Consider the following 113855-nt stretch of genomic DNA (forward strand, 5'->3'; position numbering starts at 1 on the left):
AACAGCGGGGGGGCGGGGGGCGGGGGGGCCCCGTCACACCTTCACCCACCCCCCCCCCCCCCCCCCCCGCCCCCCCCCCCCCGGGGGGGGGGGGGGGGGCCCCCCCCCCCCCCCCCCCCCCCCCCCGACTGCTACAGCTAGCGGATCCCCCGCCACCCCTCCGGGTCCACCCCACCCGGCACAGAAGCGCTCTCGTCGTACGGCTGACGCGTGAAGACGAACGATCCGAGGTCCAGGTGACTCAGGGACCCGTCCGGGCGCCGTACGGGCCGCAGGAGCTCTCCGGCGTAGTAGCCCTCCAGCCCGGTCCAGGTGCCGTCGCCGTTGGCCCGGAACCGTGAGCGGCGGCCGCCGCCGGTCAGCGGCGCCAGCGAGGCCCCGCCGTCAGCGGTCAGCCGTAGGGCGAAGCCGTGTGTGCCCCAGTACCACTGGCCCGCCAACTCCAGCGCCTCGGCGTCGACTTCGGGCATCGGGCGCCATGGCTCGGGGATCCTCGGTTCGGCCTCGGCGACGATCCGAACGAGATCGACGGCCACCGATGCCAGTGGCGGCCCGGAGGTGCAGTTGGCGAGTACCACCGCCGAGACGTCGTCCGCGAGGCTGATGGTGAGGCTCGCCAGGAAGCCGGGCAGCGATCCGCCGTGGCCGATGAGCAGCCGGCCGTCGCGACGTTGGATCTGCAGACCGAGACCGTATGTGGAACCGTCCATGACGTCGGCGGTCTCCGCCGGTGCCGCCGGGGTCCGCATCTCCCGCACGGAGTCCGCGCTCAGTACGCGGTCGTCTCCGTGTGCCAGAAACACGGCGAATCGCGCCAAGTCGCCTGTAGTGGACCAGAGTTGACCGGCTGGCGCCATCCGGCCCAGGTCCTCGACGGGTTCCGGCAGCAATGCGTCGGCCCAGGGATGCACCGCCCAGCCACCCGCGTGCGGCGCCTGCGGCTGAGCACTCGTACGGTCCAGGCCCAGAGGTTCGAGCACTTCCCGCCGGAGTACGTCCTCCCACGGGGCACCGCGCAGTTCCTCTACGAGCGCGCCCAACAGCGTGTAGCCGGGGTTCGAATAGTGGAACCGGCGGCCGACCGGATGCAGCAGCGGCTGTTCACCCAGCACATCGCGGAGCTCCGGACGCAGGGAACCCGGCGTCCTCTCCCACCAAGGTGCGGGTGATTCGGCCGCCAACCCGCTTGTGTGCGCGAGCAGTTGGGCGATGGTCGCCTCCCCCGCACCAGTGCCGGGCAGATGCTTCTCCAGCGGGTCACCGAGGTCGAGGACGCCTTCGTCGCGCAGCCGCAGTACCAGCACGGCGGTGAACGTCTTGGTGATCGAGCCGATCCTGTACTGCACGTTCTCGTCCGGCCCGTGCCCGTCCACCGAGGTCCGCGCACCGTACCACACCGCCCGGCCGCCCCGCACCACGGCGGCGACCAACGACGGCGCCCGCCCCTCGGCCTGCGCCACGGCGATCCGATGCAACAACGCCCGGCGGGTACCGGGAAGCAAGTCGTCCTGAGATGTCGTCATGCCCCCAGTCCATCCGGCGGGACGGCGGTACGTCGAGCACATTTCTCGGGACACGGCCCTGGGTCGGCCGCCTACAGTCACGCGATCACGTCTGTGCCATGTCCACGAAGCGCGAGTAGTGGCCCTGGAAGGCGACGGTGATCGTCGCCGTCGGGCCGTTACGGTGCTTGCCCACGATGATGTCCGCCTCGCCCGCGCGTGGGGACTCCTTCTCGTACGCGTCCTCGCGGTGCAGCAGGATCACCATGTCGGCGTCCTGCTCGATGGAGCCGGACTCACGCAGGTCGGACACCATCGGCTTCTTGTCCGTGCGCTGCTCGGGACCACGGTTCAGCTGCGAGAGCGCGATCACCGGGACCTCCAGCTCCTTCGCCAGGAGCTTGAGGTTTCGGGACATGTCCGAGACTTCCTGCTGACGGCTCTCTTGGCGCTTGGAGCCACCGGCCTGCATCAGCTGCAGATAGTCGATGATCACGAGCTTGATGTCGCTGCGCTGCTTGAGCCGGCGGCACTTCGCGCGGATCTCCATCATCGACAGGTTCGGGGAGTCGTCGATGTACAGCGGCGCGGACGACACCTCGGGCATCCGTCGCGCCAGGCGGGTCCAGTCCTCGTCGGTCATGGTGCCGGAGCGCATGTGGTGCAGGGCGACCCGCGCCTCGGCGGACAGCAGACGCATCGCGATCTCGTTGCGTCCCATTTCGAGGGAAAAGATGACGCTCGGGAGGTTGTTCTTGATCGACGCCGCGCGAGCGAAGTCGAGCGCGAGGGTGGACTTACCCATGGCGGGACGGGCGGCGATGACGATCATCTGGCCCGGGTGCAGACCGTTGGTGAGCGAGTCGAGGTCCGTGAACCCGGTGGGCACGCCGGTCATCTCGCCGCTGCGTGAGCCGATCGCCTCGATCTCGTCGAGCGCGCCCTCCATGATGTCGCCGAGCGGAAGGTAGTCCTCGCTGGTCCGCTGCTCGGTGACCGCGTAGATCTCGGCCTGGGCCCGGTTGACGATCTCGTCGACGTCGTCGTCGGCCGCGTATCCCATCTGGGTGATGCGGGTGCCGGCCTCGACCAGTCGGCGCAGCACGGCGCGCTCGTGGACGATCTCCGCGTAGTACTCCGCGTTCGCCGCCGTGGGCACGGTCTGAACGAGCGTGTGCAGATACGATGCGCCGCCGACCTTGTTGATCTCACCGCGCTTGGTGAGTTCGGCGGCGATGGTGATCGGGTCGGCCGGTTCGCCCTTGGCGTAGACGTCGAGGATGGCCTGGTAGATCGTCTCGTGCGCGGGCTTGTAGAAGTCGTGGCCCTTGAGGACCTCGACGACGTCGGCGATGGCGTCCTTGGACAGAAGCATGCCGCCGAGCACGGACTGCTCGGCATCGAGGTCTTGCGGCGGCACCCGTTCGAAGGCCGACCCCGCGCCCTCCCACTCGCCGCCCTCCCGGCCGCGGTCGTGCTGTTCGTCGCGGCCCCGGCCTCCTTCACCGCGCCGCCGGGAAGCGGGCAGACGATCACTGGGACCGCTGTCGGCCCACGGGTCGTCCAAGGGCTCGGAAATACTCACCGAGCCACCTCCTCCCGTCCGCCGAGCGGACCTCGCCGTGCCCCTTATTTCTACGGCACGGCACTGACAAATGAAGCGCCCAACTCCGGTACGGGCGCGTCGGTTTTGTGATGGTTCTCGGGCCGACGGACGGAGCGGGCGCCGGTCCACCGTAGGCCCGCGGGCACCGTCAGCCAATCTGGTTATCCACAGGCCATGTGGACGACGGCCCGGATGCTGTGGAGAACCTGCCAAAACCTGTGCACGACCCGGTGGACAGCCCTGTGAACAAGCCCTCGCCACTTTCGCCGTAACCGATCTGACCTGCATCTTTCCCGTCCACCGGCTGTGCAGAAGAAAAACTTTCCGCATCGGACCAAGATCGCTTCGAACAGTGCGCGAGAGGACACGAGGCGAGATCAGAGGTAAGGGTCACACAGCAATTGCATCTCTTACCTGTGGACGATTAGATTAGTGCTCATGACACAGGCTCCCGCGGCCACCAGGGCCACCCGACGACAGCACGACCGAGAGATCGTCATGCTGGCCGTCCCGGCCTTCGGCGCACTCGTCGCCGAGCCCCTTTTCGTCATGGCCGACAGCGCGATCGTCGGCCATCTCGGCACCGCACAACTCGCCGGACTCGGCGTGGCATCCGCCCTCCTGACGACAGCCGTGAGCGTCTTCGTCTTCCTCGCCTACGCCACCACGGCGGCCGTCGCCCGACGCGTCGGCGCGGGTGATCTCCAGGCCGCCATCCGCCAGGGCATGGACGGCATCTGGCTCGCCCTGCTGATCGGCGCCACCGTCATAGCCGTCGTCCTCCCCTCGGCACCCGCCCTCGTCGACCTCTTCGGCGCCTCGGACACCGCCGCCCCCTACGCAACGACGTACCTCCGGATCTCCTCCATCGGCATCCCGGCCATGCTGATCGTCCTCGCCGCCACCGGAGTCCTCCGCGGACTGCAGAACACCAAGACACCGCTGTACGTCGCCATCTCGGGCTTCATCGCCAACGGCGTCCTCAACGTCGGCCTGGTCTACGGCGCCGACCTCGGTATCGCCGGCTCCGCCTGGGGCACCGTCATCGCCCAGTGGGGCATGGCTGCCGTGTATCTCGTCGTGGTCGTCCGCGGAGCCCGCCGACACGGCGCCTCCCTCAGTCCTGACGTGGCAGGGATCAGAGCCTCGGCCCAGGCCGGCGCACCTCTCCTAGTGCGCACGCTCTCCCTGAGGGCGATCCTCCTGATCGCCACCGCTGTCGCGGCCCGCCTCGGGGACGCCGACATCGCCGCGCACCAGATCATCCTGTCCCTGTGGTCTCTGCTGGCGTTCGCACTCGACGCCATCGCGATCGCGGGCCAGGCCATCATCGGCCGCTACCTCGGCGCGGACGATCCCCACGGCGCCCGAGCCGCCTGCCGTCGCATGGTGCAGTGGGGCATCGCCGTCGGAGTGGTGCTCGGCCTCTTGGTGATCCTCTCCCGCCCGCTCTTCCTCCCTTTGTTCACCAGTGACTCCACCGTCAAGGACACCGCCCTGCCCGCCTTGATCATGGTGGCGCTGTCCCAACCGATCTGCGGGGTCGTCTTCGTCCTGGACGGGGTACTGATGGGCGCGGGAGACGGGCCGTATCTCGCAGGGGCGATGTTGGTGACCCTGGCGGTCTTCGCACCAGCGGCCCTGCTTGTACCGACCCTCGGCGGCGGACTGACTGCCCTCTGGGGAGCGATGACTCTGATGATGACGGTGCGGATGCTGACGCTCCTGCTGCGCGCCCGCTCGGGCCGCTGGGTTGTCACAGGCGCGACCCGCTGACCGTTTCACGTGAAACACCGCGGCACGTCATGTTTCACGTGAAACATGACGTGCCGTAGCGCCGTCCCGAATGCACCACACGGGCCATGTCTCGCCATCCCGAGCACAGCAGACCGCCCCGAACACAGCAGAAGGGCCGCACCCCAACGGGTACGGCCCTTCTCTCAGCTATGCCGAGCGCAGCGGTCAGGCCGCGATGACCTCGATGTTGACCTTGGCGGCAACCTCGGGGTGCAGACGCACGGACGTCTCGTGGGCGCCCAGGGTCTTGATCGGGGACGTCAGCTCGATACGACGCTTGTCGACCTCGGGGCCACCGGAAGCCTTGATCGCCGAAGCGATGTCGGCCGGAGTGACGGAACCGAAGAGACGACCGGCGTCGCCGGAGCGGACGGCCAGACGGACCTTGACACCTTCGAGCTGGGCCTTCACGGAGTTGGCCTGCTCGATGGTCTGGATCTCGTGGATCTTGCGAGCACGACGGATCTGCTCGACGTCCTTCTCGCCACCCTTGGTCCAGCGGATAGCGAACTTCCGCGGGATCAGGTAGTTGCGAGCGTAACCGTCCTTGACGTCGACGACGTCGCCCGCGGCACCGAGGCCGGAGACCTCGTGGGTGAGGATGATCTTCATTGGTCGGTCACCCTTCCCTTATCGCGCGGTGGAGGTGTAGGGCAGCAGCGCCATCTCACGGCTGTTCTTCACAGCCGTGGCGACGTCACGCTGGTGCTGCGTGCAGTTGCCGGTGACGCGGCGGGCACGGATCTTGCCGCGGTCGGAAATGAACTTCCGCAGCATGTTCGTGTCCTTGTAGTCCACGTACTGGACCTTGTCCTTGCAGAATGCGCAGACCTTCTTCTTCGGCTTGCGCACAGGCGGCTTCGCCATGGTGTATCTCCTGTGTGATCAAGAAGTGTGGGTACGGCCCACCCTTGGCCCAAGGGCCTAGAAGGGGGGCTCGTCCGAGTAGCCGCCTCCGCCGCCACCGCTGGCGCCGCTGGAGTTTCCACCCCAGCCGCCGCCACCGCCGCCGCCCTGGTTGCCACCGGCAGGAGCGCCGGTCGCCCACGGGTCGTCGGCGGGAGCGCCGCCGGCCGGCTGACCGCCGCCGGAGTTTCCACCCCAGCCGCCGCCACCCTGGCCACCGCCGCCGCCACCGCCGAAACCGCCGCCCTGGCCACCGCGAGCACCACCGGCGGTCTTGGTGACCTTGGCCGTGGCACTGCGCAGGCTGGCGCCGACTTCCTCGACGTCCAGTTCGTAGACCGTGCGCTTTACGCCCTCACGGTCCTCGTAGGACCGCTGCTTCAACCGGCCCTGCACGATGACGCGCATGCCTCGCTGAAGCGATTCGGCGACGTTCTCCGCCGCCTGACGCCAGACCGAGCAGGTGAGGAAGAGGCTTTCGCCGTCCTTCCACTCGTTCGTCTGACGGTCGAAGGTGCGGGGAGTGGACGCGACACGGAACTTCGCGACCGCCGCACCGGACGGGGTGAAGCGCAGCTCGGGGTCGTCGACAAGATTGCCGACGACCGTGATGACGGTCTCGCCTGCCATGGGGGAACCTCTCGGCGGGTTTGCTGCTGGCTGCTTGGTGCTGCTACTCGAATCCCGAGATCAGCTGAGCTAGATGCTCAGTGGGTCTCGGGGCGGAGGACCTTGGTCCGGAGGACCGACTCGTTCAGGTTCATCTGGCGGTCGAGCTCCTTGACGACCGCAGGCTCGGCCTGCAGGTCGATGACCGAGTAGATGCCCTCGGGCTTCTTCTTGATCTCGTACGAGAGACGACGACGGCCCCAGGTGTCGACCTTCTCGACCTTTCCGTTGCCCTCACGGACGACGGAGAGGAAGTTCTCGATCAGGGGGGAGACAGCGCGCTCCTCCAGATCGGGGTCGAGGATGACCATCACCTCGTAGTGACGCATGTGGAACCCACCTCCTTTGGACTCAGCGGCCACGGTCGATCCGTGGCAGGAGGGTTGTGATGCGTAAGCAACAGTGTGTGCCAGTAAAACAGCCGCCACTGACATCGGGTGCCCTTCGCAGGGATTCCGAGTCGTGACATGGGCAGACACCAGTGCAGAGGATACAGAGTACCCGCACCCCGGCTTCCGGTTGAAATCCGGTGGCGGAGAGCGTCAATCTGTACACATCGGGTGCGTCCGGCGCGACGATGCGCCGCCTTCCGCAGGAGGTGCCACATGGCACAGGCATTGCGACCCAACACCGCCGGTTCTCTCTTCGCCACAGACGGCAAGCCCCATCCGCTCCAGGACACGCTGCTCGCGCTGACCCTGGTGCTCGGACTGACCGCGTTCATCACGGGCTTCTTCCACAGCCTGCATCTGCTCAGCTCCTGGACCGGCCTGCTGGGGATCCTCATCGGCGCCTACGGGCAGTGGATCTCCGAGACGACGAGGGAGCGCTTCGGCCTGATCCTGGGTCTCGGTGCCGCGGGTGTCGGATTCTTCCTCGGCATGGCGCACGGCGGACTGTTCGGCGGCGTCATCAGCTGACGGCGCGGACGCCGCAGTCCGAACACCGCGTAAAACACCACGGAACGCCTCGGCGGCCCACAGGCCGAGGGGAAGGTTGCATACGCCCAGTCGGGGCGCTCGTAAGGCGCAGTAGGCTTCGGCGCGAGAGCCGGAGCCCCTGTACCCATGGGGACACCCCAGCCCGAGGAGCGCCCCGAATGAGCCTGACCCTGAGGACCATCAGCCGTGAGCAGCATCTGGCATTCATCCAGAGCCTGCCCTCGGCGAGCCACATGCAGGTCCCGGCCTGGGCTGACGTGAAGGCGGAGTGGCGCTCCGAGAGCCTCGGCTGGATCGACGAGAAGACCGGCGAGCTGGTCGGCGCGGGGCTGGTCCTCTACCGCCAACTCCCCAAGATCAAGCGCTACTTGGCGTATCTGCCCGAGGGCCCGGTCATCAACTGGTTCGCGCCGAATCTGGACGACTGGCTCCAGCCGATGCTGGCCCACCTCAAGCACCAGGGCGCCTTCTCGGTGAAGATGGGCCCGCCGGTCATCATCCGGCGCTGGGAGGCCACCTCCATCAAGGCCGGCATCCAGAACCCGGACGTGAAGCGACTGCGGGACATCGAGGCCGACTTCATCGAACCGCGCGCCTTCGAGGTGGCCGACAAGCTGCGCCGTATGGGCTGGCAGCAGGGTGAGGACGGCGGCGCCGGCTTCGGCGACGTCCAGCCGCGCTACGTCTACCAGGTGCCGCTGGCCAACCGCTCCCTCGAAGAAGTCCACAAGAACTTCAACCAGCTGTGGCGCCGCAACATCAAGAAGGCCGAGAAGGCCGGTGTCGAGGTCGTCCAGGGCGGCTACCACGACCTTGAGGAATGGCAGCGGCTGTACGAGATCACGGCGGTGCGCGACCACTTCCGGCCCCGCCCGCTGTCGTACTTCCAGCGCATGTGGACGGCTCTCAACACCGAGGACCCCAACCGGATGCGGCTGTACTTCGCCCGGCACAACGGGGTGAACCTGTCGGCGGCGACGATGCTGGTGGTCGGCGGGCACGTCTGGTACTCCTACGGCGCCTCCGACAACATCGGGCGTGAGGTCCGGCCCTCGAACGCGATGCAGTGGCGGATGCTGCGCGACGCCTACGCACTCGGCGCCACCGTCTACGACCTGCGCGGCATCTCCGACTCGCTGGACGAGACCGATCACCTCTTCGGTCTGATCCAGTTCAAGGTGGGCACCGGCGGGCAGGCCGCCGAGTACCTCGGCGAGTGGGACTTCCCGCTCAACAAGCTGCTCCACAAGGCGCTCGACATCTACATGTCGCGCCGCTGACCTCACGGTCCTCGCTTCGATAACGTCGACAGCTCTCATACTTCTGGTACACCGCAGCCACCCGAAAGGTTCCAGGTCCGGCCATGGCGCTCACGCTCTCCGTCGACACCGCGCGCTGGCGGGCGCATCACAAGCACGTCGCCGAGCAGTTCCCCGGGCTCGTCCCGGTCTGCAAGGGCAACGGCTACGGCTTCGGGCACGAGCGGCTGGCGGAGGAGGCGACGCGCCTGGGCGCGGACGTCCTCGCCGTCGGCACGACGTACGAGGCCGCCCGGATCAAGGACTGGTTCGGCGGTGACCTGCTGGTGCTGACGCCGTACCGCCGCGGCGAGGAGCCCGTGCCGCTGCCGGACCGGGTCATCCGCTCGGTGTCGTCCATCGACGGCGTGTACGGCCTCGTGGGCGCCCGTGTGGTCATCGAGGTGATGTCCTCGATGAAGCGTCACGGCGTCAGCGAGCAGGAACTCCCGCAGCTGCACTCGGCCATAGAGAACGTGCGCCTGGAGGGCTTCGCCATCCACCTCCCGCTGGACCGCACCGACGGCTCGGACGCCGTCGAGGAGGTCATCGGCTGGATGGACCGGCTGCGGGCCGCCCGGCTGCCGTTGCACACGATGTTCGTCAGCCACCTCAAGGCCGAGGACCTCGCCCGGCTGCAGCAGCAGTTCCCGCAGACGCGCTTCCGCGCGCGGATCGGCACCCGGCTGTGGCTGGGGGACCACGAGGCCACCGAGTACCGCGGGGCGGTCCTGGACGTCACCCGGGTCTCCAAGGGCGACCGTTTCGGCTACCGGCAGCAGAAGGCGGCCTCGGACGGCTATTTGGTGGTCGTGGCGGGCGGTACCTCGCACGGGGTGGGTCTGGAGGCCCCCAAGGCGCTGCACGGCGTCATGCCGCGCGCCAAGGGCGTCGCCCGCGCCGGCCTCGCCACGGTGAACCGGAACCTTTCTCCGTTCGTCTGGGACGGCAAGCAGCGCTGGTTCGCCGAGCCGCCGCACATGCAGGTGTCGATCCTGTTCGTGCCGGTGGAGGCGGCCGAGCCGAAGGTCGGCGAGGAGTTGGTGGCCCATCTGCGGCACACCACCACGCAGTTCGACCGCATCGTGGATCGCTGAGCACCTCCGGAGCAGCGGAACCGAGCACCTCTGGACCAGCAGAAAGGCCGTACACGGACCCTTCCGTGTACGGCCTTTCGCGTGGTCGATCGATGCCCTGTAGGGGGCTGTTCGCTCAGAGCGAACGGTCGGCCGGTCCCTCTCCGCCCCACTCCACCTGCGGTCCGTCGAAGGGGGCCGCGTGCCGCCCGGGACGGGCCGCCGCCCCGAACACGAACACGTCCTCCGCCCTGTCGAGCACCCCGCCCGAGGGGTCGTCGTCGCCCGCCAGGCGCACCACGTCCCGCTCCGGCATGAGGATGTCGCGCACGATGACGGCGCACAGGTAGAGCGTGCCCAGGATGTGCAGCCCGATGACCAGTTGGTAGCCCTCGGTCGGCAGGCCCTTGTGGGCGTCTCCGCTGGTCGTGTACGCGAGGTACATCCAGATCCCCAGGAAGTACGCCACCTCGCACGCCTGCCAGATCAGGAAGTCCCGCCACTTCGGCCGGGCCAGCACGGCCAGCGGGACCAGCCACAGGACGTACTGCGGCGAGTAGACCTTGTTGGTGACGATGAACGCCGCGACGATCAGGAAGGCCAGCTGGGCGAAGCGCGGCCGGCGCGGGGCCGTCATCGTGAGCGCGGCGATGCCTCCGCAGCACAGGAGCATCAGCAGCGTGGCGAACGTGTTGACGGTGTCGGTGCTCAGCGGATCGGTGGACTTCTGGGCCAGGATCAGCCAGAACGACCCGAAGTCGACGCCCCGTTCCTGGCTGAACGTGTAGAACTTCGACCAGCCGTCGAAGGCGAAGAGCATCACCGGCAGGTTCACCGCCACCCACGCGACGGCGGTACCGCCCAGCGCCTTCCCGAAGTCCCGCCACTTGCCCGCGCGCCAGCACAGCAGGAACAGCGGGCCGAGCAGGAAGACGGGATACAGCTTCGCGGCCGTTGCAAGGCCCAACAGGACGCCGAACGCGAGGGAACGGCCCCTCGACCACATCAGCATCGCCGCGGCCGTCAGAGCGACCGCCAGGAGGTCCCAGTTGATGGTGGCGGTCAGCGCGAAAGCGGGCGCCAGGGCGACCAGCAGGCCGTCCCAGGGGCGGCGGGCGTGCGTGCGGCTGACGCAGACGACGATGACGGCCGCGCAGACCATCAGCATCCCGGCGTTGACCATCCAGTACCACTGTTCCTGGTGCTGGATGCTGCCGCTGCCCGGCGTGAGCCAGGCGGCCACCTCCATGAACACACCGGTCAGCACCGGGTATTCGAGGTACTGCATGTCTCCGGGGAGCTTGTCGAAGTACGGCACGAGCCCGTCGGCGAAACCGCGTCCCTGGTAGAGGTGCGGGATGTCCGAGTAGCACGCGTGCGTGTACTGCGAACTGGCCCCGAAGAACCAACCGCTGTTGTAGCAGGGCGCCTTCTGGACCAGGCCGAGGGCGAACATGCCGATCGCCACCAGCGCGACGACCCGTACGGGAGTCCACCAGGACGTCCCCAGGAGAGCGCGTCGGCCGATGGGGCCACCGATCAGTTCACTCCCGGCGGCGGCGACCTGGTCGTCCTTGGTCGGCCGTACGGGATCCGGCTCGTGCACGCTCGTGGGCGTCAGTTCTCCGCTGGGCATGGGGGACATCCTGCCGTACGCACCTGAGAGCGACAGGCCGTCGTGACAGTTTGCGTATTGTTTTGAATTGATACACCCCAATTACGAAGATTATTAATCTTGCAGGGCTCAGTCCACCATAACTACGATCACGACGCGGAGAGAATTCACTCAACAACTGGGGGATGAATGAAGAAACTCGCAAGATTCGGCCTGGTCGGCGTTGCTTCCGCACTGTTCGTGGGTTTCGCAGCCAGTCCTTCGCAAGCGGTCACGGTGCACACCGCCGAATGTTCCGCCACTGGCTCCAGCGGCTCGGTCATCACTACCGGGTGGGACTACAACGACAGAAGCATTCCCAATCTCACCCTCACCGTGCGGGACACCCTCACCGACGGCCACCACGCGTCAATCCGGCTGCTGGTGCAGTACACGGATTCCGTGGGCTATTACCCGTGGCACGCCAACTACAACGGTGCCGGCAGCACCGTGGAGTTCAACTCCTACGTGCCCACTGGTGGCACCATCTTCGATGTCGGTCTTCAGGTGGGGACCTTCGAGGGTGACGATCTGAAATACTACTGCACGCAATGGGTTTCCGATTAGCAAGGCTCCGGCCAGACAGTCGCCCCGCGAAGTCCGATAGAAAGAGGCCGGTGTCCGACGCCATTGAATGGCGTCGGACACCGGCCTCTTTTTATCGGTCAGCCCGTTGAGCCGCCGAAGAGACCTCCATTGCCGTTGCCTCTATTACTGCCGCTGCTTTCCGTAGCGGTGGCCGTGTCCGTCGGCGTGGACGTCGTACCTCCGTCGGTGCCGCCGGTGTCGCCGCACTGCCAGCTGAACTGGCAGGTGTCGGTCGGCGAAGGTGTCGAACTCGGCGTCTCGCTGGGCGTCTCGCTCGGTGTCTCGCTGGGCGTCTCGCTCGGCGTCACCACGGGCGTCGGAGTGGGAGTCGGAGCACCGTCCTCGTTCGACACCTTGTCGATCTTGGTCGCGTCCGGGAAGCCGGGGTCCGACTTGCCCTTCAGCGCGGCCTCCATGTACTCGGTCCAGATCGACGTCGGAATGTCACCACCATGGATGGAGGCGACGCCGGCCGTACCGTTCATGGAAAGCAGCTTGGCGTCCTTCGGATTCTCACGGAACATCGCGATCGACGTCGAGAGCTGCTGGGTGTAGCCGACGAACCAGGCCGACTTGTTGCTGTCGGTGGTACCGGTTTTACCGGCCGCCGCACGGCCCAAAGCCTTCGCGCTCTTCGCCGTACCGTTCTGGATGACGTTCTCCAGGGTGTCCGTGACGTTGTTCGCCACGTTCTCCGGCATCGCCGGCTTCACCGTCGGCTTGGTGAAGCCGGACAGCGACTGGCCGTCGCGCTTGACGGCGGTCACCGAATACGGGTCCGCCTGCTTGCCCGAGGCGGCGAACGTCGCATAGGCATCGGCCATCCGGATCGCGCTGGGGGTCGACGTACCAATGGCGAAGGACGGGTTGAGGTTCTTCGCCATACTGCCCTCCAGGATGCCCGACGCCTCGGCGACGTCCCGCACCTTCGTCATCCCGACGTCGACACCGAGCTGGACGTACGGGGTGTTGATGGACTGCTCCATCGCCTTGCGGAGCGAGATGTAGCCCCAGGCGTAATCACTCTCGTTGTTCTGGTAGAAGATCGAGTTGTCCTTGTTCAGGACGTATGAGCCGTTCTGCTGTCTGACCTTGAGATGGTCGTCGCCGTTGTACTTGCTGAGCGGCGAGATCCCGACGCCGTCGGTCTTGTACGTGCCGTACTCCATGGCCGCGGCGAGCACGAACGGCTTCCAGGTCGAACCCACGGGGACACCCGAGGTGTCGGCGTTGTTGGTGAAGTGGCCGTTCTCGTAACCGTCGCCTCCGTAGAGGGCGACGATCGCTCCGTCGTTGGGCACCACCGAGGCCGCGCCGAACTGGACGTACTTGTCCAGACTGCGCTTCTTCGGATCGATGCGCTCTTTCTGGATCTTCTTCACGGCCGCGCTCAGTTCGTTGACCTTGTCCTTCTGGAAGGTCGTGTAGATCTGGTAGCCGCCCTGGTCGAACTCGGTCTGCGAGATGTTCGAGTGGTTCAGGACGTACTTCTTGGCCGTGTCCACCAGATAGCTGATCTGGCCGGTCATGCCCTTGGTCGCCTTGAGCCCCTGCGGCATGGGGTACTTCTTGATGGCCGTCTGGTACTCGGCGTCCGTGATGTGCTTGTCGTTGTGCATCTGTTCGAGGATCCAGCTCCAGCGGGCCTTGGAGCGGGCGGTGTTGGACTTGGAGTCCGCCGCGGGATCGATGTTCGTGGCACCGATCGGGTCGTAGTACGTCGGACCCTTCAACAGAGCCGCCAGGAAGGCGCACTGACTCGGCGTCAGCTTGACCGCGTCCACGCCGTAGTAGGTCTGCGCGGCGGCCTGTATGCCGTAGGCGCCGCGGCCGTAGTACGAGGTGTTCAGGTAGCCCTGGAGGACCTGGTCCTTGCTGAGCTGGGTGCCCACCTTGATGGAGATGAACATCTCCTTGAACTTACGGGTGACCGTCTGTTCCTGGCTCAGGTAGGTGTTCTTGACGAACTGCTGGGTGATCGTCGAGCCACCCTGCGTCTCACCGCCCCGGGCCATGTTGGCCAGGGCCCGGGCGATGCCCATGGGGTCGACGCCCGAGTCCGTGTAGAAGCTCTTGTTCTCGGCCGAGATCACCGACCACTGCATGGCCTTGGGGATCTGCTCGATGGTGATGTTCTGGCGGTTGGCGCCGGTGCCCGTGGCGACCATCTGGTCGCCGTTGGACCAGTAGTAGACGTTGTTCTGCGACTTGGCCGCCGTGTTCTCGCTGGGGATGCCGACCATCGCGTAGCCGACACCGACCGCGGCCACCAGGCTGCCGAAGAAGAACACGCAGAGGCCGGAGACCAGGCGCCAGGAGGGCATCCAGCGGCGCCATCCGTACTTGCCGAAGCGCGGATAGTCGATGAACCGCTTCTTGCCGGGCGCGGGAGCGCGGCCTCTGCCACGGCCGGGCCCGCTCGGGCCGCCGGGACCTTGGCCGGCGGGCTCTCTGCGACGGCCGCCGCCTCTCTGGGCAGCCCGACGTGCTTCGGCGCGGCTGCCGTACTGGCGCTCCTCACCCCCCTCGGCGGGGTTCGACCCATAGGAGTCGGAGGGAGACCCGGTGGTGGCGCCTCGCGGTGCCGCGCGGCGGCCGGGGGTCGGTCCGGACTGGCCGCGTCGGGCCGCGGCACGTCCGCCTCCCTGCGGCTGCGGCGGTTTGCGACGGTGCTCGCTCATCGAACGATTACTCCTCGGGCAGGCGCATCCGTGCGCGCCTGGAAACGGCGGCTGGTTTCCGGTCCCCCCGAAGTACGGATGTGGTCGGTTCTGCATTCATCCGTACCGCGCCGGGGACGTCGACGCCCCCACGCGTCACTTGGTTCCCGGTGGTGTGCATGCCGGACAGACTACGCACCGTCAAAACCTGCTTAGCGCCGAAGTTCACCCCAAATCAGGCAACTTGATTCCAACGAATCAGTGATGTGACGCCGCTCACCATCTCCCCACTTGTCGCATCCGGAAGGCCGTTCTATCGTCTGGATGTATCGAGTCGATACATCAGCTCGGCATAAAGACCGTCACGGACGGACCGCGGACAGGAAGGAGGCGACGATGAGCAGACGCTCCGGCATCCTCGAGTTCGCCATCCTCGGCCTGCTCCGCGAATCCCCGATGCACGGCTACGAGCTGCGGAAACGACTCAACACGTCACTCGGTGTGTTCCGTGCGTTCAGCTACGGGACGCTCTACCCCTGCCTCAAGACGCTGGTCGCCAACGGCTGGTTGATCGAGGAGACGGGGAACACCCCCGAGGACGCCCTTACCGCCACCCTCGCGGGACGTCGCGCCAAGATCGTCTACCGGTTGACGGCGGAAGGTAAGGAGCACTTCGAGGAGCTGCTCTCGCAGACGGGGCCCGACGCGTACGAGGACGAACATTTCGCCGCTCGTTTCGCCTTCTTCGGGCAGACGTCACGCGACGTACGCATGCGCGTACTGGAAGGTCGCCGCAGCCGGCTGGAGGAGCGCCTCGACAAGATGCGCACCTCCCTGGCGCGGACCCGGGAGCGCCTCGACGACTACACGCTTGAGCTGCAGCGCCACGGAATGGAGTCCGTGGAGCGCGAAGTGCGCTGGCTGAACGAGCTCATCGAGAGCGAGCGTGCCGGACGGGACCTGAAGGGTCCTGCCTCCGGAGGCTCCGCTCAGCAGGACAGCACATCTGGGGAGTCGGGCGGCCTGCCCCGGCTCGGGGGCGCCACCCCCGGGCCGGATCCGTCCGACGAAACCACCACATGAGGTCCAGTCAGGGCCTCACCTCGCACACACAGGGAGCAACCGGAATGGGTTCGGTTCGCGTAGCCATCGTCGGCGTGGGCAACTGCGCCGCCTCGCTGGTACAGGGCGTCGAGTACTACAAGGACGCCGATCCGGCGGCCAAGGTGCCCGGCCTGATGCACGTCCAGTTCGGCGACTACCACGTCGGTGACGTCGAGTTCGTCGCCGCGTTCGACGTCGACGCGAAGAAGGTCGGTCTCGACCTCTCGGACGCCATCGGTGCCAGTGAGAACAACACCATCAAGATCTGCGACGTCCCGAACAAGGGCGTCACGGTCCAGCGCGGTCACACGCTCGACGGCCTGGGCAAGTACTACCGCATGACGATCGAGGAGTCCGACGAGACCCCGGTCGACGTCGTCCAGATCCTCAAGGACAAGCAGGTCGACGTCCTGATCTGCTACCTGCCCGTCGGTTCCGAGGACGCGGCCAAGTTCTACGCCCAGTGCGCCATCGACGCCAAGGTCGCCTTCGTCAACGCCCTCCCGGTCTTCATCGCCGGCACCAAGGAGTGGGCGGACAAGTTCACCGAGGCCGGCGTCCCGATCGTCGGCGACGACATCAAGTCGCAGGTCGGCGCCACCATCACGCACCGTGTGATGGCCAAGCTGTTCGAAGACCGCGGTGTCCGCCTCGAGCGCACGATGCAGCTCAACGTCGGCGGCAACATGGACTTCAAGAACATGCTGGAGCGCGACCGCCTCGAGTCCAAGAAGATCTCGAAGACGCAGGCCGTCACCTCGCAGATCCCGGACCGCGACCTGGGCGAGAAGAACGTCCACATCGGCCCGTCGGACTACGTCCAGTGGCTCGACGACCGCAAGTGGGCCTACGTCCGTCTCGAAGGCCGTGCCTTCGGCGACGTCCCGCTGAACCTGGAGTACAAGCTGGAGGTCTGGGATTCCCCGAACTCCGCGGGTGTCATCATCGACGCCCTGCGCGCCGCGAAGATCGCCAAGGACCGCGGCATCGGCGGCCCGATCCTCTCCGCGTCGAGCTACTTCATGAAGTCCCCGCCGGTCCAGTACTTCGACGACGAGGCCTACGCGAACGTCGAGAAGTTCATCAAGGGCGAGGTCGAGCGCTAGGACCCGCTGGTTCGGTCGTCGAGGGTCCCCGGGCATTCCGCCCGGGGACCCTCCTCGTATGTGAGGCTGTGCCCATGGCCGTCGTCCGTGACCTGCGCATCCTCCTGCGCTTCCAGGGCTTCCGCCGCCTGCTCGCCGTGCGCCTCCTCTCCCAGGGCGCGGACGGCGTCTACCAGGTCGCACTCGCCGCCTACGTCGTCTTCTCCCCGGAGAAACAGACCTCGGCCGCCGCGATCGCCTCCGCGATGGCGGTCCTGCTCCTCCCGTACTCCCTCATCGGCCCCTTCGCCGGCGTCCTCCTGGACCGCTGGCGCCGCCGCCAGGTCTTCCTCTACGGCAACCTGCTGCGCGCCCTGCTGGCCGCGCTGACAGCCGTCCTGATGCTGAGCCACGTCCCGGACTGGCTCTTCTATGTCTCCGCCCTGTGCGTCACCGCGGTCAACCGCTTCGTCCTCGCGGGTCTGTCCGCCGCGCTCCCGCGCGTGGTCGACGACGAGCGCCTGGTCGTCGCCAACTCCCTTTCCCCCACGGCCGGAACACTCGCGGCGACGGTCGGCGGCGGCCTCGCCTTCCTCGTCCGGCTGCTGGTCGCGGACACCGACGCGGCCGTCGTCCTGCTGGGAGCCGCCCTGTACCTGTGCGCGGCCCTCACCTCCCTGCGCATGGCCCCCGAACTCCTCGGCCCCGACCGCGCGTTGACCCACCCCCGCCTCGCCACAGCCCTCGCCGGCACCGCCCGCGACCTGACGGCGGCGATACGCCATCTCGCCGCGCCACAACGCAGACAGGCCGTCTGGGCACTCGCCGCGATGACCCTGATGCGATTCTGCTACGGCGCCCTGACCGTCCTCCTGCTGATGCTCTGCCGCTACGCCCTCTCCTCGACCCCGGACGACGGACTGCGCCTGCTGGGGCTGGCGTTGGGGGTGTCCGGCGCCGGCTTCTTCGTGGCGGCCGTGGTGACACCCTGGGCCGCGGGACGACTCGGCCCCGGCCGCTGGATCGCCGTGTGCGCCGCGGGCGCCGCGTTCCTGGAACCGGCCCTCGGCCTCCCGTTCACCACCGCCCCGATGCTGGCGGCGGCCTTCGTCCTGGGCCTGACCACACAGGGCGCGAAGATCGCCACGGACACGATCGTGCAGTTCTCGGTCGACGACGGCTTCCGCGGCCGCGTCTTCTCCGTCTACGACGTGCTGTTCAACGTCGCTTTCGTCGGCGCCGCCGCGATGGCCGCGCTGATGCTTCCCCCTGACGGCCGCTCAGCGGTGCTGGTGCTCACCGTGGCCGCCGTCTACGGAACAGTTGCTGCGGCTATGGCCCATTTTGAGCGCCGGAGAGTGTCACATCACTGATACGGAGCCGCTCCGGGCCACAGCGGTGTCAGTGGGGGCAGGTAGCTTACGGGCGTCTTATTTCGCATCATGCCGCACGCCGGACCAAGGGTCATGCCGTGCCATGCGTCCACGTTCCAGGGGGGAACCCAGTGACTACTCCGCCGCCTCAGGGCCCGAACCCATACGCCCAGGGCCCGAATCCCTACGCCCAGGACCAGCAGCCCTACGGCCAGCCTCAGACGCCGGCACCGTACCCGCCGCAGGCCCAGACTCCGGCGCCCTACCCGCCGCAGGCCCAGGCTCCGTACCCGCCCCACGGCGGCTACCCGCAGCAGCCCGGCCAGCCCGGTTTCCCGCCGCAGGGAGCGGGCCCGTACGCTCCGGTCCCGCCGCAGCCGAAGCGCAAGTTCAGCCCCAAGCTGATCCGGCTCGCCGTCGTCATCGTGATAGGTATCGGCGCGATCGCCTACGGCGTCATATCGAGCCAGGACGACGCCGACACCGCCAAGGTCGGGGACTGCATGCACCGCGGCAGCACCAGCGACACCAATCCGGACCTTGAGGTCGTGAAGTGCAGCGACTCAAAGGCCCAGTACACGGTGCTCGCCAAGATCAGCGGCAAGTACTCCGAGTCGGAGGCCAACGCCAAGTGCACAGCGGCCGCAAAGGACTTCCAGTACTCGTACACCGAGAGCGGTGACGGCAGTAACTTCCTGCTCTGCCTGAAGGACTACTCGAAGTAGGGCGGATACGGCGAGAGACGGTGTCCCATGTTTCACGTGAAACACCGCCCCTGATGCTGCCCGGGGTCATGTTTCACGTGAAACATGACCCCGTTTCACGGCCTCAGCTCTCCGAGGCCCACCACTCCTTGAGCGCGGCCACCGCCGCCTCATGCTCCATCGGCCCGTTCTCCAGCCGCAGTTCCAGCAGGAACTTGTACGCACGGCCGATGACCGGCCCGGGCGTGACGCCCAGGATCTCCATGATCTGGTTGCCGTCGAGGTCGGGCCGAATCGAGTCCAGCTCCTCCTGCTCCTGGAGTTGAGCGATGCGCTCCTCCAGACCGTCGTACGCACGGGACAGCGCGGCGGCCCTGCGCTTGTTCCGTGTGGTGCAGTCCGAGCGGGTCAGCTTGTGGAGACGATCGAGGAGCGGGCCGGCGTCACGGACATAGCGGCGGACGGCCGAGTCGGTCCACTCGCCGGTGCCGTAGCCGTGGAAACGCAGGTGAAGTTCGACGAGACGCGAGACGTCCTTCACCAGGTCGTTGGAGTACTTGAGCGCCAGCATGCGCTTCTTGGTCATCTTCGCGCCGACCACCTCGTGGTGGTGGAACGAGACCCGGCCGTCGTTCTCGAAGCGGCGCGTGCGCGGCTTGCCGATGTCGTGCAGCAGTGCGGCGAGGCGGAGGACGAGGTCGGGACCGTTCTCCTCCAGTTCGATCGCCTGCTCCAGAACGATCAGTGTGTGTTCGTAGACGTCCTTGTGCCGGTGGTGCTCGTCGCTCTCCAGCCGGAGGGCGGGAAGCTCGGGCAGGACGTGGTCGGCGAGTCCGGTGTCGACCAGCAGGGCCAGCCCCTTGCGGGGGTGCGGGGAGAGGATCAGCTTGTTCAGCTCGTCCCGCACCCGCTCGGCCGAGACGATCTCGATCCGCCCGGACATCTCCGTCATCGCCGCGACGACCTCGGGAGCGACCTCGAAGTCGAGCTGAGCGGCGAAGCGTGCCGCCCGCATCATCCGCAGGGGATCGTCCGAGAAGGAAGCCTCGGGAGTGCCCGGGGTCCGGAGCACCCGGGCCGCGAGGTCGTCGAGACCGCCGTGCGGGTCGATGAACTCCCTCTCCGGGAACGCGACAGCCATCGCGTTCACCGTGAAGTCGCGCCGGACGAGGTCCTCCTCGATGGAGTCGCCGTACGACACCTCGGGCTTGCGCGAGGTCCGGTCGTACGCCTCCGACCGATAGGTGGTCACCTCGATCTGGTAGCCGTCCTTTTGCGCACCGACCGTGCCGAAGGCGATCCCGACCTCCCACACGGCGTCCGCCCACGGCCGGACGATCTTCAGTACGTCCTCGGGGCGGGCGTCCGTCGTGAAGTCCAGGTCGTTGCCGAGCCGGCCGAGCAGCGCGTCCCGGACCGGTCCGCCGACCAGGGCGAGGGAGAACCCGGCCTCCTGGAAACGGCGGCCGAGTTCGTCGGCGACGGGAGTCACCCGCAGCATCTCGCTCACCGCGTGGTGCTGCTCCTGGCTCAGGGCACTGGGGTTGTCTTCGTTGGCGTTCGGCACAACAGAAAAGGGTACGTGGCCCGGGCCATCGTCAGCGCCTCCATTAAATGTCCACGGACACGTCCCCTGATACCCGCGCAAGCGCTGCCCTTGCGACGTACCCGAGTGCTCCCCTTTATACGGGCACATACGGGACGGCCCGGCGCTGTTCTCCGATCTTGTGGAGCAGACCGCGGCACTTCCCCTCAGCGCGCATCGTTACCATGCGTGGACGCACATTGCGACGACCACTGACGATGACGAGGGACGGGCGAGCGCGTGGCCGAGGCGGCAGACTTCCAGGGGACGTGTCCCTCACCTGCCCGCCGGTGGCTGCGGCGCACCGGCGCACTGCTCGCCGGGGCGCCTCTGCTGACCGGCCTCCTCCAGCTGTCCGCCGTCACGCCCGCCGGTGCGGCCGAGCAGACGTCCGCGCAGGCCGCCTCCGGCTCGCAGACGGTCTCGATCTCCCTGGACACGCTCAGCCCCAGCGTCCCCACGGACGGGGACACACTGACCGTCTCCGGGACGGTGACCAACAACGGCAAGCAGGCGGTCACCGACGCCCATGTGGGCCTGCGTCTGGGCCAGGCGCTGAGCACCCGCTCGGCCATCGACACCGTCGCCAAGCGCACCGACTACATCCAGGGCGTCGACGGCTCGGAGGTCGGCGACAAGTACACCGAGCAGTTCTCGAAACTCACTCCGGGCGTCGCCGAGCCCTTCACCCTCTCCGTGCCGGTCGACAAGCTGGACCTCGGTGACGACGGCGTCTACCCGCTCGGCGTCTCGCTGTCCGGCCAGACCTCGGCGCAGCCGTGGGAGCAGGTGCTGGGCATCCAGCGGACCTTCCTGCCGTGGCAGCCCGACGAGGCGGACACGAAGACGAAGACGACGTATCTGTGGCCGCTCGTCTCGGGCGTCCACATGACGGCGCAGACGGGTTCCAACGAGCAGCAGACGCCGGTCTTCCTCAACGACGACCTCGCCAAGGAGATCTCCCCCGGCGGCCGCCTCGACCAGATGCTGTCGCTCGGCAAGGATCTCGACGTCACCTGGGTGATCGACCCGGACCTGCTCGCCTCCGTCGACGCGATGACCAGCAGCTACAAGATCCAGGGGGACGGCGACACCACGACGACGGGCACCCACCAGGCCGTCGCCAAGGCATGGCTCGCCGAGTTGCAGTCGGCGGTGGCGGACAAGGAGGTCGTCGCCCTCCCCTTCGCCGACCCGGACCTGGCGTCCCTCGCCCACAACGGCACCAGCGTCACCGGCTCCCTGAGCCACCTCAAGGACGCCACGGACGTCGCCGCGAGCACCGTGGAGACGGTGCTCCACGTGACGCCGACCACGGACTTCGCGTGGCCGGTGAGCGGCGCCGTGGACCCGTCGATCATCAAGGTCGCCACCTCGGCCGGCGCCGACAAGGTGATCGCCCGCAGCGACAGCCTCCAGGAGACCGGCGGCCTGTCGTACACGCCCTCCGCCGCCCGCCCCATCGGCGGCGGTACGACGGCGGTGGTCGCGGACGCACGACTCTCGACGGCGTTCGAGGGCGACCTGACGAAGGCCGGGGCCGCCACGCTCGCCGAGCAGCGGTTCCTCGCCCAGAGCCTGGCGCTCGACCTCCAGACGGACAAGCAGCGCAGCGTCGTCGTCGCCCCGCCGCGCATGCCGACCGGGAGCCAGGCCCAGACGATGGCCGAGGCGTTGACGACCCTCCAGAGCAGCACCTGGAGCGAGCCGCAGGACCTCGCTGCGGCGGCCAAGGCCAAGCCCGACCCGAACGCCACCACGAAGATCCCGTCCTCCTCCTCGTACCCCTCCTCACTGCGCAAGCAGGAGCTGCCGAAATCGGCCTTCGAGCAGATCGCGGCCACCCAGGACAAGCTCGACAACTTCCGGGTGATCCTCACCGACGAGTCCCGGGTCGTGACCCCGTTCGGGCGGGCCATGAACCGTGAGATGTCCGCGTCGTGGCGGGGGCAGGCCGGCGAGGCGGCCAACTTCCGCCAGAGCGTGCTGAATTACCTCGACGACCTCACCAACCAGGTGAAACTGATCGACAAGTCCGAGACCAAGCTCTCGGGCCGCAGCGCCACGATCCCCGTGACCGTGCAGAACAACCTCGTGCAGGGCGTCGACCACCTGATCCTGCGCCTCACCTCGACGAACCCCACGCGCCTGAAAATCAAGGGCAAGGCCTACACGGAGCAGCAGGTCACGGTCAACGGCGGGCACAGCCAGTCCGTGAAGTTCACCACGTCGGCCAACGCCAACGGCAAGGTGGGCGTCACCGCCCAGCTGTACACGGAGGACGGCCAGAAGTACGGACAGGCCGTCAACTTCGACGTGAAGGTCACCGAGGTCACGGCCACCGTCATGCTGGTCATCGGCGGCGGTGTCCTGCTGCTCGTCCTCGCCGGCTTCCGGATGTACACGCACCGCAAGCGCGCCGTCGCCCGTCAGGCCGAGGACGGTCCCGACGGACCCGACGACGGGGCTGCCGAGGAAACCGGCGGCCCGGAGAACCCCGAAGGCCCCCAGGACCGTCTCAAGGAGGAGTCCGACACTCCGTCCCGGGCAGACGACCCGGAGCACCCGAGTGACCCGACACCGGACACCGCACCGGAAAGCGCCGACCCGTCCGGCACGGGTGAGAGAGTGGACCGTTGAGCGATGTCGTGGCCGGTGGGCCCGGGGACGATGAGGTGGGGTAACCATGAACGCGCCGTACGACGGTGACCGCGGTCAGGGCGCGGGCGGCTCGGGCTACCCCGAGGGTCCGCCGCCCGAACACGGCCAGGTGCCGCCGCAGCCCCCCGCGGACATGTACCTCCAGGACGCCTACGACCAGGACCCCTACCGGGCGCAGGACCTCTCCGCCCAGGACCCGGTCGCCGAGGCGCTCTACGACCGCGCCGCCCACCCCCCGCCGCCTCCGGGCACGTACCAGCCACAGCCCCCGCTCTACGCGCAGCCGCCCCAGTCCCCGTACGCCCCCGACCCCCGCGTGTGGGCGCAGACCCCGGCGCCCGAGCCGGAGGGCCCCACCCAGTACCTGCCGTACGGCGACGACGCCCGGACCACCCAGTTCGTGGGCGTGGACGACCTGGTGACCGGGGCCGGCGAGGAGCACCACGAGCCGGATGCCTTCGCGCATCTCTTCCGGGACCAGGGCCAGAGCGGCGGACGTCCACAGATGGACTCCCCGGCGGTCCCCGGCCCGTCCCCGGCTCCGCCCTCGGGCCAGGCGCCCCCGGCGCCGATGTCCGATGCCACGATGCAGCTCACGCCTACAGCGCCGGCACCTGCGCCCGCGGCCGCTGCCAAGAAGGGCGGCAAGGCCTCCGGCCTGCTGAAGTCGAGTGCCGTGATGGCGGCGGGCACGATGGTCTCCCGCCTGACCGGCTTCGTCCGCTCCGCGCTGATCGTCTCGGCGCTGGGTGTCGGCATGCTCGGTGACACCTTCCAGGTCGCCTACCAGCTGCCGACGATGATCTACATCCTGACCGTGGGCGGCGGCCTGAACTCCGTCTTCGTGCCGCAGCTCGTGCGCGCCATGAAGGAGGACGACGACGGCGGCGAGGCGTTCGCCAACCGGCTGCTGACCCTCGTCATGGTGGCGTTGGGTGCGCTCACCGCGCTCGCGGTCGTCGCGGCACCCCTCCTGATCCGTCTGCTGTCCGACTCGGTGGCCAGCGACCCGGCGGCCAACGAGGTGGGTGTCACCTTCGTCCGCTACTTCCTGCCCTCGATCTTCTTCATGGGCGTCCACGTCGTGATGGGCCAGATCCTGAACGCGCGCGGCAAGTTCGGCGCGATGATGTGGACCCCGGTCCTCAACAACGTCGTCATCATCGTGACGCTCGGCATGTTCATCTGGGTGTACGGCACCTCCGCGAACTCCGGCATGAAGGTCACGAACATCCCGCCGGAGGGCCAGCGGCTGCTCGGCATCGGTGTGCTGCTCGGCCTGGTCGTCCAGGCGCTCGCGATGATCCCGTACCTGCGGGAGACCGGGTTCCGGCTGCGGCTGCGCTTCGACTGGCGCGGCCACGGACTCGGCAAGGCCGCGACGCTCGCCAAGTGGACCGTCCTCTTCGTCCTCGCCAACCAGGCCGGCGCGATCGTCGTGTCCCAGCTGTCCACCTCCGCGGGCAAGGCCTCGCCCGTCGACGGCACCGGCTTCGCCGCCTACGCCAACGCACAGCTCATCTGGGGCCTGCCCCAGGCGATCATCACCGTCTCCCTGATGGCCGCGCTGCTGCCGCGCATCTCGCGCTCGGCGGCGGAGGGCGACGGAGGTGCCGTCCGCGACGACATCTCCCAGGGGCTGCGCACCACCGCCGTGGCGATCGTGCCGATCGCCTTCGGCCTCCTCTCGCTCGGCATCCCGATGTGCACCCTGATCTTCGGCTCCTCGGGCACCAGCGAGGCGACGAACATGGGCTTCATGCTGATGGCCTTCGCCCTCGGCCTGATCCCGTACTCGGTGCAGTACGTCGTCCTGCGTGCCTTCTACGCCTACGAGGACACCCGGACGCCCTTCTACAACACCGTCATCGTCGCCGCGGTCAACGCGGGCGCCTCGGCGGTCTGTTACTTCGTGCTCCCGGCCCGCTGGGCCGTGGTGGGCATGGCGGCCTCGTACGGCCTCGCGTACGCGACCGGTGTCGGTGTCGCCTGGAACCGGCTGCGCAAGCGGCTGAACGGCGACCTGGACGGCGCTCGTGTTATGCGGACGTACGCTCGGCTCTGTATCGCCTCCGTGCCGGCCGCACTGCTCAGTGGTGCGGCTTGCTACGGGATCGGTCATACGCTCGGCCAGGGGGTCGTCGGCTCGTTCGCCGCCCTTCTGGTGGGCGGTGCGGTACTGCTCGGAATCTTCTACGTCGCGGCCCGCCGCATGCGCATCGAGGAGCTCAACTCCCTCGTGGGCATGGTGCGCGGGCGCTTGGGGCGCTGAGGCGGGGGCACACGCACAACCATCGTCCGCCGCTGTGTGTCGTGCATAGCGGCAGACTGTGGGCACAATTGGTTTCGGCGTCGGACAGCGTGCAACGGATGGGGAGGCAGGAGCGACGGTGGCGGAACGGAGCACGGCTGCCGTCGACGTGGCAGACAACAGCGGCGACGAGCCGCTGACCGCCAAGGCGGACCAGGCCACGGCCGACGGGGTGGCCCAGAACCCGGAGCGGGACACGGAGAGCGACAAGGCACAGGGGAGTGGCGGGATCGAGGAAACCGAGAAGGTCTCGCCTCCCGAACTGCACAGCGGTCACAAGCTCGCCAGACGCTATCGCCTCGAAGAGTGCGTCACCCGTCTGGACGGCTTCAGCAGTTGGCGCGCGGTGGACGAGAAACTCCGCCGTGCCGTCGGCGTCCACATCCTGCCCGCGGATCATGCGAGGGCCCGTTCCGTGCTGGCCGCGGCCCGTTCCTCGGCGCTGCTGGGCGACCCCCGCTTCGTCCAGGTCCTGGACGCCGTGGAGGAGAACGACCTCGTCTACGTCGTGCACGAATGGCTGCCCGACGCCACGGAACTGACGGCGCTTCTGGCTCCCGGCCCGCTGGAGGTGCACGACGCCTACCAGATGGTCAGTCAGATCGCCTCGGCCATGGCCGCCGCGCACCGCGAGGGCCTGGCCCATCTGCGGCTGAACCCGAACGCCGTGCTGCGCACCTCGTCCGGTCAGTGGCGCATCCGCGGTCTGGCCGTCAACGCCGCGCTGCGCGGCATCAGTTCGGACACCCCGCAGCGCACGGACACGGAGGCGATCGGCGCCCTGCTGTACGCGGCGCTCACCCAGCGCTGGCCGTACGAGAGCGATGCCTACGGTCTGTCCGGGCTGCCCAAGGGTGTCGGTCTCATCGCCCCCGACCAGGTGCGCGCGGGTGTCCACCGGGGTCTGTCGGAGCTCGCCATGCGCGCGCTCGTCAACGACGGTGCCACAGCCTCCCGGCACGAAGCGGCCTGCACCACGCCGGAGGAGCTGGTGAAGGCGATCGGCGAGATGCCCCGCATCCGCCCGCCGGAGCCCGCGTTCACCGCGCCGCCCGAGTACCAGCGCACGACGTACCAACAGGGCACGTACGGCCGCCCGTCGTCGCATCCCGGTGCCACCCAGGTCCTGCAGACCCCGCCGCCCCCGCTGCAGAGCCGCACCGGCAAGGCCCTCAAGTGGGCCGTGTCCGCGCTGCTGATCGCCGCGCTGGGCCTGGGCAGTTGGCAGCTCGCCGACGCGCTCATGGACCAGGGCAACAAGTCCGAGGACACGAAGCAGACGCAGACGACGGACGGGAACGACAAGACCGGCGACAAGACGAAGCCGACCACTCCCATAACGATCCAAGGCGCGAAGGAGTACGTCGCGAGCGGGGATGCCCAGGCACCGGGCGACGTCGCCAAGACGTACGACGGTGACAGCACCACGTACTGGCGGACCAAGCGCTACAACTCCGGTCCCAAGCTGGCGCCCTACAAGCCCGGCGTGGGTATCGTCTACGACCTCGGCTCGGCCAAGACGATCTCGACCGCTTCGATAGGGCTCCGCTACACCGGGAACCACACGACGATCCATCTTTACGCCACCGACTCGCTCACCCCCTCGACGGAAGTCGACGGCATGACCGAGATCGGAACCGCCACCACCAGCGGAACCTCTCTCACGGTGAAGGCGACGAAATCGTTGAAGACGCAGTACGTACTGCTGTGGATCACCGACGTGCCGAGCGCACCGAGCGACGGCTACAGCGGCGCCGGCTACAAGCAGGCCATCACCGACGTGAAGTTCACGGGCTGACGTCTCACCGGAGGGGGAGGGGGTCCGATGGCGGAAGGCGCCGGATACGACGGGACGAGCGATCAGGATCTGCTCGCCCGCCATGTTGAAGGCGACCCGGAGGCCTTCGGTGAGCTCGTACGGCGACACCGGGACCGGCTCTGGGCCGTGGCCCTGCGCACGCTGGGAGACCGCGAGGAGGCCGCTGACGCGGTGCAGGACGCCCTCGTCTCCGCCTACCGGGCCGCCCACACCTTCCGCGGCCAGTCGGCCGTCACAACCTGGCTGCACCGCATCACGGTGAACGCCTGCCTGGACCGCGCCCGCAAGGCGGCCTCCAGGAAGACCTCTCCGGTCGACGACACGGAACGCCTGGAACAGCTCCTGGAACCGCACGAGTCGGCCTCGGCTCCCGCGGAGCGCAACGACCTGCACCGCCAACTGCTGGAAGCCCTCGGCACTCTCCCGCCCGACCAGCGCGCCGCGCTCGTCCTCGTGGACATGCAGGGCTACCCCGTCGCGGAGGCGGCCCGCATGCTCGATGTGCCGACCGGCACGGTCAAGAGCCGCTGCGCCCGCGGAAGAGCCAGACTGCTGCCGCTGCTCACTCATCTACGGCCGGAAAGAGCCGGTGACGGCAAGGAACCGGGCGCAGGACGGAACCGGGCGCAGGGGACATCCGTCCCACCGGCAGCGGGACCCCGCGACGGAGGTCCCAAGGATGCAGGGCCGAGCGATTCAGCTGCTGTGAAGGGCGGAGGTGGGCGAGCGTGACATCCACGACAGACACGGCCGGGCACCCGGACGTCGCGGAGATCTCCGACCTCACCGAGGGCCTTCTCCCATCATCCAGGGGAGCCGAGGTACGCCGGCATCTGGACGAGTGCGAACTCTGTGCGGACGTCCACGACTCACTGGAGGAGATCCGGGGTCTGCTGGGCAGCATGCCCGGCCCGCCGCGCATGCCCGCCGAAGTCGCGGGCCGTATCGACGCGGCCCTCGCCGCAGAGGCTCTGCTGGGTGCCACTGCCCCCGAGTCCTTGACCCCGCCGACGTTGGTCAGCGCATCCCGCGACACATCGAGCGAGGACGGCGAGCACACCGAGACGCATGTTTCACGTGAAACATCGCCTACGGCGGACCGCCCGTCAGGACACGCACACGCGGCGACCGGTCCCGGACGCACCAAGGAACGTAAGGCACGGAACCGTGGCGGACGGCGCGGAAGGATCGTCCTGGGCGCCGTATTCACCGCGGCCGTTCTGGGAGCCGGCTCTCTCTTTCTCCAGTCGCTGGGCGACAACAAGTCGTCCGACGCGGCTCGGGGAAACGCGACGAGCTCGGCGGACACCTTCTCCAAGGGGAACCTGGAGAAGGAGGTCTCGGATCTCCTCTCCACCAAGACGTCCACGAGTCAGGGCACCAAGACCGAGAAACCCTGGAACGCCGAGTCCCACCCCGACGCGGAGTCCACCGTCAAGACTCCCAAAACCCTGATCCAGCCTTCCGACTCCATCCCGGACTGCATCCGTCAGGGCATCGACCGCGGCAACACGGATGTCCTCGGTTTCCAGAAGGGCACCTACGACGGGACCACCGCTTATCTCGTGGTGCTGCCCGACGCCTCCGACAACAGCCGGGTCATGGCGTACGTCGTCGACGCGGCCTGCGTGAGCGGGCAGACGTCCACTCCTGGCAAGGTCCTTCTGACGAAGTCGTTCGCGCATTCCTGACGACGGGCGTCTCTTCTCCATCCGCCGTGGTACTTCCCTACCGAGTGCTGTCTCCGTGTGCCCGGACACAGCGGGAATGCGGGCCCCGTAGGATCCGTTGGGTGGGGTGGAGGTTCTGAGAGGGGCTCCCACCGGTCGTACTGACGCAGTCCAGAGACGAGGAACCAAGCCGTGAGCGACGTCCGAAACGTGATCATTATCGGCTCCGGGCCCGCCGGCTACACGGCGGCGCTCTACACCGCGCGCGCGTCGCTGAAGCCGCTGGTGTTCGAGGGTGCCGTCACCGCTGGTGGCGCACTGATGAACACCACCGAGGTCGAGAACTTCCCGGGCTTCCAGGACGGCATCATGGGCCCCGAGCTCATGGACAACATGCGCGCCCAGGCCGAGCGCTTCGGCGCCGAGCTGATCCCGGACGACGTGGTCTCCGTCGACCTGACCGGTGAGATCAAGACCGTCACGGACACCTCGGGCACCGTGCACCAGGCGAAGGCTGTCATCGTCACCACCGGCTCTCAGCACCGCAAGCTGGGCCTGCCGAACGAGGACGCGCTCTCCGGCCGGGGTGTCTCGTGGTGTGCCACCTGTGACGGGTTCTTCTTCAAGGACCAGGACATCGCCGTCATCGGTGGTGGCGACACGGCGATGGAGGAAGCGACCTTCCTCTCGCGCTTCGCCAAGTCCGTGACGATCGTCCACCGCCGGGACAGCCTGCGTGCCTCCAAGGCGATGCAGGAACGCGCCTTCGCCGACCCGAAGATCAAGTTCGCCTGGGACAGCGAGGTCGCCGAGATCGAGGGCGACCCCAAGCTCTCCGGCCTCAAGCTGCGCAACCTGAAGACCGGGGAACTCTCGGACCTGGCGGTGACGGGCCTGTTCATCGCGATCGGCCACGACCCGCGCACGGAGCTCTTCAAGGGCCAGCTGGACCTGGACGGAGAGGGCTACCTGAAGGTCGAGGCGCCCTCGACCCGGACCAACCTGACCGGTGTCTTCGGCGCCGGTGACGTCGTCGACCACACCTACCGCCAGGCGATCACCGCCGCCGGCACCGGCTGCTCCGCCGCTCTGGACACCGAGCACTTCCTTGCCGCCCTCGCCGACAAGGAGCAGGCAGAGCCTGCGAAGACCACCGTCTGACCCCCATCCTCCCCACCGCACGATCAAGTTAAGGAGCCCGCCGTGGCCGGCACTCTGAAGAATGTGACCGACGCTTCCTTCGACGAGGACGTCCTCAAGAGCGACAAGCCTGTCCTGGTGGACTTCTGGGCGTCCTGGTGCGGCCCGTGCCGCCAGATCGCTCCGTCCCTCGAAGCCATCGCCGCCGAGCACGGCGACCAGATCGAGATCGTCAAGCTCAACATCGACGAGAACCCTGCGACGGCCGCCCGCTACGGCGTGATGTCGATCCCGACCCTGAACGTCTACCAGGGTGGCGAGGTCGCCAAGACCATCGTCGGTGCCAAGCCGAAGGCCGCGATCCTTCGCGACCTGGACGAGTTCATCGCTGCCAAGTGATGTTTCACGTGAAACCGTGTTTCACGTGAAACATGAAGGGGCCGACTCCTAGGAGTCGGCCCCTTTGCTTTAGAGCGGTCGAAGCGCTGGTTCCTTCTGTACCGCCCCCAGCAAGCGATCGAGCGCCATCTCCACGTCTTCCTTCCAGGAGAGCGTCGTGCGCAGCTCCAGCCGCAGCCGTGGATAGGCGGGATGCTGACGGACCGTCTTGAAGCCCACGGCGAGCAGATGATCGGCCGGCAGCACGCAGGCAGCTTCTTTCCCGTGGGCATCACCGAAGGCTTCGATCGCCTTGAAGCCCCGCCGCAGCAGATCCTTGGCGACCGTCTGAACCATGACCCGCCCCAGTCCCTGACCCTGGTAGCCCGGCATGATGAACGACGTCATCAACTGCACGGCGTCCGGCGACACGGGACTCGTGGGAAATGCCGTCGAGCGGGGGACATAGGCAGGCGGCGCGTAGAGGACGAAGCCCACCGGCACGTCATCGACGTAGACGACCCGTCCGCAGGAGCCCCAGTCCAGCAGGACGGCGGAGATCCAGGCTTCCTTCTCCAGGGACGCCGTGCCCGCCTTTACCGCGGCTTGCCCCCTGACGGGGTCCAGCTCCCAGAAGACGCACGACTGACAACGGTTGGGAATGTCCGGGAGGTTGTCCAGCGTGAGCGGTACGAGCCGACGCCCCATGAAGGCTGATCCTCGCTTCCTTCGCCCGCAGCGTCACGAGCGGCTGTCAGAGCGCTGCGTTCCCTGAGCAGACTGCCGACGAACCCGCCGACTGCCCCCAGGCCCAGACCCGCGCTCACCAGTCCGGTGCGGCTCACCGTTCGCATGGCCCCCGCCTCCCCTTAGAGGTGCTGCCAGGTGGATGCGCCATACCCGAAGGCATCGTATCGATGATGCGATTGCATCGATACCGACAGAAAGCAAAGAGCGGGCCGCGTTCCGGTACACACCGGACACGGCCCGCTCTGCTGCTCGGGCGGCTCAGGCTTCGTCCTCCGCGTCGTCGTCCAGCAGACTCCGCTGCAGGACTGGCCCCTCGCCCGGAGCCAACGAACCGAGGATGCGCTCAAGGTCCTCCATCGAGGCGAACTCGACAGTGATCTTGCCCTTCTTCTGGCCCAGGTCGACCTTCACCCGGGTCTCGAAGCGATCGGAGAGACGCGTGGCGAGATCGGACAGCGCCGGGGAGACCAGGGCGCCGGCCCGCGGTCCCTTGGAGCGCTGAGCCGTCTGGGGCCGTGAACCCATCAGGGTCACGATCTCCTCGACGGCCCGCACCGAGAGCCCCTCGGCCACGATCCGGTGGGCCAGCCGGTCCTGCTCCTCCGAGTCGTCGACGGAAAGCAGCGCCCGGGCGTGACCGGCGGAGAGCACTCCGGCGGCGACACGGCGCTGGACCGACGGCGAGAGCTTCAGCAGACGCAGCGTGTTGGAGACCTGCGGACGCGACCGCCCGATGCGGTCCGCCAGCTGGTCGTGCGTGCAGTTGAAGTCCTTGAGCAACTGGTCGTAGGCAGCCGCCTCTTCGAGCGGGTTCAGCTGGGCGCGGTGCAGGTTCTCCAGGAGGGCGTCCAGGAGAAGCTTCTCGTCGTCCGTGGCCCGCACGATCGCCGGGATCGCCTCCAGGCCCGCCTCACGACAGGCCCGCCAGCGCCGCTCGCCCATGATGAGCTCGTAGCTCGTCGGGCCGATCTGCCGTACGACGACGGGCTGGAGGAGACCGACCTCCTTGATGGAGGTGACGAGCTCTTGCAGTGCGTCCTCGTCGAAGACCTCACGCGGCTGGCGCGAGTTCGGCGTGATGGAGTCGAGAGGCAGCTCAGCGAAGTGGGCACCGATGGGAGGCGCGAACGTCTCCACGGCGCCGTTCGACGACGGCTCCTCCGTGTCGTAGGAAACCGGCGGCAGCGTGGTGACCTTCGCTGCGGCCACCCCCCGGTCGCCGGTGATGACCGGAACAGCTGTGGGGGACGCGGACCCCATGGCGGCCGGCGCCACCGTCTTCTCCCCGGTCGGGGCTGCGGGGATCAGTGCGCCGAGCCCACGGCCCAAACCCCTCCGTCGCTCGCTCACTGGATGCCCTCCACCATGCTCTGGTCGCTCTGAGCGCCGATGTGCGCATGCGGCGCGTCGTAGCTGACGCCCACACCCTTCAGCGCGATTTCCCTTGCCGCCTCAAAGTAGGAGAGGGCACCGCTCGATCCGGGATCGTAGGTCAGTACCGTCTGCCCATAACTCGGTGCCTCGGAGATACGGACCGAGCGGGGAATGCTCGTCCGCAGCACCTCGTCGCCGAAGTGACTGCGCACCTCGTCCGCGACCTGGGACGCAAGACGCGTCCGGCCGTCATACATGGTGAGCAGGATGGTCGACACATGCAGGTTGGGGTTGAGGTGCCCCCGTACCAGGTCGACGTTGCGGAGCAACTGTCCGAGGCCTTCCAGCGCGTAGTACTCGCACTGGATCGGGATGAGAACCTCCGCGCCGGCGACCAACGCGTTGACCGTCAGCAGGCCGAGCGAGGGCGGACAGTCGATGAGGATGTAGTCCAGCGGCTGCTCGTAGGCCTGAATCGCCCGCTGCAGTCTGCTCTCACGTGCCACCAGGGACACCAACTCGATCTCCGCACCGGCGAGATCGATGGTGGCAGGGGCACAGAAGAGACCCTCGACATCGGGGACCGGCTGCACGACCTCGGAGAGAGGCCGGCTGTCGACCAACACGTCATAGATGGAAGGGACTTCCGCGTGGTGGTCGATCCCCAGTGCTGTGGACGCATTGCCCTGTGGGTCGAGGTCCACCACCAGAACACGGGCACCGTGCAGTGCCAGCGAAGCGGCAAGATTGACGGTCGTCGTCGTCTTGCCCACCCCGCCCTTCTGGTTGGCGACGACCATGATGCGGGTCTGCTCAGGACGTGGCAGGCCCTCGCCGGCACGACCTAGGGCTTCCACCGCCAGTTGGGCAGCACGACCGATGGGAGTGTCGTCCATAGGGGGCGGTGTTTCACGTGAAACATCCTCCCCCATCGACTCGGTACGGGGACCGGGGACCGGATCGGTCATCGGTCCCGCGATGTTGGCGTCGGACCGCAAGGATTCACTCTCCTCGACTTCAGGCTCGCAATGAACAGAGCCTCCCATGTCTTCAGGGTCGTGAACCAGTGAGGCCTGTTGTTCTGTGGAGAATTCCACCTCTGTGGACAACTCCGTGCCCTCTCCGAGTGATCCGAGAGGCTTCCGGTCGCGGGGTTCGGCCGCGGCGCGGGTGCGACCGATGATGCCGTGCAGCAGTGAGCGACGTTTCACGTGAAACACGATGCACAGCAGCTGAGGCCGAACTGTCGCGACACTCCGGCATGCGTAGTTTTGGCAGCTTGTGTGGAGTAAGTCTCAACGACGCCGACGTGTACGCCCCGTACGAGCCGCCTTGGCCCGCTTGGCCGCGAAACGAACCCCGCCGGGGCTCTCTCCGACCTCCACACGGACCACCGTGGACAGCGGATCGACGATGCCTTCGCCGACCTGCAGGATGGACGTCTCCACGGCTCCGAGCTTGCTGAGCACGGTCGCCGCACTCTTGAGCTCCTCCTCGGCCGTGTCCCCTTTGAGGGCGAGCATCTCGCCGTAGGGACGCAGCAGTGGGATGCCCCAGGTGGCCAGTCGCTCCAGGGGGGCCACGGCTCGTGCCGTCACCACATGGACCGGCTGCAGGGTGCCCATGACCTCCTCGGCGCGTCCCCGTACGACGGTGACGTGGTCGAGGCCCAGGAGTTCGACGACCTCGGTGAGGAAGGTCGTACGGCGGAGCAGGGGTTCGAGGAGGGTGATCTTGATGTCCTCGCGGACCAGGGCCAGGGGAATGCCCGGGAGGCCGGCGCCGGAGCCGACGTCGCAGACCGTCACTCCGTCCGGCACGACCTCCGAGAGGACCGCGCAGTTCAGCAGGTGCCGCTCCCACAGGCGGGGCACCTCACGCGGGCCGATCAGGCCGCGCTGCACACCCGCGTCGGCGAGCAGCTCGGCGTATCGGACCACATCCTCGAAGCGATCGCCGAACACCTCGCGCGCCTGCTCGGGCGCGGGGGGAAGCTCCGCTGCCTCCGTCACGGGGGACCGTCCTTCCGTACCGCAAAAGCGCATTGGGCGCTGATCACCAGGACCACCAGAACTACAGGACTATCAGGCTGACAAAGTTCGGCCCCGTCTGATCGACAGACGGGGCCGGTGGAACGTCGGGACCGATCAGGCGGGAAGCACGACGACGAAGCGCTGCGGCTCCTCGCCCTCCGACTCGCTGCGCAGTCCCGCGGCCTTGACCGCGTCGTGCACGACCTTGCGCTCGAACGGGGTCATCGGATTCAGCTTCACCGGCTCGCCGGTGTTCTTCACGTCGGCCGCGGCCTTGGCGCCCAGCTCGGAGAGCTCGGTGCGCTTCTTGGCGCGGTAGCCCGCGATGTCCAGCATCAGCCGGCTGCGGTCCCCGGTCTCCCGGTGCACGGCCAGGCGGGTGAGCTCCTGAAGTGCCTCCAGCACCTCACCGTCACGGCCGACGAGCTTCTGGAGGTCGCGGCCGCTGCTGTCGCTGATGATCGAGACAGCGGCGCGGTCGGCCTCGACATCCATGTCGATGTCGCCGTCGAGATCGGCGATGTCCAGCAGACCCTCGAGGTAGTCCGCCGCGATCTCGCCCTCCTGCTCCAGGCGGGACAGGGTGTCTGCACCCTCGGCAGCGGCGGAGGTGGTGCCTTCCGTCACGGGATGGACTCCTTCTTACTTCTTGGACGGGGACTTGGGCCGCTGCGGACCCTTGCGCTGTCCGGACTGGGCCTTGCTGCGGGTACCGCCGGCCGGCTTGGGGGCGGGCTTCTTCGCAGCGGTGGCGGGCTTGGCGTCCTCGGGCTCGTCCGACTTGCTCAGCGAGGTCTTCGGCTCGTCGTCGGGCGCGTTCTCAGCACTGTCGTCGGCGGCCTTGGCGGCGGCGGACTGGCGCTGGGCCTTGGTCTGCCGCTTGGGCTGCTGACGCCTGGGAGTGGCCGGGGTCGTCGTCGTACCGTCCTCGGACTCCACCGCCGTGCTCTCGCCCTTCACCACGGTGCCGTCGGGCTGGGCCACGAGGCCCACCTTGGTCAGGCTGTTGATGAACTTGCGCTCGAACTCGTTGCGGTCACGGCCCTTGGAGACGATCGCCTTGACGATGGCACGCTCACCACGGCTGCGGGTCTTCTCGTGGTGCGTGACGTGCTTCGTCAGGCGCTCCAGGTAAGCGGCCTGGGCCTTGGAACCCGGGGTCGGGTTGTTGTGGATGACGTACATCTGCTGGCCCATGGTCCACACGTTGGTGGTCAGCCAGTAGACGAGGACACCGACGGGGAAGTTGATGCCGAAGATGGCGAACATGACCGGGAAGACGTACATCAGCATCTTCTGCTGCTGCATGAACGGCGTCTTCACCGTGGTGTCGACGTTCTTCGTCATCAGCTGGCGCTGCGTGTAGAACTGCGACGCCGACATCATCACGATCATGATCGCGGTGACGACCCGGACGTCGGTCAGCGTGGCACCGAGCGCCTCGACCTTGCTGCTGCTGTCCGTGAACTTCGCGGCGAGCGGGGCGCCGAAGATGTGCGCCTTACGCGCGCTGGCGAGCAGCGAGTCGTTGATGACGCCGATCGTCGAGCCCGTCGCGATGCCGTTGAGCACGTGGTACAGCGCGAAGAAGAACGGGGACTGCGCCAGGATGGGAAGGCACGAGGAGAGCGGGTTGGTGCCCGACTCCTTGTACAGCTTCATCATCTCTTCGGACTGACGCTGCTTGTCGTTCTTGTAGCGTTCCTGGATCTTCTTCATCTCGGGCTGCAGGGTCTGCATGGCCCGGGTCGCCTTGATCTGCTTCACGAAGAGCGGGATCAGACAGATGCGGATCAGGATCACCAGGGACACGATGGACAGGCCCCAGGCCCAGCCCGTGTCGGGACCGAAGACCTTCCCGTACACCGAGTGGAACTGGACGATGACCCAAGAAACGGGTGTCGTGATGAAGCTGAAAAGACTGGCAATCGTGTCCACTAATCATGCTCCTTGGGCATGGGACGGTGTCTCTGCGGCCGGGCTCGAAGGACTCAGCCCTTCAGTGGCCGTTTCGGCGGCGGAGGTCCCGCCCTTGTCTGCGCGCCGTGCGCCCCGCAGCATCTCGTGCCACCGCGGACGCTTGCGCGGTGGGACATGGTCCACACCGCCGAGCGACCACGGATTGCAGCGCAGGATGCGCCAGGCCGTGAGCGCCGTGCCCTTGATCGCGCCGTGCCGGTCTATGGCCGTATAGCCGTAGTGGGAGCACGACGGGTAGTACTTGCAGACCGGCCCGAGCAAGGGACTGATCGTCCACTGGTAGAGCTTGATCAGCGCCAGTAGTGGGTACTTCATCGCGCGCCCCCTCCCAGCAGCCGCTGAACGGCGGCATCCAGGTCTTGGGCCAGCTGTGCATGGTCGGCGTCGCCCGCTCCGGGCAGCGCTCGTACGACTACCAGGCTACCGGGGGGAAACAGGGCGACTCGCTCGCGCATCAGATGGCGAAGCCTGCGCTTCACCTTGTTGCGCACCACGGCGCCGCCCACCGCCTTGCTGACGACGAAACCCGCACGCGTCGGGGGAGCGCTCTCCCCTGGCGCGTGCGGGTCCGTGGCACCGCTACGAAAGTGGACGACGAGAAGCGGGCGGCCGGCCCGGCGACCCCGTCGTACCGCGGTCGCGAAGTCTTCGCGCCGCCTCAGCCGATGCTCGGTAGGCAGCACGACGTCATGACCTGACCGGGATCAGGCGGACAGGCTGGCGCGACCCTTGCCACGACGGTTCGCGAGAATCGCGCGACCGGCACGGGTACGCATCCGCAGGCGGAAGCCGTGGGTCTTGGCCCGGCGACGGTTGTTCGGCTGGAAGGTGCGCTTGCTCACGAGGGGGCTCCAGAAATAAATCGGTGGTGGCGGGTGCCGTCCTGGCTGTCACCGTGCGCCCACGAGAAGCTCGCAGTAACGCCCGAGTGCACCGCTTCCCGATCACCTCGAAGCGATCTGTGCCCATCGGAGGCAGGCGGCAGCAGCCATCGACAACTCGACCTGGTCACGGTACGCGGGGCTACGCCATCCGGTCAAACCAGCGGTCACGAGGAGACACTATCCACAGGCTGGGGACAACAACTTGAACCGCACCCGTCGCCCTGACTACCGTGGCTGGACTCCGATTCGTTCCTTTGTCCCCCGCCCCACACCTTTTTCCCGAGCGCCCCACCCGATGTACATCCCGTCCCGTCCGCGAACCACACGTTCGTGGGACCCGTGAGAGAGCGTGCCCTGTGGCTGACGTACCTGCCGATCTTGCCGCAGTGTGGCCACGAGTGCTGGAGCAACTTCTCGGTGAGGGGCGTGGGCAGGGTGTCGAGACCAAGGACGAGCACTGGATCCGGCGCTGCCAACCCCTGGCACTCGTCGCCGACACCGCCTTGCTCGCCGTACCGAACGAATTCGCGAAAGGCGTGCTCGAAGGCCGCCTCGCCCCGATCGTCAGCGAGACTCTGAGCCGCGAGTGCGGCCGGCCGATCCGCATCGCGATCACCGTCGACGACTCCGCCGGCGAGCCCCCCGGCCCGCCGGCACCCCCCGCCCAGCCCCAGCGCCGCTACGAAGAACCCGAGCAGAACCGCGACCCCTACGAGGGCGGCTACGGCCGTCATCGCGCCGAACCGCTCCCGGGCGGCCCCGGCGACCAGCTGCCCACCGCCCGTCCCGCATACCCGTCGGAGTACCAGCGCCCCGAGCCGGGCGCCTGGCCGCGCCCGTCGCAGGACGACTACGGCTGGCAGCAGCAGCGCCTCGGCTTCCCGGAGCGGGACCCGTACGCGTCGCCGCCGCAGGATCAGTACGGGCCCCCCTCCCAGGACCAGTACGGCCCGCCGTCCCAGGACCGGGACCGGGACCGGGACCAGTACGGGGCACCGGCGAAGGACAAGTACGGCCCGCCCCAGGACTCGTACCAGCCGCAGCAGGACCAGTACGCGCCGCCGACGCAGGAGTACCGCCCGCAGTCGATGGAGCGTCCGTCGTACGAGCAGCAGCGCGCGGAGTACGAACAGTCGCGGGCCGAGTACGAGAAGTCCCGGGAGCAGTACAACCAGCGGGACGCGCGCCGCGACCTGTCCGACTCGCACTCGGGGTCCAACTCCGGTCATGTGCACCGCAGTGGTCCGGGCCCGCTGGGCTCGAAGCCCGCGCCGGCGGCCGGCCCCGGTGAGCCGACCGCGCGCCTGAACCCGAAGTACCTCTTCGACACGTTCGTCATCGGCGCCTCGAACCGGTTCGCGCACGCGGCCGCGGTCGCCGTCGCCGAGGCGCCCGCGAAGGCGTACAACCCCCTCTTCATCTATGGGGAGTCGGGGCTCGGCAAGACGCACCTGCTGCACGCGATCGGGCACTACGCGCGGAGCCTGTACCCCGGCACGCGCGTGCGGTACGTGAGCTCGGAGGAGTTCACCAACGAGTTCATCAACTCGATCCGCGACGGCAAGGGCGACAGCTTCCGCAAGCGGTACCGCGAGATGGACATCCTTCTTGTCGACGACATCCAGTTCCTCGCGGACAAGGAGTCGACGCAGGAGGAGTTCTTCCACACGTTCAACACGCTCCACAACGCGAACAAGCAGATCGTGCTCTCCAGCGACCGGCCGCCCAAGCAGCTGGTCACGCTGGAGGACCGGCTGCGGAACCGTTTCGAGTGGGGACTGATCACCGACGTCCAGCCGCCCGAGCTGGAGACCCGTATCGCCATCCTTCGTAAGAAGGCGGTGCAGGAGCAGCTCAACGCCCCACCGGAGGTCCTGGAGTTCATCGCCTCCCGCATCTCGCGCAACATCCGCGAGCTGGAGGGGGCGCTGATCCGGGTGACGGCGTTCGCGTCGCTCAACCGGCAGCCCGTCGACCTCGGTCTCACCGAGATCGTCCTCAAGGACCTCATCCCGGGCGGCGAGGACTCCACACCGGAGATCACGGCGACCGCGATCATGGGAGCCACCGCCGACTACTTCGGCATCACCGTCGAGGACCTGTGCGGCAGTTCACGCGGCCGCCAGCTGGTGACGGCCCGGCAGATCGCCATGTACGTGTGCCGCGAACTGACCGACCTCTCCCTGCCGAAGATCGGCGCGCAGTTCGGCGGCCGCGACCACACCACGGTCATGCACGCCGACCGCAAGATCCGCGCCCTGATGGCCGAGCGCCGCTCGATCTACAACCAGGTCACCGAACTGACCAACCGCATCAAGAACGGCTGACAGCAGCGGAGTTACGACACCAGAGCTACGACGTCGAGGGCGCCCCGGGATCTCTTCCGGGGCGCCCTTCTGCTTGCCGGGAGGGGGGCGGTGCGGCGCGGGGAGGGGGAGGAAGGCGGTGCGGCGAACCTCCGGAAGGGCGGAGAGCGCTTCGGCCGGCGTCGGGAGAAGGCAGAGAAGCGGAGATGAAGGAGGCGGCGAGGACGAAGGCGGAGAACTGAGAAGCGGCGTCGGAGGGGCGTCGAAAGAGCACCTCCCGAAGGCGCACGGAGATGTCAGAGACGTCAGAGACGATCCGCAGCCGTTTCCGGACCCGCCTCGAACCCTCTCCGGACCCGTTCCGGACCCGCTGTGGAGCCGTCCGGGATCCGTCCCGAAGCCACTCCGAAGCCTCCTCGAAGGCGCTCCGAAGCGGTCCGCGGCCGATTCTCAGGCCGCCCGAAGCTGCCCGAAGCCCGTCCGAAGCCCGTTCTGAGCGCACCCGGCGCGCCTCCAGAGCCCCTCCGGCAGTCGTCCGACGCCGTTTCAAACCCGCGGACCGGCCACCCGCTGTTCGAATACCTGCCGGGTTACGGCCGCCCTCCACAGATTCAGTGACTTTCTTCCGTCCACATCCTGGGGACTGGGAAGTTGTCCAGATCGTGTCCACAGGTGCCGCGGGTGAGGGACCATCAGTCCAGGTCAGGTGCTTGTGGATTCGTGGACAAAAGATCTCCACAGGCTGTGGACAAATCCGTGATCCACAGGCTGGGGACGAAGTTGTCCACCGACAACCCACAGGCTGGGGCCGGTTGTCCCCAGCGATCACCAGCTTCTCCACACCGCTGTCCACTGTTCGGCAACGCAACGCGCCACCTCACCGTGTCGAGTGAAAGGCGTCACACGAAGGTGCCGGGTTGGGCTGTGGGAAAGGCGGGTAAAGCTGGGGACGGCGCTGGGGAGAAGTGGCCCTCGGCTGTGCATGGGGTGTGCAGAACTTTCCGTTCTCCACAGAAACCCGAGGTTGTCCACGGGCGTCGCCCACAGGGTCGGTGGACAAAATTCCTGCCCTGAGCTGCGAAAACGCGGTTATCCACGGTATCCACAGCCCCTACTACTACTAGCAACTAGAGAGAGTTGGGAATCCGTTTCGAAGCGGGGCCTGTGCACAACTCTCGCTTCGTCGCCCGACAGCCGCTCGTCACGACTTGACCCCGACAGGCACCTACTGTCAGTGCTGTGCGTCAGACTGTTCCCCGATGTCCTTCCCCTCACAGGGACCGACGACACCGAGACAGACGACGAAGCCAGGCAGGCCGAGAAGCGCCGGCAACAGCAGGAGGCGGCAACAGTGAAGATCCGGGTGGAACGCGACGTACTCGCGGAGGCAGTGGCCTGGGCGGCTCGCAGCCTCCCGGCCCGTCCGCCGGCGCCGGTCCTCGCCGGCCTCCTGCTGAAGTCGGAGGAGGGGCAGCTGAGCCTGTCCAGCTTCGACTACGAGGTCTCCGCGCGCGTGTCGGTCGACGCGGAGGTCGAGGAAGAGGGCACGGTCCTCGTCTCCGGCCGGCTGCTCGCCGACATCTGCCGCGCCCTGCCCAACCGGCCGGTGGAGATTTCCACAGACGGTGTACGGGCGACGGTGGTCTGCGGCTCCTCGCGCTTCACGCTGCACACACTGCCTGTGGAGGAGTACCCGGCGCTGCCGCAGATGCCGGGCGCCACCGGCACCGTCCCCGGTGAGGTGTTCGCCTCGGCGGCCGCCCAGGTGGCCATCGCCGCCGGCCGTGACGACACGCTGCCCGTCCTCACCGGTGTGCGCATCGAGATCGAGGGCGACACGGTGACGCTGGCGTCCACCGACCGCTACCGCTTCGCGGTCCGCGAGTTCCTGTGGAAGCCGGAGAACCCGGAGGCGTCCGCTGTCGCCCTGGTGCCCGCCAAGACGCTCCTGGACACCGCCAAGGCCCTCACGAGCGGCGACAGCGTCATCCTGGCGCTGTCCGGTTCGGGCGCGGGAGAGGGCCTCATCGGCTTCGAGGGCGCCGGGCGTCGTACGACGACCCGTCTTCTGGAGGGCGACCTCCCGAAGTACCGCTCGCTGTTCCCGACGGAGTTCAACTCCATCGCCGTGATCGAGACCGCCCCGTTCGTGGAGGCCGTCAAGCGCGTCGCCCTGGTCGCCGAGCGCAACACCCCGGTGCGGCTGAGCTTCGAGCAGGGTGTGCTGATCCTGGAGGCCGGTTCCAGCGACGACGCACAGGCTGTGGAGCGCGTCGACGCGAACCTTGAGGGCGACGACGTGTCGATCGCCTTCAACCCGACGTTCCTGCTGGACGGCCTGAGCGCGATCGACTCCCCGGTGGCCCAGCTGTCGTTCACGACCTCCACCAAGCCCGCGCTGCTCAGCGGCAAGCCGGCCCTGGACGCCGAGGCGGACGAGGCCTACAAGTACCTGATCATGCCGGTCCGCCTCAGCGGCTGATCCAATACCGACGAGAACACCGCAGGTCGGGGCATACCGGTCGGTACTTCTGAGCGCGTATGCCCACAGGTGTGCATGACCGTCCGGGTTTAGGCTCGGACACAGGTACGCAAGTGCCTTCATGCCACGTCGCACCCTAAGGAACAACTGATGGAGCTCGGTCTCGTCGGCCTCGGCAAGATGGGCGGCAACATGCGCGAGCGCATCCGCCGCGCAGGCCACACCGTCATCGGATACGACCGCAACCCGGACCTCGCCGATGTCCACAGCCTGGGAGAGCTTGTGGGCAAGCTCAAGGGCCCGCGCGTGGTGTGGGTGATGGTCCCGGCCGGCGCCCCGACCCAGGCGACCGTCGACGAGCTGGCCGACCTCCTGGAGCCCGGCGACGTCGTCGTGGACGGCGGCAACTCCCGCTGGACGGACGACGAGAAGCACGCCGAGGAGCTGGGCGCCAAGGGCATCGGCTTCGTCGACGCGGGCGTCTCAGGCGGCGTCTGGGGCCTCCAGAACGGCTACGCCCTGATGGTCGGCGGCGACGCCGAGAACATCGCCAAGGTGCAGCCCGTCTTCGACGCCCTCAAGCCGGAGGGCGAGTTCGGCTTCGTGCACGCCGGCAAGGTCGGCGCGGGCCACTTCTCGAAGATGGTCCACAACGGCATCGAGTACGCGATGATGCAGGCCTATGCCGAGGGCTGGGAGCTGCTGGAGAAAGTCGACTCGGTGACGGACGTCCGCGAGGTCTTCCGCTCCTGGCAGGAGGGCACGGTCATCCGTTCCTGGCTGCTGGACCTGGCGGTCAACGCCCTTGACGGTGACGAGCACTTGGACAAGCTCAAGGGCTACGCCGAGGACTCCGGCGAGGGCCGCTGGACCGTCGAGGCCGCCATCGACAACGCCGTGCCGCTGCCCGCGATCACGGCCTCCCTCTTCGCGCGGTTCGCGTCGCGCCAGGAGGACTCGCCGCAGATGAAGATGATCGCGGCGCTGCGCAACCAGTTCGGCGGCCACGCGGTCGAGACGAAGTAGTCCACAACGACGAAGTAATCCACAGATCCGAAGATCCACAGGCCGCGGCCCGCGGATCCACAACCTGGGGGAGGTCGGCGAACGACCATGCACGTCACGCATCTGTCGCTGGCCGACTTCCGCTCGTACGCCGGGGTCGACGTCCCGCTCGACCCCGGCGTCACCGCGTTCGTGGGGCCCAACGGGCAGGGCAAGACCAACCTCGTCGAGGCGATCGGCTATCTCGCCACCCTGGGCAGCCACCGCGTCTCCTCCGACGCCCCCCTCGTCCGCATGGGCGCCGAGCGCGCGATCATCCGGGCCCAGGTCAGACAGGGCGACCGACAGCAACTGGTCGAGCTGGAGCTGAACCCCGGCCGCGCCAACCGCGCCCGCATCAACCGGTCCTCGCAGGTCAGACCCCGTGACGTGCTGGGCATCGTACGGACCGTGCTGTTCGCGCCCGAGGACCTCGCCCTGGTGAAGGGGGATCCCGGGGAGCGGCGGCGGTTCCTGGACGAGCTGATCACCGCGCGGTCTCCGCGTATGGCCGGGGTCCGCTCCGACTACGAGCGGGTGCTCAAGCAGCGCAACACCCTGCTGAAGTCGGCCGCGTTGGCGCGGCGGCACGGTGGGCGGTCGATGGACCTGTCGACGCTCGACGTGTGGGACCAGCATCTCGCGCGCGTAGGCGCCGAGTTGCTCGCCCAGCGGCTCGATCTGATCGCCGCGGTCCAGCCCCTCGCCGACAAGGCGTACGAGCAACTCGCCCCCGGCGGCGGCCCGGTGGCCCTGGAGTACAAGCCGTCGGCGCCCGGTGAGGCACACACGCGTGAAGACCTCTACGAGCAGTTGATGGCGGCGATCGCGGAGGCACGCAAGCAGGAGATCGAGCGGGGCGTCACCCTCGTAGGACCCCATCGGGACGATTTGGTTCTCAAACTCGGTCAACTGCCTGCCAAGGGGTACGCCTCGCACGGGGAGTCCTGGTCGTACGCGCTGGCGTTGCGGCTCGCGTCGTACGACCTGCTCCGGGGTGAGGGCAATGAGCCGGTGCTCGTCCTTGACGACGTGTTCGCCGAGTTGGACACGCGGCGGCGGGAGCGGCTGGCCGAGTTGGTGGCGCCCGGTGAGCAGGTGCTGGTGACGGCCGCGGTCGACGACGACGTACCGCATGTGCTGGCGGGGACGCGGTACAGGGTGGCGGAGGGAGCGGTGGGGCGCGTATGAGCACTGAGGAAGAGCCCGCGCCCAAGAAGGCCGCCGAGCCCTCCGGTGTCGACCTCGCGCGCGTGGCGTTGCGCGCGGCGAAGGAACAGGCACGCGCGCGTGGGGACGCGGCGCAGCAGAAGAAGCAGGCGCGGCGCGGCGGCCTGCGCTCCGGCGCGCGCGCCGACGGCCGCGATCCGATGGCGCTCGGCGCCGCGATCAACCGGCTGCTGACCGAGCGCGGCTGGGAGACGCCGGCCGCGGTGGGCGGTGTGATGGGCCGCTGGCCGCAGATCGTCGGCGAGGACCTGGCCAACCACTGCGTCCCAGAGAAGTACGACGAGGACGAGCGGGTCCTGATCGTGCGCTGCGATTCCACCGCCTGGGCGACGAACCTGCGCCTCCTCGCCCCGCAGCTGGTCGCCCGGCTGAACGAGGACCTGGGGCACGGCACGGTGCGGTTCCTCAAGGTCAACGGCCCCAGTGGGCCGCCCCGCCGCTACGGTCCCCTGCGCGCTCCCGGCAGCACGGGTCCCGGCGACACCTATGGGTGACTGACATCACAGTGTGGGCTCCGGCGGGTGAACGGACGCGGTTGCGAATACCGACCTGACCCTTGAGTAGCAAAGGGTTGACACCCGGAAGCGCTGAGTGCCTCCGTGAGCCTCTTTGAGCCCCGTTCCGCATATGGGGAGTCGGGAGAGACCGGTTGAGGGCGGCACATGAGGACTCAGGTACCGGCAAACCCCCATCCATGTCGGCGCTACCGGTAGACTGGAAGCAATCCCGCCCCACTTGTGGGACACACACCGAGCAACGCTGACTAAGGCTTACCAACGCAACACGCCGCAGCCGCTCCGGCCAACCGCCGGGAGCCTGGCTTGTGCTGTGCCAGAAAGGGCGCTTCGTGGCCGATTCCGGCAACCCCAACGAGAACATCCCGTCCACCGACGCCGGCGCCAACGGCGGGGCTCACACCTCGAACGGCGAGGTCACCGCCTCGTACGACGCCAGCGCGATCACCGTCCTCGAAGGGCTGGACGCGGTCCGCAAGCGACCCGGTATGTACATCGGCTCGACCGGCGAGCGCGGCCTGCACCACCTGGTGCAGGAGGTCGTGGACAACTCCGTCGACGAGGCGCTGGCCGGCCACGCGGACACGATCGACGTCACGATCCTGCACGACGGCGGCGTGCGCGTCATCGACAACGGCCGCGGCATCCCGGTGGGCATCGTCCCGTCCGAGGGCAAGCCGGCCGTCGAGGTCGTGCTGACGGTGCTGCACGCGGGCGGCAAGTTCGGGGGCGGCGGTTACGCGGTCTCCGGCGGTCTGCACGGCGTGGGCGTGTCCGTGGTGAACGCGCTGTCCAGCAAGGTCGCCGTCGAGGTCAGGACCGACGGATACCGCTGGACGCAGGACTACAAGCTGGGCGTGCCGACCGCCCCGCTCGCGCAGCACGAGGCCACGGACGAGACCGGCACCTCGGTCACCTTCTGGGCCGACCCGGACATCTTCGAGACCACCGAGTACTCCTTCGAGACGCTGTCGCGGCGCTTCCAGGAGATGGCGTTCCTCAACAAGGGTTTGACGATCAAACTCACTGACGAGCGTGAGCTGGCGAAGGCCACGGCCGGTGCCGACGAGGCGGGTGCGGACGAGAAGGACGAAGTCAAGACCGTCACGTACCACTACGAGGGCGGCATCGTCGACTACGTGACGTACCTCAACTCCCGCAAGGGGGACGTGGTGCACCCGACCGTCATCGACCTGGAGGCGGAGGACAAGGACAAGAGCCTGTCCCTCGAGGTCGCGATGCAGTGGAACAGCGGTTACAGCGAGGGTGTGTACTCCTTCGCCAACATCATCCACACGCATGAGGGCGGCACGCACGAAGAGGGCTTCCGGGCCGCGCTGACGTCGCTGATCAACAAGTACGCGCGCGACAAGAAGCTGCTCCGCGAGAAGGACGACAACCTCACGGGCGACGACATCCGCGAGGGTCTGACCGCGATCATCTCGGTGAAGCTGGCCGAGCCGCAGTTCGAGGGTCAGACGAAGACCAAGCTCGGCAACACCGAGGCGAAGACCTTCGTACAGAAGGCGGTCTACGAGCACCTCAACGACTGGCTCGACCGCAACCCGAACGAGGCCTCGGACATCATCCGCAAGGGCATCCAGGCGGCCACCGCGCGCGTGGCGGCCCGCAAGGCCCGTGACCTCACCCGTCGCAAGGGCCTGCTGGAGACGGCGTCCCTGCCGGGCAAGCTGTCCGACTGCCAGTCGAACGATCCCACCAAGTGCGAGATCTTCATCGTCGAGGGTGACTCCGCCGGCGGCTCGGCCAAGTCCGGCCGGAACCCGCAGTACCAGGCGATCCTCCCGATCCGAGGAAAGATCCTCAACGTCGAGAAGGCCAGGATCGACAAGATCCTGCAGAACCAGGAGATCCAGGCGCTGATCTCCGCCTTCGGCACCGGAGTCCACGAGGACTTCGACATCGCCAGGCTGCGCTATCACAAGATCATCCTGATGGCGGACGCCGACGTCGACGGTCAGCACATCTCCACGCTGTTGCTGACCTTCCTGTTCCGCTTCATGCGGCCGCTGGTCGAGGCCGGGCACGTGTTCCTGTCGCGTCCCCCGCTGTACAAGATCAAGTGGGGCCGCGACGACTTCGAGTACGCGTACTCGGACCGCGAGCGCGACGCCCTGATCGAGCTGGGCCGGCAGAACGGCAAGCGCATCAAGGAAGACTCGATCCAGCGCTTCAAGGGTCTCGGCGAGATGAACGCCGAGGAGCTGCGCATCACCACGATGGACCAGGAGCACCGCGTCCTCGGCCAGGTCACCCTGGACGACGCCGCGCAGGCCGACGACCTGTTCTCGGTCCTCATGGGCGAGGACGTCGAGGCGCGCCGCCAGTTCATCCAGCGCAACGCCAAGGACGTCCGCTTCCTCGACATCTGAGTCGGTCTCAGCTGACCGCATCAGGAAGGATCTTCACCAGCAATGGCCGACGAGAACACTCCCAGTACGCCTGAAGAGGGCGCCATCATCGCCCAGCGCGTCGAGCCCGTCGGGCTCGAGACGGAGATGCAGCGCTCGTACCTCGACTACGCGATGTCCGTCATCGTGTCGCGAGCCCTGCCCGACGTCCGCGACGGCCTCAAGCCCGTCCACCGCCGCGTCCTGTACGCCATGTACGACGGCGGCTACCGGCCCGAGAAGGGCTTCTACAAGTGCGCCCGTGTCGTCGGCGACGTCATGGGCAACTACCACCCGCACGGCGACTCCTCGATCTACGACGCGCTGGTCCGCCTCGCGCAGCCGTGGTCGATGCGGATGCCGCTGGTGGACTCGAACGGCAACTTCGGCTCTCCGGGCAACGACCCCGCCGCCGCCATGCGCTACACCGAGTGCAAGCTGGCGCCGCTGTCCATGGAGATGGTCCGTGACATCGACGAGGAGACCGTCGACTTCACGGACAACTACGACGGCCGCTCCCAGGAGCCGACCGTTCTGCCGGCCCGCTTCCCGAACCTGCTGATCAACGGCTCGGCGGGCATCGCGGTCGGCATGGCCACCAACATCCCGCCGCACAACCTCCGTGAGGTCGCGGCGGGCGCCCAGTGGTGCCTGGAGAACCCCGAGGCCTCCCACGAGGAGCTGCTCGACGCGCTGATCGAGCGCATCAAGGGCCCCGACTTCCCGACCGGCGCGCTCGTCGTCGGCCGCAAGGGCATCGAGGAGGCGTACCGCACCGGTCGCGGCTCTATCACGATGCGCGCGGTCGTCGAGGTCGAGGAGATCCAGAACCGCCAGTGCCTGGTGGTCACCGAACTCCCCTACCAAACCAACCCCGACAACCTCGCGCAGAAGATCGCCGACCTGGTGAAGGACGGCAAGGTCGGCGGCATCGCGGACGTCCGCGACGAGACGTCGTCCCGTACCGGCCAGCGCCTGGTCATCGTCCTGAAGAGGGACGCGGTCGCCAAGGTCGTACTCAACAACCTCTACAAGCACACGGATCTGCAGTCGAACTTCAGCGCCAACATGCTGGCCCTGGTCGACGGTGTGCCGCGCACGCTCTCGCTCGACGCGTTCATCCGGCACTGGGTGGCGCACCAGATCGAGGTCATCGTCCGCCGGACGAAGTTCCGGCTGCGCAAGGCCGAGGAGCGGGCGCACATCCTGCGCGGCCTCCTGAAGGCCCTGGACGCCATCGACGAGGTCATCGCGCTGATCCGGCGCAGCGACACCGTGGAGATCGCGCGTACGGGCCTGATGGGCCTCCTGGAGATCGACGAGATCCAGGCGAACGCCATCCTGGAGATGCAGCTCCGCCGACTGGCCGCCCTGGAGCGCCAGAAGATCATCCAGGAGCACGACGAACTCCAGGCGAAGATCACCGAGTACAACGCGATCCTGGCCTCCCCGGTCCGCCAGCGCGGCATCGTCAGCGAGGAACTCGCCGCGATCGTCGAGAAGTTCGGCGACGACCGCAAGACGATGCTCGTGCCCTTCGACGGTGACATGTCCATCGAGGACCTCATCGCCGAAGAGGACATCGTCGTCACCATCTCGCGCGGCGGCTACGTCAAGCGCACCAAGGCGGACGACTACCGCTCCCAGAAGCGCGGCGGCAAGGGCGTCCGCGGCACGAAGCTCAAGGAAGACGACATCGTCGACCACTTCTTCGTGTCGACGACCCACCACTGGCTGCTGTTCTTCACCAACAAGGGCCGCGTCTACCGCGCGAAGGCGTACGAACTCCCGGACGCCGGCCGGGACGCGCGCGGGCAGCACGTCGCGAACCTGCTCGCCTTCCAGCCGGACGAGGCGATCGCCGAGATCCTCGCGATCCGCGACTACGAAGCGGCGCCCTACCTGGTCCTCGCGACCAAGGGCGGTCTGGTCAAGAAGACGCCTCTTAAGGATTACGATTCGCCCCGCTCCGGTGGCGTCATCGCGATCAACCTCCGTGAGACGGAGGACGGTTCCGACGACGAACTGATCGGTGCCGAACTCGTTTCGTCCGAGGACGATCTGCTGCTGATCAGCAAGAAGGCACAGTCGATCCGGTTCACCGCCACGGACGACGCCCTGCGCCCCATGGGGCGTGCCACCTCCGGTGTCAAGGGCATGAGTTTCCGCGAGGGCGACCAACTTCTCTCGATGAATGTTGTTCGACCCGGTACGTTCGTGTTCACTGCCACAGACGGCGGGTACGCGAAGCGCACCGCCGTCGACGAGTACCGCGTCCAGGGTCGCGGCGGCCTGGGTATCAAGGCCGCCAAGATCGTCGAGGACCGCGGTTCTCTCGTCGGCGCGCTGGTGGTCGAGGAGACCGACGAGATCCTCGCCATCACGCTGTCCGGCGGTGTGATTCGTACGCGAGTCAACGAGGTCAGGGAGACGGGCCGTGACACCATGGGCGTCCAACTGATCAACCTGGGCAAGCGCGATGCCGTCGTCGGTATCGCTCGTAACGCCGAGGCGGGACCCGAGGCGGAGGAAGTCGTCGGCGACGAAGCCGTCGACGAGACCACCGAGGGTGTCGCGACCACCGGCACGGACGAGGGTGACGCACCCTCGGACGAGTAGCACGAGGAGAGAGTCATCGTGAGCGGAGCCACGGGCGCCGGATCGACCGGTACGGACACGGACGGCGGCGGCCGTGGCTCCGCCGCGAACGCGACAGATCCGCACACGACCCAACTGCGTGCGATCGACGCGAAGAAGACCGACGCGCACTCGCCCGACACGCATGGATCCCAGGGGGGAACTGTGACGGACACCCGAGGTCCGCAGACCCAGCAGCAGTCGGCTGGGGCGGGTTCGGCCGCGCCGGGCGCCAAGGCTCCGGCCCAGGGCCAGGCGCCGGCCCAGCCCGCCGCACCGGCCGCGCCGCCGGCGGCGTCCCCGCTGCCGGGTTCCCCCTTGCCGGGCGAGCGTCAGCCGCAGCAGGCCGCGGGGCCGTACCACCCGCCGCAGGCCTACCCGACGCAGTCACCGGCCGCCCAGAGCGGTGCCGTACGGCGTCCTCGCACGGGTGCGCGCACCGCGCCCCGCACCCGTAAGGCGCGGCTGCGGGTGGCCAAGGCCGACCCGTGGTCGGTGATGAAGGTCAGCTTCCTGCTCTCCATCGCGCTGGGCATCTGCACGGTCGTGGCGTCCGCGGTGCTGTGGATGGTCATGGACGCGATGGGGGTCTTCTCGACGGTCGGCGGCACGATCTCGGAGGCGACTGGCTCGAACGAGTCGAACGGCTTCGACCTGCAGTCCTTCCTGTCCCTCCCGCACGTCCTGACGTTCTCGGGGATCATCGCCGTCATCGACGTCGTCCTGGCCACGGCCCTCGCGACGCTCGGCGCGTTCATCTACAACCTCTCCGCCGGCTTCGTCGGCGGCATCGAGCTGACGCTCGCCGAGGACGAGTGAGCGGACCAGCGCGAAGTCGAGTGAACGCGGGTTGAAACCCCTCTCGACGGTCCTGTGACTATCGATTTTGGGACTGCCCATGTCGTGCGCTAATCTTCAGGAGTCAGCGCGCGGGACACACTCCGCAGAGCGCGGCGGGGCTATAGCTCAGTTGGTTAGAGCGCATCCCTGATAAGGATGAGGCCACAGGTTCAAATCCTGTTAGCCCCACCAGCCAGAAGACCCCCAGCCGATCAGGCTGGGGGTCTTTTGACACCACCGGTTGACACCAACGGCAGCGGTCAGCCGATGAGTGGATCTTCCAGCAGCTCGGCGAGCATCGTGGTGGCTTCCCGTTGGTCGGAGCCGACCACGTGGGTGTAGACGTCCATGGTCATGCTGATCTGGCTGTGGCGGAGGATCGTCTGAGCGACCTTGGGATGCACCTTCAGGAAGGCCAGCAGGGTCCCGCAGGTGTGCCGCGCGAGCCGCACGGTGATGCGACGCACGCCGGCTCGCTTCACGAGGGCGTTGAAGGTTCGAGAGAAGCCCACCGGGTCGGTCAGCCCACCTCGTTCCGACGAGAAGATCACGTCATGGTCCGGCTCTTGTCGCCACTGGTCACCGACGATCTGCCGTTCCAGGTCTTGCAGTTGCCGGCGCTCTTCCAGGGCGCGAGCGCAGAACTCAGGCAGCGGCAGCACGGCCGTCGAGGACTCCGTCTTGAGATCCTTGAGGATCAGGCCCTTGCCCTTCTCGCGCTGCACTTGCTTGATCGGCGTGAACTGCCGGTTCTCGAAATCGATGTCCTGCCAGCGCAGGCCCAGCACCTCGCTTCGGCGGAGGCCCAGGACGAGGACCAGGACGCAGGCCGCGTAGAAGCGGTGGGCGCGTGCGGCCCGCAGGAAGATGACCGCCTCACGAGCGCTCCAGGCCCTTCCCCTGTCCTTGCTGACCTTGGGCATGTCGACCAGGAGCGCGACGTTGCGGGTCAGCAGCTCTTCGCGGATGGCCCGGTTGAGGGCGTTCCGGAGCACACGGAGCACCTCGAAGCGAGTGGGCGCCGGCACCTTGTTCCGCTTCAACGTGGCCATGAGGGCACGTAGTTGGGCAGGAGTCAGCTTGACCAGCGACTTCTTTCCGAGGTGTGGCACCAGGTACAGCCTGACCTTGGACTCGTACTTGACGTACGTGTTGTGCTCGGAGTCCGGCTCAACGATGTACTCCAGCCAGTACGCCAGCCACTCCCCGAGCGACCAGCTACGGGAAGGCACAGGGACGCCGTTGCGCTCCTGGTCTTGGAGCTTGCCGAGTTTCTCGTCAGCTTCGTCCCACTTGGCGCCATAGACGGTCTTGCGGATGCGGTTGCCGTCCGTGTCGGTGACGTACGCGCGGCCCATGTAGCGGCCGTCTGCGCGCTTTGAGATTGTGCCCCCGCCGTTGGGGCGCTTCTTGGTCATCAGGCGCCCTCTCCGATACGACCGTTGATGAAGTCCCGCACGGCGTCAGCCGGGATACGGCGGCACCCGTCGATCTTGATCGAGACGAGGCGATGCGTACGGATCAGGTCGTAGACCTTGGTGCGGCCGACCTTGAGCCGGGTCATGACCTCCGGCACCTTGAGCAGTTGCGGCGCTGCGGTGGTCATGTGGCGGCTCCTTCCAGGTCGAGCAGGGCGGGTAGTTCCTCGCGGGCGGTCTCGCGGCTGCGTTGGATGTCCCGGCGGATGTTGGCGGCGAGCCAGGACTCACCGGGCGTGTAGCCGTGGCCGGCGTAGGTCCAGTGCGCGAGGGTGAGCGTGGTTGCCTCCGGGTTGTCGTCGGGGTCGGGCAGGCCGAGGGCTTCGCGGTGTTGGGCGGCGCGGTAGTCGGCGCGGACCTGGCGGAGGGCGCCCAGGGTGGTCGAGTAGCTGCGGGACTTGGTGGAGAAGTGGCCGCGGAAGCCGAGCATGTGGGCCCAGTCCCGGAGCTTGCGGTCTGGGTAGAGCGCGTGCAGGTCCAAGCACGCCTCGATCAGCCGGCGAGGGTGGTCGGGCACGCCCAGCAGCACGAGGGCTTCCTTGTTGCCGACACGGCGGTCAACTGTGCCCGTGGTCTCAGCCGCCTTCGTGGCGTACTTCGCGACGTAGGAAGCCACGGCAGCTTCCGTGATCTCCTCTCCGTGGCCGAAGGCGCCGATCGGCTGGACATCGAGCTGCGTGCCCCACCGCAGCGTGCGGGCCGGCTCATCCCCAGCAGAGTCGACCTCGACCGCGACGCGGGCAGCGGCGGCATGGATCGCGTCGTCGAGCAGGTCGAGGGTGGCCCAGGCCGGGGGTGGGCTGTCGGGCCCGTCTGATCCGTCGAAGCGGATCACCGCATGGAAGTGGACGGCACCGCGCTTCTGGTACTCGGCGACCTTGCCGAAGGCCACGCGGGACTGTTCCCGAGCCTCCTTCTGTGTCAGCCCAGCCCGCTTGGCGATCTCGCGGCGGAGGTAGATCGTGAAGTAGCGCCACAGGTCGGAGGCGTGGTTGTTCCACAGCACCGCGCCCGTGTAGTCGTACGAGGCGGGGTCGAGCGGGGTGCCGAGTTCGGGCGCGTCCTCACCGTGGCGGGTACCGCAGCGGCAGGCTCGGTTGCCGGGTCGGTTGTGGACAGGGCCGAACGAGGGGGCGGTAAGGGTGGCGAAGACGCGGGGGTGGTCCCGAATCGTGTGCGGGGTGCCCTTGGCGGGGTCTCCGACGAGGCCGGCGCGGATGAGGTGGTAGGTGTCGCCGGCGTACGTCCAGGCGCAGGCCGGGCAGCGCGAGGCACGCCGGTTGCCGCACGCGATCCGGAGCATGCCACCGGGCTCGTTCTCGGTCGTGTAGGCGTACAGGATCGTCTTCGTGGTTGGGTCGATGGTCTTGGTGGCGCCGGCGAGGCGGATCGGGTCGGAGCAGCCGCCGGTGCGGCGGATCTGGTCTTGCCAGCGGTCGAAGTCGGCCGAGCCGGCCACCCTCAGCACGTCGCCGAGGGTGGCCGGGTCGAGACCCGCCAGGGTGGCGGTGTCGGTCACGCGAACACCTCCTGACGGGCCGTCAGGAACGTGGTGCCGATCCACGTCGTGTAGGCGGGCGGGATCGCCTCCGTCAGTTCGTCGTGGACGTCGGTCCAGGTGATGCCCATGGCGTGCTGCATCTCGGGAACGGTGGCTTTGCCGCCGCCGTCCCCGTACGCGGCCACATACGGCCCGTCGCGGTAGACGCCGTGACGCCAACCGCGCACGTAGCCACGGTGCTTGGGGTGGGCCGGCTGCATGACACCGAAGCGGCCGAGTTCGAAGTTGCGGTGTCGCAGCACGCCGAGGCCGAACATCTCGCCGCACAGGGACAGGTCTTTGCGGATCTCCGCTTGACCGTTGGGCTGTTCGATCACGTACGGCAGGCCGGACCGGTCGAGCAGCTCACGAGTAGGCGCCACGAGGTCCTCATGGATGCCGCCCCAGCCCTGGGAGGCGTTGGTGCCCACCGTCAGGGTGTTCTTGGCCTGGCAGGGCGGAGAGGCGTGCACGAGGGCGTACCGCTCGATCTCGCCCGTGGTGATCAGGCGGTCGAGGTATTCGAGCGCGTCGCCCCGGTGGTAGGCGAACGGGTAGCGGGGGCGTTCGGCGATGTCGCAGCCGTCGACCTGGAAGCCAGCGAGGTGGTAGCCCATGGCGGCACCGCCAGCGCAGGAGAACAGGTCCAGGGCCCGGGGCGCGTTCACTGTCGGCCCTCGTTCCGGTGGGCGGGGCCGTGGTTGGCGGTGTAGTCGTCGACGAGGGCCGTGACGTCGGTGTCGCCGTTGGCGTGGTCCTCGGCACCGCAGCCGCCGCACATGTAGTCGCCCTGGGAGCTGCTGTAGCGGGTGCCGGTCTTCACGCGCAGGCCGGGGCTGTCCTCGGTCGGGGTGAGGTCGGCGGGGAGCTTGCGGAACATCGCCGTCACCTCCCGGCCGGCACGAGCACGGCGGGCAGCGGCAGGGCATGGCCGGTGCCGTCGCAGGCGGGGCAGACGACGCGGAGCAGGACGCGGGAGCCATTGCGGTGGCGGGTGCCGGTGGTGACGCTGACGACGGGGAAGCCGTCGCAGTGGTGGCAGACCGGACGGTTCGTGAGACGAACAGGCATGATGAGTGGAGCCCTTTCGGGTCGGAAGATCGGGAAGTGGTGGAGCCGTCCGGGGCGGCACTGACTTGGCGGTTGAGGCCGCCCCGGAGGGTGCTACTTGTGCTTGTTGTTGCGGCTGATCGTGTAGCTGATTCCGCCGCTTGCCGACAGGACCGCGATGGCCGCACCGGCGATGACCTGGACGACGAAGGCGATGACCAGGAGCACGGCGATCGAGCCGGCGACGATGACCAGGGTCAGGACGATCGGGCCTTTGTAGGAGCGCGGGGCTTCCTGCACGATCACGACTTTGCGCAGGTCGGTGCCGTGCGGGATCTGCCGGTAGATGTCGGCCGGGATGTGACCGGCGCGGAACTGGTCTTCGGGTAACTGCATCGGACCGTCCCTCTCTGGTCAGGCGCACCTGTGGGTGCGGGCGGCGAGTTCGGCGGCGCTGCGGTCGTCGTGCTCGGTCGAGAAGCCGCAACTCGGGGCGGTGCAGGCGGCGGTGTGTTTGGTCTGGCCCCGGCCGTTGTTGAAGGAGCCGACCCTCACGGGGCCGATACGGATCACGTTGACGAAGCGGTTCGGGCGGGACATGGCTGAACCTCCTTACGAATCAGGCGAGTTGGGCGGCGATCGCGCCGGCGAGGTCCTCGGGGACGCCGAGCCGGGCGCGCAGGGTGGCGGTGTCGATCGCGGTACCGGTGCGGGTGCGGTGCTCGGTCGCGATCTTGCGGGCGTGGTCGACCAGCGCCGGGGGCACGGCCGGAGTCGCCTCCGGGAGAGCCGGTGCGGGCTCCGGTGCAGTGATCTCCGGTGCTGGTGCCGGGTTGGGAGTCTCGGGGCGGTCGGTCACCGGCGCGGGCCGGGGCTCCGGCTGCGGTTCCGGGGTGGGGTCGGCGGGTGCGTGGGCGAGCAGGGTGCCGCCGAGGAAGGCGAGTGCGGGCCAGCCGGCGACCCCGAGACGGAGCAGGGCGGGCGGGTTGTCGAGGTCGAGGAAGCCGGCCGTGGCGATGTTGGCCCCGAGCGAGGCGACCAGCGCGACCACGAACCAGCACCACGCCAGTCCGGAGCGGTGGGCCCGCAGCCGGCGCCACGCGGCGACCATCAACAGGTCGACACTGATCGGGTAGGCCCAGGCCTTCCATCCGGTCTGTCCGGCGGCTTGGGCCAGGTCGTGCAGGTGAGAGAAGGACAGAGCACCGGCGATCACGGCCTGTACGAGTACGGCATCCATGCGGATCGAGCGGGACACGGTCTTCACCTCCTTCGCAGAGTTGGGCCAGGGGCGGGCGGGGAGCGGTGTCCGGCCGCCCGGCCCCGGCGAGTTCAGTCGTCGGCGGGGATCTCGCCGGCACCCAGGCAGCCCAGGCAGATGCCCGTCTGCTGTCCGACCGCCCGGCGCTTGCGACCGACGAGGACCGTGCGGGAGACCTCACCGGTGCCCTTGCACGGCGGACACGGCTTGACCTTGGGCTTTGCGGTCTTGCGCGGGGCCATGAGGCTCCTTCCGGGTTTGGGCATGGCGCGGGTAGGGACCTGGCGCGAAGCGGTCACGCCGACCGTGGAACGAGGGGTGTTACTCAGTGACCAGCCGGGGCTGCACCAGCGGCGCAGCGGCCGGCATCGGTGGAACGACGACCTGTCCGACCGGCCGGAACGGGGCCAGGAACGGCAGGTCCGGGGTGAGGTGGGCGAACTGGCGGCACACGGCGGCTGTCTCGCCGGGGGTGGTCTCGGGGGTGCGGATGCGGGACCAGCCTCCGGAGGTGTCGCCGGCCACCGCGACCCCGGGGCGGTCCGGGGCGATCGCGGTCACGGCCATCACGGCATCCGGAGCGATGTCGCCGAGCCCCATGTCGGCGGTCTGCTTGTCGTTGACGCGGTGCACGACCCGGCCGGTGAGCTGAGCCCGCAGCGCGGTAGCGCCCTTGCCCAGGTCGGAGCCGAAGCGCTGCCCGCACACCTCCAGGTAGACGCCGATCGCGCGGGCCATCTGGCCAAGGCGCACCAGGTTCATGACCGTGTGATCGCGGGCCGCCTCATCCTTCTTCGAGGTCACGAAGAACAGTTCCGCGATCTCGTCTACCAGCACGACCAACGGCACCGGCCGGACCTCTTCCGGCAGTTCCCACAGGTCCGAGACCCCGTACAGGGCGAGCAGGTCGAAACGGTCTTCCATCTCTGCGACCAGCGCCTTGATCAGGTCCCCGGCCGACTGAGGATCAGTGACCAGTGCCGACAGGCGCGACGCGTAGCGGCCGAGTTCGACACCGCGCTTGCAGTCGATTCCGATCAGCCCGACCGGCAACTGAGCCAGCCCCTTGATCAGGTTGCGCTGATACATCGACTTCCCGGACTGGTTCGCGCCCAGCGTCAAGGCGTGCGGCACCTTGCGGTAGTCCCGCACGAACACGGTTCCGTCCTCCCGCAGTGCGACCGGAACGACCAGGTCACGCGGCTGAGCCTTGCGCGGCAGCTTGACCCGGCGCAGCACGTCCCACCCGGTCATGCGCAACTCCACATAGCCAGGCTTGGTTTCCCGCACGATCACCGACCGCACGCCCCACGCGTGGCGCAGACGCTCGGAGGACGCGGCGAGATCAGCGGGCTCCAGGCCGGCCGGAAGCCGGAGAGTGACCCGCAGACCAGTCGAGGTACCCCGCACACGGCGGACCTTCGGCGGCACCGGCCGCACCTCGGCACGGGCCAGGTTGCGCTTGACGAAGGCGCGGAAGCCGGACGGCTGCACCGTCAGCCCGCAGACCTCCATCGTGTCGCGGTAGGTCCAGGTGAACCGACCCCAGGTGACCGGCAGACCGACCAACGACCAGTACACGCGCGGCGCACGGTACTTCGCGTAGCCGAGACCACCGGTACCGGCTGCGACACCGCCGGCCTCCAACAGCGTCACCAGGTCCGTCATGATCAGGCACCCAGCGGGGTGACCGCGAGAGCGCTGAACGCGATACCCGAGCGCTTCTCACCCTTGATCACGTTCTCCCAGTCCCGCGCCTTCAGGCCGTAGACCTGAACCGGCATGCCCGGCGCGAGACCCTCCGGGAAGCCGTTCTCGGGGACCGAGACCTTCAGGAGGTTGCCCTCCCCCTCGTCCGAGACCAACAGGCCCACGGTCGACATGGCCTTGCCTTCAGCGTTCAGGGCCCGCTCACCGGTCGCGAAGTTCTTCACCTTCGGCTCCGGCGCGGTCGCCACGAACACAACAGCGGTCGAAACATCGATCTTGAAGGACGGCATACGTCACTCCTTGGTCGTGGCACGTTCTTGCTGTGCCAACTGGCTTGAGCCACTTACTGGCTTAAGCCAGTTGAGCACACGCTGTCGCTAGGGTCAAGCAGGTGGCTTGAGCCAGTTGCTAGAGTGTGGCTATGACGTCCACCCGCCCGCCGACTCCGCAGCAGCCCAGCCGTCGTATCGCCGATGAACTCCGCCGTCAGATCGAGAGCGGAGATCTTCGTAGCGGCGACAAGCTGCCGTCCGAACGGGCGTTGGCGGAGCAGTACGGCTCGGCCCGCAACACCGCACGCGAGGCCATCCGTCTACTTGCTGAGCAGGGACTCGTCACGGCGAAGCACGGGAGCGGCGTGTTCGTGCGCGAGCCACAGCGGCTGTTCCGGTTCGGGAGTGATCGCTACTCGCTCAAGAACCGGGAGACGGGGCTGACGCCGTTCCGGCTCGAAGCGAAGCGCCAAGGCAAGGTGGCGCGGATCGACGTCCCCTCGATCACCCGAGAGAAGCCGCCGGCGGACGTCGCGGAGCGCTTGAAGGTCTCCGTGGACGAGGAGAGCGTCGTGCACCGCGAGAACCACTACTTCGCGGATGACGAGCCGGTGCAGATCGTCTCGACGTACGTGCGGTGGGACGAGGCTCAGGGCACTCTGCTGATGGAGGCCAAAACCGGCAAAGACGGCATCTACGGTCGCCTTGAAGATCTTGGCCACGTCATGACGCGCGTGCGGGATGAGATCAGCGCGAGGATGCCGACGCCGGAGGAGGCCGCCATCCTGAGCCTTCTGCCGGGAGTACCAGTCCTTGAGGTACTGCACACGAGCCTCGATCAAGACGGAGTGCCCTTCGAGGTGTCTCGCTACGTGCATCGGGCGGACCAGACCGGATTGCTCTATGAACTACCCGTTGAGAGCTAGGAGTTGATAGTGAACGCTGCGGTCGTGCGCCCCTTCAAGAGCGCTGATCTGTCCGGAGCCGCTACGGCGTTGATCAAGGTCCATGAGACCGATGGGTATCCGGTCGAAGGAGTTGAGGACCCAGAGGCATGGGTCAGCTCAGACGATGTCCTCGCCGCATGGGTGGCCGAGATGGACGGGGCAGTCGTCGGACACGTAGCCGTCATGCGCCCACACGGCGAAGCCGCTGTCTCGATGTGGATCGAGCAGAGCGGCGACGACGAAGCTCATGTAGCCGTTCTGGGCCGACTGTTCGTCGTTCAGGCCGCACGGCAGCACGCCACGGGCAGGCGCCTGACGGAGGCCGCGATGAGCTACGGCCGTCAGCATGATCTCCGCTTGGTGCTCGATGTCATGGCCAAGGATGCTCCCGCGATGCGCCTCTACGAACGGCTCGGCTGGCGCAAGATCGGCGAGACCACCCACCACTTTGGCGACAGAGAGAGCATCCCCGCCATCTGCTACGTCGCCCCGGACGCCTGAGCTGTTACAGGTTTCTCTACCTCATCAAGCCCCACCCTTCGGGTGGGGGAGGGTGGTCCCGCCCGCCACGGCCCGCAGCGTCCAACGAAGCCCTCAGCCGTCGCGCACCTTGAGATAACAGGACACGACAGCAACCGTAAGGTTCCTCAGCACTCCCACGCTTCACAGCCCCCTCAGGGCTTCCGCCTCAACCCCCTTGGGTCGCAGGCCCGTTGTGGCACGGGACAGTGGCGGGGGCTCTTGGCCCTTCGGCCATCCGGTCGCGCTGTCCCTGCTGGCTTTCGACCGTCGCTGCGTTGATCACACACCCCCGGCCCGCACTGCGGGCCGGCGCGCGGCTCGGGGCTCGGGCCTTCGCTCCTGCCTTCGGCCCGCGCCGGCCCGGCCCCGGCCCCGCGCCACCTTCGATGCCCCGGGGTGATCACGCTTCACACTCCGATCCCGCCAAGGGCCGATGCACCGGACCGAGCCTGATTCCCCGCCCTGACCCACACCACCAGGCCCGACCCTGGGGAGAAGACGGCATTGCCCACAGGTCCACTTGCATGATCTGTCACGGACCAACAGACGCTTTGACCCCACAAGCAGGTACGCGACGGCTGAGGGCTTCGTTGGACGCTGCGGGCCGTGGCGGGAAGGAACGGTGGGGGCTGGGGAGGTCGCTCCGAGACTTTAAGGTCTGCCGACCTGCGGGGCCCCTCCGAGAGCAAGAAAGGGGGCCGAGTGCCTGCTTCGCACGGTGAGGATCAATGACCCTCTCCATTGGATCAAGTGTAATAGCCCCCTTTCATGCTCTCGCCCCACAGATCACCAGACCTCAAACTCTCTCCCCCGACCCGTGCCCACGATCACGAAGTGGTTGGTTTCACGTGAAACACCGATCCGACCCCAACTCCGTTGGCGTCCAGGTCGTTGGTTCGCGCAGCGGCGTACTCCACCTGGACGCCAGGAATCATGTCCGATCCATGGTGTGTGGGTCGGCAGCAGACGGGACGGGGGCGGGGTGCGAGGTGGTATCGGTGAAATGTGACCGGGATCACTCGCAGGGCATATGTTCACAAAGCGTGACAAAGCCATTCTTGCCCGCCTGTGGATCACCCTGTGGATACGCTATGGGCGCCTGTGGAATGCCCTGATCAAGCCTGTGGATCCATATGTAGTGGCCCTGTGGAAATCGGACCCCACATCTAGTGATCGCGAGTGATTGCAGAGAGTGAGGGTGAGTGGTACTACTGATGGTGCTCAAAGCGAGCAGGCCCCTACTCGGGGTGAACACAGAGTTGTGCCCGCCCGTCCCAGGGGCCTGATGCGTTGGCGCGCTTTGGGACCTTACCTCTGCCGGCTCGGAAGCCCAAGAGGGGGGCGAGGTAGGTGCACTCGGTTATGAGGAAGCATGACCAGGCCGAAGACGTATCACGTCACCCAGCGTCCGGATGGAAAGTGGCAGGCCAAGGCCGAGGGGGCTGCACGTGCCTCTGCCGTGGCGGACACCCAGGCGGTCGCCGACAAGCGTGCTGGTGAGATCTCCCGCAACAACGGTGGCGGCGAAGTCATCCGCCATGGCCGCGACGGGGGCATCAAGGACAAGCGCACCATCGCGCCCGGCAACGACTCCTACCCGCCGAAGGGCTGACCAGTCAGGAGGGCCGCTGGTTCCTGCTGGCGGCCCTCCGTTGTCAGCCCTGCACTATCCATAGGACTGCATACGTGAACAGCACGTGGTCGCAACGGGACCTTCCGGTCCTAGATGCCCTGGTACGACAGCTCGATGATGCGGCTGGAGCATCATTTCCCGAACTGCGAGATGTCACCGACCCGACGGGACTTGACATCAATGAGGTCGTCAAAGCCGCAATTGCACTCGACAGCGCAGGCTTCCTGCTTCTGTCCAAGACCGCCGGGTCGCCGGGCAGTTGGTACGTAAAGGAAGTCTCCCAAGGGGCACGCCAAGCAGTCGGACAGTGGCCGACCGCCGAGCAGGTGCTGGACTCTCTGGTTCGCCGGCTAGACGAAGCGGCGGACAACGAGACAGATCCGGAACAGAGGTCCCGTCTCCGTGAAGCGGCGAGTACTGCGGGGGGAGCGGCGAAGGGAGTCTTCGTCGACGTCCTCAGCAGTGTGATCGCCAAGAGCTTGGGTGCATAGACCGATGGGGGCGTTCCTGTCAAGGGCGCATAGATCGACTGACACCAACAGCTGACACCAACAAGGGTGAACGGCGGCGGCCAACGCTGAACCTCGGCGGACCGGCCATCCAAGTAGAAGAGACGTCGATCGAGCTTCCAGAGCCGTCATGATCGACCTGATAAGGATGAGGCCACAGGTTCAAATCCTGTTAGCCCCACAGCATGAAGACCCCCAACCGGTTGCGGTTGGGGGTCTTTGGCGTTCATGGCTCACTCGCCGGGCCGGTTCGGTACCGGCAGGGTCGGTCGTCTCCCGGGGCCAATGGGCTGTGTCCCTGGTGGAGTTGGGGCCTTGAAGGCATGGGCACGCCAGAAGACCCCCGGCCGGGGCGGCCAGGGGTTTTCGGGGTCCTTTGTGTTGTCTCTGGAGCGTTGTACGCAAGTTCGCCGCTGGGTCAGAGAGGGCGGATGGTCGGGCGGGTCCTGTGGGTCCTGTGGGTCCTGTGGGTCCTGCGGGTCGAGCAGTTCGGGCAGGTCGAGCAGTTCGGTCAAGGCCGGCGGGATGTCTCGTGCCGTGCCGTGGTGCTCTGTGCTAAGGGGGCCGCGCCCGGGTCAGCGCTGGAGCGGGGCCGCCTGTTCGGCGTGGTCCGGCTGGGCAGAGTCCGCGGGCTCCGTCGTCTCGTCCGTGTCCGTCGGCGGGCGGTGGCGGCAGCTGGGGGACTTGCCGTGGGCCTCGGCGCGGATCCGTTGCTTCATCGTGGGGGGCAGCGACCTGGTGAAGGACCAGGGGGAGAACGCCGGTGCCGTCGTCTCGGCGACCGCGCTGGTGCTGGTCGCCTCGGTCCGCGGAGTCGCGGCGGCGGCCGTCGCGGTGACCGTGATGAGTCCGAGCGCCGTGCACAGCGCGAGGAACGCGGTGACGAAGGCGTTCCACAACTTCATGACCTTGAGCTGGGCCATGGCCCCTCACTTTCAGGTTGGGCGATTTGCGTACTTTCCTCATGATGTGTATGGGGCTCGCGAAGTGGTGGACCGACGCCCGTGGCGCGTCGATGTTCCGATGAACACCACTCGGATGGGTGCAAGAGGCAAGAAAACGGCCGAAGATGCGCGAAAGAAGGGCGAAGTAACCGTCTGTGGGGGTGTGATCACCCTCAGATCGGAGCGGTCGCGTCCGCTCCTACTGCGCTGTCCCGGGCGGGAGTTGGCCCTGGACACAGGTCACTGATCGGTCTCGGTCGGTGTGTATAGTCGGGCGACAGAGGTCCCCTACGTCAAGGAAAGACGAGGTCGCGCGGTGAAGAAGCTTCTCCTGGTCGCACTGGCCGCCATCGGCGGGCTCCTCGTGTACCGCCAGATCCAGGCGGATCGCGCCGAGCAGGATCTGTGGACGGAGGCGACCGACTCCGTGCCCACGGGTTCCTGAGTACCGAGAACCAGTTCTGATCAAGCCCCGGCCGCCTGGCGGTCGGGGCTTTGTGTTGCGCCCCCGCCCCAGTGCGGGTACGGCCGCCACGACCCCGGCGTTTCGGACACTCGTCCGCATTGCCGGGATGCCACGCGCGCGTGCGGGGCAGGATGGGCCACGTCCGGAGCAACGACGAGGGGTGGCGCGTGATGGGGCGGCGTACGGCGTGGTGGCGGACGCGGGCACAGGGCGGCCGTACGCCCGTTGCCGGGGCCGTACGACGTGTCGTGGTGCTCGCGGCGGTGCTGTGCGCGACGGCCGCCCTCACGGACCGGCCCGCCATGGCGGACGGATCCGCCGGCTCCTACGGCTACGACAAGGGTGACCGGGTTGTCGATGCGGCGACCGGTGCCGCCGATGCCGTGGACCTGAAGCCCGGTGGGACGTACCGGAGTTCCCTTTCTAAGGGGGCCAAGGTCTACTACGGCCTCGATCTCGACGCCACGTCGAACGCGTACGTCTCCGTGACCGCCGTGCCGCCGGCCGGGACCACGGTCGCCGCGACCGACGGCATCAAGGTGTCGATGCAGAACTCCAAAGGCACCGGCTGTACGCATCGGAGCGCCACGTTCGGCGCGGGCCGTAGCCCTCACCCGGTGGCCGCCTGGGCCGTGCGGGAGGCGGGCAAGGCGTTGTGCAAGGGGAGTGGCAAGTACTACGTGTTCGTCGAGCGCGTCGACGCGGCGGACTCCTCGTCGGACACCTGGGGGCTGGAACTCACCGCGGTCTCGGAGCCCTCGCTCGCACAGGCCGGTTCCACCGACGCGCCCCAGGACTGGGACTCCGCGTCGCCCGAGGCCGTCACGGGGGAGGTCAGGCGCCGTGCGGGCGGCTCGGGGTTCGCCGGGGCGGTCGCTGTCGGACAGGGCGTGTGGCGGGACGACATCGGGCCCGGCCGGACCCTCTTCTACAAGGTGCCGGTCGACTGGGGCCAACAGCTGTCCGTCACGGCCGAGTTGGGCGCTTCGGACGGCGGCAGCGGCTATGTGAGCCGCGCGCTGGACCTGGCGCTCTACAACCCCGTGCGCGCCTCCGTCGACGAGGCGGGCCTCGGGTACCGGGGCAGCGAGAGGTCGGTGGCACTGGAGCCCCTGCCGCCCGTGGAGTACCGCAACCGCTACTCCTTCGTCGACCACGAGAACGGGATGCGTTTCGCCGGGTCGTACTACCTCGTCGTGCACCTCGACGCGCAGCTGGCCGACGACTTCGGCCAGGGACCGTTTCCGGTGACACTGCGCGTGCGCGTCGCCGGTACGGCGCATGCCGGCCCTGGGTACGCGGGCCGACCGGAGCCCGGGAACATCTTCGACGTCACCGCGCAGGATCGCGCGGCGGCCGCGGCGGGAAGCGCCGGGGGAAGTCTCGGGGGAGGCGCCGGAGGAGGCGGCGACACCGGGATGAAGGTGCTCGCGGTGGCCGGGATCGGCGCGGGCACCGTGCTGCTGGCGACGCTCGGCGTGTGGACGGCGTCGGCCCGACGCCGGGACCGGCACCGGACTTCGACGGCGGCCCTGTAACCGCCCCGCGCTCTCCATGGTTCAGATCTGGGTCAGCGCCCAGAACCCCACCGCGTAACAGGCCAGCGCCAGCAGCAGGACCGGGATCGCCACCTTCGCGGGCGGCCCTGGCCTGCGCCGGGCCCGCCTGCCGCGGTGCTGCGGAACCGGCGGCGCCGACGGTGGAACCTGCGGGACTTGAGCGGTGTATGAAGCAGTAGAGGGATCAGCACGCGGCTGGGGGGAGGACAGGAGATGCGTCAGGTCATGGGGGGAGGCGTACGAGGAGTGCATGGGCATGGGCGGCTGGTACTGGCCGCCTTGGTGGGGCTGGGCCATCTGGTGTGCCTGGTCGTCGGCCTGTGCCTGGTCCGCCTGGTGTCCGTACGGGGCCTGCGGGGGCGGCAGATGGAAGCTCCCGGTGTCCGACATCGGGGACGGTGGCGGGGGCGGGGAAGTCGGAGGGGCCGGAGTTTGGTTGGGAGTTGGGGCCGGGGGCGAGGTCGGCTGGGAGACGACGCCCTGCCGTGGATCCACGGGCACGGAGTCCGTGCCGGGCCAGGCCGATTCGAGCCCCTCGCTGCTGACGCCGGCGCCACCGCTGCCACTGCTGACACCGGCGCCCAAGTCGTTCTCGGGTTCGGGAGACCCGGCCGACGAGGGAGTCGTCGTCGACCCCGTGTCCACCCCGGAGGCCCTCTTCAGCGGACCCTCGGGCGCGAACTCCGAAGGCAGCGGCCCGATTTGGTCGAAGATCTCGATCAACTCGTCGTCGGGTCCCGGCTCCGGCAGCAGCTCCGCGGCCGCGGCGAGCGCCTTGCGCGCCCCCGTGGCGGTCTTGAAGCGGGCCTGTGGATCCGGCTGCAGCAGCATCGCCACGACCTGCCACAGCGCCTCGGGAATGCCCTTGGGCGCCCCCGGAGTCCCGTGCTCCGCGAAGTACTGCACCAGCGCCTTGGAGTCCGGCTTGGCCCCCTCCAGCAGATACAGCGCCACCAGTCCTACGGCGAACAGGTCGGCGGGGAAGTCCGGTTCGGCTCCCATCATCTGCTCGGGCGCGAGATAACCCGGCGTCCCCACCACGAGGTTGGTCTCCGTCAGGCGTGCCTCGCCCAGCCGCATGGCGATGCCGAAGTCGGACAGACGCAGACGGGGGCGGGCCGTGCCGGTGGCTTCGAGGAGCAGGTTGGCGGGCTTGATGTCCCGGTGCACGACACCTTCCGCGTGCACCGCGGCGAGACCGGAGAGGAGTTGGTCGAGCAGCGTGCAGACGAAGGAGGGCGGCAGGGGACCGTAGTCCCCGATGAGATGGACGAGCGAACCGCCGGCCACCAGGTCCATGGTGAACAGGACCTTGTCGTCGTCGGCTGCCCAACTGGCCGGCGCGAGCACATGGGGGTGGTCGATCCGCAGCGCCTGTTCCCGTACGAAGCGCAGCAGCGAGTGCGCGTCGCTCTGCTGCAGGACCTTGGCGGCCACATAGCGGCGACGCCGGTGGTCCCAGGCGCGCCAGACCGCGCCGACACCGCCGCGCCCGATCGGGTCGACCAGTTCGTACCGGCCGGCGAAGACCTCACCCATGGCTGTGCGTCGCTCCTCCCCCTTCGGCTACCTCCGTTGCTTCCCCCGAGACGAGCGATACGACTCCCCCTCATGGCAGTTCCTCATGGCACTCCCACTCCCTCGCGGCTGTTCCGCACGTGCTCCCGGTGAGCGGCACGACCCCCTCGTGCCCCTCACCGGCCGCGTGCCCGGCTGCCGAACCCCCGATCGGCGGCCGGGCCGTGGGGCTCAGCTCTGGTGGGACTGGTAGTGCGCGACCGCGTCCGAGGTGCGGCCGGCGCCGTACACCCGGAGGAACTCTGCCAGTTCGGGGTGGGTCGGGGCGAGGGTGTCCGCCGCGTCGATGATGTCGCCGGCGGCGGCCACCGAGCGCAGCAGCGACTGGATCTCGCGGACCACCCGCTTGACCGTGGGCGCTCCCGAACTGCTCGTCGTGGTCGTGGTGTTGCTGAGCACCGAGCCCCCTTGGGACTTCTTGATCTCGTCCATGCGCTCGGTCGCCTCGGCCGCGCTCACGCTGCCGTCCGCGACCTGACCCGCCAAGTCCTGCAACAACTGCACCCGCTGGACCACCGCAGGATTGCCGATCTTCGCCCGCTGACCGCTCATCAGCTGGGACAACATCGGCGCGGACAGTCCCAATACTCCCGCGAGACGAGCCTGGTTGAGCCCCAGATCGTCGATGAGCTTACGGAAGAGCGCCCCCAAAGGCTCCCCGTACCAATTCCGCTGCAGCTCCCGCGCTCTGGCGGTGGCTTCCTGCTGTGCGGCGTCCATTGCGTCTCCCCATCGCTTCCCCAAAACCGCGGTTCGCTCTAGCGAACCACGCCGAGCATCTTACGGAGAGTGGTCGTTCACCGGGACCCCCAACTTTTTGCGAGATACCCCGGGTGACCCGGTACGCTGGTCTCCGAAGCCCGCCGGTGTGTGGTTCTGCCGGTCGGACGCTTCCCTAGCGGGGCCTTAGCTCAGTTGGTAGAGCGCTGTCTTTGCATGGCAGATGTCAGGGGTTCGACTCCCCTAGGCTCCACATCCCGCACCGGCCGGTCGCCCTCAGTGGCGCCCGGCCGGTGTTTCTTTGTGCCCAAGAAGTGACGTGCGTCACGTAAAGGGCGACTCTTCGTTGCAGTTGTTTGCGCAAATATCGATGCCGGGTGGAGTTCGTGGGGCGTCGAACCGGCCGTCGGCGCGATGTGGGGATGGTGTGCCCGCGTGTGCGGAAGGTGTGTGAGCTGGTGTGAATACGGACGTGTAATCAGGGGTGTGCGGTCCGTTAAGGCCGCCTGTGCGCTGCTTGTACACCCAGGGCGTTGCAAACGTCATCGCGGCAACTTGCGTAAATCAAGAAGTCAAGGGCGTCCGCCAAGCCGCTGACTGTTCCACGTGAAACCCGGTGACAGTTCCACGTGAAACATCGCTGTGGGGCAGGAGACCCTCAAGTCTCCTGCCCCACAGCGATGTTGAAAGTGCGTCGGACGTCAGTGGATGCGCGTCGCGTCAGCGGTGTTCGTCGCTCTCGGCGGCCTCGTCCTCGGCCTGCTTGGCCTCGACCTCGGGGTCGAGAACGGCCTCGGGGCTGCCGTCCACCGAGGTGAGGTGTCCCGTCTCGGGTACCTCGGTCGCGGCGGGCGGTTCGACCAGCCAGTCGGGGTTGGCCTGCTTGTCCCACCACTTCCAGGCGGCGAAAGCGCCGCCCGCCAGGATGCCCAGAACCGCCAGCCCCTTCGCGAGTCGGCCGGCCCTCGCCCGCCGCTCGTGCTTGCGGACCAGCTTCTGGATCTCCTTGGGCGAGACCTGGCCGCGCAGCGCGGCGAACGCGGCCGCACCGCGCGCGGCGGCCTCGTCCTTGACCGGGCCTGCGGCGGCGACCGCCTGCTCGATCCTCGGCCGTGAGTACTCGGCGGCCTGCTGGGCAGCCTTGCGGGTACGGACGGCGGCCTCCTGGGCGGCCTGGTCGACCTTCGGCGGTACATGAGTACGGGCCTGTTCAAGGCGCGGCACGACGTGGGCGCCGTACTGGACGCGGGCCTGGTCTGCGGCCAGCGACACCTTGGGCGCGAGTCGTACGCGTGCCTCATGGGCGTAGTACGAGGCCTTGTCCTTGGCCGTGTCGGCGTAGGGCGCCACCACTTCCGCGGCGTGCAGCACGCTGTCCTTCGCCGAACCGGTCGCGGAGCGCACGCTGTCGATGCGGGTCACGGGGTTCCTCCTCCTCGGTGGCGGTACGGTATTTCGTCTATCCACCCATTTACGGATCATGCCTGCCAACGGGCTACGGGGCATGTAGAGGGCGGGCATCCGGGTCACGATCACGTGCAATAACGGATGAATACGAGGGAACGGGAGCTTGTCGTCGACAATGCCACGGATCCCCGTGCCGTGCCCCTGTCCCGGAGCCACTCGGCCGGATTTCTGCAAGCGGATCCTGTGGAATCGCCCCGAGAGAAGGCCATCGGGCGACGCGACCCGACCAGCGTGCGAGGATCTGGGGGTCACAGGAAGACAACGGAAGGCAGATCGTGGCCGAGCAGCTCTACGCCACCCTGAAGACCAACCTCGGCGACATCGAAGTCCGGCTGCTGCCGAACCACGCGCCCAAGACGGTCAAGAACTTCGTCGAGCTCGCCACGGGTGAGCGTGAGTGGACCAACCCCACCACCGGTGAGAAGTCCGCGGCCAAGCTCTACGACGGCACGGTCTTCCACCGGGTGATCAAAGGCTTCATGATTCAGGGCGGGGACCCGCTGGGCAACGGCACGGGTGGCCCGGGCTACCAGTTCGAGGACGAGTTCCACCCCGATCTGCGGTTCGACAAGCCCTACCTGCTGGCCATGGCCAACGCCGGGCCGGGCACCAACGGCTCGCAGTTCTTCGTCACCGTCTCCCCGACGGCCTGGCTGACCCGCAAGCACACCATCTTCGGTGAGGTCACCGACGCGGCGAGCCAGAAGGTCGTGGACACGATCGCGGCCACCGACACCAACCCGCGCACCGACCGCCCGGTGAAGGACGTCATCATCGAGTCGGTCGTCGTCGAGACCCGCTAGGACCGAACACCGGTCCTTACCGCCGGGAACCAAACGCCCCGTTCATCCGTAAGGATGGGCGGGGCGGTGCATTGCGTACGAAGGATTGAGGGGACCCCATGGACCAGGCGCCAGGCAGCCCGACGGGCCCGGAGGAGCAGCGGCCCCCGGACGGCCAGAGTCTGCCGGTCTGTTATCGCCACCCGGACCGGGAGACCGGCGTCCGCTGCACCCGCTGCGACAAGCCGATCTGCCCCGAGTGCATGGTCAGCGCCTCGGTCGGTTTCCAGTGCCCCGAGTGTGTGCGCGGCGGTTCCGGCACGGGTCACGCCCCGACCGCGGCCCAGCCCCGCACGATCGCCGGTGGCACGGTGGCGGCGGATCCGCGGCTCGCGACCAAGGTCCTGATCGGTCTCTGCGTCGCCTTCTATGTGGTCCAGCTGGCGGTGGGCGACCGTTTCACCGAGCGCCTCGAACTCCTCGGCCAGGCCTACGTCCCGCTCTTCGGCTCCGTCGAGGGCGTCGCCGAGGGCCAGCCGTACCGGCTGCTGACCGCGATGTTCCTGCACGCCAGCCCGATTCACATCATCTTCAACATGCTCAGCCTGTGGTGGATCGGCGGTCCCCTGGAGGCGGCCCTCGGCCGTGCCCGCTATCTCGCCCTGTACTTCGTCTCGGGTCTCGCGGGCAGTGCGCTCACCTACCTCATCGCCGCCCCGAACCAGCCTTCGCTCGGTGCCTCCGGTGCCATCTTCGGGCTCTTCGGTGCGACCGCGGTCCTGATGCGCCGGCTCCGGTACGACATGCGGCCGGTCATCGCCCTGCTGGTGATCAACCTCATCTTCACCTTCGGCTGGGCCAACATCGCCTGGCAGGCCCACATCGGCGGCCTCGTCGCCGGCGTGATCACCGGGTACGCGATGGTGCACGCCCCGCGGGAGCGGCGGGCCCTGATCCAGTACGGCACCTGTGCGGTCGTACTCGTGGTCGTCGTGGTGTTGACGCTGATCAGGACGGCTCAGCTCAGCTGATATCAAACCGTTGTCCACAGTCTGTGGCGGATCTTGTGCACACCGTGCGGGAACAGCTGTGCCCCCTGTCGCTGACCCGTGTTTATGCAGGTCAGGCAGGGGGCGAACAGGCTTGCGGTTGCCGGTGTGTCAGTCACACCAGCGTCAACACCCGGTGGGTTATCCACAGATCGTCGTTCTTTTTCCCCAGGCTCGCTGTGGATACTTCTCTGGCCTGTGGATAACTCAGCGGAAAGCCGTGGGCAGAGCTGCGTTCACCGAGTGGTGGCCGCAGCTTCGACCGCTGCTCCCGCCGCTACTTCCACTGCGTGGAGACGCCGAACCCGGCGGCGATGAAGCCGAAGCCCACCACGATGTTCCAGTTGTCCAGGCTGTCGATGGGCATGGAGCCGTCGGTGACGTAGAAGACGACGATCCAGGCCAGCCCGATGACGAACATGGCCAGCATGACCGGTGCGACCCAGGCACGGCTGTTCAACTTGATGGCGGTCGCCGCTTTCGCCGGCGGCGGCGTGTAGTCGGCCTTCTTGCGGATACGTGACTTCGGCACGAGGGTCTCTCCTGTCGATGCGCTGCGTGGCCGCGCAGGGAACTGGGGCGGGCTCCGGGGCAGCGTACAAGGGGACACTGAGTGCTCCCCCGGGCGTCCGTTAGCGTAGTGCTTCCGCGGCGCCGAAGGAGATAAGGGTACGTTGAGCAATTCTGCCGACTCCCCCGGGACGGGTCCCAGTCCTGCCCGTATCCGCCGTTTCCGTCCGGTCCGGATTCTCACGGTGGCCGTCTTCGCCCTCGCGGGACTCATCTTCTTCACCAGTTTCAACACGGCCAAGGGCACCAACATCCGCACGGACGCCTCCTTGCTGAAGCTGTCCGACCTCATCCAGACCCGCAGCCAGAAGAACGGCCGGCTGAACGACGCCAACGGGGTCCTGCGCGACGAGGTCGATGCCCTCCGTAAGGAGGACGACACCAGCACGGGCGCCGACGACGAGAAGCTCACCAAGCTGGAGCAGACCGCGGGCGCGCAGCGGCTCAAGGGCAAGGCCCTCACCGTCACCCTGAACGACGCCCCGCCCAACGCCACCGCCAAGCTCCCCGGCTACCCCGAGCCGCAGCCCGACTACCTGGTCATCCACCAGCAGGACCTCCAGGCCGTCGTGAACGCCCTCTGGCAGGGCGGCGCCAAGGGCATCAAGGTCATGGACCAGCGGCTGATCGCGACCAGCGCCGTGCGCTGCGTGGGCAACACCCTGATCCTCCAGGGCCGGGTCTACTCACCGCCGTACAAGATCACGGCGGTCGGGGACCCCGGGAAGCTGCAGGCGGCGCTGACGGCGTCCAAGGCGATCCAGAACTACAAGGTGTACGTCGACGTCTACGGGCTCGGGTGGAAAGTGACCGACGACGGGACGGTGACTCTTCCCGGGTACTCGGGCACAGTGGATCTGCACTACGCGAAGCCAGTGGAGTAGGCGTCCGTACGGGAGCTGCCGGTGCGCGTGATCGTCAGGAGCGTCAGCGAACTCTGCATCACCGTGGGCACCCTGATCGTCCTCTTCGTGGTCTACGTGCTGTTCTGGACCGGTGTGAAGGCCGACCGCACGATGAGCGACCAGGTCGAGCAGTTGCAGAACCAGTGGTCGCGGCAGACCGTGCACCCGAAGGCATCCCCCGCGCCCGCCGCCTCGGCCGCTCCGGCGAAACCGGCCGCGTACAAGGACGGGAAGCCTTTCGCGATCATGTACATCCCGCGGCTTGGTTTCACGTGGAACAAGCCGGTCCTTGAGGACACCGCCGTGGACACCTTGAAGAAGGGGCTCGGGCATTACGCGGGCACCGCGCAGTTGGGGCAGGTCGGGAACTTCGCTGTGGCGGGGCACAGGCGGACGTACGGCAACCCCTTCGTGAACTTTCCGAAGCTGCGTGCGGGTGACGCGGTGGTGCTGACGGACGGGACCACCTGGTTCACGTATCGGATCGACAAAGGGCCTTACAAAACAGTGCCCACCGACATTGAGGTGATCGATCCTGTGCCACGTAAGTCCGGGTACACGGCCTCGGGCCGCTATCTCACGCTGACCACGTGCGATCCGGAGTGGGGGCACAGCCACCGGCTGATCGTCTGGGCACACCTGGACTCCACACAGCCTGTGGAGGCCGGGAAACCAGCCGCGCTGCGCCGTTAGTCTGGTGACGTACGGCGTGAGTCTGGTGCCGTGGCGCGACGGAAGGGACGGCATGTACGGCTGGATCTGGCGGCATCTGCCGGGCAACGTGTGGGTCAAGGCGCTGATTTCGCTCGTCCTGACCCTGGCCGTGGTCTACATCCTGTTCCAGTACGTCTTCCCGTGGGCCGAACCGCTGCTGCCCTTCAACGATGTGACGGTGAACAACCAGTGAGTGCACGGATTCTCGTCGTCGACAACTACGACAGCTTCGTCTTCAACCTGGTCCAGTACCTGTACCAGCTGGGCGCCGAGTGCGAGGTGCTGCGCAACGACGAGGTGTCGACGGCGCACGCCCAGGACGGCTTCGACGGCGTCCTCCTCTCGCCCGGCCCCGGCACCCCCGAGGAGGCCGGCGTCTGCATCGAGATGGTGCGCCACTGCGCCTCGACCGGGGTGCCCGTCTTCGGAGTCTGCCTCGGCATGCAGTCGATGCAGGTGGCCTACGGCGGCGTTGTGGACCGCGCCCCCGAACTGCTGCACGGCAAGACCTCGCTCGTCGAGCACGAGGGCAAGGGCGTCTTCGCCGGACTGCCCTCGCCCTTCACGGCGACCCGCTACCACTCGCTGGCGGCCGAGCCGGGGACGGTCCCGGCCGAACTCGAGGTCACCGCGAGAACGCACGACGGCATCATCATGGGCCTGCGCCACCGCGAACTGCCCGTCGAGGGCGTCCAGTTCCACCCGGAGTCGGTGCTCACCGAGCACGGCCACCGGATGCTGGCCAACTGGCTGGTGGAGTGCGGCGACCAGGGTGCCGTGGCGAGGTCGGCGGGGCTCGCCCCGGTGGTGGGCAGGGCCACGGCGTGACCGCGCTGCGCCCCGAGCGCGAGTCCGAGGCCCCGTACGGGGAGCAGGCGTACGGGGAGCAGGGCGGGTTCGACCAGTGGCACGGCACGCAGGCGCCGGGCGCGCCCGGGGTGCCGTACGGTCCGATCGACGAAGAGACCGTCGCGCTGCGGATAGCGGACCTCCCACAGGAGCGGACGGGCCACGGACGGTCCATATCGGCGTCTGACGCCTCATCCGCCTCCTCCGCCACAGGAACCCCCACCGGCGGGCGTGCGGCCCGCAGAAAGGCCGCCAAGGGGCGGCACGGGCGTCACGGGGCCGGCGGGGCGGCTGAGGAGACCGCGGAGAGCGCCGAGTCCTCCGCACCGGGTGCCGGTGCGCCCCTCTCGCGGGTCGAGGCGCGGCGGCGGCAGCGGGCGAACAAGCCGGGGGCCGCGGTCGTCGCGAGCCGGGCGATCGGCGAGGTGTTCATCACCACCGGCGTGCTGATGCTGCTGTTCGTCACCTACCAGTTGTGGTGGACGAACGTCCGGGCGCACGCGCAGGCCGGCAGCGAGGCGAGCCAGCTGCAGAACGACTGGGCGAGCGGCAAACGCGCGCCCGGAGAGTTCTCGCCGGGGCAGGGCTTCGCCATCCTGCACATCCCCAAGCTGGACGTGGTGGCGCCGATCGCCGAGGGCGTCAGCAACAAGAAGGTGCTCGACAAGGGGATGGTCGGGCACTACAGCGAGGGCGCCCTCAAGACCGCGATGCCGGACGCGAAGACCGGCAACTTCGCGCTCGCCGCGCACCGCAACACCCATGGCGAACCGTTCCGGTACATCAACCAGCTCAAGCCGGGCGACGAGGTCGTGGTGGAGACCCAGGACACGTACTACGTCTACAAGATGACGAAGACGCTGCCCGTGACGTCGCCGAGCAACACCAGTGTCATCGACCCCATCCCCAAGGGCTCGGGCTTCACCAAGCCCGGCCGCTACATCACGCTGACGACCTGTACGCCGGAGTTCACCAGCAAGTACCGGCTGATCGTCTGGGGCAAGATGGTCGAGCAACGGCCGCGCAGCAAGGGCAAGCCGGATGCGCTCATCGAGTAGGGGCAAGTGAACGTGGCAGCGACCACCGACGACACCGAAGAGCAGACCGACACGCCCGCCTCCCCGCCGGACCGCCCCCGCGGCACCGGCCCGGTCGCGCGGGCGGTCAGTCTCTTCGGGGAACTCCTCATCACGGCGGGCCTGATCCTCGGCCTGTTCGTCGTCTACTCCCTGTGGTGGACGAACGTCGTCGCCGACCGCACGGCCGACAAGCAGGGCGACAAGGTCCGCGACAAGTGGGCCCAGGGCACGGACACCGGCCCCGGAGCGCTCGACACCAAGGACGGCATCGGCTTCCTGCACGTCCCCGCGATGAAGAACGGCGAGGTCCTGGTCGAGAAGGGCACCGAGACGAGCGTCCTCAACGACGGCGTCGCCGGCTACTACACGGACCCCGTCAAGGCCGCCCTCCCGACCACCGGCAAGACCGGCAACTTCACCCTCGCCGCCCACCGCGACGGCCACGGCGCCAAGTTCCACAACATCGACAAGCTGAAGAAGGGCGACCCGATCGTCTTCGAGACGAAGGACAAGTGGTACGTCTACAAGGTCTACGACATCCTTCCCGAGACCTCGAAGTACAACGTCAAGACCCTCGCCCAGATCCCCGTGGAGTCCGGCAAGAAGAAGGCCGGCCACTACATCACGCTGACGACCTGCACGCCGGTGTACACGTCCCGGTACCGGTACGTGGTGTGGGGCGAGCTGGTCCGCGTCGACAAGGTGGACAGCGCACGGACACCGCCGAAGGAACTGCGCTGACGGCACGGTCGTAGCGCACCGTCCTCGGCGCACCGCACGTACGAAAGAGCCCCGGCACCCTCCACAGGGTGCCGGGGCTCTTTGCGTGTCCGGGGTTATCCGTTCGAGCCGCCGAAGAGGCCGCCGTTGTTGTTGCCCCCGTTGTTGTTGCCGTTGCCGACGCTCAGGGTGGTGAGGGTGACCGTCGTGTTGTCGGGGTCCGCCTGGGTCGTCGCGCCCGGGTCCTGCTGGGTCACGAAGGCGCCGTCGCTCTGATCGCTGCCGTCGGCGAACTGGATGTTGTTGAAGCCGTTCTGCTGCAGGATCTGCTTGGCGTTCTTCACGGTCTGGCCGACGACGTTCGGGACCTGGGTCTGCGTCGACTTGCCGATCTGGATGTTGACCGTGGAGTTCTTGTCGACCTGGCTGTTGGCCTGCGGGTCGGTCGAGACGACCTTGCCGACGAGGTTGGAGTCGTTGGTGTCGACCTCGGTGCAGTTGCCGACGAGGTTGTTGGCGGTCATCTGCGCCTTGGCCTCGTCACAGGTCTTGCCGCTGACGTCCGGGACCGTGGACTTCGCCTGGGCCTTGGCGACGGTCAGGGTGATGACCGTGCCCTTCTCCACTTGCGCGCCAAGTTTCGGGTTCTGCTCCAGGACGGTACCCGGGTCCTCCCCGGACACCTTCTCCTGCGTCTCCACCTTGAACTGGTACTTGTCGGAGGTGAGCGTCGAGGTCGCGTCGTCGACGCTCTGGCCCACGACACTCGGTACGACGACCTTCGGCGCCCCGGTCGACACGACCAGGTTGATGGTGTCGCCCTTCTTGACGTCGGCGCCCTTCGCCGGGTCCTGCGAACAGACCTTGCCCTTGGGCTGGTCCTCGCAGGTCTTCTCGGTGGTGGTGACCTTCAGGTCGACGTTGGCGGCCATCGTCTTGGCCGTGTCCACCGTCTGCCCGATCAGGTTCGGCGCCGCGAAGGGCTGGTCCGCGCTGTCGTTGCCGCTGAACGCCCACTTGCCGATCAGGATCGCGCCCACCAGCACCAGGACCGCCGCCACGACCAGCAGGATCGTCGAGGTGTTCGTCTTCTTCTTCTGCTGGCGGCGCCGGTCGGGGCGGTCGTCGTAGCCGAAGCCGCCGTCGTCCGGGTTCATCGGGGGCAGCATCGTGGTGGCGCCGGCGTCCGAGCGCAGGGCCGTGGTGGCCTGGTCGTCGCCGTAGCCGCCGTAGCCGACCGAACCCATCGCCGCCGTCGCCGCGACCGGCTGGCCGTCGAGGCAGGCCTCGATGTCCATCCGCATCTCGTCGGCCGACTGGTAGCGGTAGTTGGGGTCCTTGGTGAGCGCCTTCAGGACGATCGCGTCCATCTCCGGCGTGATCTCCGGGTCGAAGACACTCGGCGGCTGCGGCTCCTCGCGTACGTGCTGGTACGCCACCGCGACCGGGGAGTCGCCCACGAAGGGCGGCCGTACCGTCAGCAGTTCGTAGAGGAGGCAGCCCGTCGAGTAGAGGTCCGAGCGGGCGTCGACCTGCTCGCCCTTCGCCTGCTCCGGGGAGAGGTACTGGGCGGTGCCGATGACCGCGGACGTCTGGGTCATCGTCATGCCGGAGTCGCCCATCGCGCGGGCGATGCCGAAGTCCATCACCTTGACCTGGCCGGTGCGCGTCAGCATGACGTTGGCCGGCTTGATGTCGCGGTGGACGATGCCGTTGCGGTGCGAGTACTCCAGGGCCTGGAGGATGCCGATGGTCATCTCCATGGCCCGCTCCGGCAGCAGCTTGCGACCACTGTGGAGCAGCTCACGGAGCGTGGAGCCGTCGACGTACTCCATGACGATGTACGGGATCGAGACCCCGTCGACGTAGTCCTCGCCCGTGTCGTAGACCGCGACGATCGCGGGATGGTTGAGCGAGGCGGCCGACTGGGCCTCCCGGCGGAACCGGGCCTGGAAGGAAGGGTCGCGCGCAAGGTCGACGCGCAGCGTCTTCACCGCCACCGTGCGGCCGAGGCGTGTGTCATGGGCGAGGTAGACCTCCGCCATGCCACCACGGCCGAGCACCTGGCCCAGCTCGTACCGGCCGCCGAGGCGACGCGGCTCTTCCATAGTTCCCTACCAGCCCTCTCCGTCGGTCCCGACCCGCACGGATGTGCGGTCGGAGGCTAGCCGTCCGGGCCTACCGTACCCGGCTGGCTTTGTGTGACCTGGCCAAGCCCGTCACCCGATACAGGACCGGTATCGCAACGTGCACCGATGTGAAGGGGACGTGAGCGGAGTCACTTCTTGCTGTCGATGACCGCCTCCATGACACTCTTCGCGATCGGGGCTGCGAGACCGCCGCCGGAGATGTCGTCACGGTTGGCGCTGGAGTCCTCGATGACCACGGCCACGGCGACCGGCGAACTGCCGTCCGGGAGCTTGGCGTAGGAGAGGAACCAGGCGTACGGGTTCTCGCTGTTGGCGACACCGTGCTGGGCGGTGCCGGTCTTGCCGCCGACGGTGACGCCGCTGATCTTGGCGTTCGTGCCGGTGCCCTTCTCGACGACCGTCTCCATCATCGACTGCAGGATCTGCGCGTTCTTCGAGGAGAGCGGCTGGCTCATCTCCTCCGGCTCGGTCTGCGCGATGGTGTCGAGGTTCGACGACTGGAGCTTGTCGACCATGTACGGCTTCATCAGCTTGCCGTCGTTGGCGACCGCGGAGGCGACCATGGCCATCTGCAGCGGGGTCGCGGCGGTGTTGTACTGGCCGATCGAGGACAGCGCGGTCTGCGACTGGTTCATGTTGTCGGAGAAGACCGAGGCGCTGGAGCGGATCGGCGTGAACTGCTCGGAGTCGAAGCCGAACTTCTTCGCCTCGGCCAGCATCTTGTCGTTGCCGAGGTCGGCGCCGACCTTGCCGAAGACCGTGTTGCACGAGTACTGCAGCGCGACGCGCAGGGTCGCGTTCTTGCAGGGGATGCTGCCCTCGTTCTTCAGCTCGGTCGTGGTGCCCGGCATGACCCACGGCAGCGGCGAGTTCGTGGCCTCGTCGGCGGACGAGTACAGGTTGTTCTCCAGCGCCGCGGACGCGGTGACCACCTTGAAGGTGGAGCCCGGCGGGTAGGTCTCGCGCAGCGCCCGGTTCAGCATCGGGTCGTTCGGGTCGTACTTCTTCTGGAGCTTCTGCCAGGCCTTGGAGTCCGTGGTGGTGGAGTTCCCCGCGAACGACGAGGGGTCGTACGACGGGTAGGACGCCAGCGCCAGGATCTTGCCGGTGGACGGGTCGAGGGCGACGACGGCGCCCTTGCCGCCCTGCTTCGACAGGCCCTTCCACGCGGCCTTCTGCGCGGCCTGGTTGAGGGTGGTGACGACGTCGCCGCCCGACTTCTGCTTGCCCGTGATCATGTCGAGGGTGTTGCGGAAGAAGAGCCGGTCGTCGGTGCCGGAGAGGATGCCGTCCTCGATGGACTCCAGCTGGTTGGCGCCGAAGGCCTGCGAGGCGTATCCCGTGACCGGCGCCCACATCGCGCCGTTCTTGTAGGTGCGCTTGTACTTCAGGTCGTTCAGCCCGGAGGTGCTGGTCTCGGTGGACCCGGTGATCGGGTCGCCGTCGACGATGATGTTGCCGCGCGGGGTGGAGTAGCGGGCGATCGTGACGCGGCGGTTCTTCGGGTCGTCCTTGAGGCCGTCGGCCTTGACGTACTGGAGCCAGTTGTCACGCAGCAGCAGGGTGAGGACCAGGAGGCCGCAGAAGAGCGCGATCCGGCGCAGGGGCTTGTTCATGACGGGCGGACCACCTGGGTCATCTCGGCGTCGGGACTGGGTGCGGGCGCGGGGGCCGGTCGGCGGGCGGTGTCGCTGATGCGGATCAGGATGCCGATCAGCGCCCAGTTGGCCAGCACGGACGAACCGCCGTAGGCCATGAACGGCATGGTCATACCGGTCAGCGGGATGAGGCCCATGACGCCGCCGGCGACCACGAAGACCTGGAGCGCGAAGGCGCCGGACAGGCCGACGGCGAGCAGCTTGCCGAACGGGTCGCGGGCGGCGAGGGCGGTGCGGACACCGCGCTCCACGATCAGGCCGTAGATCACCAGGATCGCCATGATGCCGGCCAGGCCCAGCTCCTCGCCGAAGGTGGCGAGGATGAAGTCGGAGTTGGCGGCGAAGCGGATGAGGTCGGAGTGGCCCTGGCCGAGGCCGCTGCCGAGGGTGCCGCCGGAGCCGAAGGCCCACAGCGCCTGCATCGACTGCTCGGAGTGGCCGGCCACGCCCGCCTGACTGAGCGTGTACTCCTTCATCGGGTCGAGCCAGGCCTGGACGCGCTGCTGGACGTGCGGTTCGAAGGTGGCCACGCCGACCGCGCCGGCCGCGGACATCAGCAGACCGAAGACGATCCAGCTGGTCCGCTCGGTGGCGACGTACAGCATGATGATGAACATGCCGAAGAACAGCAGCGAGGTTCCGAGGTCGGTCTCGAAGACCAGGATCAGGATCGAGATGAACCAGACGACCAGGATCGGGCCGAGGTCGCGGCCGCGCGGCAGGTAGAGCCCGATGAAGCGGCGGCTGGCCAGCGCGAGCGCGTCGCGCTTCACCATCAGGTAGCCGGCGAAGAAGATCGCGAGGACGATCTTCGCGAACTCACCGGGCTGCAGGGAGCCGAGGCCGGGGATGTTGATCCAGATCTTGGCGCCGTAGATGTTGGCCCCGAGGCCGGGCACCAGCGGCAGCAGGAGCAGCACCAGGGCGGCGAACATCGAGATGTACGTGTAGCGCTGCAGGACCCGGTGGTCCTTGAGGAAGATCAGCACGACGGCGAAGAAGGCGATGCCCAGCGCGGTGTACAGCAGCTGGCGGGGCGCGGCGTGGCCCGCCTGGCCGATGGACTGGAGCAGCTTCGACTGGTCGAGCCGCCAGATGACGACGAGCCCCAGGCCGTTGAGCAGCGTGGCCAGCGGCAGCAGCAGGGGGTCCGCGTACGGCGCGAACTTGCGTACGGCGAGATGCGCGACGCCGGCCAGCAGACCGAGGCCCAGGCCGTAACTCAGCAGCCCGGTCGGCACCTTGTCGTCGATGGCCAGGCCCACGTTGGCGTAGGCGAAGACCGGGATGACGACCGCGAACACCAGCAGTGCCAGCTCGGTGTTGCGCCGGCTCGGTGCGCCGATGGAACCGATCGTGGACGTGTGGTGCGACGGCGTGTTGGTAGAACTGCTCATCGTGTGACGGGGCCTCTCACGGCTTGCCTATTACTTGCTGCACTGCGAGACGACCTGCTGCTCTTCCTCCGAAAGGCTGGGACCGGTGCTGGGAGTCGCAGACGGGGTCGGGGACGGGGGCGTCGAGGCCGAGTTCGAAGGAGTCGGCTTCGGCGTGGCCTTGGACGTGAGCGAGGTGCTGGTGGTTCCCGTGGTGCTGCCGGGCTTGGTGGTGGCGCTCTCGCGCTCGGACTCCTTCTTGCACGCGGAGGCCTGCACCGCCAGGTCGTCGATCTTCTTCTGGGCGTCCTGGAGACCGCCCTCGGCGATCGTCGCCTTGACCTGCTTCTGCTGGTAGGGCGGGAGGTACTTGAGTTCGATGTCGGGGTGGTCCTTCTCCACCTTCGACAGCGAGACCCAGGCGAGGTCCTGGCTGATGCCCCGGTACAGCGCGACGTGTTCGCCGTTGGCGCCGACGAAGTACTGCGTCTGCGTCCAGCGCCAGCCGCCGTACAGGCCGCCGCCGATGACCGCGAGCGCGAGCACGCTGTAGAAGGATCTCTTGAACCACTTGCGGCCCTTGGAGGGCTTCACGAAGTCGTCGTCGGTGTAGTCGCCGAAGCTGCCCTCGGGGACGTAGCCGGTGGTGTCGCCGGAGCCGGGCGGGCCGAACTCGCCGCCCCCGCCGTTCTGTCCGGGCACCTGGCGGCCGAGCCCGGAGGCACGCCCGGCCGGGGTCTGCATGATGCCGTTGTCGTGCTGGTGGAGCTGGTTCTCGGCGACCGCGCCGACGATCACCGGGGTGTCCGACAGCTGCGCGGCGAGGGTGTCGCCGGTGTCGAGGTCCAGGACGTCGGCGATGATCACCGTGATGTTGTCGGGGCCGCCGCCGCGCAGGGCGAGCTGGATCAGCTCCTGCACGGTCTCCTGGGGGCCCTGGTAGCTGGCGAGGGTGTCTTCCATCGTCTGGTGCGAGACGACGCCCGACAGCCCGTCGGAACAGATCAAGTACCGGTCGCCGGCGCGGACTTCACGGATCGACAGGTCCGGTTCGACGTGGTCGCCACTGCCGAGCGCGCGCATGAGGAGGGCGCGCTGCGGGTGGGTGGTGGCCTCTTCCTCGGTGATCCGGCCCTCGTCGACCAGCCGCTGCACCCAGGTGTGGTCCTGGGTGATCTGGGTCAGCACGCCGTCGCGCAGCAAGTAGGCGCGGGAGTCGCCGACATGGACGAGGCCGAGCCGCTGCCCGGTCCACAGCAGGGCGGTCAGGGTGGTCCCCATGCCCTCCAGCTGAGGATCCTCCTCGACCATCATGCGCAACTGGTCGTTGGCCCGCTGCACGGCGGTGCCGAGCGAGGTGAGGATGTCGGAGCCGGGCACGTCGTCGTCGAGCGAGACGATGGTCGAGATCACCTCGGAGGAGGCGACCTCACCGGCGGCCTGGCCGCCCATCCCGTCGGCGATCGCGAGGAGACGTGGACCGGCGTAGCCGGAGTCCTCGTTGCCCTCGCGGATCATGCCTTTGTGCGATCCGGCGGCGAAGCGCAGTGACAGACTCATGCGCACCTCGCCCGTCGGCTCCGGGTACATCCGCACGGTGCCCACCCTCCGGTCGGGAGCGCGCCGGGGTCCGCCAGGCGGTCCGCCGCTGCGTGCTCGCTCCGCTCGCTCATTTTCGTACTACTTCCGCAGCTCGATGACGGTCTTGCCGATGCGGATCGGCGCGCCCAGCGGAATCGGTGTGGGGGTCGTCAGCCGGGACCGGTCCAGGTACGTGCCGTTCGTGGATCCGAGGTCCTCGACGATCCACTGGCCGTCGCGGTCCGGGTAGATCCTGGCATGCCGGCTGGATGCGTAGTCGTCGTCCAGCACGATCGTCGAATCGTGCGCCCGGCCCAGGGTGATGGTCTGGCCCTGGAGCGCGACGGTGGTGCCGGTGAGGATTCCCTCACTGACGACCAGTTTGGTGGGGGCGTTACGGCCCCGCCGGCCGCCCCCGCTCGGCTGTTGCTGGCGCTGCTGCGGAGGCGCCGCCTGCCGGGCGGCCTGCTGCTGCGGTCGTCCGGCTTCCCGTCGCGAGCCGCGCTGTGTGACACGCGTTCCGAACAGGTCGCTGCGGATGACCTGCACGGCCACGATCACGAACAGCCACAGTACGGCCAGGAAACCCAGCCGCATGACCGTGAGGGTCAGCTCTGACATTGCCCCCGCTTCACCCTTCGGCTTGCCGGTAAATGATGGTGGTGCTGCCCACGACGATCCGCGAGCCGTCGCGGAGCGTAGCGCGGGTGGTGTGCTGCCCGTCCACCACGATGCCGTTGGTGGACCCGAGATCCTGGATCGTCGAGGGCGTTCCGGTCCGGATCTCACAGTGCCGGCGGGATACGCCGGGGTCGTCGATCCGCACGTCGGCTTCGGTGCTGCGGCCCATCACCAACGTCGCGCGGGAGATCTGATGGCGGGCGCCGTTGATCTCCACCCAGTACCGCATCCGCGCGCCGGCCGCCGGGGCGGCGGGCGCGGGCTGGAGGTACGGCGCCGAGCCGCGGCCGCCGGGCGGCGGTGCGGCCGGCATGGGCGGCGGGGCGCTCGCGGGCGCGGCGGCGGGCGGATAGCCGTACCCGCCGGGCCGGCCCGCCGCCGGCGGTGCCGCCGGAGCGGGGGTGCCGGGAGCCTGCTGGTTGGTGGAGGAGGCGAGCGTACGGCTGCGCACCCGGTACAGACCGGTGTCGAGGTCGTCCGCCTTCTCCAGGTGGACCTTGATGGGTCCCATGAAGGTGTAGCGCTGCTGCTTGGCGTAGTCGCGCACCATGCCGGCGAGTTCGTCACCGAGCTGGCCGGAGTAGGGGCTGAGCCGCTCGAAGTCCGGCGTGCTCAGCTCCACGATGAAGTCATTGGGTACGACCGTCCGGTCGCGGTTCCAGATCGTCGCGTTGTTGTCGCACTCCCGCTGGAGCGCGCCGGCGATCTCGACCGGCTGGACCTCGGACTTGAACACCTTGGCGAAGGTGCCGTTGACCAGACCTTCGAGGCGTTGCTCGAACTTCTTCAGGACTCCCATGGGGCACCTCCTCCGTCGTCGCCGCACTGGTTGTCGTGCCGACTGCTTGGCTCGCTGCTGTGCTGACTGTCGTGCTGACTGCCTTGGTACTGCTTACTGATCGTATCCACGCGCCGGTAAATCGGCTGGTTCCCCCTTGTCGGCCCGGTCGAACTCCTTCTGCCACTACTCCCTGGCAGTACTCCCGTCAGTACTCCTGCCCAGGATCGTAGAGGGGGCCGCAGACAAGTGTCCCGCACCTGACTGTGGACCTTGGCCGCCTCCTGGGGAGATGACGGTTACCGGTACGAGGTTGATACGTGAACCGGTCCACGTTGATACGTAGCGGGGGGTGGGGGGTGTTCGGTGGGGGTTGGTGCGGTGTTCGGGTGGGGTGGGGGGGATCGGGGGGTGGGGATTGGGGTGGGGGTGTTGGTTGGAGGTGGCGGAGGTGCTGGTGGGAGCAGGTGGGGTTGTCGGAGGGGGTGGTGGGAGCGGGTGGGGTTGCCTGTGGGCTGGTGGGAGTCGGTGACGGGAGGGGCGGTCGGAGCTGGTTGCGGAGGGGCTGGTCAGAGCTGGTTGCTGGAGAGGCTGGTGGGAGCTGGTGACGGGCGATGAGCGGGTGCGGGCAGGTGGGGGTGGGTGCGGGTGAGTGCCGATGCGTGCTGATGGGGGGCTTGCGCGGGGTGTCCGGCTCAGAGGAACGGGGGGTCCTGCCCAGGGGAAAGGGATGTGAATCCACCCCGTGCACCGTGCTAATCTTCTGCATGTCGGAAGGCGCCAGCCCCCTAGGGGCAAGGGCCCGAGGACACACCCAATGCGCGGGTGGCGGAATAGGCAGACGCGCTGGATTCAGGTTCCAGTGCCCGAAAGGGCGTGGGGGTTCAACTCCCCCCTCGCGCACAGACAGAAGCCCCCCAGGTCTTAGACCTGGGGGGCTTCTTCGTGTTCACGGTGAGGTTGTTTGGCGCCGGGGGTTGGGGGAGGCGCGGTGGGGGCGGTAGGTGCGGTGTGATCGTGCTTACACGAGGGGCTGGGGGGTCTCCGACGAGGCGTCGACTTTGGGTCCGTTGATCTTCGGGAGCTACTGAAGTGTGGGCTGTCTCACTCTTCGGGATCGGTTCTGTCCGAGGTGACCGACCTGCGGCTCGAAGAGTGGTCGAGGAAACGAATCGCCAGGTCAGCGCACTACCTCTTGATCACTCAAGTCGGTGAACCATTCCATCGGGCAGAAACATGATCGCCGTGACGGAGTTCTTTCCGGTCGGAAGAGATGCTCCGCCGGAAGGGGATTGTTCATGGTCGCGCTGTATCGATCCAGGCTGTTCACGGCTCTCGCCGCCGCGTGCGCGCTCGTGCTGACGAGTTCCTCGGTGGCTCAGGCCGGCGCTGTCGGGACGACTCCTGTGCGGACCTTCGAGTACAGCGTCGGCGGTATGACGGTGAAGATCCCGACCGGGTGCCTGTTCACACACATCCTCCGCGGCGGCGGCAAGAGGATCACCTACCAGAACGCGGGCGTCGACTGCGCCTTCGTCGGTGCGCTGAGCAGCGGGTTCTGCAATTGGCGCATCGACTTCACGTATGCCGACACCAACAACAGGACCTATCGGACATCCAGGGGGCGAACGCACCCCGAGTGCAAGATCGATCCGATGAGGAACAACTCTCCCCGGACGCTGCCTCGTTATGGAAAAGCGTGCGCGCATCTCTACGTCAATGGGGCGCGGCGGGTGAGTCAGTGCCACCACATCACGAAGTGAGCCGGTCATGATCGATCAGCAGCAAGGGCGGGGGCAGGCCGGGGAGATGCGACGGCGGTCGGTCGGGGTCGTCGCATTTGTGGCGGGCCTTGTGGGGACGCTCGCCTTCTTCGCCTTTTTCCCCGGGCTTCCGCATGTCATCGACTGGGGGGCGATCATCGTCGCCGTCCTGGTGGGAGCGTTTGCCCGGTGGATCTGCCAGTCCTGGGTGGGGAAGCGGAGCAAGGGGGGCGAGTGAATCCGGGCAGGGGCCGTACGCGGTCTTGGCGCGCTCCGGGCGCGGTGCTGTTGCAGCGCGGGAAACGGACCAGGCGCCGGTATCGGTGAGCTCCGCCTCAGGTGAGGACAATCACACGGTCTTCTCACCTTAGGCGGAGGTTGGGCGCCGGGCCGAGCGCAGGGTCGGGCGCCGGGGTCAGGCGGCGAGGCGTTCCGCCAGGGCCTTGGCCTTGGTGGCCGCGTCGCCGAGGGCGCGCTCGCGGGACGCCTCGTAGAGCGGGACCAGGTCGGACATCGCCGGGTTCTGCGGAGCCATGGTCAGCTCCGGGACGATGAACTCCGCGTCCAGGCCGAGGGCGTCGACAAGGACCGCCTTCAGATAGTTCTGGACGTAGTCGTAGCCCTCGCGCGGGGTGCCCGGTCCGTACGCGCCGCCGCGGCTGGCGATCACGACCGTCGGGATGCCCTTCAGCTTGGAGTCCTCGGTGCCCGCGGTGCGGCCCATGAGGATCACGTTGTCCAGCCATGCCTTCAGGGTCGAGGGAATCGTGGCGTTGTACATCGGGGCGCCGATCAGCACCGCGTCCGCCTGCTCCAGCTCCTCTATGAGCTTCACACGCTCGGCGAAGGCCGCCGCCTGCTCGGGCGTGTGCGTGGCCGGGTCGGCGAAGCCGGCGGTGTGGGCGTCGACGGTGATGTGCGGAACGGGGTTCGTGGCGAGATCGCGGTGGATCACCGTGCCCTCCGGGTGCTGTTCCTCCCAGGACGTACGGAAGGCGTCCGCCACGGCGCGGGAGGCGGAGGCGCCGGTGGGGAACACGGAGGAGTCGATGTGCAGAAGCGTGGCCATGGGGGTCTCCAAGAGGGGGCGGGCGCGGATCGAGACGCCGGATTGAGGAGCGGGGGCGTGCGTAGGTCGAGAAGCGGGGTCGAGATACGGGGTCTAGTGCGCGCTGGGCGCGGGAGCCTCGCCACACGTCCGCTCAGTAGCTGAACTTTCGTACTCGACTATGAATAACATATGTACTTACTTTTTTTCATCCCCGTACGGGAGGGCAGTACTCTGAGGGCATGGCGGTCGAGCAGAGTCACGGCACGGAGCAGTGCAAGAAGGTCGACGACGGCATCACCCGTGTCTTCCAGCTGTTCGGAAAGCGCTGGACCGGGCCGATCGTGGCCGTCCTGATGGCACAGCCCGTCCACTTCGCCGACCTGCGCCGGGCGATCCCGGGCATCAGCGAACGCATGCTCTCCGACCGGCTCACGGAACTCGGCGCCGCCGGGCTCCTCGTCCGCGAGGTCGACGAGGGCCCGCCGCTGCGCGTCTCGTACCGGCTGACGGAGTCGGGGAAGGCGCTGGGACCGGCCCTTCGCGAACTCGGCGCGTGGGCCCAGGTGCATCTGCGCGAGGGGTGGCAGTCGGGCGGGTGTTAGGCGGGGGTGGGGCCGGGGGAGCGAGACAGGATTGGACAGGCGGGACAAGCGGGACAGGCGGACGGGCCGGGGTGGGTCGGGGTGAGCCAGGGCCGATCGCTGAGGCTTTGATCGCCGAGTCTTCGGTGCCGGCTCTTCGACTGCAGAGACCTCGACCGCAGACGCCTCGACCACCGGGGCTTCGACCACCAGGGCTTCGATCAGCGAGGTGTGGACCGCCAGGGCATCGACCGCCGGATCTCGGCCATTGAGGCGCGATCGGAGACGTCGACCGCCGGGGCCTCGATAAGTGAGGCTCGATCGGGGAGGCGTGGACCGCCGAGCCATCGATCGACGTCGCTTCGATCCCCGTTGCTTCGATCACCGTCGCTTCGACCGCCGAGCCCGCGACCAGTGGACCTTCGACCGGTCCGGCGCCAACAGTCACCGGTTTTCCACAGCCGTGGAGTTGTCCACAGGGTCTGACGTGTTTTCGCCGTCGGCTGTACGGTCGTCGCGAGTTGATGTTCGGGCGAGCGCACGTGTGAGCGTGGGTGTGGGTACGGGGGAGGCGGTCGGTATGACCGAGGCCGGTATCGGTGTGGGAAGTGTGGGCGGTGTGGGGCGCAGGCTGCCCGGGGTGAAGGGCTTCGCCACGTGGCCGGTGGAGGGATCGCCCAAGGAAGAGGGCAAGGCGCTGCGGGACAGCGTCCCGCGCAGCGCGCACGCCGCTCTCGACCTGGACGCTTCCCGCCCCGACGCGGTGACCGCGGTCGAGGAGTCCGGCCGCGGCCGTATCTCCGGGCTCACCCCGATACGCGTGGGCAGGATGGCGGCCACCCCCTTCGCGTTCCTGCGCGGTTCGGCAGGACTCATGGCCTACGACCTCGCCCGCACCCCCATGACCGGAATCGGCGCCCAGATCTGCGGCGACGCCCACGCGGCCAACTTCGGCCTGTACGGCGACGCCCGCGGCGGTCTGGTCATCGACCTGAACGACTTCGACGAGACCGTGCACGGCCCCTGGGAGTGGGACCTCAAGCGACTCGCCGCCTCGCTGGTCCTCGCGGGCCGGGAGGCCGGCGCCGACGAGGACATCTGCCGTACGGCGGCGCACGGCGCGGTGGGTTCCTACCGCCGCACCATGCGGCTGCTGGCCAAGCTCCCGGTGCTGGACGCGTGGAACGCCATCGCGGACGAGGAGTTGGTCTCCCACGCCGACGCCCGTGACCTGCTCGGCACCCTGGAGCGGGTCTCCGAGAAGGCGCGGGGCAACACGAGCGGACGGTTCGCGGCCAAGTCGACCGAGGCCGCTGAGGACGGCGGGCGCCGCTTCGTCGACGCGTCGCCGGTGCTGCGCCGGATCCCGGACGCGGAGGCCGCGGCGGTGGCGGCATCCCTGGAGGAGTATCTGGACACGCTCTCCGAGGACCGCCTCCCGCTGCTCGCCCGGCACACGGTGCACGACGTCGCCTTCCGCGTCGTCGGCACGGGCAGCGTCGGCACACGGTCGTACGTCGTGCTGCTCCTGGACCACCGTGGCGAACCGCTCGTCCTTCAGGTGAAGGAGGCCCGCCCCTCGGCGCTGGTCCCGCATCTGCTGACCACAGGGTTCGACGCGCCGTCTGTGGCGCACGAGGGTCGGCGCGTGGTGCTCGGCCAGAAGCGGATGCAGGTCGTCAGTGACATCCTGCTGGGCTGGACGACGGTCGACGGACTCCCGTTCCAGGTACGGCAGTTCCGCAACCGCAAGGGCAGCGTCGACCCGGCCGCCCTCGCCGCCGACCAGATCGACGACTACGGCCGCATGACTGGCGCCCTCCTGGCCCGGGCCCACGCCCACAGCGCCGACCCGCGCCTGGTCGCCGGGTACTGCGGCAAGAAGGACGAACTGGACGAGGCGATAGCGACGTTCGCCGTGGCCTACGCCGACCGGACCGAGGCGGACCACGCGGAGTTGGTGGGGGCGGTGCGGTCGGGGCGGATCGCGGCGGAGCTGGGGGTGTAGGCGGTTGGGGGCGGTAAGCGGTAAGCGGTAAGCGGTAAGCGGTACCGGTACCGGTGTGCGGCAAGCGGCGAGTGTGGGGAGCGGGTGTGGGGAGCGGGTGTGGACGCCTGCCGTGAATGCGGGCGGGCTGGGGGGGTGACCAAGGAGAGGGCCCTCGGACCGTCCGTCCCGGGGCGAGACCCACATCGGCGGTGACAGGACCTGTAGTTCACAGACCTGTGGTTCACATGACCCGTGGTTCACAGACCTGTGGTTCACAAGGCACCGGCAGCACCCCGATGCCCCACCCCCGCCGAGGTCACCCGTCGTCCACAAGGCCCCCGCACAGCCGACGCCCCATCCCCCGGTCGGGCCGTGGCCTACGCTGGTCGGGTGACGACCCCGGAAGCTGATCAGTCCCAGTCCGCGCCCGCCAGTGAACCGGCGCCGGAGCAGGCGGGTACCGAGGTGCCGTCCGCCGCCGGAGCCGTGGCGGGTGACGGTTCCGTGAGCGCGGGAACCGGGGGCGGTGCGGCCGACTCCGGCGAGACCGACGCCGGCCCTGTTGATGCCCACCAAACCAACGCTCACCAGGCCGACCCCCACGAGGCCCCCTCCCACCCCGTCGACGACGCCACCCCCCGGCCCGAAGAACGGCTGGAGCGGGCCGTGCGCGCCGCCGAGCAGGCGTTGATCGAGTACGAGATCGCGGTGGACACCTTCCGCATCGAGGTCGAGAACTTCTCCCGGCTGCACCACCAGAAGCTCGGCCCGATGTACACCCGCCTCGACGAGCTGGACGCCCGGATCGCCGAGGCCATGGCCGAACGCACCGGCAACCCCGAGGACATCCGCAAGGCGGACGAGGCGCGGGCCCGGGTGATGCCGATGCCCGCGGTCGAGGAGCTGTTCCACGGCTGGATGGACGGCGACGGCCTGTTCCCGGAGGCCGCGGCGATGCTCACGGACCAGCCGGTCCGGCCCCCGCAGCGGGTGCGCCCCAGCGAGGAGGCCCGCAAGCTCTACCGCGAGCTGGCCCGCAAGGCCCACCCCGACCTGGCGCAGGACGAGGACGAGCGCAAGCGGCGTGAGGAGTTCATCACCCGGGTCAACGCCGCCTACAGCCGCGGTGACGCCCCGCTGCTGCGCGAGCTGGGCGAGGAGTGGGCGGCGGGACCGGCCCCGGCCGAGCGCGGCCCGAGCCCCAGCGAGGAGCTCTACGCCCGCCTCGAATGGCTCGCCCACCGCAAGGAACTGCTCACGCTCGTCGCCCGCGAACTGGAGGAGGGCGCCATCGGCTCCATGCTCCGGATCGCCCCGGACGACCCGGACCGTCTGCTCGACGAGATCGCCGAGCAGTTGCTCGCCCAGGTCGCCGAGCGGGAGGCCGAGCTGGCGGACCTGCTCTCGCAGCCGCGCGCCTCGGAAGGCCCGTCGGGTAGCGTCGGGCCATGAGTTTCGGAACTGGTGTGCCCACGGTCGAGGTCGGCGACCTCAAGGACGGCGACTTCCTGCTGGATGTCCGCGAGGACGACGAGTGGCAGGCGGGGCACGCCACGGGGGCGCTGCACATCCCCATCAGTGAATTCGTGGCCCGGTACGGCGAGTTGACCGAGGCGGCGCCGCAGGACGGCCGGGTTCATGTGATCTGCCGCTCCGGCGGGCGTTCGGCGCAGGTCACGATGTACCTGGCCCAGCAGGGCATCGACGCGGTCAACGTCGACGGCGGCATGCAGGTGTGGGCCGCCGTGGGCCGCCCCGTCGTCACGGACGAGGGCCAACCGGGTTTCGTGCTGTAGCTGTAGCTGTAGCTGTAGCTGTAGCTGTAGCTGTAGCCGCAACTGCGGTTGGCGCGGGCCGAGTTCAGCGGTTCAGCCCAACGGATGGGCCGCCAGCAGATCCCCCAACGCCTCCTCGTGTGCCGACGCCGGGCCGAGCGACAGCTCCAGGTGCTTGGCCCAGGCGTGGTACCGGTGCAGGGGATAGTCCGTGTCCGCGCCGAACCCTCCGTGCAGATGCTGTGCCGTCTGCACGACCCGTCGTACGCCTTCCGCCGCCCAGATCTTGGCCACCGCCAGGTCCGCGGCGGCGGGCAGTGCGCCCGGTGCCCCCGAGGCGATCCGCCACGCGGCCTGCCACAGGGTGGCCTCCATCGCGCGCAGGTCGATGTAGCGGTCGGCGGCCTGGACGGCGACCGCCTGGAAGGTCGCGACGGGGAACCCGAACTGCTCGCGCCCGCTGGTGTATTCGCCGGTCATGCGCAGCACGGCGGTGCCGAGGCCGAGGGACAGCGCGCAGGTGCCGGCGGTCAGCAGGTCGCGCAGCCACTCCCAGGCGCCGTCGGCGTCGATGACGTCGACCCTTGCGATCGGTACGGACTCCAGTCGCAGTTCGCCGAGCCGCTCGCCCGTGGTGGAGATCTGCTCGGCGAGGACGACGCCGTCCCGGTCCGGGGCGACCAGCGCGAGGACGGTCCGGTCGGCGTCCGTGTGCGCCGGTACGACGACCAGGTCCGCGTTGTGCGCCCACGGCACCGCCGTCTGCACCCCGTCCAGCACCCACCGGTCACCGTCCCGCCGTGCCGTCACGGCGAGTTCGGCCGGGTCGTGGCCGGTGCGGCCGTGCGCGGCGACGGTCAGCACGAGGTCGCCGCGGCCGGCCCGGGTGAGCAGCGCTGACCTCAACTCCTCGCCGCCGTAGGCCTGTACGGTCGCCGCGGCCGCGCTGCTCTCCAGGAGCGGCACCCTGGCCAGCACCTTCGCCGACTCGCGCAGCACCAGGCACAGGGCGATCGCGTCCAGGCCCGCGCCGCCGTACGCCTCGTCGAGCAGCAGGCTCAGCAGGTCCGCCTCGGCGAGCCTGGCCCACAGCGCGCGGTCGAAGTCCTCGGCCACGGCGCCCGTCGTGTCGGCCGGACTGGGCACACCGTCCGGCACGACATCGGCGAACACCCCCGCCGCCGCCTCGGCCGCCGCCTGCTGCTCCTCGCTGAAGGTGAAGTCCACGGTCCCTGCCCTCCCGCACGCGCGCACCGGCCAACAGCCGGACGTCCGACCAGATCTGACGGAGCGTCAAGATAGAACAGGTTCTAGAAGAAGGGAACGGGCGCACCTCCTGGGTATGCACTACGGGGTGTACTGGCGATCGAGGGGTCGTTCGGCAGCTGGCCGCGGGAGTCGCCGGACGACCGATCGTTCGGTTCGGGGATTCAATGGTGGGATGCGCCGAGGAGAGGTGTCAACGGCTGTGGATAACCTGCGGGCAGCCGCTGTGGACAACCTGTGTGGCCGGTGAGGCAGGGGACTGTGCGCGGGGAGTGCCCCTGAGTACCGTTCCGTGCGACGCCGGGGAGTGATAGGCGTGGAGCGCCACCGGGCCCCGTGGCCGGGCGGGCGTGGTGGACGGTGGCAGTTGGACGGACGGGACTCGGAAACGGGGCGGAATGGACGCGAACGACGGAGGCTCGAACGCCCCCGAGGAGGGCGAGCGGATGCCTGCCTCCGAGACGGGCCCAGGCACGCCGACCGCACCTGAGGGCTCGCGCCAGCCGGTCGTACCCGAGGACTCGCGCACGCCTGCCGCCCCGGAGGGCCCGCACACGGCCACCGCCTCCGGGTGGCCGCACGTGCCTGCCCAGCAGCCCCATCACCCGCCCCCGCCCGAGTCAGAGGCGCAGACACAGCCAGAACCGCAACCGCAGCCGTCGTACGGTGCCACCGACCCCGCGGACGCCCCCGCAACCGTCCCCGCGCCCCCCGACGCCCGTATCGGCGTAGCCGCGCTGTCCCTGCGCTATCAGGTCGGTGCCGCGTTGGCGGTCGCGGTCGTCGCGGTGGCCGCGCTCGTGCACCTCGGGATGGTGTTCCTGCACGTCGCGCCGTCGAACACGGTGACGAAGCAGCACGGCAAGGCGATCGACGAGTGGATCTACCCGGAGTTCGAGCAGAACTGGAAGCTCTTCGCGCCGAACCCGCTCCAGCAGAACATCGAGGTCCAGGTGCGCGCGGACGTCCGGAGCGCGGACGGTACGACCCGTACGACCGGCTGGTACGACCTGTCGGCCGAGGACGGCGCAGCCATCGACGGCAATCTGCTGCCGAGCCACACCGAGCAGAACGAGCTGCGCCGGGCCTGGGACTTCCTCACCGCGACGCACGACAACGCCAACCGCCCGATCGGCCTGCGCGGCACGCTCGCGGAGACGTATCTGCGGCGCATCGTCGTGCTGCGCCTCGGCCGGGACGACGCGGCCGGAAAGGGCGGCGCCGTCCAGCGCGTCCAGGTCCGCTCCCGCACCACCAACGTGCCCCCGCCCGAGTGGAGTGACGAGCAGGTGTCGACCACCCCCCAGTACCGCCTGCTGCCCTGGTGGCCGGTCCCGGCGGACGAGGCCGCGGGAGGCGTCCGGTGAACGACTTCGGAGTCTCGGTCTCCCGAGGCATTGCCCGCGTCACCGAGTCGGCCCTGGGCCCCTACCAGAGCGCCGTGATCCGCATCGGCTTCGCCGGCACCTGGCTGCTGTTCCTGCTCCGCGAACTGCCCCACCGCCAGGAGCTCTACGGCCCCGACGGACCCTGGAGCTGGGGTCTCGCGCGCCAACTGGTCGCGGACAACGGCGCGTTCAGTGCCCTGATGTGGTGGGACGGCCAGTTCTGGTTCGAGGCGGTGTACGCGCTGGCCGTGCTGGCGAGCGTCCTGCTGCTGCTGGGCTGGCGCACCCGCACGATGTCCGTGCTGTTCATGGTCGGCGTGCTCTCGCTGCAGAACCGCAGCGTCTTCATGGGCGACGGCGGCGACAACGTCCTGCACCTGATGTCCATCTACCTGGTGTTCACCCGCTGCGGTCAGGTCTGGTCCCTGGACGCACGCCGGGCCGCGCGTACGCGGGAGGCACGCGCGCGTGGGGAGTGGATTCCCGACCGGGTCGGGCCCGTCCTGTGGGTCGTGCTCGGTACGGCGCTCGTCTCGGTGACCGCGATGGGCCGGTTCGACAGCGACTGGTTCGTGCCCGTGCTCCTGTGGGGCGTGTGGCTGGCGCAGGCCCTGTGGTGGGCGATCGCGCGGTATACGAAGTCGTACGAGCCCCGGGTGCTGCTCGACATCGTCGCGAACGTCGTCCACAACGGCGCCCTGTTCGTCATCGCGAGCGAGGCCTGTCTGATCTACGCGACGGCCGGCTGGTACAAGATCCAGGGTTCCCGCTGGCAGGACGGCACCGCCGTCTACTACCCGCTCCACCTCGACTACTTCTCCCCGTGGCCCGCCCTCGCCGACCTGCTGGCCGGCAGCGGCACGATGGTCATGCTGGTGACCTACGGGACCGTGATCGTCCAGGTCGCCTTCCCGTTCACGCTCTTCAACCGGCGCGTGAAGAACGTCCTGTTGGCCCTGATGATGACCGAGCACGCGGTGATCGCCGTGCTCCTGGGGCTGCCGTTCTTCTCCCTGGCGATGATCGCGACGGACGCGGTGTTCCTGCCGACGTCGTTCCTGCGGCGACTGGGCGGGTGGGCGGCACACGCGCGTGGACGCGTGTTTTCCGCGGGCGTCCCAAAACCGCTCCCCGTAGAGGGCGACTCCGTCCCGCCACCGGAGGATCCCGAGCACCCCGAGCACACCCACGCAGCTCCGGAGAGCCGCAGCACACCCACGTAGGCTGCACGGCATGACCGCCCCAGCCCCCGACCCCGCCACAAGCGCCTGGCGCCGGCTCGCCGACACCTCGGTGCTGCTCGACGGTTTCCACGCCCTGAAGCACGCCCTGCGCTTCGGGGCGGAGGTCCCGGTGGCGGTCGCCACGGACCGACGGGCGGCCCTCGCCCTCGCCGACGACCTGGCCCCCGACGTACGGGACACCCTGGACGCGCTGCTGACGGAGGTCCCGGAGGGCACGTACCGCTCCTTCGTGCCGCGCCCGCATCCCACCGGGGTGGCCGCCCTGGCCGTACGCCCCGCGCGCGAGGCCAACCTCCGGCACCTCGCGCACACGCCCCGCACCGCGCCCGTGATCGTCCTCGACAACCCGCGCAACCTGGGCAACGCGGGTGCCGTGATCCGGCTCGCCGCCGGTTTCGGGGCGACCGGGGTGGTCACCACCGGCACCCTCGACCCCTGGCACCCCACGGCCGTACGCGCGGGGGCGGGCCTGCACTACGCGACCGCCGTGGAGCGCCTGACGGTCGCCGAACTCCCGCCCGGCCCGGTGTTCGCCCTCGACCCCGAGGGCGACGACATCCGGGCCCTCAAGCTCCCGGACGACGCCGTCCTCGCCTTCGGCTCAGAACGCACCGGCCTGTCCCCCGAACTACGCGCCCAAACCGACCACTTGGTGTCCCTACCGATGCGCCCCCAGGTCAGCAGCTACAACCTGGCGACAAGCGTGGCGATGACCTTGTATCACTGGACCACTGGAGCGCCCTGAAGGGGCGCGGGGAACGGCGCGACCAGCCACAACAGACCGATAGCCGCACACCAACCGCACCCCCCGAGCTCCTAGGCGTCCCGACGAACCTCAACAACCCGGAACCGGTTGGCGACAAACGCCCCATCACACAGGGCAGCGTTGGCAGCCGGGTTACCACCAGATCCGTGGAAGTCGGAGAACGCGGCGGTCTGGTTGACGAACACCCCGCCCGTCAGGTTCAGCGACAACTGCGCCGCCTCCTCAAGGCAAACCTCCTCAACGGCCCGCTCAACCCCCTCGTCGGTGGTGTACGCCCCAACAGTCATCGCCCCCTTCTCCCGCACAGTCCGCCGCAACAGCTCCACCGCATCCCCCGCCGAATCGACCGCGACGGCAAAGGAGACGGGCCCGAAGCACTCACTCATGTACGCGGCCTCGTCATCCGGCTTCGCACCGTCCAGCTTCACGATCACCGGCGTACGAACGACCGCGTCCGGGAACTCCGGATTGACGATCTCCCGTGACGCGAGGGCGACTTCACCGAGCCCGGCGGCAGCCTCCAGGCGGGCCTTGACGTCCGGGTTGACCAGCGCGCCCAACAGCCCGTTCGCACGCGCGTCGTCACCGAGGAGCCCGTCCACGGACCGCGCGAGATCGGCGACGACCTCGTCGAAGGACTTGGGCCCCTGGTCGGTGCCGATGCCGTCCCGGGGGATCAGCAGGTTCTGCGGGGTCGTACACATCTGCCCGCTGTACAGCGACAGCGAGAACGCCAGGTTGGACAGCATCCCCTTGTAGTCGTCGGTCGACTCCACGACGACCGTGTTGACGCCGGCCTTCTCCGTGTAGACCTGCGCCTGGCGGGCGTTGGTCTCCAGCCAGTCGCCGAAGCCCGTCGACCCGGTGTAGTCGATGATCCGGATCTCGGGGCGCGTGGCCAGCGTCTTGGCGATGCCCTCACCGGGACGCTCGGCGGCCAGCGCCACCAGGTTCGGGTCGAAGCCCGCCTCGGTGAGCACCTCCCGCGCGATCTGCACGGTCAGCGCGAGCGGCAGCACCGCGCGCGGGTGGGCCTTCACCAGGACAGCGTTGCCGGTGGCGAGGGACGCGAACAGGCCCGGATAGCCGTTCCACGTCGGGAAGGTGTTGCAGCCGATGACCAGCGCGGTCCCGCGCGGGACCGGCGTGAACTGCTTGTTCATGACGAGCGGGTCGCGCTTGCCCTGGGGCTTGGTCCACTCCGCGACGGCGGGCGTGCGGACCTGCTCCGCGTACGCGTACGCCACCGCCTCCAGGCCGCGGTCCTGGGCGTGCGGGCCGCCCGCCTGGAACGCCATCATGAAGGCCTGGCCGCTGGTGTGCATGACCGCGTGCGCGAACTCGTGCGTCCGGTCGCTGATCCGCTTGAGGATCTCGATGGAGACCACGGCACGCGTCTCCGCGCCCGCGTCCCGCCACGCGCGCTGCCCGGCGCGCATGGCCGGCAACAGGACGTCGAGGTCCGCGTGCGGGTAGGTCACGCCCAACTCGACGCCGTACGGCGACACTTCGCCGCCCACCCAGTCGTCGGTGCCGGGCTGGCCGAGGTCGAGGCGGGTGCCCAGGAGGGCGTCGAAGGCGGCCTTGCCCGCCGCCGCGTCCAGGCTGCCGTGCTCGCCGTAGGCCTTGGGGTGTTCGGGGTGCGGGGACCAGTACGCGCGCGTGCGGATCGCTTCGAGCGCCTGGTCGAGTGTCGGCCGGTGCCGGGCGATCAGCTCGGACGCGGTCAGTTCGGCGGCCATGCGGGACCAACTCCTCGTTTCAAGAACTCGTCTGTGAGCTCATGACCTGGGCAGAAACTTGGGCGGGAACAGGCAGTCAGAGTTAGAGTAACCGAACGATCGGTCGGGACAAGGGGGTCCGCCGCATCTGTGGAAAACCCTGTGCGGGAGGATCGCGCACATGACAGCACTCGACCTCAGCAGCCCCGTGGCCGTCGTCGGCGCCGGCACCATGGGCCAGGGCATCGCCCAGGTCGCGCTGACCGCGGGCCATGTCGTGCGGCTGTACGACGCCGTTCCGGGGCGGGCCCGGGACGCGACGGCCGCGATCGTCGCCCGGCTCGACCGGCTCGTCGAGAAGGACCGCCTCACCGCCGCCGACCGGGACTCCGCACGCGACCGTCTGCTGCCCGCCGAGGCCCTCGCCGACCTCGCGGACTGCACCCTGGTCGTCGAGGCCGTCCTGGAGCGGCTGGACGTCAAGCAGCAGCTGATGCGGGACCTGGAGGACATCGTCGGCGAGGACTGTCTGCTCGCCACCAACACCTCGTCCCTGTCGGTGACGGCCATCGGCGCCGCCCTGCGCAACCCGGGCCGCTGCGTGGGCCTGCACTTCTTCAACCCGGCGCCGCTGCTGCCGCTCGTCGAGGTCGTCTCCGGGTTCGCCACCGACGTCACGTCGGCCACACGCGCGTACGAGATGTCCCGCGCCTGGGGCAAGACGCCCGTGGCGTGCGCGGACACCCCCGGTTTCATCGTCAACCGCATCGCCCGGCCCTTCTACGCCGAGGCCTTCGCGGTCTACGAGGCACAGGCCGCCGACCCGGCCACCATCGACGCGGTGCTGCGCGAGTCCGGCGGCTTCAAGATGGGCGCCTTCGAACTGACCGACCTGATCGGGCAGGACGTCAACGAGTCCGTCACCCACTCCGTGTGGCAGGCCTTCTTCCAGGACGTGCGGTTCACGCCCTCCCTCGCGCAGCGCCGCCTGGTCGAGTCCGGCCGCCTCGGCCGCAAGACCGGGCAGGGCTGGTACGACCACGGGGACGACGCCGAGCAGCCCGAGCCGCACACCGCGGAACCGGCCCAGCCGCCCGCGTACGTCGTCGTGGAGGGCGACCTGGGCCCCGCGGCCGACCTGGTCGCGCTGATCCGCGAGGCGGGCATCGTCGTCCGCGAGGAGGAAGAGGACCACGGCACCCGCATGGTCCTGCCCGGCGGCGGTCAGCTGGCGCTCGCCGACGGGCAGACCTCCGTCGAGTTCCGTGACGTTGTCTACTTCGACCTCGCCCTCGACTACCGCAGGGCCGGCCGTATCGCCCTGTCCGCCTCCCAGGACACCGCCTCACAGACCCTCACCGAGGCGACCGGCCTCTTCCAGGCGCTCGGCAAGGACGTCAGCCTCATCGGGGACGCCCCCGGGATGATCGTCGCCCGCACGGTGGCCCGGATCGTCGACCTGGCGCACGACGCCGTCGCCAAGGGCGTCGCCACCGAGGAGGACATCGACACCGCGATGCGCCTGGGTGTCAACTACCCTCTGGGTCCGTTCGAATGGAGCCGCAGGCTCGGCCGCAGCTGGGCCTACGACCTCCTGGACGACCTGCACCTGCGTGATCCGTCGGGACGGTACGCGCCGTCCCTGGCGCTCTACCGCCACGCGTACGCCACCGAGAAGCGGGAGGGCACCCCATGACGACCGCCAAGCGCGACACGTACACCCCGGAGACCCTGCTCAACGTCGCCGTCCAGGTCTTCATCGAGCGCGGCTACGACGGCACCTCCATGGAGCACCTCGCCAAGGCGGCCGGTATCTCCAAGTCGTCGATCTACCACCACGTCACCGGCAAGGAGGAGCTGCTCCGCCGCGCGGTCAGCCGCGCCCTGGACGGCCTCTTCGGGATCCTCGACGAGGAGCACGCACGCGTGGGGCGCGCTGTGGAACGGCTGGAGTACGTCGTACGGCGGATGGTCGAGGTGCTGACCTCCGAGCTGCCGTACGTGACGCTGCTGCTGCGGGTGCGCGGCAACACCGACACCGAGCGGTGGGCGCTGGAGCGGCGGCGGGACTTCGACCACAAGGTGGCCGATCTGCTGAAGGCCGCTGCGGCCGACGGCGATCTGCGCGGCGACGTCGAGGTGCGGCTGGCGACCCGGCTCGTCTTCGGGATGATCAACTCCATCGTGGAGTGGTACCGGCCCGACGCGCGGGGCATGGGTGAGCGCGAAGTGACCGACGCGGTGGCCCAGTTGGTCTTCTCCGGGCTGCGCAACCCGGCCTAGCGGGTCAGCCTGAGCAGGTCAGCTCTGCGGCTCCAGGTCCTCCTCCTCGAAGACCAGCAGCGTGCGCGAGCTGAGCACCTCGGGGATCGCCTGGAGCCGGGTGAGGACGAGTTCGCGCAGCGCTCTGTTGTCCGGCGTGTGCACCAGCAGCAGGACGTCGAAGTCGCCGCCCACCAGGGCGATGTGCGAGGCGCCGGGGAGCAGTCTCAGCTGCTCGCGGACCGTGCGCCAGGAGTTCTGCACGATCTTCAGGGTGATGTACGCCGACGTGCCCTGACCCGCGCGTTCATGGTCGACCCGGGCGCCGAAGCCGCGGATGACGCCGTCCTCGATGAGCCGGTTGATCCGCGCGTAGGCGTTGGCGCGCGAGACGTGCACCCGTTCGGCGACCGACCTTATCGACGCACGGCCGTCCGCCTGGAGCATCTGCAGGATGTCCTGATCAATGGCATCGAGCGGGCGCGGGGGCGGCAGGGTGTTGCCGGCCTCCGGGCCTTCGGCCATTTGTTCAGGTGCCATGTCCCCCCGCCTCCCTACCATGGACGTACTGCGTTCATTTCAGGCTGTGGAGAACCGTTTGTCCACAGCCTGGAGGTGCCTGTAGCCAAAATGTGCCGACGACCGAACAATCGGTAGGGAGGCGCGGCACGTCCGACGCGTCTCTCCGAGCCACTCCCACGAGGAGGTGCCGTCATGACGGTCATGGAGCAGCGGGGCGCGTACCGGCCCACACCGCCGCCCGCCTGGCAGCCGCGCACGGACCCCGCGCCGCTGCTGCCCGACGCCGCGCCGTACCGCGTGCTCGGCACCGAGGCGGCCGCACAGGCCGACCCCGGACTGCTGCGCCGGCTCTACGCCGAGCTGGTGCGCGGCCGCCGGTACAACGCGCAGGCCACCGCCCTCACCAAGCAGGGCCGGCTCGCCGTGTACCCCTCCACCACCGGCCAGGAGGCCTGCGAGGTCGCCGCCGCGCTGGTCCTCCAGGAGCAGGACTGGCTCTTCCCCAGCTACCGCGACACGCTCGCCGCCGTCGCCCGCGGCCTCGACCCCGTGCAGGCCCTCACCCTGCTGCGCGGCGACTGGCACACCGGCTACGACCCGCGCGAGCACCGCATCGCCCCCCTGAGCACCCCGCTCGCCACCCAACTCCCGCACGCCGTCGGCCTCGCGCACGCGGCCCGCCTCAAGGGCGACGACGTGGTCGCCCTCGCCATGGTCGGCGACGGCGGCACCAGCGAGGGCGACTTCCACGAGGCGCTGAACTTCGCCGCCGTCTGGCAGGCCCCGGTCGTCTTCCTCGTCCAGAACAACGGCTTCGCGATCTCCGTCCCGCTCGCCAAGCAGACCGCGGCCCCCTCCCTGGCCCACAAGGCGGTCGGCTACGGCATGCCCGGCCGTCTGGTCGACGGCAACGACGCGGCCGCCGTGCACGAGGTCCTCGCCGACGCCGTACGGCACGCGCGCGAGGGCGGCGGTCCCACGCTCGTCGAGGCCATCACGTACCGCATCGAGGCCCACACCAACGCCGACGACGCGACCCGCTACCGGGGCGACACCGAGGTCGAGGCCTGGCGGGCGCACGACCCGATCGCCCTCCTGGAGCACGAACTCACCGAGCGCGGGCTCATCGACGAGGACGGCATCAAGGCCGCGCGCGACGCCGCCGAGACGATGGCGGCCGAGCTGCGCGCCCACATGAACCAGGACCCGGTGCTCGACCCCATGGACCTGTTCGCCGACGTGTACGCCGAGCCCACCCCCCAACTCCGCGAGCAGCGCGAACAGTTGGCGGCGGAGCTGGCGGCCGAGCGCGAGGGGACGCACTGATGACCACCGTCGCCCTCAAACCGGCCACCATGGCGCAGGCCCTCACGCGCGCGTTGCGCGACGCGATGACCGCCGACCCCACCGTGCACGTCATGGGCGAGGACGTCGGCACCCTAGGCGGCGTCTTCCGCGTCACCGACGGGCTCGCGAAGGAGTTCGGCGAGGACCGCTGCACGGACACCCCCCTCGCCGAGGCGGGCATCCTCGGCACGGCCGTCGGCATGGCGATGTACGGCCTGCGCCCGGTCGTGGAGATGCAGTTCGACGCGTTCGCGTACCCGGCGTTCGAGCAGTTGATCAGCCACGTCTCCCGCATGCGCAACCGCACCCGCGGCGCGATGCCCCTCCCGATCACCATCCGCGTCCCCTACGGGGGAGGCATCGGCGGCGTCGAGCACCACAGCGACTCCTCCGAGGCCTACTACATGGCCACCCCGGGCCTGCACGTCGTCACCCCCGCGACCGTCGCCGACGCCTACGGCCTGCTGCGCGCCTCCATCGCCTCCGACGACCCGGTCGTCTTCCTGGAGCCCAAGCGCCTGTACTGGTCGAAGGACACCTGGAACCCCGACGAGCCGTCACCCGTTGAACCCATCGGCCGTGCCGTGGTCCGCCGCCCGGGCCGCAGCGCGACGCTCATCACCTACGGCCCGTCCTTGCCCGTCTGCCTTGAAGCCGCCGAGGCGGCCCGGGCCGAGGGCTGGGACCTCGAAGTCGTCGACGTGCGCTCCCTGGTGCCCTTCGACGACGAGACGGTCTGCGCGTCCGTACGGCGCACCGGCCGCGCCCTCGTCGTCCACGAGTCGGGCGGCTACGGCGGCCCGGGCGGCGAGATCGCGGCCCGCGTCACCGAGCGCTGCTTCCACCACCTGGAGGCGCCGGTGCTGCGCGTCGCCGGGTTCGACATCCCGTATCCGCCGCCGATGCTGGAGCGGCACCATCTGCCCGGCGTCGACCGGATCCTGGACGCCGTGGGCCGGCTCCAGTGGGAGGCGGACAACTGATGGCACAGGTACTGGAGTTCAAGCTCCCCGACCTCGGCGAGGGCCTCACCGAGGCGGAGATCGTGCGCTGGCTGGTCGAGGTCGGCGACGTCGTCGCCATCGACCAGCCGGTCGTCGAGGTCGAGACGGCCAAGGCGATGGTCGAGGTCCCGTGTCCCTACGGCGGTGTCGTCACGGCCCGCTACGGCGAGGAGGGCACCGAACTGCCCGTCGGCTCCCCGCTGTTGACGGTCGCGGTCGGGGCACCGGCGTCCGATGTCGAGGCCGAGACCGAGGGCTCCGGGAACGTGCTCGTGGGCTACGGCACGGGCGCCCCTCCGGCGCGGCGGCGCCGAGTACGGCGGATGGCGGCGGACGTCGTGACCTCGGTGGCGGACGCCCCAGCCCCAGCCCCTGCCCCCGCAACTCCTCAGGCCAGTGGCCGGGACGACGGTCCCGTCCCCGTGATCTCCCCCCTCGTCCGACGACTCGCCCGCGAGAACGGCCTGGAACTACGGGAGTTGACGGGCTCCGGACGCGACGGCCTGATCCTGCGGGCGGACGTCGAGCAGGCACTCCGCGCGGCGGCGGCCCAGGAGGCGATCGCCCAGGAGGCGACACTCCTGCCCCCGGCCACCCTCCCCGACCCGACAGCCCAGCCCACGCCCCCCGCCCCCAGGACCACCCCCGCCCTCCCCACCGACGGAGTCACCCGCACCCCCCTCCGCGGCATCCGCGGCGCCGTCGCCGACAAGCTCTCCCGCAGTCGCCGCGAGATCCCCGACGCGACCTGCTGGGTGGACGCCGACGCGACGGAGCTGATGCGTGCCCGCGCGGCCATGAACGCCGCCGGTGGCCCCAAGATCTCCGTGCTCGCCCTCCTCGCCAGGATCTGCACGGCCGCGCTGGCCCGGTTCCCGGAGCTCAACTCCAGCGTGGACATGGAGGCGCGGGAGATCGTCCGGTTCGACCGGGTGCACCTCGGCTTCGCCGCGCAGACCGAGCGCGGGCTGGTCGTGCCCGTCGTACGGGACGCGCAGGCAAGGGACGCGGAGGCGCTGAGCGCGGAGTTCGGGCGGCTGACCGAGGCTGCCCGGACCGGGACACTCACCCCCGGGGACCTCACCGGCGGCACCTTCACGCTCAACAACTACGGGGTGTTCGGCGTCGACGGTTCCACGCCGATCATCAACCACCCCGAGGCGGCCATGCTCGGCGTCGGCCGGATCGTCCCCAAACCCTGGGTGCACGCGGGCGAGTTGGCGGTCCGGCAGGTCGTCCAGCTCTCGCTCACCTTCGACCACCGGGTGTGCGACGGCGGCACCGCGGGCGGTTTCCTGCGGTATGTGGCGGACTGTGTGGAACAGTCGGCGGTCCTGTTGCGCAACCTGTGATCACGGCGGCGCGGGCGAGTTCCCTGTGATCAGGGCGGGACGCATACTCGGGGGGTGACCGCGCACGAGCCCCCCGACGCCGCACCCGCCGTCGCCTACGACGCCGTCGTGCTCGCCGGTGGTGCCGCCCGACGCCTCGGCGGTGCCGACAAGCCGGGCCTGCGCGTGGGCGGCCGGGCCCTGCTCGACCGGGTGCTCGCCGCCTGCGCCGACGCCGGGACCACGGTCGTCGTGGCCGACCCGAGGCCCACCGCCCGGCCGGTGCGCTGGGCACGCGAGGAACCGCCCGGCGCGGGCCCGGTCGCCGCGCTCGACGCCGGTCTGCGGCACACCACCGCCGATGCCGTCGTGGTCCTGTCCGCCGACCTGCCGTTCCTCGAAGTGGCCACCGTACGGCGGCTGTTGACCGCTCTGCGGAGCAGCGGCGCCGAAGGGGTGCTGCTCACCGACGCCGACGGGCGCGACCAGCCGCTCGTAGCCGCGTACCGCGCGTCGGCGCTCCGCCGCGGACTGGCCGCACTCACCTCGGAGCACGGCAGCCTCACCGGGCTGCCCCTGCGCCGGCTGACCGCCGCACTCGATCTCACCCGCGTCCCCGACCCCGTCGCGTCCTTCGACTGCGACACCTGGGACGACCTCGCCGCCGCCAGGGCACGCATCAGGGAGCATGGGCACGTGTTGGATGAATGGATTTCCGCAGTCAAGGACGAACTGGGCATCGACCTGGACGTCGACACCGGCATCCTGCTCGACCTCGCCCGCGACGCAGCGCATGGAGTGGCCAGGCCCGCAGCCCCGCTGACCACCTTCCTGGTCGGCTACGCGGCGGCGCAGGGCAAGGGCGGCCCCGAAGCCGTCGCCGAGGCTGCCCGCAAGGCTGTCGCGCTCGCGCTGCGCTGGGCCGACGAGGACACCCCGGAAGCCCCGTCCGACGCCAAGCCGGACGCGAAGGCTGACACCGCATCCGGTGCCAAGTCCGCATCCGGTGCCGAGCCTGACGCCCCGTCGTCCGCCCCCGGTCCGGACGCCGCCGGATGACCGCGCGCGGTATGCACGCCGGCGAGCACGCCCGGGACGCCGAGGACCTCGACGTCGAGGAGGTACTCGCCCTCGTGAACGAAGGCAGCACCGGCTCCGGCGACCCCGCCGTGCCCCCACCCTCGACCTCCCCCGCGCACTCGCCGCAGGGCACCCCGCCCAAGCCCGACACCGAGCAGCACAAGGCCACCCCCTGGCCCGAGGCCCGCGCGATCGCCGGCCGCGCCGCACGCACCGGTTCCCACCGCGCCCCCGTCTCCGTGACCCTCGACTCCGCCCTCGGCCTGGTCCTGGCCGCGCCGCTCGTCGCCCTGAGCGACCTGCCCTCGTTCGACACCTCGGCGATGGACGGCTGGGCGGTCGCGGGCCCCGGCCCCTGGGCCGTACGCGAGGACGGGGTGCTCGCCGGGCACGCCCAGTCCGAGCCGCTGAGCGACGGCGAGGCCGTGCGGATCGCGACCGGTGCCCGGGTCCCCGCGGACGCCACCGGCGTCATCCGCAGCGAGCACGGCCGCACCGACGACAAGGGGCGGCTGCACGCGGCCCGCGACGTCGGACACGGCCAGGACATCCGCCCGCGCGGCCAGGAGTGCCGTAGCGGCGACCATCTGCTGCCCGGCGGCACGCTCGTGACCCCGGCGGTGCTCGGCCTCGCCGCGGCCGCCGGGTACGACACGCTCACCGTCGTACCCCGGCCCCGGGTCGAAGTCCTCATCCTGGGCGACGAGTTGCTCACCGAGGGGCTGCCCCGGGACGGGCTCATCCGGGACGCGCTCGGGCCGATGCTGCCGTCCTGGCTGCGCGCGCTCGGCGCCGAGGTCACCGCGGTCCGCCGGCTCCGCGACGACGCGAAGGCGCTGCACAAGGCCATCACCGGCAGCACCGCCGACCTCATCGTCACCACCGGAGGCACCGCCTCCGGCCCGGTCGACCACGTCCACCCCACCCTGCGCGGCATGGGCGCCGAACTCCTCGTGGACGGCGTGAAGGTACGCCCCGGCCACCCCATGCTGCTGGCCCGTATCAAGGACGACCAGCACCTCGTCGGCCTGCCCGGCAACCCGCTCGCGGCGATCTCCGGCCTGCTCACCCTCGCCGAACCGCTGCTGCGGACCCTGTCCGCCCACCCCGCGCCGGAGCCGTACGCGCTGCCCCTCCAGGAGGCGGTGCACGGGCATCCGTACGACACCCGGCTCATCCCTGCCGTGCTGCGCGGTGACTCTGCCGTGCCGCTGCACTACAACGGGCCGGCCATGCTGCGCGGGATCGCGGCGGCCGATGCGCTCGCGGTCGTACCGCCGGGTGGTACGCGACAGGGGCAGCAGGTGGAACTCATCGATCTGCCCTGGGCGGTCGCCGGGATCGGGGTGTGTTTCACGTGAAACAATCGGGGCATGATGCGATCGCCCGCCAGGCGGACGAGCATCTCGTGACCCATCGGGTGGAACTCCCGAAGAAAGTGGTTGAGCACCCCTTCCAGCAGGTCGCGAAACGGCTGTCCATCGCGCTGTTCCTGCTGGTCGCGACCGCGCTGATCGTCTATGCCGACCACGAGGGCTACAACGACAACTCGGACGGCTCGGTCGACTTCCTCGACGCCTTCTACTACGCCACGGTCACCCTCTCGACCACCGGCTACGGCGACATCACCCCGGTCAGCGACGGCGCCCGGCTCACCAACATCCTGGTCGTCACACCGCTGCGCGTGTTCTTCCTGATCGTCCTCGTCGGCACCACCCTCGAAGTCCTCACCGAACGCACGCGGGAGGAATGGCGTCTCAACCGCTGGAGGTCCGCGTTGCGGGATCACACCGTCGTCATCGGCTTCGGGACGAAGGGGCGGTCCGCGATCCAGACCGTGTGCGCGACGGGACTGAAGAAGGAACAGGTCGTCGTGGTCGACCCCAGCGGGAAGGCGATCGAGGCGGCGAGCAGCCAGGGCTACGTCGGAGTCGTCGGGGACGCCACCCGCAGCGAGGTCCTCAAGCGCGCCGAGGTGCACAAGGCGCGGCAGATCATCATCGCCACCCAGCGCGACGACACGGCGGTCCTGGTGACGCTCACGGCCCGGCAGCTCAACCGGGGCGCGAAGATCGTCGCCGCCGTCCGCGAGGAGGAGAACGCGCCGCTGCTCAAGCAGTCCGGCGCCGACGCCGTCATCACCAGCGCCAGCGCGGCCGGCCGCCTGCTCGGCCTCTCCGTGCTCAGCCCCGCCGCCGGCATGGTCATGGAGGACCTCATCCAGCAGGGCAGCGGCCTCGACATGACCGAACGCCCGGTCATAAAGGCCGAGGTCGGCAAGTCCCCGCGCGACACGGACGACCTGGTGGTGAGCGTCGTACGTGGGCATCGAGTACTCGGCTACGACGACCCGGCCATCGGGACCCTTCAGCTGACCGACCGGCTCATCACCATCGTGCGGGTCTCACCGGGTTCGCAGGTCGCGCCGGACACCCGGCCGCTGCCGGAGTGACACGCCTCCGACCGCTGCCTCAGTGACCCACCTTCGGCGGTCGGCCGTACGACGAGGAGTAGCGTCGGCCTCATGTATGCGATCACGATTCCCGAACCTGGTGGACCCGAAGCGCTGGTGTGGGGCGAGGTCCCGGACCCGGTGCCCGGCGAGGGCGAGGTCCTGGTCGAGGTGGTGGCCAGCGCGGTCAACCGCGCCGACATCATGCAGCGCCAGGGTTTCTACGACCCGCCGCCCGGCGCGTCCTCCTACCCCGGCCTGGAATGCTCCGGCCGGATCACCGAGATCGGCCCCGGGGTGTCCGGCTGGTCCGTCGGCGACGAGGTGTGCGCGCTGCTCGCGGGCGGCGGTTACGCCCAGAAGGTCGCCGTTCCGGCCGGGCAGTTGCTGCCCGTGCCCGCCGGTCTGGACCTGAAGCAGGCCGCCGCGCTGCCCGAGGTGGTCTGCACGGTCTGGTCGAACGTCTTCATGGTCGCCCACCTCCGTCCCGCCGAGACGCTCCTCGTGCACGGCGGTTCCAGCGGCATCGGCACCATGGCGATCCAGCTCGCCAAGGCCGTCGGCGCGAAGGTCGCCGTCACCGCCGGTACGAAGGAAAAGCTGGACTACTGCGCCGAGTTGGGCGCCGACATCCTCATCAACTACCGCGAGCAGGACTTCGTCGCCGAGCTCCAGCAGGCCACCGGCGGTGCGGGCGCCGACGTCATCCTCGACAACATGGGTGCCAAGTACCTGGACCGCAACGTCCAGGCCCTCGCCGTCAACGGGCGGCTCGCGATCATCGGGATGCAGGGCGGCATCAAGGCCGAGCTGAACATCGTCGCGCTCCTCGGCAAGCGGGCCGCGATCAGCGCGACCTCGCTGCGGGCCCGCCCCCTCGGCGAGAAGGCGGCCATCGTCGCCGCCGTACGCGAGCATGTGTGGCCGCTGATCGAGGCCGGGCAGATCCGGCCGGTCGTCGACCGGGAGCTGCCGATGAGCGAGGCGGGCAGCGCGCACCAGGTGCTGGAGGACAGCGGGCACATCGGCAAGGTGCTGCTCGTCGCGCCGTAGAGCCGCCGTTCGCTAGCTCCGGCGCACCCGGAGGGCGATGAAGGCGAGGCCCAGGCCGAGCCCGATGAGGATCAGGCCGCTGCCCAGCGGCAGGATCCGCAGCACGGGCTCGGCGGAGCCCTCGGCACGGGTGACGGTCTGGCGCAGGGGCTGGAGGGGCGGGGAGCTCGGCACGGGGGCGGCCTCTTGAGAGGACGCGGAGTCGGCGGGCGCGGGACTCGTGGGACTGGCCGAGGGGCTTCCGCCGTCGTCACCGTCCGCTGTCAGCCCGGCTGTGTCCTCGCCCTCGTTCTCGTCCTCGTCCGCGGTCGGTTCCGCGGTGCGGCCCGGCCGTTCCCGTCCTTCGCCCGCCCGGCTTCCGGCTCTGGAGGGCTCGGCGGAGGCATGGGGGGCGTCGGGGCCGGAAGCCGGTCTCAAGGCGGAGGCCGAGGGGGAAGCGGAGGCGGCGCCGGACGCGGGTGCCGTGACCGTGACCCGATCACCCCCGGCACCACCGGTGCTCGCACCGCTCCCCGCCTCCACCCCGTACGCCGGAAGACTCCCGTACGGGCTCACCACCGCGCCCGTGCCCAGCACAAGCAGCAGTCCCGTCGCACGCAGTGACGGCAATGTACGCAGCCATGGAGTCACGTCCGTGACCCCCTCCCGAGCCGAGACGGCAAGATCGACGCACCCAGCGTCACATCGGGTGGGCGGTCCGGCACTCCGGGTTCGGCCATGCGGAAACGGTGGATCACCTTTCGAGGGGGGCACCACGGTGGTGAGGTGTGCGCGTGCGAGAGAATGGCCGCATGGAGATGCCGAGGAACGAAAGGTCACCGGAGAAGCCTCAGATCCTGGTCGTGGGACAGGACGGGATGGCGCTCGGTGGCACCGGGGACGAGGACTCCCGCGAGATCCCGGTGACGGAGATGGTGGAGCAGCCGGCCAAGGTCATGCGGATCGGCAGCATGATCAAGCAGCTTCTCGAGGAGGTGCGTGCGGCTCCCCTCGACGAAGCCAGCCGGGCCCGGCTCAAGGAGATCCACCGCAGCTCCGTGAAGGAACTGGAGGACGGTCTGGCGCCCGAGCTGGTGGAGGAGCTGGAGCGGCTGTCGCTGCCGTTCACCGACGACGTGACGCCGAGCGACGCGGAACTGCGCATCTCGCAGGCCCAGTTGGTGGGCTGGCTGGAGGGGCTCTTCCACGGGATCCAGACCACGCTGTTCGCCCAGCAGATGGCCGCGCGGGCGCAGCTGGAGCAGATGCGCCGGGCGCTGCCGCCGGGTGTCGGCGACGGCACCGAGGAGGGCCAGCCGGGCGCCGGTCGCGTGGGCGGCCCGTACCTGTAGTCACCCTTCACCCGCACACGAGCCCGTACCGACAAACACATGGGGCCCGGCAGCCGATGCTGCCGGGCCCTTCCACATGCTCGATGTCAGGACGGGTTGCCCGTCGACACACCCAGCTGGATCTGGGGCATGTCCTTGGGGTCCACGTCCGTGCCGGCCGCCGGGAACTGGTCCATGACCGTGCCCTGCCCGTAGGTGTTCTCGTCCTCGGACTTGATCTTCACCTTCCAGCCCGCGGCCTGCAGGCAGGACTTGACCGAGTCGATGTACTTGAACTGGAAGTCCGGGATCTGGATCTTGTTGGGGTCGTTGTACGACTCCTCCGGCTCCTTGCACGCGGTCGTCGCGATCGTCTTCGAGGTGTCGCCGTCGCGGTGCCCCTCGACCGCGGTCGCCGAGGTGCTCGCGCTCGCGCTGCCGCCGCCGCCCTTCGCGTCGTCACCGCTGCCGTTGTTCATCGACAGGGCGACGATCAGCGCGCCGACCGCGACCAGGGCGACGACCACCGAGCCGATGATCACCGGCTTGTTGCTCTTGCCGTCGCCTCCCCCGGAGGCCGGCGTCGGGTGCTGCGGGGTCAGGTTGTACGGCGGCGGGGTCGAGATGCCCTGCTGCCCGAACCCGACCGAGGGCTGCGGCTGATAGCCCGACTGCTGGGGATAGCCGTAGGCCGGGGCGGGCGCGGGTGTGCCACCGTAGGGACCCGGCTGGTACGGCGTTTGGACCGGGCCGGTGGGGGCCGGGGCCGCCTGGTCGACCGGCGGGAAGACCGCGGAGCCGACGCCCGAGCCGCTCTGCGCGGGTGCGCCCGGCACGATGCTCGGGGCGGCCGCGTGCAGCGAGGCGGCGACCCGCAGGCACTCGTCGCGCATGGACTCGGCGTTCGGGAAGCGCTCGTTCGGGTTCTTCTTCAGCGCGCGGGTGATCAGCGCGTCCACGGCCGGCGGCAGGGAACGGTTGATCGAGGAGGCCGCGACCGGCTCCTCCTGCACATGCGCGTACGCGATCGCCAGCGGCGAGTCCGCGTCGAACGGCAGCCGCCCGGTGACCAGTTGGAACAGCATGATGCCGACCGAGTACAGGTCGGAGCGGGCGTCCACGCCCCGGCCGAGCGCCTGCTCCGGCGAGAGGTACTGCGGGGTGCCGACGACCATGCCGGTCTGCGTCATCGAGGTGACGCCGGACTGCATGGCGCGGGCGATGCCGAAGTCCATGACCTTGACGACCCCGCGCTTGGTCATCATCACGTTGCCCGGCTTGATGTCCCGGTGGACCAGGCCCATCTCGTGGCTGATGTCGAGCGCGGCCAGCACGTCCGCGGTGATCTTCAGCGCCTTGTCGGCGGGCATCGCGCCGAACTGCCGTACGTCCTCGTCCAGTACGGAGCCGAGCGGGCGGCCCTCGACGTACTCCATGACGATGTACGGCATCGTCGTGCCGTCGAGGGCGTCCTCGCCGGTGTCGAAGACCGAGACGATGTTGGTGTGGGTGAGCTTGGCCACGGCCTGGGCCTCGCGGCGGAAGCGCTCGCGGAAGGCCTGTTCCCGGCCGAGTTCGGTGTGCAGTGTCTTGATCGCTACCTGGCGGTCGAGCACCGAGTCGTACGCCAGGTGCACGGAGGCCATGCCGCCCTCGCCGAGCAGGTCGCGCAGTTGATAGCGGCCGCCTGCGAGCGCGCGCCCCGCATAGCGGCCCTGTGCGCCGTCCTGGCTCATGTCCCGTGTCCCCCATCGGCGCCGGCCCAGTGATCGAAAGTGCCATTCCCGGCCAAGTCTGCCGGAGGGCACTGACACGTCAAGCGCGGTGCCCGATCCGTGACCGTACGCGAAAGAAGAGTCGTGGAAGCGTTACAGGTGCTGTACCGGCGGTACACAGAATTTGCACGACGGCCCGTGATACCGATTTGATGGCCGGTCCGTCTACGGACGATTCCGGCACTGATCCCGGACCGACGGCTTGCGCCGAGCCTGTAGCGTGGCCGACGGAGACCGTAACAACACCGCGCGCACCGCGGGCAGAAACGACGGCGAGGACTGATGGCACAGCAGCACGCTCAGGGCCCGTCCGACCCCGAGGCGGCTGGCGGCGGAATGTCGGACGCACCGGAGCTGTGGGGTAACGGCGGACTGGTCGGCGACGGCCGGTACCGGCTCACCCACAGACTGGGCCGGGGCGGTATGGCCGAGGTTTTCGCGGCCGAGGACGTACGGCTCGGGCGCACGGTGGCGGTCAAGCTGCTCCGCTCCGACCTGGCCGAGGACCCGACCTCCAAGGCCCGCTTCACGCGCGAGGCCCAGTCGGTGGCCGGCCTCAACCACCACGCGATCGTCGCCGTGTACGACTCCGGCGAGGACTACGTGGGCGGCATGTCCGTGCCCTACATCGTCATGGAGATCGTCGAGGGGCGCACGATCCGTGACCTCCTCCTCAACGCCGAGGCGCCCGGGCCCGAGCAGGCCCTGATCATCGTCTCCGGGGTCCTGGAGGCGCTCGCCTACTCGCACCAGCACGGCATCGTGCACCGCGACATCAAGCCCGCGAACGTGATCATCACGCACAACGGCGCCGTCAAGGTCATGGACTTCGGCATCGCGCGCGCCCTGCACGGGGCGTCCACGACGATGACGCAGACCGGCATGGTCATGGGCACGCCCCAGTACCTCTCCCCGGAGCAGGCGCTCGGCAAGGCCGTCGACCACCGCTCCGACCTGTACGCGACGGGCTGCCTCCTCTACGAACTCCTCGCGCTGCGGCCCCCGTTCACCGGCGAGACGCCGCTCTCGGTGGTCTACCAGCACGTCCAGGACATCCCGGTCCCGCCGTCCCAGACGTCGAACGGCGTCTGCCCGCCGGAGCTCGACGGCCTCGTCATGCGCTCCCTCGCGAAGGACCCGGACGACCGTTTCCAGACGGCCGAGGAGATGCGCGGGCTCGTCCAGTACGGCCTCCAGATGCTCTACGACCAGGGCGGCCACACCGGCACCTGGAACACCGGCCCGGTGACCGTGGCCAACGGTCAGGGGACCCCGCCGGGCGGCTTCGCCGGTACGACCGTGATGCCCCAGGGCGACGCCTCCGGGACCACACAGATCCCGCAGCCGATCCTGCCGGGCGGTTACGGCAACGGCGACGACGGCGGCTTCGAGGGGCACGGCAACCACGGCAGCGGCCGGGGCAAGCTGTGGATCCTCGCCGTGCTCGCGGTGATCGCCATCGCGGCGGGCGTGGCACTGGCGATGAACAACACCGGTAGCGGCAGCGGCGGTTCGGGCACCACCCAGTCGCCGACCACCTCGCAGACGGCGACCGACGACACGGCCAGCGAGACGCCGAGCGACGACACGACCGCCTCGCCGAGCGACACAGCCACGGACGACAGCGGCACGAGCTCCGGTTCGGACTACACGCCGTCGTACACGCCCTCGTACACCCCGACCGAGACGGCCACCGAGAAGCCGTCGAGCACCCCGTCCGCGACGGCCTCCGAGGAGCCGTCGGACACGCCGACCGAGACGACCTCGGCGGACCCGACGGACACGGGCGGCACCGGTGACGCCGGCGGGGACGACAGCGGCGGTACGGTCGCGGGCGCCCTGGGCGGCGGCTGACCCGGACCGGATCACCGGCACCGAAGCACTCACGCGCGCGTGCACCCCGTAAACAGGGGTCCACGCGCGCGTGCTGTTTTCGCAGCCCCTAGAGAGCGCCTTCCGCTATGGGGCGCCCTCCGCGAACGCCTCGCACACCGCGTCGTACTCCCGCGTCCACCACACGGCGAGCGCCGACGCGGCCGGGAACTGGGGGTCCGCGCGGGTGTCGCCGCGTTCGTAGTGCCAGCGCAGCATCCAGAAGTCGTTGAGCCGCTCCCACCACACCCGGTGCACGGCGGCGGCGAGTTCGGCGGGGGAGGCGCGCGCCGAACGCCGGTACGCGTGCGCGTACGCCCGCACTTTGGTCAGGTCCAGGGCTCCGTCGGGCCGTACGAAGAAGATCGCGGCGGCGCGTACGGCCTCCTCCGCGCGGGGCTGGACGCCGAGGCGGTCCCAGTCGACGATCGCGGCGGGGGCGTCGCCCTTGTAGAGCAGGTTGAAGGGGTGGAAGTCCCCGTGCGTCCACCCCACGGAGGCCCCGCGCGGCGGGCGTCGGTCCGCGTGCCGTTCCAGCAGCTCCCGGCGTTCCAGGAGCCGGTGGCGGGCCAGTTCGTCGAAGGCGTCGGCGGGTCGGTGCCGGCGGACGTGCCCCAGGAGGTCGTCGATGAGGGCGAAGGTGTCGGCGGGGTCGGCCCCCGGCGCGCACTCCTCGCGCCGCCCCGGCATGACCCGCTCCAGGCTCGCGTGGACGACCCCCAGGAGCGCGCCGAGGCGTCC

General features: G+C 68.8%; 106 protein-coding genes and 3 tRNA genes (1 of these 109 running past the window's edge). 61 read left to right on the top strand and 48 right to left on the bottom strand.

What is annotated here, in order from left to right; all coding sequences use genetic code 11:
- Positions 1-137: 137 nt before the first annotated feature.
- Together ACIBK4_RS46895 and dnaB are read right to left on the bottom strand one after the other, a co-directional pair.
- Complete coding sequence (locus ACIBK4_RS46895; protein ID WP_399005708.1) at positions 138-1523, bottom strand: serine hydrolase domain-containing protein; 1386 nt, start codon at positions 1521-1523, stop codon at positions 138-140.
- 85 nt (positions 1524-1608) lie between these two features.
- Positions 1609-3087 (bottom strand): replicative DNA helicase, encoded by a 1479-nt coding sequence (gene dnaB, locus ACIBK4_RS46900; protein WP_366437491.1) that lies wholly within the window; start codon positions 3085-3087, stop codon positions 1609-1611.
- 459 nt (positions 3088-3546) lie between these two features.
- On the opposite strand from dnaB, the gene ACIBK4_RS46905 reads away from it, so the two are divergent.
- Positions 3547-4884 (top strand): MATE family efflux transporter, encoded by a 1338-nt coding sequence (locus ACIBK4_RS46905; RefSeq protein WP_399005710.1) that lies wholly within the window; start codon positions 3547-3549, stop codon positions 4882-4884.
- 186 nt (positions 4885-5070) lie between these two features.
- Here ACIBK4_RS46905 and rplI read toward each other — a convergent pair whose 3' ends face one another.
- From rplI to rpsF, 4 genes are all read right to left on the bottom strand, one after another.
- Positions 5071-5517 carry a 50S ribosomal protein L9 gene (gene rplI / locus ACIBK4_RS46910; RefSeq protein ID WP_019055128.1) on the bottom strand — a complete coding sequence of 149 codons (447 nt, stop codon included), beginning with the start codon at positions 5515-5517 and terminating at the stop codon, positions 5071-5073.
- Positions 5518-5535: 18 nt separating this feature from the next.
- Positions 5536-5772 (bottom strand): 30S ribosomal protein S18, encoded by a 237-nt coding sequence (gene rpsR, locus ACIBK4_RS46915; protein ID WP_006381652.1) that lies wholly within the window; start codon positions 5770-5772, stop codon positions 5536-5538.
- A gap of 57 nt (positions 5773-5829) precedes the next feature.
- A complete protein-coding gene (locus ACIBK4_RS46920) occupies positions 5830-6441 on the bottom strand; it encodes a single-stranded DNA-binding protein (RefSeq protein ID WP_399005713.1) in 612 nt (203 codons plus the stop codon).
- A 77-nt stretch (positions 6442-6518) separates the two neighbouring features.
- Positions 6519-6809, bottom strand: a complete 291-nt coding sequence (rpsF, locus tag ACIBK4_RS46925; RefSeq protein ID WP_006604399.1) for a 30S ribosomal protein S6 — start codon at positions 6807-6809, stop codon at positions 6519-6521.
- A 276-nt stretch (positions 6810-7085) separates the two neighbouring features.
- On the opposite strand from rpsF, the gene ACIBK4_RS46930 reads away from it, so the two are divergent.
- The 3 genes from ACIBK4_RS46930 (at position 7086) to ACIBK4_RS46940 (ending at position 9816) form a co-directional block, all read left to right on the top strand.
- Positions 7086-7400 carry a hypothetical protein gene (locus ACIBK4_RS46930; RefSeq protein WP_399005715.1) on the top strand — a complete coding sequence of 105 codons (315 nt, stop codon included), beginning with the start codon at positions 7086-7088 and terminating at the stop codon, positions 7398-7400.
- Positions 7401-7579: 179 nt separating this feature from the next.
- Entirely contained in the window at positions 7580-8701 is a 1122-nt protein-coding gene (femX, locus tag ACIBK4_RS46935) for a peptidoglycan bridge formation glycyltransferase FemX (RefSeq protein ID WP_399005717.1), read from the top strand.
- An 83-nt stretch (positions 8702-8784) separates the two neighbouring features.
- On the top strand, positions 8785-9816 hold the full coding sequence (locus tag ACIBK4_RS46940) for an alanine racemase (protein WP_399005719.1): 1032 nt from the start codon (positions 8785-8787) through the stop codon (positions 9814-9816).
- 115 nt (positions 9817-9931) lie between these two features.
- Here ACIBK4_RS46940 and ACIBK4_RS46945 read toward each other — a convergent pair whose 3' ends face one another.
- On the bottom strand, positions 9932-11431 hold the full coding sequence (locus tag ACIBK4_RS46945; RefSeq protein WP_399005721.1) for a glycosyltransferase family 87 protein: 1500 nt from the start codon (positions 11429-11431) through the stop codon (positions 9932-9934).
- Between the two features lie 168 nt (positions 11432-11599).
- Between ACIBK4_RS46945 and ACIBK4_RS46950 the strand changes: the two genes are divergently transcribed.
- Positions 11600-12016: a hypothetical protein gene (locus ACIBK4_RS46950; protein WP_399005723.1), complete on the top strand. Its 417-nt coding sequence runs from the start codon at positions 11600-11602 to the stop codon at positions 12014-12016.
- Between the two features lie 98 nt (positions 12017-12114).
- On the opposite strand, the gene ACIBK4_RS46955 is transcribed toward ACIBK4_RS46950, so the two are convergent.
- A complete protein-coding gene (locus ACIBK4_RS46955; RefSeq protein WP_399006000.1) occupies positions 12115-14361 on the bottom strand; it encodes a transglycosylase domain-containing protein in 2247 nt (748 codons plus the stop codon).
- Positions 14362-15093: 732 nt separating this feature from the next.
- Here ACIBK4_RS46955 and ACIBK4_RS46960 point away from each other — a divergent pair.
- The 4 genes from ACIBK4_RS46960 to ACIBK4_RS46975 all read left to right on the top strand — a co-directional run bounded on the left by ACIBK4_RS46960 (position 15094) and on the right by ACIBK4_RS46975 (position 18984).
- Positions 15094-15780: a PadR family transcriptional regulator gene (locus ACIBK4_RS46960; RefSeq protein WP_033285749.1), complete on the top strand. Its 687-nt coding sequence runs from the start codon at positions 15094-15096 to the stop codon at positions 15778-15780.
- A gap of 44 nt (positions 15781-15824) precedes the next feature.
- Positions 15825-16907, top strand: coding sequence for an inositol-3-phosphate synthase (locus ACIBK4_RS46965; protein WP_200713261.1), 1083 nt, complete (start codon positions 15825-15827; stop codon positions 16905-16907).
- Between the two features lie 74 nt (positions 16908-16981).
- Complete coding sequence (locus tag ACIBK4_RS46970) at positions 16982-18259, top strand: MFS transporter (protein WP_399005727.1); 1278 nt, start codon at positions 16982-16984, stop codon at positions 18257-18259.
- 131 nt (positions 18260-18390) lie between these two features.
- On the top strand, positions 18391-18984 hold the full coding sequence (locus ACIBK4_RS46975; protein ID WP_399005729.1) for a hypothetical protein: 594 nt from the start codon (positions 18391-18393) through the stop codon (positions 18982-18984).
- Positions 18985-19087: 103 nt separating this feature from the next.
- On the opposite strand, the gene ACIBK4_RS46980 is transcribed toward ACIBK4_RS46975, so the two are convergent.
- Positions 19088-20530, bottom strand: a complete 1443-nt coding sequence (locus tag ACIBK4_RS46980) for a CCA tRNA nucleotidyltransferase (protein WP_399005731.1) — start codon at positions 20528-20530, stop codon at positions 19088-19090.
- A gap of 258 nt (positions 20531-20788) precedes the next feature.
- Here ACIBK4_RS46980 and ACIBK4_RS46985 point away from each other — a divergent pair, with 258 nt between their 5' ends.
- The 7 genes from ACIBK4_RS46985 to trxA all read left to right on the top strand — a co-directional run bounded on the left by ACIBK4_RS46985 (position 20789) and on the right by trxA (position 30548).
- Positions 20789-23188: a DUF6049 family protein gene (locus ACIBK4_RS46985; protein WP_399005733.1), complete on the top strand. Its 2400-nt coding sequence runs from the start codon at positions 20789-20791 to the stop codon at positions 23186-23188.
- Between the two features lie 46 nt (positions 23189-23234).
- The gene (gene murJ, locus ACIBK4_RS46990) at positions 23235-25481 is read left to right on the top strand and encodes a murein biosynthesis integral membrane protein MurJ (protein ID WP_399005735.1); all 2247 of its coding nucleotides are present in this window, start codon (positions 23235-23237) and stop codon (positions 25479-25481) included.
- Between the two features lie 118 nt (positions 25482-25599).
- Positions 25600-27318, top strand: a complete 1719-nt coding sequence (locus ACIBK4_RS46995; RefSeq protein WP_399005737.1) for a protein kinase family protein — start codon at positions 25600-25602, stop codon at positions 27316-27318.
- Between the two features lie 27 nt (positions 27319-27345).
- Positions 27346-28071, top strand: coding sequence for an RNA polymerase sigma factor SigM (gene sigM / locus ACIBK4_RS47000; RefSeq protein WP_399005739.1), 726 nt, complete (start codon positions 27346-27348; stop codon positions 28069-28071).
- Complete coding sequence (locus ACIBK4_RS47005; protein WP_399005741.1) at positions 28068-29030, top strand: anti-sigma factor family protein; 963 nt, start codon at positions 28068-28070, stop codon at positions 29028-29030. Before sigM ends, ACIBK4_RS47005 begins: the two co-directional genes overlap by 4 nt.
- A gap of 171 nt (positions 29031-29201) precedes the next feature.
- On the top strand, positions 29202-30170 hold the full coding sequence (trxB, locus tag ACIBK4_RS47010; protein WP_399005743.1) for a thioredoxin-disulfide reductase: 969 nt from the start codon (positions 29202-29204) through the stop codon (positions 30168-30170).
- A 42-nt stretch (positions 30171-30212) separates the two neighbouring features.
- Positions 30213-30548 carry a thioredoxin gene (gene trxA, locus ACIBK4_RS47015; protein ID WP_200676821.1) on the top strand — a complete coding sequence of 112 codons (336 nt, stop codon included), beginning with the start codon at positions 30213-30215 and terminating at the stop codon, positions 30546-30548.
- Positions 30549-30617: 69 nt separating this feature from the next.
- Here the strand turns inward: trxA and ACIBK4_RS47020 are convergent, their stop codons facing one another.
- The 9 genes from ACIBK4_RS47020 to rpmH form a co-directional block, all read right to left on the bottom strand.
- Positions 30618-31235, bottom strand: a complete 618-nt coding sequence (locus ACIBK4_RS47020; protein ID WP_366433259.1) for a GNAT family N-acetyltransferase — start codon at positions 31233-31235, stop codon at positions 30618-30620.
- Between the two features lie 300 nt (positions 31236-31535).
- The gene (locus tag ACIBK4_RS47025) at positions 31536-32627 is read right to left on the bottom strand and encodes a ParB/RepB/Spo0J family partition protein (protein WP_399005746.1); all 1092 of its coding nucleotides are present in this window, start codon (positions 32625-32627) and stop codon (positions 31536-31538) included.
- Positions 32624-33697 (bottom strand): ParA family protein, encoded by a 1074-nt coding sequence (locus ACIBK4_RS47030; RefSeq protein ID WP_078532690.1) that lies wholly within the window; start codon positions 33695-33697, stop codon positions 32624-32626. Before ACIBK4_RS47030 ends, ACIBK4_RS47025 begins: the two co-directional genes overlap by 4 nt.
- A gap of 249 nt (positions 33698-33946) precedes the next feature.
- Positions 33947-34663 (bottom strand): 16S rRNA (guanine(527)-N(7))-methyltransferase RsmG, encoded by a 717-nt coding sequence (gene rsmG, locus ACIBK4_RS47035; protein ID WP_399005748.1) that lies wholly within the window; start codon positions 34661-34663, stop codon positions 33947-33949.
- 135 nt (positions 34664-34798) lie between these two features.
- Positions 34799-35311, bottom strand: coding sequence for a R3H domain-containing nucleic acid-binding protein (locus ACIBK4_RS47040; protein ID WP_019055151.1), 513 nt, complete (start codon positions 35309-35311; stop codon positions 34799-34801).
- Between the two features lie 15 nt (positions 35312-35326).
- Complete coding sequence (gene yidC / locus ACIBK4_RS47045) at positions 35327-36622, bottom strand: membrane protein insertase YidC (protein ID WP_399005750.1); 1296 nt, start codon at positions 36620-36622, stop codon at positions 35327-35329.
- Positions 36623-36625: 3 nt separating this feature from the next.
- Entirely contained in the window at positions 36626-36979 is a 354-nt protein-coding gene (gene yidD, locus ACIBK4_RS47050; RefSeq protein ID WP_019073355.1) for a membrane protein insertion efficiency factor YidD, read from the bottom strand.
- The gene (gene rnpA / locus ACIBK4_RS47055) at positions 36976-37347 is read right to left on the bottom strand and encodes a ribonuclease P protein component (RefSeq protein ID WP_078532680.1); all 372 of its coding nucleotides are present in this window, start codon (positions 37345-37347) and stop codon (positions 36976-36978) included. The genes yidD and rnpA overlap by 4 nt, the downstream gene beginning before the upstream one ends.
- A gap of 21 nt (positions 37348-37368) precedes the next feature.
- Positions 37369-37506 (bottom strand): 50S ribosomal protein L34, encoded by a 138-nt coding sequence (rpmH, locus tag ACIBK4_RS47060; protein ID WP_006381191.1) that lies wholly within the window; start codon positions 37504-37506, stop codon positions 37369-37371.
- Between the two features lie 398 nt (positions 37507-37904).
- Here rpmH and dnaA point away from each other — a divergent pair, with 398 nt between their 5' ends.
- The 9 genes from dnaA to ACIBK4_RS47105 all read left to right on the top strand — a co-directional run bounded on the left by dnaA (position 37905) and on the right by ACIBK4_RS47105 (position 51205).
- A complete protein-coding gene (gene dnaA / locus ACIBK4_RS47065; protein ID WP_399005753.1) occupies positions 37905-39875 on the top strand; it encodes a chromosomal replication initiator protein DnaA in 1971 nt (656 codons plus the stop codon).
- A 1330-nt stretch (positions 39876-41205) separates the two neighbouring features.
- Entirely contained in the window at positions 41206-42336 is a 1131-nt protein-coding gene (gene dnaN, locus ACIBK4_RS47070; protein WP_019073352.1) for a DNA polymerase III subunit beta, read from the top strand.
- 150 nt (positions 42337-42486) lie between these two features.
- Positions 42487-43362: a phosphogluconate dehydrogenase (NAD(+)-dependent, decarboxylating) gene (gene gnd / locus ACIBK4_RS47075; RefSeq protein ID WP_366433254.1), complete on the top strand. Its 876-nt coding sequence runs from the start codon at positions 42487-42489 to the stop codon at positions 43360-43362.
- An 87-nt stretch (positions 43363-43449) separates the two neighbouring features.
- Complete coding sequence (recF, locus tag ACIBK4_RS47080) at positions 43450-44571, top strand: DNA replication/repair protein RecF (protein ID WP_399005756.1); 1122 nt, start codon at positions 43450-43452, stop codon at positions 44569-44571.
- On the top strand, positions 44568-45104 hold the full coding sequence (locus ACIBK4_RS47085) for a DUF721 domain-containing protein (RefSeq protein WP_399005758.1): 537 nt from the start codon (positions 44568-44570) through the stop codon (positions 45102-45104). The genes recF and ACIBK4_RS47085 overlap by 4 nt, the downstream gene beginning before the upstream one ends.
- Before the next feature lie 353 nt (positions 45105-45457).
- Entirely contained in the window at positions 45458-47518 is a 2061-nt protein-coding gene (gene gyrB / locus ACIBK4_RS47090) for a DNA topoisomerase (ATP-hydrolyzing) subunit B (protein WP_399005760.1), read from the top strand.
- Positions 47519-47560: 42 nt separating this feature from the next.
- Positions 47561-50155 carry a DNA gyrase subunit A gene (gyrA, locus tag ACIBK4_RS47095; protein WP_399005762.1) on the top strand — a complete coding sequence of 865 codons (2595 nt, stop codon included), beginning with the start codon at positions 47561-47563 and terminating at the stop codon, positions 50153-50155.
- An 18-nt stretch (positions 50156-50173) separates the two neighbouring features.
- The gene (locus tag ACIBK4_RS47100; protein ID WP_399005764.1) at positions 50174-50992 is read left to right on the top strand and encodes a DUF3566 domain-containing protein; all 819 of its coding nucleotides are present in this window, start codon (positions 50174-50176) and stop codon (positions 50990-50992) included.
- A 136-nt stretch (positions 50993-51128) separates the two neighbouring features.
- Positions 51129-51205 (top strand) — tRNA-Ile (locus ACIBK4_RS47105).
- A 68-nt stretch (positions 51206-51273) separates the two neighbouring features.
- Here ACIBK4_RS47105 and ACIBK4_RS47110 read toward each other — a convergent pair.
- The 12 genes from ACIBK4_RS47110 to ACIBK4_RS47165 all read right to left on the bottom strand — a co-directional run bounded on the left by ACIBK4_RS47110 (position 51274) and on the right by ACIBK4_RS47165 (position 58342).
- The gene (locus ACIBK4_RS47110; protein WP_399005766.1) at positions 51274-52431 is read right to left on the bottom strand and encodes a tyrosine-type recombinase/integrase; all 1158 of its coding nucleotides are present in this window, start codon (positions 52429-52431) and stop codon (positions 51274-51276) included.
- Entirely contained in the window at positions 52431-52619 is a 189-nt protein-coding gene (locus ACIBK4_RS47115) for a helix-turn-helix domain-containing protein (RefSeq protein WP_399005768.1), read from the bottom strand. The genes ACIBK4_RS47110 and ACIBK4_RS47115 overlap by 1 nt, the downstream gene beginning before the upstream one ends.
- The gene (repSA, locus tag ACIBK4_RS47120) at positions 52616-54010 is read right to left on the bottom strand and encodes a replication initiator protein RepSA (protein ID WP_399005770.1); all 1395 of its coding nucleotides are present in this window, start codon (positions 54008-54010) and stop codon (positions 52616-52618) included. Before repSA ends, ACIBK4_RS47115 begins: the two co-directional genes overlap by 4 nt.
- Positions 54007-54699 carry a DNA methylase gene (locus ACIBK4_RS47125; protein ID WP_399005772.1) on the bottom strand — a complete coding sequence of 231 codons (693 nt, stop codon included), beginning with the start codon at positions 54697-54699 and terminating at the stop codon, positions 54007-54009. The genes repSA and ACIBK4_RS47125 overlap by 4 nt, the downstream gene beginning before the upstream one ends.
- On the bottom strand, positions 54696-54911 hold the full coding sequence (locus tag ACIBK4_RS47130; protein WP_399005774.1) for a hypothetical protein: 216 nt from the start codon (positions 54909-54911) through the stop codon (positions 54696-54698). The genes ACIBK4_RS47125 and ACIBK4_RS47130 overlap by 4 nt, the downstream gene beginning before the upstream one ends.
- Positions 54912-54916: 5 nt before the next feature.
- Positions 54917-55102, bottom strand: coding sequence for a hypothetical protein (locus ACIBK4_RS47135; RefSeq protein WP_399005776.1), 186 nt, complete (start codon positions 55100-55102; stop codon positions 54917-54919).
- A 93-nt stretch (positions 55103-55195) separates the two neighbouring features.
- Complete coding sequence (locus ACIBK4_RS47140; RefSeq protein ID WP_399005778.1) at positions 55196-55477, bottom strand: hypothetical protein; 282 nt, start codon at positions 55475-55477, stop codon at positions 55196-55198.
- A gap of 18 nt (positions 55478-55495) precedes the next feature.
- Positions 55496-55681, bottom strand: coding sequence for a mobile element transfer protein (locus ACIBK4_RS47145; RefSeq protein ID WP_399005780.1), 186 nt, complete (start codon positions 55679-55681; stop codon positions 55496-55498).
- Positions 55682-55700: 19 nt separating this feature from the next.
- On the bottom strand, positions 55701-56339 hold the full coding sequence (locus tag ACIBK4_RS47150) for a DUF2637 domain-containing protein (RefSeq protein ID WP_399005782.1): 639 nt from the start codon (positions 56337-56339) through the stop codon (positions 55701-55703).
- 74 nt (positions 56340-56413) lie between these two features.
- Positions 56414-56584: a hypothetical protein gene (locus tag ACIBK4_RS47155; protein WP_200812025.1), complete on the bottom strand. Its 171-nt coding sequence runs from the start codon at positions 56582-56584 to the stop codon at positions 56414-56416.
- A 79-nt stretch (positions 56585-56663) separates the two neighbouring features.
- On the bottom strand, positions 56664-58010 hold the full coding sequence (locus tag ACIBK4_RS47160) for an FtsK/SpoIIIE domain-containing protein (protein WP_399005785.1): 1347 nt from the start codon (positions 58008-58010) through the stop codon (positions 56664-56666).
- Positions 58011-58012: 2 nt separating this feature from the next.
- The gene (locus ACIBK4_RS47165) at positions 58013-58342 is read right to left on the bottom strand and encodes a hypothetical protein (protein ID WP_328681372.1); all 330 of its coding nucleotides are present in this window, start codon (positions 58340-58342) and stop codon (positions 58013-58015) included.
- Positions 58343-58473: 131 nt separating this feature from the next.
- On the opposite strand from ACIBK4_RS47165, the gene ACIBK4_RS47170 reads away from it, so the two are divergent.
- The 4 genes from ACIBK4_RS47170 (at position 58474) to ACIBK4_RS47185 (ending at position 61917) form a co-directional block, all read left to right on the top strand.
- Positions 58474-59250 carry a GntR family transcriptional regulator gene (locus ACIBK4_RS47170; protein WP_399005788.1) on the top strand — a complete coding sequence of 259 codons (777 nt, stop codon included), beginning with the start codon at positions 58474-58476 and terminating at the stop codon, positions 59248-59250.
- A 9-nt stretch (positions 59251-59259) separates the two neighbouring features.
- Positions 59260-59772, top strand: coding sequence for a GNAT family N-acetyltransferase (locus ACIBK4_RS47175; RefSeq protein ID WP_399005790.1), 513 nt, complete (start codon positions 59260-59262; stop codon positions 59770-59772).
- Between the two features lie 1393 nt (positions 59773-61165).
- Entirely contained in the window at positions 61166-61405 is a 240-nt protein-coding gene (locus ACIBK4_RS47180; protein ID WP_399005792.1) for a DUF2188 domain-containing protein, read from the top strand.
- Between the two features lie 74 nt (positions 61406-61479).
- Complete coding sequence (locus ACIBK4_RS47185) at positions 61480-61917, top strand: hypothetical protein (RefSeq protein WP_399005794.1); 438 nt, start codon at positions 61480-61482, stop codon at positions 61915-61917.
- Positions 61918-62510: 593 nt separating this feature from the next.
- Here ACIBK4_RS47185 and ACIBK4_RS47190 read toward each other — a convergent pair.
- Positions 62511-62858, bottom strand: a complete 348-nt coding sequence (locus ACIBK4_RS47190) for a DUF6344 domain-containing protein (protein WP_399005796.1) — start codon at positions 62856-62858, stop codon at positions 62511-62513.
- Positions 62859-63195: 337 nt separating this feature from the next.
- Here ACIBK4_RS47190 and ACIBK4_RS47195 point away from each other — a divergent pair, with 337 nt between their 5' ends.
- A complete protein-coding gene (locus tag ACIBK4_RS47195; protein WP_003999697.1) occupies positions 63196-63324 on the top strand; it encodes a DLW-39 family protein in 129 nt (42 codons plus the stop codon).
- 152 nt (positions 63325-63476) lie between these two features.
- Entirely contained in the window at positions 63477-64883 is a 1407-nt protein-coding gene (locus tag ACIBK4_RS47200) for a hypothetical protein (RefSeq protein ID WP_399006003.1), read from the top strand.
- A gap of 21 nt (positions 64884-64904) precedes the next feature.
- Here the strand turns inward: ACIBK4_RS47200 and ACIBK4_RS47205 are convergent, their stop codons facing one another.
- The gene (locus tag ACIBK4_RS47205) at positions 64905-66443 is read right to left on the bottom strand and encodes a serine/threonine-protein kinase (protein WP_399005798.1); all 1539 of its coding nucleotides are present in this window, start codon (positions 66441-66443) and stop codon (positions 64905-64907) included.
- 210 nt (positions 66444-66653) lie between these two features.
- Entirely contained in the window at positions 66654-67202 is a 549-nt protein-coding gene (locus ACIBK4_RS47210; protein ID WP_019055167.1) for a DNA-binding protein, read from the bottom strand.
- Positions 67203-67382: 180 nt separating this feature from the next.
- On the opposite strand from ACIBK4_RS47210, the gene ACIBK4_RS47215 reads away from it, so the two are divergent.
- Positions 67383-67455, top strand: a tRNA-Ala gene (locus tag ACIBK4_RS47215).
- A gap of 467 nt (positions 67456-67922) precedes the next feature.
- Here the strand turns inward: ACIBK4_RS47215 and ACIBK4_RS47220 are convergent.
- On the bottom strand, positions 67923-68624 hold the full coding sequence (locus ACIBK4_RS47220; protein WP_399005801.1) for a DUF5324 family protein: 702 nt from the start codon (positions 68622-68624) through the stop codon (positions 67923-67925).
- Positions 68625-68944: 320 nt separating this feature from the next.
- Here ACIBK4_RS47220 and ACIBK4_RS47225 point away from each other — a divergent pair, with 320 nt between their 5' ends.
- On the top strand, positions 68945-69472 hold the full coding sequence (locus ACIBK4_RS47225) for a peptidylprolyl isomerase (RefSeq protein WP_366433231.1): 528 nt from the start codon (positions 68945-68947) through the stop codon (positions 69470-69472).
- Between the two features lie 98 nt (positions 69473-69570).
- Entirely contained in the window at positions 69571-70482 is a 912-nt protein-coding gene (locus ACIBK4_RS47230) for a rhomboid family intramembrane serine protease (RefSeq protein WP_399005803.1), read from the top strand.
- Positions 70483-70777: 295 nt separating this feature from the next.
- Here the strand turns inward: ACIBK4_RS47230 and crgA are convergent, their stop codons facing one another.
- On the bottom strand, positions 70778-71032 hold the full coding sequence (crgA, locus tag ACIBK4_RS47235; protein WP_033285718.1) for a cell division protein CrgA: 255 nt from the start codon (positions 71030-71032) through the stop codon (positions 70778-70780).
- 142 nt (positions 71033-71174) lie between these two features.
- On the opposite strand from crgA, the gene ACIBK4_RS47240 reads away from it, so the two are divergent.
- Genes ACIBK4_RS47240 through ACIBK4_RS47265 form a run of 6 tightly spaced genes read left to right on the top strand, consistent with a single transcriptional unit; the run spans position 71175 to position 75358 of the window.
- On the top strand, positions 71175-71954 hold the full coding sequence (locus ACIBK4_RS47240) for a DUF881 domain-containing protein (RefSeq protein WP_399005805.1): 780 nt from the start codon (positions 71175-71177) through the stop codon (positions 71952-71954).
- 21 nt (positions 71955-71975) lie between these two features.
- Positions 71976-72668 (top strand): class E sortase, encoded by a 693-nt coding sequence (locus tag ACIBK4_RS47245; RefSeq protein ID WP_366433228.1) that lies wholly within the window; start codon positions 71976-71978, stop codon positions 72666-72668.
- Positions 72669-72672: 4 nt separating this feature from the next.
- Positions 72673-72882, top strand: a complete 210-nt coding sequence (locus ACIBK4_RS47250; protein WP_366433290.1) for a hypothetical protein — start codon at positions 72673-72675, stop codon at positions 72880-72882.
- Positions 72879-73517: an aminodeoxychorismate/anthranilate synthase component II gene (locus ACIBK4_RS47255; protein ID WP_328933337.1), complete on the top strand. Its 639-nt coding sequence runs from the start codon at positions 72879-72881 to the stop codon at positions 73515-73517. Before ACIBK4_RS47250 ends, ACIBK4_RS47255 begins: the two co-directional genes overlap by 4 nt.
- Positions 73514-74596 (top strand): class E sortase, encoded by a 1083-nt coding sequence (locus ACIBK4_RS47260; RefSeq protein ID WP_399005808.1) that lies wholly within the window; start codon positions 73514-73516, stop codon positions 74594-74596. Before ACIBK4_RS47255 ends, ACIBK4_RS47260 begins: the two co-directional genes overlap by 4 nt.
- A 12-nt stretch (positions 74597-74608) precedes the next feature.
- On the top strand, positions 74609-75358 hold the full coding sequence (locus tag ACIBK4_RS47265) for a class E sortase (RefSeq protein WP_399005810.1): 750 nt from the start codon (positions 74609-74611) through the stop codon (positions 75356-75358).
- Positions 75359-75453: 95 nt separating this feature from the next.
- On the opposite strand, the gene pknB is transcribed toward ACIBK4_RS47265, so the two are convergent.
- The 6 genes from pknB to ACIBK4_RS47295 all read right to left on the bottom strand — a co-directional run bounded on the left by pknB (position 75454) and on the right by ACIBK4_RS47295 (position 83582).
- Positions 75454-77445 carry a Stk1 family PASTA domain-containing Ser/Thr kinase gene (gene pknB, locus ACIBK4_RS47270; protein ID WP_399005812.1) on the bottom strand — a complete coding sequence of 664 codons (1992 nt, stop codon included), beginning with the start codon at positions 77443-77445 and terminating at the stop codon, positions 75454-75456.
- Between the two features lie 170 nt (positions 77446-77615).
- Positions 77616-79103, bottom strand: a complete 1488-nt coding sequence (locus ACIBK4_RS47275) for a peptidoglycan D,D-transpeptidase FtsI family protein (protein ID WP_399005814.1) — start codon at positions 79101-79103, stop codon at positions 77616-77618.
- Positions 79100-80542, bottom strand: coding sequence for an FtsW/RodA/SpoVE family cell cycle protein (locus ACIBK4_RS47280; protein ID WP_399005816.1), 1443 nt, complete (start codon positions 80540-80542; stop codon positions 79100-79102). The genes ACIBK4_RS47275 and ACIBK4_RS47280 overlap by 4 nt, the downstream gene beginning before the upstream one ends.
- 30 nt (positions 80543-80572) lie before the next feature.
- Positions 80573-82111, bottom strand: a complete 1539-nt coding sequence (locus ACIBK4_RS47285) for a Stp1/IreP family PP2C-type Ser/Thr phosphatase (RefSeq protein WP_399006005.1) — start codon at positions 82109-82111, stop codon at positions 80573-80575.
- A gap of 90 nt (positions 82112-82201) precedes the next feature.
- Positions 82202-82723 (bottom strand): FHA domain-containing protein, encoded by a 522-nt coding sequence (locus ACIBK4_RS47290; RefSeq protein WP_019055182.1) that lies wholly within the window; start codon positions 82721-82723, stop codon positions 82202-82204.
- Between the two features lie 10 nt (positions 82724-82733).
- Positions 82734-83582 carry a DUF3662 and FHA domain-containing protein gene (locus tag ACIBK4_RS47295; RefSeq protein ID WP_366433221.1) on the bottom strand — a complete coding sequence of 283 codons (849 nt, stop codon included), beginning with the start codon at positions 83580-83582 and terminating at the stop codon, positions 82734-82736.
- Positions 83583-84380: 798 nt separating this feature from the next.
- Between ACIBK4_RS47295 and ACIBK4_RS47300 the strand changes: the two genes are divergently transcribed.
- From ACIBK4_RS47300 to ACIBK4_RS47310, 3 genes are all read left to right on the top strand, one after another.
- Positions 84381-84464, top strand: a tRNA-Leu gene (locus tag ACIBK4_RS47300).
- Between the two features lie 395 nt (positions 84465-84859).
- Positions 84860-85324, top strand: a complete 465-nt coding sequence (locus tag ACIBK4_RS47305) for a hypothetical protein (RefSeq protein ID WP_399006007.1) — start codon at positions 84860-84862, stop codon at positions 85322-85324.
- A 7-nt stretch (positions 85325-85331) separates the two neighbouring features.
- A complete protein-coding gene (locus ACIBK4_RS47310) occupies positions 85332-85562 on the top strand; it encodes a hypothetical protein (RefSeq protein ID WP_399005819.1) in 231 nt (76 codons plus the stop codon).
- Between the two features lie 177 nt (positions 85563-85739).
- On the opposite strand, the gene ACIBK4_RS47315 is transcribed toward ACIBK4_RS47310, so the two are convergent.
- Positions 85740-86393, bottom strand: a complete 654-nt coding sequence (locus ACIBK4_RS47315; RefSeq protein ID WP_399005821.1) for an FMN-dependent NADH-azoreductase — start codon at positions 86391-86393, stop codon at positions 85740-85742.
- 221 nt (positions 86394-86614) lie between these two features.
- On the opposite strand from ACIBK4_RS47315, the gene ACIBK4_RS47320 reads away from it, so the two are divergent.
- The 4 genes from ACIBK4_RS47320 (at position 86615) to ACIBK4_RS47335 (ending at position 90742) form a co-directional block, all read left to right on the top strand.
- Positions 86615-86977: a helix-turn-helix domain-containing protein gene (locus ACIBK4_RS47320; RefSeq protein WP_327402763.1), complete on the top strand. Its 363-nt coding sequence runs from the start codon at positions 86615-86617 to the stop codon at positions 86975-86977.
- 559 nt (positions 86978-87536) lie between these two features.
- Positions 87537-88964, top strand: coding sequence for a DUF2252 domain-containing protein (locus tag ACIBK4_RS47325; protein ID WP_399005824.1), 1428 nt, complete (start codon positions 87537-87539; stop codon positions 88962-88964).
- Between the two features lie 372 nt (positions 88965-89336).
- Positions 89337-90398 (top strand): hypothetical protein, encoded by a 1062-nt coding sequence (locus ACIBK4_RS47330; RefSeq protein WP_399005826.1) that lies wholly within the window; start codon positions 89337-89339, stop codon positions 90396-90398.
- A gap of 14 nt (positions 90399-90412) precedes the next feature.
- Positions 90413-90742: a rhodanese-like domain-containing protein gene (locus tag ACIBK4_RS47335; protein WP_355920005.1), complete on the top strand. Its 330-nt coding sequence runs from the start codon at positions 90413-90415 to the stop codon at positions 90740-90742.
- Positions 90743-90814: 72 nt separating this feature from the next.
- Here the strand turns inward: ACIBK4_RS47335 and ACIBK4_RS47340 are convergent, their stop codons facing one another.
- Positions 90815-91948: an acyl-CoA dehydrogenase family protein gene (locus ACIBK4_RS47340; RefSeq protein ID WP_399005828.1), complete on the bottom strand. Its 1134-nt coding sequence runs from the start codon at positions 91946-91948 to the stop codon at positions 90815-90817.
- A 437-nt stretch (positions 91949-92385) separates the two neighbouring features.
- On the opposite strand from ACIBK4_RS47340, the gene ACIBK4_RS47345 reads away from it, so the two are divergent.
- From ACIBK4_RS47345 to ACIBK4_RS47355, 3 genes are read left to right on the top strand one after another with little or no spacing between them, the layout of a single operon-like run.
- Positions 92386-93354 (top strand): DUF5819 family protein, encoded by a 969-nt coding sequence (locus ACIBK4_RS47345; RefSeq protein ID WP_399005830.1) that lies wholly within the window; start codon positions 92386-92388, stop codon positions 93352-93354.
- The gene (locus tag ACIBK4_RS47350) at positions 93351-94598 is read left to right on the top strand and encodes an HTTM domain-containing protein (RefSeq protein WP_399005832.1); all 1248 of its coding nucleotides are present in this window, start codon (positions 93351-93353) and stop codon (positions 94596-94598) included. Before ACIBK4_RS47345 ends, ACIBK4_RS47350 begins: the two co-directional genes overlap by 4 nt.
- A gap of 10 nt (positions 94599-94608) precedes the next feature.
- The gene (locus ACIBK4_RS47355) at positions 94609-95364 is read left to right on the top strand and encodes a TrmH family RNA methyltransferase (protein WP_399005834.1); all 756 of its coding nucleotides are present in this window, start codon (positions 94609-94611) and stop codon (positions 95362-95364) included.
- A 71-nt stretch (positions 95365-95435) separates the two neighbouring features.
- Here ACIBK4_RS47355 and paaN read toward each other — a convergent pair whose 3' ends face one another.
- Positions 95436-97127: a phenylacetic acid degradation protein PaaN gene (gene paaN / locus ACIBK4_RS47360; RefSeq protein ID WP_399005836.1), complete on the bottom strand. Its 1692-nt coding sequence runs from the start codon at positions 97125-97127 to the stop codon at positions 95436-95438.
- 160 nt (positions 97128-97287) lie between these two features.
- On the opposite strand from paaN, the gene ACIBK4_RS47365 reads away from it, so the two are divergent.
- Together ACIBK4_RS47365 and ACIBK4_RS47370 are read left to right on the top strand one after the other, a co-directional pair.
- Positions 97288-98802 (top strand): 3-hydroxyacyl-CoA dehydrogenase, encoded by a 1515-nt coding sequence (locus ACIBK4_RS47365; RefSeq protein ID WP_399005838.1) that lies wholly within the window; start codon positions 97288-97290, stop codon positions 98800-98802.
- Positions 98799-99389: a TetR/AcrR family transcriptional regulator gene (locus ACIBK4_RS47370; RefSeq protein WP_366433209.1), complete on the top strand. Its 591-nt coding sequence runs from the start codon at positions 98799-98801 to the stop codon at positions 99387-99389. The genes ACIBK4_RS47365 and ACIBK4_RS47370 overlap by 4 nt, the downstream gene beginning before the upstream one ends.
- A gap of 18 nt (positions 99390-99407) precedes the next feature.
- Here the strand turns inward: ACIBK4_RS47370 and ACIBK4_RS47375 are convergent, their stop codons facing one another.
- Positions 99408-99908, bottom strand: a complete 501-nt coding sequence (locus ACIBK4_RS47375; RefSeq protein ID WP_384160329.1) for an Lrp/AsnC family transcriptional regulator — start codon at positions 99906-99908, stop codon at positions 99408-99410.
- Positions 99909-100082: 174 nt separating this feature from the next.
- On the opposite strand from ACIBK4_RS47375, the gene pdhA reads away from it, so the two are divergent.
- From pdhA to ACIBK4_RS47410, 7 genes are all read left to right on the top strand, one after another.
- The gene (gene pdhA, locus ACIBK4_RS47380) at positions 100083-101216 is read left to right on the top strand and encodes a pyruvate dehydrogenase (acetyl-transferring) E1 component subunit alpha (protein ID WP_399005841.1); all 1134 of its coding nucleotides are present in this window, start codon (positions 100083-100085) and stop codon (positions 101214-101216) included.
- The gene (locus ACIBK4_RS47385) at positions 101216-102220 is read left to right on the top strand and encodes an alpha-ketoacid dehydrogenase subunit beta (protein ID WP_399005844.1); all 1005 of its coding nucleotides are present in this window, start codon (positions 101216-101218) and stop codon (positions 102218-102220) included. The genes pdhA and ACIBK4_RS47385 overlap by 1 nt, the downstream gene beginning before the upstream one ends.
- Positions 102220-103593, top strand: coding sequence for a dihydrolipoamide acetyltransferase family protein (locus tag ACIBK4_RS47390; protein WP_399005846.1), 1374 nt, complete (start codon positions 102220-102222; stop codon positions 103591-103593). Before ACIBK4_RS47385 ends, ACIBK4_RS47390 begins: the two co-directional genes overlap by 1 nt.
- A gap of 54 nt (positions 103594-103647) precedes the next feature.
- Positions 103648-104631 carry an NTP transferase domain-containing protein gene (locus ACIBK4_RS47395; RefSeq protein ID WP_399005848.1) on the top strand — a complete coding sequence of 328 codons (984 nt, stop codon included), beginning with the start codon at positions 103648-103650 and terminating at the stop codon, positions 104629-104631.
- Complete coding sequence (locus tag ACIBK4_RS47400; RefSeq protein WP_399005850.1) at positions 104628-106013, top strand: molybdopterin molybdotransferase MoeA; 1386 nt, start codon at positions 104628-104630, stop codon at positions 106011-106013. The genes ACIBK4_RS47395 and ACIBK4_RS47400 overlap by 4 nt, the downstream gene beginning before the upstream one ends.
- The gene (locus tag ACIBK4_RS47405; RefSeq protein ID WP_399005852.1) at positions 106010-107104 is read left to right on the top strand and encodes a potassium channel family protein; all 1095 of its coding nucleotides are present in this window, start codon (positions 106010-106012) and stop codon (positions 107102-107104) included. Before ACIBK4_RS47400 ends, ACIBK4_RS47405 begins: the two co-directional genes overlap by 4 nt.
- A gap of 72 nt (positions 107105-107176) precedes the next feature.
- Positions 107177-108157 (top strand): NAD(P)H-quinone oxidoreductase, encoded by a 981-nt coding sequence (locus ACIBK4_RS47410; protein ID WP_399005854.1) that lies wholly within the window; start codon positions 107177-107179, stop codon positions 108155-108157.
- Between the two features lie 12 nt (positions 108158-108169).
- Here the strand turns inward: ACIBK4_RS47410 and ACIBK4_RS47415 are convergent, their stop codons facing one another.
- On the bottom strand, positions 108170-108787 hold the full coding sequence (locus tag ACIBK4_RS47415; protein WP_399005856.1) for a hypothetical protein: 618 nt from the start codon (positions 108785-108787) through the stop codon (positions 108170-108172).
- A 161-nt stretch (positions 108788-108948) separates the two neighbouring features.
- Between ACIBK4_RS47415 and ACIBK4_RS47420 the strand changes: the two genes are divergently transcribed.
- Positions 108949-109488, top strand: a complete 540-nt coding sequence (locus ACIBK4_RS47420) for a bacterial proteasome activator family protein (protein WP_399005858.1) — start codon at positions 108949-108951, stop codon at positions 109486-109488.
- 86 nt (positions 109489-109574) lie between these two features.
- On the opposite strand, the gene ACIBK4_RS47425 is transcribed toward ACIBK4_RS47420, so the two are convergent.
- The gene (locus ACIBK4_RS47425; RefSeq protein WP_399005860.1) at positions 109575-111203 is read right to left on the bottom strand and encodes a protein kinase; all 1629 of its coding nucleotides are present in this window, start codon (positions 111201-111203) and stop codon (positions 109575-109577) included.
- A gap of 375 nt (positions 111204-111578) precedes the next feature.
- Between ACIBK4_RS47425 and ACIBK4_RS47430 the strand changes: the two genes are divergently transcribed.
- Complete coding sequence (locus ACIBK4_RS47430; protein WP_399006009.1) at positions 111579-113096, top strand: protein kinase; 1518 nt, start codon at positions 111579-111581, stop codon at positions 113094-113096.
- Positions 113097-113201: 105 nt separating this feature from the next.
- Here the strand turns inward: ACIBK4_RS47430 and ACIBK4_RS47435 are convergent, their stop codons facing one another.
- Positions 113202-113855, bottom strand: the 3' portion of a protein-coding gene (locus tag ACIBK4_RS47435) for a phosphotransferase (RefSeq protein ID WP_399005862.1). It continues 351 nt past the right edge of the window; only the last 654 of its 1005 coding nucleotides appear in the window; the start codon falls outside the window, past its right edge — the gene reads right to left on this strand; its stop codon occupies positions 113202-113204.

The sequence above is a fragment of the Streptomyces sp. NPDC050528 genome, assembly GCF_044457795.1.
GTDB lineage: Bacteria > Actinomycetota > Actinomycetes > Streptomycetales > Streptomycetaceae > Streptomyces.

Excerpts from the sequence above, each read along its gene's own strand:
- ACIBK4_RS47355 (WP_399005834.1), top strand. The coding sequence starts at position 94,609 with ATGACCGCCCCAGCCCCCGACCCCGCCACAAGCGCCTGGCGCCGGCTC.
- ACIBK4_RS47200 (WP_399006003.1), top strand. The coding sequence starts at position 63,477 with ATGGGCCACGTCCGGAGCAACGACGAGGGGTGGCGCGTGATGGGGCGG.
- gyrA (WP_399005762.1), top strand. The coding sequence starts at position 47,561 with ATGGCCGACGAGAACACTCCCAGTACGCCTGAAGAGGGCGCCATCATC.
- rpsF (WP_006604399.1), bottom strand. The coding sequence starts at position 6,809 with ATGCGTCACTACGAGGTGATGGTCATCCTCGACCCCGATCTGGAGGAG.
- ACIBK4_RS47385 (WP_399005844.1), top strand. The coding sequence starts at position 101,216 with ATGACCACCGTCGCCCTCAAACCGGCCACCATGGCGCAGGCCCTCACG.
- ACIBK4_RS47400 (WP_399005850.1), top strand. The coding sequence starts at position 104,628 with ATGACCGCGCGCGGTATGCACGCCGGCGAGCACGCCCGGGACGCCGAG.
- ACIBK4_RS47130 (WP_399005774.1), bottom strand. The coding sequence starts at position 54,911 with ATGTTCCGCAAGCTCCCCGCCGACCTCACCCCGACCGAGGACAGCCCC.
- ACIBK4_RS47295 (WP_366433221.1), bottom strand. The coding sequence starts at position 83,582 with ATGGGAGTCCTGAAGAAGTTCGAGCAACGCCTCGAAGGTCTGGTCAAC.
- ACIBK4_RS47165 (WP_328681372.1), bottom strand. The coding sequence starts at position 58,342 with ATGCCGTCCTTCAAGATCGATGTTTCGACCGCTGTTGTGTTCGTGGCG.
- ACIBK4_RS47290 (WP_019055182.1), bottom strand. The coding sequence starts at position 82,723 with ATGTCAGAGCTGACCCTCACGGTCATGCGGCTGGGTTTCCTGGCCGTA.
- ACIBK4_RS46920 (WP_399005713.1), bottom strand. The coding sequence starts at position 6,441 with ATGGCAGGCGAGACCGTCATCACGGTCGTCGGCAATCTTGTCGACGAC.
- ACIBK4_RS47420 (WP_399005858.1), top strand. The coding sequence starts at position 108,949 with ATGGAGATGCCGAGGAACGAAAGGTCACCGGAGAAGCCTCAGATCCTG.
- ACIBK4_RS47285 (WP_399006005.1), bottom strand. The coding sequence starts at position 82,111 with ATGTACCCGGAGCCGACGGGCGAGGTGCGCATGAGTCTGTCACTGCGC.
- ACIBK4_RS47310 (WP_399005819.1), top strand. The coding sequence starts at position 85,332 with ATGATCGATCAGCAGCAAGGGCGGGGGCAGGCCGGGGAGATGCGACGG.
- ACIBK4_RS47210 (WP_019055167.1), bottom strand. The coding sequence starts at position 67,202 with ATGGACGCCGCACAGCAGGAAGCCACCGCCAGAGCGCGGGAGCTGCAG.
- ACIBK4_RS47365 (WP_399005838.1), top strand. The coding sequence starts at position 97,288 with ATGACAGCACTCGACCTCAGCAGCCCCGTGGCCGTCGTCGGCGCCGGC.
- ACIBK4_RS47180 (WP_399005792.1), top strand. The coding sequence starts at position 61,166 with ATGACCAGGCCGAAGACGTATCACGTCACCCAGCGTCCGGATGGAAAG.
- ACIBK4_RS47320 (WP_327402763.1), top strand. The coding sequence starts at position 86,615 with ATGGCGGTCGAGCAGAGTCACGGCACGGAGCAGTGCAAGAAGGTCGAC.
- ACIBK4_RS47155 (WP_200812025.1), bottom strand. The coding sequence starts at position 56,584 with ATGGCCCCGCGCAAGACCGCAAAGCCCAAGGTCAAGCCGTGTCCGCCG.
- ACIBK4_RS46970 (WP_399005727.1), top strand. The coding sequence starts at position 16,982 with ATGGCCGTCGTCCGTGACCTGCGCATCCTCCTGCGCTTCCAGGGCTTC.
- recF (WP_399005756.1), top strand. The coding sequence starts at position 43,450 with ATGCACGTCACGCATCTGTCGCTGGCCGACTTCCGCTCGTACGCCGGG.
- ACIBK4_RS47205 (WP_399005798.1), bottom strand. The coding sequence starts at position 66,443 with ATGGGTGAGGTCTTCGCCGGCCGGTACGAACTGGTCGACCCGATCGGG.
- ACIBK4_RS46965 (WP_200713261.1), top strand. The coding sequence starts at position 15,825 with ATGGGTTCGGTTCGCGTAGCCATCGTCGGCGTGGGCAACTGCGCCGCC.
- ACIBK4_RS46950 (WP_399005723.1), top strand. The coding sequence starts at position 11,600 with ATGAAGAAACTCGCAAGATTCGGCCTGGTCGGCGTTGCTTCCGCACTG.
- ACIBK4_RS46930 (WP_399005715.1), top strand. The coding sequence starts at position 7,086 with ATGGCACAGGCATTGCGACCCAACACCGCCGGTTCTCTCTTCGCCACA.
- ACIBK4_RS47370 (WP_366433209.1), top strand. The coding sequence starts at position 98,799 with ATGACGACCGCCAAGCGCGACACGTACACCCCGGAGACCCTGCTCAAC.
- ACIBK4_RS46940 (WP_399005719.1), top strand. The coding sequence starts at position 8,785 with ATGGCGCTCACGCTCTCCGTCGACACCGCGCGCTGGCGGGCGCATCAC.
- ACIBK4_RS47085 (WP_399005758.1), top strand. The coding sequence starts at position 44,568 with ATGAGCACTGAGGAAGAGCCCGCGCCCAAGAAGGCCGCCGAGCCCTCC.
- ACIBK4_RS47140 (WP_399005778.1), bottom strand. The coding sequence starts at position 55,477 with ATGCAGTTACCCGAAGACCAGTTCCGCGCCGGTCACATCCCGGCCGAC.
- ACIBK4_RS47110 (WP_399005766.1), bottom strand. The coding sequence starts at position 52,431 with ATGACCAAGAAGCGCCCCAACGGCGGGGGCACAATCTCAAAGCGCGCA.
- ACIBK4_RS47325 (WP_399005824.1), top strand. The coding sequence starts at position 87,537 with ATGACCGAGGCCGGTATCGGTGTGGGAAGTGTGGGCGGTGTGGGGCGC.
- rplI (WP_019055128.1), bottom strand. The coding sequence starts at position 5,517 with ATGAAGATCATCCTCACCCACGAGGTCTCCGGCCTCGGTGCCGCGGGC.
- ACIBK4_RS46945 (WP_399005721.1), bottom strand. The coding sequence starts at position 11,431 with ATGCCCAGCGGAGAACTGACGCCCACGAGCGTGCACGAGCCGGATCCC.
- ACIBK4_RS47390 (WP_399005846.1), top strand. The coding sequence starts at position 102,220 with ATGGCACAGGTACTGGAGTTCAAGCTCCCCGACCTCGGCGAGGGCCTC.
- pknB (WP_399005812.1), bottom strand. The coding sequence starts at position 77,445 with ATGGAAGAGCCGCGTCGCCTCGGCGGCCGGTACGAGCTGGGCCAGGTG.
- ACIBK4_RS47430 (WP_399006009.1), top strand. The coding sequence starts at position 111,579 with ATGTCGGACGCACCGGAGCTGTGGGGTAACGGCGGACTGGTCGGCGAC.
- ACIBK4_RS47275 (WP_399005814.1), bottom strand. The coding sequence starts at position 79,103 with ATGAACAAGCCCCTGCGCCGGATCGCGCTCTTCTGCGGCCTCCTGGTC.
- ACIBK4_RS47230 (WP_399005803.1), top strand. The coding sequence starts at position 69,571 with ATGGACCAGGCGCCAGGCAGCCCGACGGGCCCGGAGGAGCAGCGGCCC.
- ACIBK4_RS47115 (WP_399005768.1), bottom strand. The coding sequence starts at position 52,619 with ATGACCACCGCAGCGCCGCAACTGCTCAAGGTGCCGGAGGTCATGACC.
- ACIBK4_RS46955 (WP_399006000.1), bottom strand. The coding sequence starts at position 14,361 with ATGCCCTCCTGGCGCCTGGTCTCCGGCCTCTGCGTGTTCTTCTTCGGC.
- ACIBK4_RS47410 (WP_399005854.1), top strand. The coding sequence starts at position 107,177 with ATGTATGCGATCACGATTCCCGAACCTGGTGGACCCGAAGCGCTGGTG.
- ACIBK4_RS47145 (WP_399005780.1), bottom strand. The coding sequence starts at position 55,681 with ATGTCCCGCCCGAACCGCTTCGTCAACGTGATCCGTATCGGCCCCGTG.
- ACIBK4_RS47345 (WP_399005830.1), top strand. The coding sequence starts at position 92,386 with ATGGACGCGAACGACGGAGGCTCGAACGCCCCCGAGGAGGGCGAGCGG.
- rpsR (WP_006381652.1), bottom strand. The coding sequence starts at position 5,772 with ATGGCGAAGCCGCCTGTGCGCAAGCCGAAGAAGAAGGTCTGCGCATTC.
- ACIBK4_RS46895 (WP_399005708.1), bottom strand. The coding sequence starts at position 1,523 with ATGACGACATCTCAGGACGACTTGCTTCCCGGTACCCGCCGGGCGTTG.
- ACIBK4_RS46960 (WP_033285749.1), top strand. The coding sequence starts at position 15,094 with ATGAGCAGACGCTCCGGCATCCTCGAGTTCGCCATCCTCGGCCTGCTC.
- sigM (WP_399005739.1), top strand. The coding sequence starts at position 27,346 with ATGGCGGAAGGCGCCGGATACGACGGGACGAGCGATCAGGATCTGCTC.
- ACIBK4_RS47160 (WP_399005785.1), bottom strand. The coding sequence starts at position 58,010 with ATGACGGACCTGGTGACGCTGTTGGAGGCCGGCGGTGTCGCAGCCGGT.
- ACIBK4_RS47375 (WP_384160329.1), bottom strand. The coding sequence starts at position 99,908 with ATGGCACCTGAACAAATGGCCGAAGGCCCGGAGGCCGGCAACACCCTG.
- ACIBK4_RS46905 (WP_399005710.1), top strand. The coding sequence starts at position 3,547 with ATGACACAGGCTCCCGCGGCCACCAGGGCCACCCGACGACAGCACGAC.
- ACIBK4_RS47425 (WP_399005860.1), bottom strand. The coding sequence starts at position 111,203 with ATGAGCCAGGACGGCGCACAGGGCCGCTATGCGGGGCGCGCGCTCGCA.
- ACIBK4_RS47305 (WP_399006007.1), top strand. The coding sequence starts at position 84,860 with ATGGTCGCGCTGTATCGATCCAGGCTGTTCACGGCTCTCGCCGCCGCG.
- ACIBK4_RS47030 (WP_078532690.1), bottom strand. The coding sequence starts at position 33,697 with ATGGGAGGCTCTGTTCATTGCGAGCCTGAAGTCGAGGAGAGTGAATCC.
- pdhA (WP_399005841.1), top strand. The coding sequence starts at position 100,083 with ATGACGGTCATGGAGCAGCGGGGCGCGTACCGGCCCACACCGCCGCCC.
- yidD (WP_019073355.1), bottom strand. The coding sequence starts at position 36,979 with ATGAAGTACCCACTACTGGCGCTGATCAAGCTCTACCAGTGGACGATC.
- ACIBK4_RS47315 (WP_399005821.1), bottom strand. The coding sequence starts at position 86,393 with ATGGCCACGCTTCTGCACATCGACTCCTCCGTGTTCCCCACCGGCGCC.
- ACIBK4_RS47135 (WP_399005776.1), bottom strand. The coding sequence starts at position 55,102 with ATGCCTGTTCGTCTCACGAACCGTCCGGTCTGCCACCACTGCGACGGC.
- ACIBK4_RS47170 (WP_399005788.1), top strand. The coding sequence starts at position 58,474 with ATGACGTCCACCCGCCCGCCGACTCCGCAGCAGCCCAGCCGTCGTATC.
- paaN (WP_399005836.1), bottom strand. The coding sequence starts at position 97,127 with ATGGCCGCCGAACTGACCGCGTCCGAGCTGATCGCCCGGCACCGGCCG.
- ACIBK4_RS47020 (WP_366433259.1), bottom strand. The coding sequence starts at position 31,235 with ATGGGGCGTCGGCTCGTACCGCTCACGCTGGACAACCTCCCGGACATT.
- femX (WP_399005717.1), top strand. The coding sequence starts at position 7,580 with ATGAGCCTGACCCTGAGGACCATCAGCCGTGAGCAGCATCTGGCATTC.
- ACIBK4_RS47280 (WP_399005816.1), bottom strand. The coding sequence starts at position 80,542 with ATGAGCAGTTCTACCAACACGCCGTCGCACCACACGTCCACGATCGGT.
- gnd (WP_366433254.1), top strand. The coding sequence starts at position 42,487 with ATGGAGCTCGGTCTCGTCGGCCTCGGCAAGATGGGCGGCAACATGCGC.
- ACIBK4_RS47190 (WP_399005796.1), bottom strand. The coding sequence starts at position 62,858 with ATGGCCCAGCTCAAGGTCATGAAGTTGTGGAACGCCTTCGTCACCGCG.
- murJ (WP_399005735.1), top strand. The coding sequence starts at position 23,235 with ATGAACGCGCCGTACGACGGTGACCGCGGTCAGGGCGCGGGCGGCTCG.